Below are 109,724 nucleotides of genomic sequence, written 5' to 3'. Positions count from 1 at the left end.
TGAAGAGCGGCGTCCATGCGACGCTGGCCGGCGTGACCCTGGCCTTCTGCATTCCGCTGCGCACCCGCAACGCCGAGCCGTCACCGTTGCTGAGCCTTGAACACGCCCTGCATCCCTGGGTGGCCTACGGCATCCTGCCGCTGTTCGCCTTCGCCAACGCCGGCCTGTCCCTGAGCGGCGTCACCGTCGAAAGCTTCACCCACCACGTGCCGATGGGCATCGCCGTCGGCCTGCTGCTGGGCAAGACCGTCGGCGTGTTCGGCCTGACCTGGCTGGCGGTCAAGACCGGCCTCGCCGCCCTGCCCCAGGGCGCCAACTGGGGCCAGGTGCTGGGCGTGGCGATCCTCTGCGGCATCGGTTTCACCATGAGCCTGTTCGTCGGCTCCCTGGCCTTCGTGCCGGGCGCCAGCGACTACGTCGGCATGGACCGGATGGGCATCCTGACCGGCTCGATCCTCGCGGCGCTGATCGGCTACGCCGTGACGGCGGCGGCGAGCAGGAAGACCGCGCTCACCTGAGCCCACCTGTAACAAGGGAGCCTGCTCCCTCGTTACACGCTCACGGCGAACAATCCCCACTTCATCGCAGATACGTCCTACAGCCACGCTTTGTTCCCTTCGCTAACGTCGTGCAGCCCCTTCGTCGGGGCTGTCGATGCATGAACGAAAGGACGATCAGTGGCTGGCAGAAAGGACATCCCCAAGATTCCCAACCCGCCGTCGGGCGACGGACATCTCATCACCCACCGCTACATGACGGCCACCGAACTGGCCGAGCGCGAGGCCCGGCAGAGCGCCTACGACGCCATGCTTGCGCGGCAGGCGGCTTTCGAACGCAGCCGCGAGACAGCCGCCGACAAGCCTGAACCGGTTCGCGCCGGTTGCGTGTTCGCCAAGTCCTGCAAATTGCCGGACGCGGTCATCGACTACGCCAATCCCTCCGGCATGGTGCCGACCGACAGCCTGAAGGACTACGGCGACCTGATCCTGCTCGGCGCCCGCGAGGCCGATGCCAGCGGCGGCGTGCCCCTCAGGAAAATCAGCGGCGCGGCCATCCCCGCAGGCCTGGGCACGTTCGCCCTCGCCGGTTCCCTGTTCGAAGCCTTGCCGACCGTGGCCGCCGGCACCGCTGCGGCCACGCTGACGGGACTGGTGGCATTGCTGATGCCGTTGAGCCTGGGCGACAGCGCGCTCTACACCGACGACCAACTGCGCGCCCTCAAACAGGCCCGCACCCGCGTGCGCCTGCGAATCGAACAGCAGGAGGACGGCAACCTCAAGGGTTACGGCTTCTACACCGGCAAGCACCGCGACTGGGAAATGGTCGACGTCGTGCAGTTCGCTCCGCGCGGCAACCAGTACACCGCAGACCTTGGCGAAGGCATTGAACTGATCTGGACACCGGCCAACGACGGCGCCGACACCCTCGGCATCCCGGCCCTGGAAGCCGCCCCGCAGGCGCCGCACATCTGGGTGTACCCGCCGACGGAAGCGGCGGACAGCATTCTGGTGAACCCGGTCTATCCGCCGGAATATCGGGATTTCATTCTGGTGTTTCCGGCGGATTCTGGGGTCAGGCCGGTTTACATTGTGGTGAGCGCTCCGCACGGCAACTACCATCAAAAGCCAAGTTTTCTACCTGCCTTTCCCGATGCGCGCTGGGCGACCCCAAAAACCCCGATAAAGGGAGGTGGAGGGTTACGTCCACGTTGGAAAGATAGAGACGGCACCATTTACGAATGAGACTTCCAGCATGGAGCGTTTGAAACATATACAAAGCGGGGGAAGCATCTTGGTGAGTTCAACCATGAAACGGGTGCTCAGACCAAACCTGCAGATCCAACCAGAAAGGTAGAACCATGAGACATCGGATAATGGGCGTCAAAAAGGGGGAGGATTTCCCGGAGTATGAAAAGAGCATTTCAATTGGTGCTGCAGAACTGAAAATCATCATGGGCTGGATCAATCAGGAGGAGAGCATGCATGACTATCGACTGACAGAGCAGCAAATGTGTGACATTGAGAAAGCGACCGCCCTGACTCTGCCGAGAAATCTCGATTTGTATTTGACCTCAGAGTCGTAAGGCTGAGCCCGGCCGCTTCGTGAACAATCAGCACACAAAGAAAAACCCCGACCGGTCACCCGGTCGGGGTTTTCTTCAACTGCAATCCGCTTAGTGCGAAACGCGGCTGGTGCCACCCACGGTGGAGATGCGTACGCGCTCGCCCACGCGGAACACTTCGTTCGGCTGCACTTCCTGCACGTAGGCGCGCATGCTGCCGTCGTCTTCGCGAACGGTGATTTCGACGCCCTGGGTGCGGGTCAGGCCTTCTTCGGCGGCGGAGCCGACCAGGCCGCCGGCCACGGCACCGATGACCGCCGCCACGATGCTGCCTTTGCCGCCGCCGATGGCGCTGCCGCCGACGCCGCCCACCGCTGCACCGGCGAGGCCGCCGATCGGGGTCTTGGTGCCTTCGATCTTCACCGGACGCAAGGATTCGATGGTGCCCATGCGAATCGTCTGCACGCGACGCGCTTCGTCACGGGAGTAGGTGTCGCCGGTCAGGCTCGACTGGCAGCCGGTGAGCAGCATCGCCATCGTGGAAAAGGAAGCAACCAGCAGGACAGACTTACGCATAGGATCAACTCCAAAGGACAGGTATTCATTAAACTCCGCAGCTTGACGCCTGTCACGGCGCCGCCCGGATAAAATTGGTTTCATTCAGGCCCGGTACAGGCGCCTCAAACGATTCACCCAACAGTAGCGCCAAAATCGGAAAACCGCGCCACAGCCCCAAGGATTTTCATGGATTACTTCATCATCGTCGCCACAACCGTTGCCGGTCTGTACTTCCATGGGTGGCTGTACGTGCGAATCAAACGCTGGATGGATCGCGATCTGGCATTGTCGCTGGCCGGCAAGGACGAAAGCAAACGCGCCTTCATGCTTGAACGCTTGGCACAGGCTCAAAAACAGAAGATCAAGCGTCGGGATCTGCCGCAGTGGCTCAAGGCCGCTGCGGCAGACTATCCCGAGCGGTAGACTGCCTACGGCGCCAGACGTTCCAGAATCCAGCCGGCGCCCTGCATGCGGTAGTTGAGGCGATCGTGCAGACGGCTCGTACGGCCCTGCCAGAACTCGATGCGCTCGGGAAGCAGACGGTAACCGCCCCAGTGTTCAGGGCAGTCCGGCTGGGTGTCGCTGAAGCGCTTCTCGGTGGCCTTGAGCAGATCCTCCAGTTCCCCCCGCCCGTCGATCACCCGGCTCTGCGGTGACGCCCAGGCGCCCAGGCGGCTGCCCAGCGGGCGCACCTGATAATACGCGTCGGACTCGGCCGGCGTGACCTTGACCACCCGGCCTTCGATCCGCACCTGGCGCTCCAGGGTAGGCCAGAAGAACGTCATGGCGGCGAACGGGTTCGCCGCCAGATGCTGGCCCTTGGCGCTGTCGTAGTTGGTGAAGAAGGTGAACCCCTGCTCGTCCAGGCCCTTGAGCAGCAGAATGCGGCAATGCGGACGGCCGTCCGCATCGACCGTCGCCAGGGTCATGGCGTTGGCCTCCACCGGCGCCTGTTCGGTTTTCACCGCGTCGGCGAACCATTGGTGAAACAACGCGAACGGCTCGGCCGGGGCTTGCGCCTCGGTCAGGCCGTCACGGGTGTAATCACGACGCATATCTGCCAGAGCCTGGGTCATGGCGCATTCCTTTTCGTTAACGGATCACTTCTTTGAAGTATCGGCCGCGGCGACTTTCTTGTCGGCCGTGGCGGCTTTGGCCGGTGCGGTCTTCTTCACCGGGGTTTTCTTGGCCGGAGCCTTGGCGGCGGCTTTCTTGGCCGGGGCCTTTTTGGTGGCCGGCACGGCGGCTTTCTTGGCGGCCGGGGCCGGCGTCACCGGTTTGGCGGCTGGCTTGACGTCTTGCGCGGCGACCATGGTCACCGGCTTCGGCGCCGGCATGTTGTATTTGCTCAGCAGCGCGACCATGGTGTTCTGCGGGGTCACCAGCAGCTCGACGCGACGGTTCAGGGCACGGCCTTCGGCGCTGTCGTTGGCCGCACGCGGCGCTTCGGAACCCATGCCGCGCAGCATCAGGCGGTCACGCTGCAGGCCGCTGAGGCGGAAGATCGCCGCCACGGCCTGGGCACGTTCCTGGCTCAGCTTGATGTTGGCCGGGGCGGCACCGGTGGTGTCGCTGTGGCCGAGCACCAGCACGGCGGTCTTGGGATCCGCTTCGAGGATCTTCGCCACGCGGGTGAACGGGCCGAGGGTGATCGGCAGCAGCATCGCCGGACGGTCCGGGTTGAACGAGCCTTCCACCGGCGCCGTCACCACCAGCACGTTTTCGCGGCGCTCCAGTTGCAGGTTGCTTTCCTTGATCGCCTCGCGCAGGCGCGGCTCGTAGTCGTCGAGCCAGGCCTGGGTGACTTTCGGGTCAGGCATCGGCGCGGCCTTGGCGCTGGTGTCCTGATCCTTGCCGCCGAACGGCCACCACCACTTGCCGCCCTTGTCAGCGTCGGCCTTGGCCACGGCGACCGGTTTGGCTTCGGGTTTCGCTTCAGGCTTGGCCTCGGCCTTGACGTCAGCCTTGGCGTCGTCGGAACCGAACGGCCAGTACCAATGGCTGCCGCTTTCGGACTTGGCCACAGGCGCAGTGACGGCGGGCTTCAGCGGTGCCGGGGCCGGTGCCGGCTCTTTCGCCGCGACCTTGTCGGAGGAGCCGAACGGCCACCAGCTGCCGCCGTCGGCGTCGCTTTTCGGGGTCTGAGCGCAACCGGTGATCGCAAAACACAGGGCCAGGGCGAGAGTTGGTTTGGAAGACATTGGAAACCCACAAAATGAAGTGATGAACAACCGGCACGGGTCGGCCCGGATAAACAGACGCTTTGAATCGAAAAAACGGATGAGGTTCCGGCCCTGGAACCTCCGGCAATGCTTTACAGACAAGTGGCTAGCACCCGCGCCAGCTTCTGCGCGCGCGGATCCATCAAGACGTACGGCCCCAAGGTATTTGTCACAAAACCGAACGCGACATCGTGCTCCGGATCAGCAAAACCGACGGAACCGCCCGCTCCCGGATGGCCGAAGGCGCGCGGGCCGAGGCCGTAGGTGGCGTTCGGCACGTCGGGCTGGTCGAGCATGCAGCCGAGGCCGAAACGGGTGCGGGTCAGCAGGGTCTTGTCCTCGCCGAGGCTGTGTTCGCGGGTCAGCTCGTCGAGCATTTCGCCTTCCAGCAGGCTGCCGTCGAGCAGGCCGGCGTAGAACCCGGCCAGGCTGCGCGCATTGCCGTGGCCGTTGGCCGCCGGCTGCTGCATGCGCCGCCACTCCGGCTTGTTGGTGCTGGTGAGCACCGACGGCGGGTTGGTGAAGGCGCGGGTAGTCATGGCGGTCGGCTCGCGCATCGTCACCTGCAGCAGGCGCTGGGCGGCGGCGTCACCGACGTTGCCCTTGCCCCGGGCGATATGGGCCACGCGATGGAATTCTTCGTCAGCCAGGCCGACATGGAAGTCCAGCCCCAACGGCTTGGCGACCCGCGCCACGATGGATTCGCCCGGCCCGCGTCCGTCGGCGCGGCGCAGCAGTTCGCCCACCAGCCAGCCGTAGGTGATCGCGGCGTAGCCGTGGCCGGTGCCCGGCGTCCACCACGGCGCCTCTGCCGCGAGGGCGTCGACCATGGTCTGCCATTCGTACAGGGCTTGCGGGGCCATCAGCTCGCGCAGGGCCGGCAGGCCGGCCTGGTGGCAGAGCAATTGGCGCAGGGTGACGGATTCCTTGCCGGCGGCGGCGAATTCCGGCCAGTAGCGGGCGACGGGAACGTCCAGCTGCAACTTGCCTTCGGCCACCAGTTGCAGCGCCGTGACGGCGGCGAACGGCTTGGTGCAGGAGAACAGGTTGGCGATGGTGTCGCTGTGCCAGGCTTCGCTGCCGTCCTTGTCGGCGGTGCCGGACCAGAGGTCGAGGACGGTCTCGCCGCCGACCCGGATGCACAGCGCCGCGCCGCGCTCCTGGGGATCGTCGAACAATGCCGCGAAGGCGTCGCGCACCGCTTCGAACTGAAGCTCGTAATGTCCCTGAATCTGCACCCGCAACTCCCCCGCCCAAACGCTCTACAAAGTGGCCGGCATTGTTCCAGCCCTTGAGGGTTTTGGGAACTGCTGCGGGCCGGGCGGTTGTGCGGCCGAAGTGAGGATCGGAGGTTTTCGGCTGCGGCCGGCCTCACCGCCAGCAGGCCGGCTCCCACAGCCGTTGACTGCAACGCAATCCCTGTGGGAGCCCGCCTGCTGGCGATGGTGTCAGTGGCCGTTGCCCGAGTGCCCCCCGGCATGGCCGGCGCCCGGCCCCTTGCCGGCCTCGCCCTTGCGCCCGCCTTCGGCTTCATGCCCGGCGTCGCTCACAGGTCGCGCAGCCTCTTTGCCGATCTGCCCGACGGTCGCCAGGTTGCTCTTGCGCACCGCCTCGACAAAGCCCTGGAACGGCAGGTCGGTCACGCCCACCAGGCCGAAGTGGCCGTTCTCGCCGTCCAGCAGGCGTCCGGTCACCGGTTGGTCCAGGTACTGGAACCAGTGCACGCCGACGATCGCCGGCTCGCTCAGGGTCTGCTTGAGGAAGTTGGCGTAGGCCGGGCCGCGGTCCTCTTCCTTGGCCAGCGGCGTCACACCGCCCCAGAACGGGCCGCGGTCGGTGGAGCCGAAGTTGAATTCGGTGATCAGCACCGGTTTGTCCAGTTCACGCAACGCGGCGAAGTCGTAGCCGTCCTGGGGCTTGAGGGTGTACAGGTTGAAGCTCAGCACATCGCAGAACTGCGCGCAGGAGGCCACGGCTTCCGGGGTGCTGACGGCAAAGCGGCCGCCGAGCAGCATCTGGTTCGGCGCATGCCATTTGAGCGAATCGGAAATGGTCTTGAAGTAGGTGTCGGCGAACACTTTCTGGAAGTACTTGAAGTCGGCTTCGATCTCCGGGTGCTCGGCGCTCGGCAGCGGCGGCACGAAGCCCGGATCCTCCATCAGTTCCCAGGCCGGCAGGTCGATGCCCCAGGCCTTGGACAGGCCTTCCTGGTTGCGGTACTTGTCCCGCAACTGCTTGAGGAAGGCGCGTTTGGCCGGCACGTCGGTGGTCATTTTCAGGGTGCCGTAGGCCAGGGCGTAGCGCGACTTCGGGTCGTCGCCGGGGCCGGCCCAGGCCAGTTCGTTGTCGGCGTAGTAGCCGATCAGCCACGGATCGTCGCGGTGGTCGCGGGCGGCGATGGCCACGGCGCGCTCGGTGGCCATGGCAAAACGCGGGTCGAACGGGTCGGGCATGCCGCCCCACCAATCGTTGCCGGTGCTGATGCTGGTGTAGTCGCCGACGATGGACAGCGGCAACGTGTAAGGCATGCGCTGGGCGTTGCCCAATGGAGAAGCGCTCCAGTTGCCCACGGTGTTGAAGCCCCAGGCCAGCAGGCGGTCGAGGGTGTGGGCGGTCCAGCGCTTCTCGTCGATCGTGGCCTTGCACGGCACGGCGGCGGCAGCGGCCGCCTCGGCATCGGGTTGGCTCTGCACCTGCGTGGCGCAAGGATCGCCGTTCAAGCGTTGCAGGTTGGCGCCATAGAAATCGTACCAGCGCCCGACGTTGTAGCCGCGCCCCTGATCGGCGCCGTTGCCGCCGCGGTTGTCGCCTTCGCCGTAATGGTTGGCCAGCGGTTGGTCGGGCTTGGGCAGGGATTCGAACATCCATTCGCGCCCGGCGACGTAGGTCGGGTTCACGTCCGGGCTCACAGTGTTCACCCCCAGCGAGTAGAACGGATGGCCTTCCGGCGTCACCAGATACCAGCGACCGTCACGTTTTTCGGTGTGGAAGAAACCGCTGGCCTTGAACGCCGGGCCACCGGTCCAGCCGCCGAACCTGTCCAGCGGCGCCTTCTCGCGTTCCGCCAGCCAGCCTTTGAGTTGCTGCTGTTCCTTGGCGGCGGCGGCCTTGAGCTGTTCGTCATTGGCGACCTTCTCCGGCCACTTGCCCCGGGTGGATTGGCCATAGGCATCCACCAGGTTGCCGTAGGCGGCCTTGACCGCCTCGTCGCCGTCCTGCACGCCGAAGCGCTCCAGCAACAGGCTTTGCGCAGCCTTGGGCCGATCCAGCGACAGGCTGACCGACACCACCTGGCTGCGATCCAGCTCGCCGCTGCTGCCGGCCAGCAGGATCCGCTGGCCGTCGACGGTCATCGGCATCGGCGGCGCGGCCTTCATGCCCTGGCTCAGGGGCGAGCTCGCGGTCAACGGCACCAGTAGGGTCTGCGCGGGGCCCGCCGGCAGGTCGACGCGGCTGGTCAGGGTCTTGCCGTCGTTGCTCTGGATCTGCACGTAGACAGTGACGGCCCAGTCCATGGCGCTCTGCAGGCGCAGGCTCATCATGCCGGACTGCGACCAGTCCCAGGCGCCTGTCTGCGGGGCCAGACGCAGGGTCGGACGGGCGGCCGGGCTGAACGTCACCCGGCGCAGCACTTCGCCTTCGGGCGTCTGCTCGGCGTTGGCCTGGGGCAGGTCGGCGTTTTCGGTGGTCACCTTCACCACGTCGGCGGGACGGACGAAATTGAACAGGGTCTGCTGGCCGGTTGGCGCCGCCAGCAACGGGGCGGCGAACATCAGGGCAAAAGCGGCAGGCAACGAACGGCGAATCATAAGAACGGAATTCTCCCTAGCGACCCGTGAAGGCCAATGGACAGGCGATGGCTGAGAGATAGACAACGCGGCGGGCAAAACTGCCCACCGGTGCCTCAGGAAATTTCACGCCGGAACGGCGGCAACGCATTGAGGATGGCCTTGCCGTAGCGCTGGGTGACCAGTCGCCGATCCAGCAAGGTGATGATGCCGCGGTCCTCTTCGGTGCGCAGCAAGCGGCCGCAGGCCTGGACCAGCTTGAGCGAGGCGTCCGGCACGGCGATCTCCATGAACGGGTTGCCGCCCCGGGCCTCGATCCACTCCGACAGCGCGGCCTCGACCGGATCGTCCGGCACCGAGAACGGGATCTTGGCGATCACCACGTGCTCGCAGTAGGCCCCCGGCAAGTCCACGCCCTCGGCGAAGCTGGCGAGGCCGAACAGCACGCTGGAATCGCCGCCGTCGACCCGCGCCTTGTGCTTGTTCAGGGTTTCCTGCTTCGACAGGTTGCCCTGGATGAACACCTGCTTGCGCCAGTCGCGGTCAAGGCCGTCGAACACGTCCTGCATCTGCTTGCGCGAGGAGAACAGCACCAGGCTGCCCCGCGAGCCTTCGACCAGATCCGGCAGGTCGCGGATGATCGCGGCGGTATGGCCGGCGGCGTCCCGCGGATCGGCGTTGAGGTCCGGCACCCGCAGCACGCCGGCGTCGGAATGGTGGAACGGGCTCGGCACCACGGCGGTGACGGCTTTCTTCGGCAGGCCGGCGCGCATGCGGAAACGGTCGAACGTGCCGAGCGCCGTCAGGGTCGCCGAGGTCACCAGGCAGCCGTGCGCCACGTTCCATAGGCTGCGGCGCAGGGTCTCCGCCGCCAGGATCGGGCTGGCGTTGACCTCGATGTCGAACAGCGAACCGCTTTCGGCCAGGGTCAGCCAGCGCGCCATGGGCGGGTTGTCTTCCGGGTCCTCGGCGGTGAACGCGGTCCACAGCTCCCAGTTGCCGGAGGCCCGGGACAGCAGGCTGCCGAACAGCGGATACCACTCTTCGGCCTGGGTGCTGGCGATGCCGATGTTGACCTCGCCGTCCATGCCTTCCTTGAGCAGGTCGGTCAGGCGGGTGAACAGGTCGTTGAGCCGGGCGAAGCCCTTCTTCAGCTCGATGCCCATTTCGCGCATGTGCTCGGGGATCACCCCGCCGACGAAGCGGTGGCGCGGCCGCTCGCGGCCTTCGGTGTCTTCGCCTGGACGGAAGTCGGCGATCTGCTCGCAGGCGCTGAACATGAACTGCTGCTGGGCCTTGATCTCCCGCGCCAGCTCCGGCACCTGTTCGATCAGCTTGCCGAGGTCGCCGGGCAACGGATGCTGGGCCAGCAGTTTGGTGAGGTTCTTGGCGGTGGTCTCCAGCCAGTCGGCGGTGGAGCGCAGGCGCGTGTAATGGGCGAAATGGCCGATGGCCTTGTCGGGCAGGTGATGGCCTTCGTCGAACACGTAGATCGTGTCGCGCGGATCCGGCAGCACCGCGCCGCCGCCCAGCGCGAGGTCGGCCAGCACCATGTCGTGGTTGGTGACGATCACATCGACCTTGCCCATGCCTTCGCGGGCCTTGTAGAAGGCGCACTGGCCGAAGTTGGGGCAATGGCGGTTGGTGCACTGGCTGTGGTCGGTGGTCAGGCGCGCCCAGTCGGCGTCCTCCAGGGCGTTGGGCCAGCTGTCGCGGTCGCCGTCCCACTTATTGCCGGCGAGCTTCTCGATCATGCTGGTGAACAGCTTCTGGCTGGCCTCGTCGACCTCGATCTTGAAGCCTTCCTCTTCGAACAGCTGCGCGGTGGCGGTCTGCGCGTGGCCTTCCTGCAGCAGCATGTCGAGCTTGGACAGGCACAGGTAGCGGCCGCGGCCCTTGGCCAGGGCGAAGCTGAAGTTCAGCCCGCTGTTGCGCATCAGGTCGGGCAGGTCCTTGTAGACGATCTGCTCCTGCAGGGCCACGGTGGCGGTGGCGATCACCAGCCGCTTGCCGGCGGCCTTGGCGGTGGGGATCGCCGCCAGGCTGTAGGCCACCGTCTTGCCCGTACCGGTGCCGGCCTCCACCGCGACGATCGCGGGGTCGCCGCTGCGCTTGCCTTCGTCGTCGGTGTCGATGTCGCCGAGGACCTTGGCGACTTCAGCGATCATCAGGCGCTGGCCGTAGCGCGGCTTGAGGCTCTTGGCCTCGAGGAAACGCGAGTAGGCGCCCTGGATCGTGGTTTTGAGTTCGGTGCTGATCATGGGGTGTCGGGCGCAAAAAGCGCTGGATAAATTTTCAGTGGTTCGGATCGGCCGCTATCATACCCCGCTAATCAGTCCCGCGCAGAACGGAGTGCCCCAATGACACCTTTTAGCCTCGTTTACCCCGTGCATGTGCTCGCCGCCCTGGTCTGGGTCGGCGGCATGTTCTTCGCCTGGATGGTGCTGCGCCCCGCCGCGGTCAAGGCCCTGGACGGCCCCGGCCGGCTGACCCTGTGGGTGGAAGTGTTTCAAGGTTTTTTCCGCTGGGTGTGGGGTGCAGTGATCCTGCTGCCCGTCACTGGCGTGGGCATGCTGCACCTTCAGCAGATCGGCTTCGACAACGCGCCGCGGTACGTGCAGGTGATGATGGGGCTGTTCGTGGTCATGACGGCGCTGTTCATCCGGATTCAGGCCTTGATGCTGCCGGAGCTGCGCACGGCGGTGGAGGCGAAGGACTGGCCGGCGGGCGCGGCGGTGTTGGGACGGATCCGTCGGGTGGTGGGGATCAACCTGCTGGTCGGGATTGCCCTGGTGGCGGTGGCGGCGGCGCGGCCGACGTTCTGAGCCGCACGCGACACCGCTCAGGCCAGGAAGCCTGCTCCCTGGTCTGAGCGCAATGGCTTACAGGTGCTGCACGGTCACGGAGCCAGCCGCGCCCACAGGCCCGGGCTGGCCGTCGGCGCCCGGGCGGCCGCTCTTGCCGCCGTCGGCGCGGTACACCAGGCAGCCCTTGGACTTGCCGCCCGCCCCTGGCTTGCCGCCAGGCCCCGCCGGGCCGCCCGCGCCGCCGGCCACATCGACCTTGATCAACTGCGCCGGGAAGTCCCGCGGCACTTCAAGACGCACCAGGCCGCCCGGCGCGCCCGGCTGGCCGTCGCTGCCGTTGCTGCCGTCGAAACCGCGTCCGGCCTGACCCCAGGTGCAGCCCGGATCCTGGCCGTTGGCGCCGTCCAGCCCGACGAACCCGGGCGCACCGGTGCCGCCGCGGGCATCGACCGACAGCTGCGGCGCGTTCAGCGCCTTGAACTGCAGGTTCAGGTTGCGCCCGGCGCGGGCCGCTTTTTCGTAAGTGCCCGGCGCCCCGCGCGCGGTGATCCGGCTGCCTTCGGCCAGGTCCGCACGGCTGACCTTCATGTCCAGCGCCTGTTCGCCCGGCACGATGGCGATCCGCGCTTCGTGGCCCAGGCGCAATTCCTTGACGGTCAGTTCGGTGACGTTGGCCGGCACCAGCAAGGTGCCGTAGTCGGCGACCTCCAGCCGTTCCAGCTGCAGTGTGCTGGCGGTGTTGGGCAGGCGCATCAGGGAGTTGGTCTCGACGCTGACCACCTGGGCGCAGGCCAGTGGACTGATGAATGCAGCGAGCAGGCAGAGTTTACGCATGGGAAGCCTCCGGGGCGGCCGGGGCCGGGATGGTTTGCAGGTGGAAAACGCCGAACAGCAGGATGCGGCCACGGTCGCGCCAAGGGTGCGGGCGCCCCTTGAGGCTGCGGTTGCACAGCAGCGCCTCCAGGACGTGGATCAGCAGCCAGAGACCGCCGGCCAGGTTGACCAGCAGGTGCAGCGGACGGACAAACGGCACCAACTGATTGGCCAGCACCACGCAAACGAACAGCAGGGTCAACAACCGCCCCAGCCCCCATAACAGCTTCATACGCTCCCCCGTGTCGGAATTATTCTTTGGGCGCACAGTAACGGCTTCGGTGATGGATTAGCCAGAGGGGAAAATGAAAAAAACCTGTCACCCGCCGGACGGCCGCCGGCACGCCGTGATTCGGCGGCCGACAGCTCTAGCCTGCGGACTACAGACAATTCCTAACGATTGATGTGCAGTTCCACGCGACGGTTCTGCGCACGGCCCTCATCGGTGTTGTTGTCCGCCACCGGTTCGCGCTCGCCGCGTCCTTCGCTGGTGAGCTTGCCGGGCTCCAGCCCCTGGCTCAGCAGGTACGCCGCCACGCTGCTGGCGCGCCGCTCCGACAGGGCCTGGTTGTAGGCGTCGGTGCCTTTGCTGTCGGTGTGGCCGATGACCTTGATGCTTACCACGTCGGCGTTGCGCAGCTTGTCCATCAACGAATCCAGTTGGCTTTTCGCCGCCGGGGTCAGGTCGGACTTGTCGAAATCGAACAGCACGTTGCCGGCATCGCTCAGGGTGATGACTTCGGTCTGTGGGGCCGGGGCCGGTTTCTCGGTGGCCGGGTACTGCGGCAGCGGGCAGCCGCGGTGGTCGACCGGTGTGTTGGCCGGTGTGTCGGGGCAACGGTCGCGGCGGTCGAACACGCCGTCGCCGTCTTCATCGCCGTCCTGGGCGTAACAGATCAGTCCGCCGGTGAGGATCCCCAACGCCGCGCCGCCGCCCGCCCAACCGCCGTTTTCGAGCGCGCCGAGACCGCCGCCGACCAGCCCGCCGATGAGGCTGCAGATCGGCCACGTGCGTTGATTGAGGGGAGCGGTGCCATCGCTGTGGGTGGCGCAACCGGTCAGCAGGCTGCCCAGCAGCAGAACCGGCAAGACGGACCTTGTGAGAACACTCATCGTGAAAGCTCCTGTGTCACCGGCCCATACCGGTTACACAGGAGTAAAGACCCGCATCCGCGACTGCACAAGCCGCGGATGCGAGGGGGCTCAACGCACGATTTTGATTTCCGTGCGACGGTTCAGCGCGCGGCCGTCCGCAGTCTTGTTGTCCGCCACCGGCTGGCTTTCACCGGCACCGGTCACCGACACGAAGCTTGCGCGAGGCACGCCTTGCTGGATCAGGTACTCGACCACCGAGTGCGCACGGCGGTCCGACAGTTTCTTGTTGTAGGCATCGCTGCCCACGCTGTCGGTGTGACCGGTCACGGTCAGCTGCGCGGTGGAGGATTCCTGTTTCAGGCGCGAGGCGACCTTGTCCAGGACCTGTTTATCGGATGGCGTCAGCGTGGCCTTGTCGAACTGGAAGTGCACATCGCGGATCACGATGGTTTCTTCCTTGACCACGACCGCTTCTTCCACCACTGGCGCAGGTGCCGGTGGAGGGCAGCCGTCGGCGTCGACCTTCACGCCGCGAGGCGTATGGGGGCACTTGTCGCGGCTGTCCGGCACACCGTCGCCGTCCTCGTCGCCGTCACCGTGCACCCAGCAGTAGGCCGCTGCCGTACCACCGACCAACAGCGCGCCGTAACCGGCCCAGGACGAACTTTCCGTCGCCCCGAGACCTGCGCCGACGACACCGCCGACTGCCGCACAGGTCGGCCAGTCGGTTTTCTGCAAACCTGCACAACCAGTCAACACACTGGTTAGCAGAACCAAGGGCAATGCTGTCCGAACTATGCTCATCTAGTTTTCTCCTGAGGGATCGGCTTGCAACCGATTCAGGGAGTAAAGACCGGAGTTTTAATCTCCGCCAGCAATAGGTGATGGCTGTTTGCACGCCTGTTCACGGGACTTCGCCGCACTTGCCGCAAACCCGCGAAACAGGGCGCTAGGCTCCTGCGCCCCGGCACGCTAGTCTTGACGGCCTGACCGAGGATTTTCCATGACCGTCGCCCTTTCCCCCCGTACGCCGCAGCAGGCGCTGGCCGCCCTGCTCGACCGCTACGCGCCGGCCCGCCTGCTGCTGATCGGCGCCAGCGAGTTCCCGGCCCTGGCCGCCTTCAAAGAGGCCCACCCGGACACCCGCGTCGCCCACGCCGCTCCCGGCGCCTTGCCCGATGAGCTCGCCGCGCAGCGGTTCGACCTGGCGCTGGTGGTCGATTGCCTGGAGCACCTGCCCAAGCGCGACGGCCTGAACCTGCTGGGCGGCATCCGCAACCTCAACGCCAGCCGCATCGCCGTGCTGGCGGACCTTGCGGCCAGCGGCTGGCAGGAGACGGACTTCTACTCCCTGGCCCTGCAGGCCAGCGAGCGCTTTGCCCGCGACGAGCAGGTGCTGACCCTGTTCACCTACGATCTGCTTGACTACAAGCAAGTCCCCGACTGGCTCAACTCGAAGTTCTGGGCCAACCCGGAAAACTTCGGCAAATATTGGTGGTGACGCAATGAGTACAGCCATTTGCCCCTGCGGCAGCGGCAATCTGCTGGAAGCCTGCTGCGGCCATTATCACGCCGGTCATCCGGCCCCCTGCGCCGAAGCCCTGATGCGCTCGCGCTACAGCGCCTATGTGCTGGGCCTGGTCGACTACCTGGTGGCGACCACCCTGCCTGCCCAGCAAGCGGGGCTGGATCGCCACTCGATCAGCGACTGGAGCGCCCAGAGCACCTGGCTCGGCCTTGAGGTGGAAAGCTCGGAAGTGCTCGGCGGCCAGCCGGAGCACGCCTTCGTCACCTTCACCGCCCGCTGGCACGACAGCCAGGGCGAACACAGCCACCGCGAACGCTCGTCGTTCGTGCAGAACGCCGGCCGCTGGTACTTCATCGACCCGACCGTGGCGATGAAGACCGGCCGCAACGACGCGTGCCCCTGCGCCAGCGGGCAGAAGTTCAAGAAGTGCTGCGCGGGGTATTTCGGCGCGTGAGGTGAGCGGCGTCTAGACTGGGCCGAAAAGGAGTGACTCCATGCCCGGTCGATGGCGCAACCTGCAATTCCTCAGCCTGCTGCTGTTTCTGGCCCTGGGCGGCTGCGCCTCGTGGTTCGCCGACGACTTGCCGGATCCGGCGGTGCATCTGGTGAAGGTGGAAGTGGTGCGGGCCAAGCTGCTGGAACAGAAGTTCATCCTGCACTTTCGCATCGACAACCCCAACGACAGCGACCTGACCGTGCGCGGCCTCGAATACCGCGTGCACCTGGCCGGCCTGCTGCTGACCGAGGGCGAGCACGAACACTGGATCACGGTGGGGCCCAAACGCAGCGCTTTCTATAAGGTGCCGGTGCGCACCAACCTGTGGCCCCAGGTGAAAGAGGTGGTGAAACTGCTGAAGAACCCGAACCAGCAGATCCCCTACCGGCTGCAGGGCGAGATGGAAACCGGTTTATTCATCGCGCACTACGTGCACCTGGAGCGCAATGGCGTGATAATCCCCGCCGAATTGATTCCGGAGTGACCCCGATGACCCAGCAACCTCATGTCCATGGCCCTGACTGCAACCACGATCATGACCATCACCACCACGACCATGGCCATGTCCACGGCCCGAACTGCGGCCACGCCCACCAGGAGCCGGTGCGCAACGCCCTGAAGGACGTCGGCCGCAACGACCCTTGCCCGTGCGGCAACGGCAAGAAATTCAAGAAGTGCCACGGCGCGTGACGCCTGGGGCGAAGACCGCCTTCGCCTGACCGACCGCCATCGCCAGCAGGCTGGCTCCCACCTTGTTCGGCAGTGACCGCAAACACTGCATTCAACCGAGATTCTGTGGGAGCCAGCCTGCTGGCGATGGCGTCAGCCCAAGCGCCGCAGGACTGACAGAAGACTGCTGTTCCCAGATTGAATCCGCGTCGCGCACATTTCCTGTGGGAGCTGGCTTGCCAGCGATGACGTCAGCCCATTCACCGCCGCCCCCTCAGACCGCCGCCAGAATCTCGCGGCTGCCGACCACCGTCGCATACTCGCCGTGCAGGTTCCCCAGCGACATCGCATGCACATCCTCGGCCGAACGCAAGGCACCGAAGAAATCGGCCTTGTCGAAGGTGAAGCACGCATCCTCCGCCACCCAGGCCTCGAACCCCAGATTGCCCGCCGTGCGCGCCGTGGCCTCCACGGAGTTGTGGGTCGCCACGCCGACGATGACCAGTTGCCCGATCCCCGCCCTGCGCAACATCGCTTCAAGCCCGGTCGCGCAGAACGCATCCGGCACCTGCTTCTGGACCAGCCGCTCTCCGTCCTGCGGCGCGAAGCGTTCCTGAAACTCCACCCCCGATTGCCCGGGCCAGAACACCGAGTCCGGTGAACGGGACAAGTGCTGGACATGGATCACCGGCCGGCCGCTGCGGCGCCACGTCCCCAGCAGGTCGAGGATCCGCGCCTCGGCCTGCGGATTGTTCCGTCGCCCCAGGCGCGGATGCAGGATGCCTTTCTGCTGGTCGATGATGATCAGGGCAGCGTTGGCCTGAAGCTCCATGGCGGTGTTTCCCTCGAAAGGTCAGTTGATCGACCACTTCAACATCTCCGTTCGCTGCAGAGCAAGCACCCCGTTCCGTCGCACGCAGCGCCCCGCCCCGGAAATAACTGTGTCACCCGCTTGCGCGGCCCCTTCCCGCTCACTAACGTAGCGCCTTTACTGACGCTACCCCCCGCAGGAGCCTTGCCATGGCCTCGCCAGCCCTCACACAATTTCTTCCCCGGTTCGGCGTTGCCGCAGCAGTGGCCGGCGTCTTGAGCCTGGCCGGTTGCCAGACCTGGAACGCTCAGGATTCGCTCCCGCCCGTCTCCGGCGTGCAACCGCTCAAGGGCCTGGCGCAGAACGTCTCGGTGCGGCGCAACGCCATGGGCATGCCGCTGATCGAGAGCAACAGCTTCCACGATGCGCTCTTCGCGTTGGGCTATGTCCATGCCGGCGACCGGATCAACCAAATGGTGACCCTGCGCCTGCTGGCCCAGGGCCGTCTGGCGGAGATGTCCGGCCCGGCCCTGCTGGATGCAGACCGCTACATGCGCGCGGTCAACCTGAAGAAAAGCGCCGACGAGCTGTACAAGGCCTCGTCGCCGCGGCTCAAGCGCTTCTTCGAAGTCTATGCGCGGGGCGTCAACGCTTACCTGTTCCGCTACGCCGACAAACTGCCGGGGGATCTGGCCGCCAACGGCTACAAGCCGGAGTACTGGAAGCCTGAGGATTCGGCGCTGATCTTCTGCCTGCTGAACTTCAGCCAATCGGCCAACCTGCCGGAAGAGATCGCCTCGCTGGTGCTCGCGCAGACCGTCACCACCGACAAGCTGGCCTGGCTGACCCCGTCGGCGCCAGACGAAAACCTACCGCTGGCCGAAGCCGACAAGCTGCAAGGCATCAAGCTCAACGGCCAGGTGCCGGGCCTGAGCGAACTGAGCAACGCCACTCAGCAACTGGCGGCGCTGAACCTGCTCGGCGCCGGGTCGTCGAGCAACTGGGCCATCGCCCCGCAACGCAGCCGCAGCGGCAAGAGCCTGCTGGCCAGCGACAGCCACGGCCCGCTCGCCGCTCCGTCGCTGTGGAGCTTCGTGCAGATCCGCGCTCCCAAATACCAGGCCGCCGGGGTGACCGTGGCCGGCCTGCCGATGGTGCTCGGCGGCTTCAACGGCAAAGTGGCCTGGAGCATCAGCAGCGTGCAGGGCGACAACCAGGACCTGTTCCTGGAGAGGATCCGCCGTCAGGGCAGCAGCCTGACCTACGAGGTCAACGGCAAATGGCAGCCGTTGGCGGTGCGCCAGGAAACCTATTTCGTCAAAGGCCAGCGGCCGATCCGCGAAGCGGTGTACGAAACCCGCCACGGTGCGCTGCTCAACAGTGCCCAGGCGGCGGCCCAGGGCTCGGGTTTCGGGCTTGCGCTGCAAGTGCCGAGCTTCACCGACGACAAGTCCCTCGATGCGCTGTTCGACCTGAGCCGCGCGCAGAACGCCGAGCGCGCCTCGGACGCCAGCCGGGAAATCCGCGCCATCGGGCTGAACCTGGTGTTCGCCGACGCCAGCGACATCGGCTGGCAGGTCACCGGCCGCTTCCCGAACCGCCGCGAGGGCGAAGGCCTGTTGCCGTCGCCGGGCTGGGAGGGCCGCTACGATTGGGACGGCTACGCCGACCCGATGCTGCACCCCTACGATCAGGCCCCGGCCCAGGGCTGGCTCGGCACCGCCAACCAGCGGGTCATCCCCCATGGCTACGGCATGCAGCTGTCCAACTCCTGGGCTGCGCCGGAGCGCGGCGAGCGCCTGGCCGAGCTGGCCGGCAGCGGCAAGCACGACAGCCGCAGCGTGATTGCCATGCAGTACGACCAGACCACCCTGTTCGCCGCCAAACTGAAGAAGATGTTCGAAGCGCCGGGCATGGCCCAGCCGCTCAAGCGGGCGATCGAAGCCCTGCCGGACGCCGACCGCGCCAAGGCCCGCGAAGCCTACACGCGCCTGATGGCGTTCGACGGCAAGCTCAGCCCGACCTCCGCCGATGCGGCGATCTACGAGCTGTTCCTGCAGGAAAGCATGAAGCAGATCTTCCTCGACGAACTCGGGCCGCAGAGCAGCCCGGCGTGGAAAGCCTTCGTCGCCAACGGCGACCTGTCCTACGCCGCCCAGGCCGACCACTTGCTGGGCCGCGAGGACAGCCCGTTCTGGGACGATGTCCGCACCCCGCAGAAAGAAGACAAACCGGCGATCCTGGCCCGCAGCCTGGCCGCCGCCATCAGCGCCGGCGACAGCCAGCTGGGCGGCGACCGCAGAGCCTGGCAGTGGGGCAAGCTGCACCGCTACGAGTGGAAAAACGCCAACGGCCAGACGATCCGCGGCCCGCTCGCCGCCGGCGGCGACCACACCACGCTCAACCTGGCGGCCTTCGCCTGGGGCCAGGACGCCGCCGTCAGCCGCGCGCCGTCGATGCGCTTCATCGTCGACTTCGGCCAAAGCGAACCGCTGTCGGCCCAGAACGGCACCGGTCAGTCCGGCAACCCGGCCAGCCCGAACTACCTGAACGGGATCGAACCGTGGCTCAAGGGGCAGTACATCGGCCTGCCGATGCAGCCGCAGAACTTCGACCGGGTCTACGGCAAGACCCGCCTGACCCTCACCCCAGGCAAATGAACGCCGCCCGCCGCCGCATCCGCTCGGCGGCGGGCACGGCCCCTGTAGGCGCCAGCCTGCTGGCGATGGCGGACAGCCTGGTCCATCGAGGCCATCTGTGCCGCCGTCATCGCAAGCAAGCTTGCTCCCACAGGATTTGCAGTGATCACAAACTCTGCATCCACCCAAATTCCCTTGTAGGAGCCAGCCTGCTGGCGATGGCGGCCGGTCTGGTCCATCGAGGCCGGATGTGCCGCCGTCATCGCAAGCAAGCTTGCTCCCACAGGGTTCTGCCGTGACCACAGATTCTGCATTCACCCACGCTTCACTGTGGGAGCCAGCCTGCTGGCGATGGCGTCCGCCAAGACGCCGCAGGGCCGCGCTGTCACGCCCGCAGCCTGCGCGCACCACGCTCCCGAAACGGCTTTTTCGGCGCCCGCAAAATCGATAGAACTTTCGGACCCGCGCTCACCTCATAGCTGACAGGCCCCTCTATCGAGGTAACGACATGGAGCTTGTCATCGCGCGTCCGGAAGGCTTGTACTGCCCTGCCGGGGATTTCTATATCGACCCGTGGCGGCCGGTCGAACGCTCGGTGATCACCCATGCCCACGGCGACCATGCCCGCACCGGCAACCGGCATTACCTGGCCAGCAGCGCCAGCGCCGCAGTCCTGCGCGCACGCCTGGGCCCGGACATCAACCTGCAGACCCTGCCCTACGGCCAGCGCCTGACCCACCACGGCGTCACCTTGAGCTTCCATCCCGCCGGCCATGTGCTGGGATCGGCGCAGATCCGGCTGGAATACGGCGGCGAAGTCTGGGTCGCCTCCGGCGACTACAAGATCGAGGCCGACGGCACCTGCGCCCCGTTCGAACCGGTGCGCTGCCACACTTTCATCACCGAATCGACCTTCGGCCTGCCGATCTACCGCTGGCAGCCGCAGGCCGAGGTGTTCGCCGACATCAACCGGTGGTGGCAGGCGAACACCTGCGCCGGCAAGGCCAGCGTGCTGCTGTGCTATGCGTTCGGCAAGGCGCAGCGGATTCTGCACGGCATCGACCCGTCGCTCGGGCCGATCCTCTGCCACGGCGCGGTCGAGCCGCTGAATCGGGTCTACCGCGAGGCCGGCGTTCATCTGCCGCCGACGCGCTACGCCGGTGACGTGCAGAAGAACGACCCGTTGCTGCGCCAGGCCCTGATCATTGCCCCGCCCCAGGCGGGCGGCAGCAGTTGGATGCGCCGTTTCGGCGACTACAGCGACGGCTTCGCCAGCGGCTGGATGCGCCTGCGGGGCCCCCGGCGGCGGCGCGGCGTGGACCGGGGCTTCGTGCTGTCGGACCACGCCGACTGGCCCGGCCTGCTCTGGGCCATCGGCCAGACCGGCGCCGAACGCGTGAAGGTCACCCACGGCGCGGTCGGCACGCTGGTGCGGCACCTGCGCGAACAAGGGCTGGACGCCCAAGCCTTCAGCACGGAATACGGCGACGACGAAGACGACAGCCCGGCCATCGCCCAGGTGCAGCCATGAAAGACTTCGCCCGCCTGTATGCCGAGCTCGACACCAGCACCTCCAGCAATGCCAAGCTTGCCGCCATGCAAGCGTATTTCACCCGGGCGGCGCCGCAGGATGCGGCTTGGGCCGTGTATTTCCTCGCCGGCGGACGTCCCCGGCAACTGGTGCCGGTGCGGATCCTGCGGGATCTGGCGGTGGAGCGGTCGGGGTTGGCGCCGTGGCTGTTCGAGGAGTGCTATCAGGCGGTCGGGGACCTGGCGGAAACCCTCTCGCTGGTGCTGCCGCAGAACCCGGACATCTCCGAGGAGGGCCTGGCCGAGTGGATCGAACGCAAGCTCTTGCCGCTGCGCGGCGAAACCCCGGAGTACCTGGCCCGGCAACTGCCGGCGCTGTGGGCACAGCTGGACCGGCCGGGCCTGATGCTGTGCATCAAGCTGATCACCGGCAGCTTCCGGGTCGGCGTCTCGAAGCTGCTGGTGACCCGTGCCCTGGCCGCCATGGCCGGGCTCGACAGCAAACGCGTGGCGCAGCGGCTGGTGGGCTACACCGACCTCGCCAACCGGCCTGACGCGGCGCGCTACCTGCAACTGATCGCCCCCGAATCCAGCGAAGAGCACGCCCGGCGCGGCGGTCAGCCCTATCCGTTCTTCCTCGCCCATGCCCTGTCGCAGCCGCCGGAGCAGTTCGAGGCGCTGCTGGGCCCGCCCGCCGGTTGGCAGGTGGAATGGAAGTGGGACGGCATCCGCGCCCAGGCGGTGCGGCGCGACGGCCGGCTGTGGATCTGGTCGCGGGGTGAGGAACTGGTGACCGAACGCTTCCCGGAACTGGGCGGCCTGCTCCGCGGCTTGCCCGACGGCACTGTGATCGACGGCGAAATCGTGGTCTGGAAAGACACCCCGGGGTCGCCGTCGGTGCAGCCGTTCGCCCTGCTCCAGCAACGGATCGGCCGCAAGCGCCTGGACAAGAAAATCCTCGAGGACGCCCCGGTGGCGATGATCGCCTATGACCTGCTGGAGTGGCAGGGCGAGGATTGGCGCAATCGGCCGCAAAGCCAACGGCGCGAACAGCTGGAGCAGGTCATCGCAGGCTGCGCCGATCCGGTTCTGCGGCTCTCGCCGATCCTCACCGCCGACGACTGGGCAGGCCTGGCCCGCCAGCGCGAGGCTTCGCGGCGCCTGGGGGTGGAAGGCATGATGCTCAAGGCCCGCGATGCGCTGTACGGCGTGGGCCGCACCAAGGACATGGGTGTGTGGTGGAAATGGAAGGTCGATCCGTTCAGCGTCGATGCGGTGCTGATCTACGCCCAGCGCGGCCAGGGCCGGCGCGCGAGCCTCTACAGCGACTACACCTTCGCGGTGTGGGACGGCCCGTCCGGCGCCGGCCAGCGCTCGCTGGTGCCGTTCGCCAAGGCCTACTCGGGGCTGACCGACGAGGAAATGCGCCAGGTCGACATCATCGTGCGCAAGACCACCGTGGAGAAGTTCGGCCCGGTCAGCAGCGTCACGCCCAGCCTGGTGTTCGAACTGGGCTTCGAAGGCATCGCCCTCTCGCGCCGGCACAAAAGCGGCATCGCCGTGCGCTTCCCGCGCATGCTGCGCTGGCGCCAGGACAAGAGCGTGGACGAGGCCGACGACCTGGCCACCTTGCAGAACCTGCTGACCTGATCCCTCGCCACACCTGCATCACTCACCACGGCTGTCACAAAACGGTGCGGCGCATCGCACCTGCCCGATTCCGTGCACCGATCCCTCGCGCCGTCCCTTCCTACACCTTTTAAAACACTTGTTCGGGACTCTGGTTCGGAAATTGCTACTTTCTATAGGTCGTAAGCGTTCCAGTAACAATACTTCTGCGCCCACAAGCGCTCTTATTGGTTCTTAGGGATTGAATAATGAAAAAAGCATTGCTGACCCTTTCTGCACTGGCGTTGTGCATGGCTGCCGGTTCCACGCTGGCCAAGGAGTACAAGGAGCTGCGGTTTGGCGTTGACCCTTCCTACGCGCCGTTCGAGTCGAAAGCGGCCGACGGCAGCCTGGTGGGCTTCGACATCGACCTGGGCAACGCGATCTGCGCCGAGCTCAAGGTCAAGTGCAAGTGGGTCGAAAGCGACTTCGACGGCATGATCCCGGGCCTCAAGGCCAACAAGTTCGACGGCGTGATCTCGTCGATGACCGTGACCGAGGCCCGCGAGAAGGTCATCGACTTCTCCAACGAGCTGTTCTCCGGCCCGACCTCCTTCGTGTACAAGAAAGGCGCCGGCATCACCACCGACACCGCGTCGCTCAAGGGCAAGACCGTCGGCTACGAGCAAGGCACCATCCAGGAAGCCTACGCCAAGGCCGTGCTGGACAAGGCCGGCGTGAAGACCCAAGCCTACGCCAACCAGGACCAGGTGTACGCCGACCTGGTCTCCGGTCGCCTGGACGCCTCGATCCAGGACATGCTGCAGGCCGAGCTGGGTTTCCTGAAGTCGCCGCAGGGCGCCGACTATGAAGTGAGCAAGCCGGTGGACGACAAACTGCTGCCGTCCAAGACCGCTGTCGGTATTAAGAAAGGTAACACCGAGCTGAAAGCGCTTTTGGATAAAGGTATCAAAGCGTTACACGATGATGGCAAATACGCAGAGATTCAAAAGAAACACTTCGGTGATCTGAATCTGTACAGCGGCAAGTAATGCCACGGCGCCCATCCCGGATGGGCGCCTTTCTCATCCGTTCAGGTTGCTGATTCATGTTCGAAAACCTATTACAGAATCTGGGGCTTTCCGCCTTCAGCCTCAAGGGCTTCGGCCCGTTGCTGTGGGAAGGCACCTGGATGACCATCAAATTGTCGGCGCTGTCGCTGCTGGTGGCCGTGCTGCTCGGCCTGATCGGCGCCAGCGCCAAACTGTCGAAGGTCAAGCTGGTGCGCCTGCCCGCCCAGCTCTACACCACGCTGATCCGCGGGGTGCCGGACCTGGTGCTGATGCTGCTGATCTTCTACAGCCTGCAGACCTGGCTGACCTCCCTCACCGATTACATGGAATGGGAATACATCGAGATCGACCCGTTCAGCGCCGGCGTGCTGACCCTGGGCTTCATCTACGGCGCGTATTTCACCGAAACCTTCCGCGGCGCGATCCTCGCGGTGCCCCGGGGCCAGGTCGAAGCCGCCACCGCCTACGGCCTCAAGCGCGGCCAGCGTTTCCGCTTCGTGGTGTTCCCGCAAATGATGCGTTTCGCCCTGCCGGGCATCGGCAACAACTGGATGGTGATGCTCAAGGCCACCGCGCTGGTGTCCATCATCGGCCTGGCCGACCTGGTCAAGGCCGCCCAGGACGCCGGCAAGAGCACCTATCAGCTGTTCTACTTCCTGGTGCTGGCCGCCTTGATTTACCTGCTGATCACCAGCGCCTCCAACTTCATCCTGCGCAAGCTTGAACGCCGCTACGCCGCCGGGGCCCGGGAGGCCATCCGATGATCGAACTCCTGCAGGACTACTGGAAAGCCTTCCTTTATACCGACGGCAACAACATCACCGGGCTGGCCATGACCCTCTGGCTGCTCAGCGCCTCGATCTTCATCGGCTTCATCACCTCGATCCCGCTGTCCATCGCCCGGGTCTCGCCGCACTTCTACATCCGCTGGCCGGTGCAGTTCTACACCTACCTGTTCCGCGGCACGCCGCTCTACATCCAGCTGCTGATCTGCTACACCGGGATCTACAGCCTGGCCGCCGTGCGCGCCCAGCCGGTGCTCGACAGTTTCTTCCGCGATGCGATGAACTGCACGATCCTGGCCTTCGCCCTGAACACCTGCGCCTACACCACGGAGATCTTCGCCGGGGCGATCCGCAGCATGAACCACGGCGAAGTCGAAGCGGCCAAGGCCTACGGTCTGACCGGCTGGAAACTGTACGCCTACGTGATCATGCCGTCGGCCCTGCGCCGTTCGCTGCCGTACTACAGCAACGAAGTGATCCTGATGCTGCACTCGACCACCGTGGCCTTCACCGCGACCATCCCGGACATCCTGAAAGTCGCGCGGGACGCCAACTCGGCGACCTTCCTGACCTTCCAGTCGTTCGGCATCGCCGCCCTGATCTACCTGACCGTCACCTTTGCGCTGGTCGGCCTGTTCCGCCTCGCCGAACGCCGATGGCTGGCCTTCCTCGGGCCGACCCACTAGGACACCTTTGCAATGCGCCATCAGATACATGAGCTGCTGGCCCCGCTGCCGGGGACCGCGCGCCAGATCCACAGCTTCCACTTCGGCCCGCAGAAGGGCCAAGGCAAGATCTACATCCAGTCCTCGCTGCACGCCGACGAACTGCCCGGCATGCTGGTGGCCTGGCACCTCAAGCGACGGCTGACGGAGCTGGAGGCCGCCGACCGCCTGCGCAGCGAAATCGTGCTGGTGCCGGTGGCCAACCCGGTCGGCCTCGAACAGGTGCTGATGGACGTGCCGCTGGGCCGCTACGAGCTGGAGAGCGGGCAGAACTTCAACCGCTGGTTCGTCGACCTCAGCGAAGAGATCGGCAACGACATCGCCGAGCGGCTGGGCGACGATCCCCGGCGCAACCTCGAACTGATCCGCGCCAGCCTGCGTGCAGCCCTTGATCGCCAGACCCCCGCCACCCAGCTGCAATCCCAGCGCCTGACCCTGCAGCGGCTGGCCTGCGATGCGGACATGGTGCTGGACCTGCACTGCGACTTCGAGGCCGTCACCCACCTCTACACCACGCCCGAGGCCTGGCCGCAGGTCGAACCGCTGGCGCGCTCCATCGGCTCCCAGGCCAGCCTGCTGGCCACCGATTCCGGCGGCCAGTCGTTCGACGAATGCTTCACGCTGCTCTGGTGGCAGCTGCAAGAGCGCTTCGGCGAACGCTTCGACATTCCGCCCGGCAGCTTTTCGGTGACCGTCGAACTGCGCGGCCAGGGCGACGTCAGCCATCCGCTGGCCGAACAGGACAGCCAGGCGCTGATCGATTACCTGACCCACTTCGGCGCGATCGCCGGCGAACCGGCGCCGCTGCCGCCGCTGCCCTTCCCGGCCACGCCGCTGGCCGGGGTCGAGCCGGTCGCCACGCCGGTCGGCGGGCTGCTGGTGTTCACCGCCACGCCGGGCCAGTACCTGGAGGCCGGCCAACAGATCGCCGACATCATCGACCCGATCACCGACCGCGTGACCCCCGTCCACTGCACCGTCGCCGGCCTGCTGTACGCGCGCTCGCTGCGCCGCATGGCCACCGCCGGCATGGTCGTCGCCCATGTGGCCGGCGCCGAAGCCTACCGCAGCGGCTATCTGCTTTCGCCTTGAGGATGCCTGTTCCATGTACAAACTGACTGTTGAAGACCTGCACAAGAGCTACGGCGACCATCAGGTGCTCAAAGGCGTTTCGCTCAAGGCCAAGACCGGCGACGTGATCAGCCTGATCGGCGCCAGCGGCTCGGGCAAGAGCACCTTCCTGCGCTGCATCAACTTCCTCGAACAGCCCAACAGCGGCGCGATGAGCCTCGACGGCCAGCCGATCCGCATGGCCACCGACCGCCACGGCATGCACGTCGCCGACCCGGACGAACTGCAGCGCCTGCGCACCCGCCTTGCCATGGTGTTCCAGCACTTCAACCTGTGGAGCCACATGACCGTGCTGGAGAACATCACCATGGCCCCGCGCCGGGTGCTGGGCTGCGCCAAGGCCGAGGCCGAAGACCGCGCCCGCCGCTACCTGGACAAGGTCGGCCTGCCGGCGCGGGTGGCCGACCAGTACCCGGCGTTCCTTTCCGGCGGCCAGCAGCAACGGGTGGCCATCGCCCGGGCGCTGGCGATGGAGCCGGAGGTGATGCTGTTCGACGAGCCGACCTCGGCCCTCGACCCGGAACTGGTCGGCGAGGTGCTCAAGGTGATCCAGGGCCTGGCCGACGAGGGCCGCACCATGATCATGGTGACCCACGAAATGAGCTTCGCGCGCAAAGTGTCCAGCCAGGTGCTGTTCCTGCACCAAGGGTTGGTGGAGGAAGAAGGCGCGCCGGAGGACGTGCTGGGCAACCCCAGGAGCGAGCGGCTGAAGCAGTTCCTCAGCGGCAACCTCAAGTGAACCGTCCCTGAAAACGCAACGGCCGGTCAGCGGAAACCTTTTCGGCTTCCGTTGACCGGCCGTTCGTTCGGGCGACGGTTCAAGCGACAGGCGCCGGCGGCGGTTCGTCCGGCAAGGTGGGCTCACCGGGTTCGGTCGGCTGTTCGTTGGGCGTATCGGGGTCGGGTTGACCGGGAATGCCCCCGGCCATGCCGACGGGCGGTTGCGCCAGCAACGACCAGGCCAATACCCCGACCTGATTGGGCTCGAGCCTTGCCAGTTCGGCGGTGATTCGCGGATCGATCTTCATGGGGGCCCTCCTCGGCGAAGGCCCGCTCTGCGCAAGGCAAAACGGGCGGTACACCCCATAGAGTGTCCACCCGCCGAAGAATTCCCGGCAAATGCCGGACGGGCGGATCAGGTGCGCGGCAGGGTCACGCCGCGCTGGCCCTGATACTTGCCGCCGCGATCCTTGTAGGAGACTTCGCATTGCTCGTCGGATTCCAGGAACAGCATCTGCGCCACGCCTTCGTTGGCGTAGATCTTCGCCGGCAGGTTGGTGGTGTTCGAGAATTCCAGGGTCACGTGGCCTTCCCACTCAGGTTCCAGCGGCGTGACGTTGACGATGATGCCGCAGCGGGCATAGGTGCTCTTGCCCAGGCAGATGGTCAGCACGTTGCGCGGAATGCGGAAGTACTCGACGGTGCTGGCCAGGGCGAAGGAGTTCGGCGGAATGATGCACACGTCGCTGTGAATGTCGACGAAGCTGCCGGCGTCGAAGTTCTTAGGATCGACGATGGCCGAATTGATGTTGGTGAACACCTTGAAATGATTGGTGCAACGCACGTCGTAGCCGTAGCTCGACACACCGTAGGAAATCACTCGGCTGTCGTCGCTGCCGCGCATCTGGCGCTCGACGAACGGTTCGATCATGCCGTGTTCCTGCGCCATGCGGCGAATCCACTTGTCCGATTTGATGCTCATGGCGGGTGTCCTGAATAGCGAGGTGGAAAAAATCTGTCCGGCATCTTACCGGGCGCGTCGCCGGGTTCAAAGTCCGGGGCGCGATTATCCCCCCATCGCCAGGTTTCACGGGGCCTGGCGACGAACCGTCACACCGCCGATCCCGAAAACGGAGAAACCTTCGCAAGAAGCATTGGCACGTTCATGAAAAAGGGTTAAGGTGGCGCCACTGTGCTGCTTGTGTCACTGAGAATCTCTCCACGATATGTTGAATTTCGATCCAACCGTCTACAAGAATTTTTCCTGCTCTTTGCACTCAGTCTCGGCCAGGGTTCTTCCTGAGTCGCAGTAATCTTTGTCCAAGGAGTTTCACCATGTCCAATCGCCAAACCGGTACCGTTAAGTGGTTCAACGATGAGAAAGGCTTCGGCTTCATCACCCCACAATCCGGTGACGATCTGTTCGTACACTTCAAAGCCATCCAGGCTGACGGTTTCAAAACCCTGAAAGAAGGCCAGCAGGTTTCTTTCATCGCTACCCGCGGTCAGAAAGGCATGCAAGCTGAAGAAGTACAAGTTATCTAACTTGTCGCTTTAGCAAAAAAGAGCCCCGCCCTCAAAGCGGGGCTTTTTTGTGGGCGCCTGCTTATGGCGCAGGCAAAAAAACGCAGCCCGACGGCTGCGTTTTTTGTGGGCGGCGTTACCAGGCCACACCGAACCCGGCGGTGTAGCGGGTCTTGTTCAGATCCGCATCGTTGGTGCCGCTGATGATGTCGCGCTCGGCCTTGACGTTCAGCGAGGCCCAGTCGGTGACCTTGTAGCGCAGGCCCATCTCCGCATCCAGGGCGTAGTTCGCGACATCGGACAACGGCTTGCCCACTTCGCCGTTGGTGAAGAACTCCACCTTCTTGCCGATCAGGTAGCGGTTGTAGTCCCACTTCACCGCCACCGAGTAGAAATTGTCCTTGCTGCCGTCGCGGTACTCATAGTCGGTGCGGTTGAACAGCGAGCCCAGGGAGAACGCCCCCAGCTCGTCGTCCCAGAACTGGTAGCCTGGACCGGTGCCGACCACCCGCTGGCGCGCCAGCTCTTCGATGTGGTCGCGCTTGTAGCTCAGGCGGCCTCGCCAGAACCACTGATCGGTGAGGAAGCGGTCGAGGGAGTACTCGGCGCGCCAGTTGTCGGTGGTGGTGACGTCATCCTGCACCTCGCGGTTGTATTCGCCTTCACCGGTGTGCCGCCAGCGGCCGTGGCGCGCAGAGGTCTTGAAGCCGATGTCGTAGTCGTCGGTGTCCTTTTCGGCCCGCTGGTAATCCAGGGCCAGGTCGACGTTGCCCTTCCACACCAGATCCTCGACCACAGGCTTGGGCTTGAGGATCTGCTGGATGCTCGCCAGTTCGACGGTCTTCGGCGCCTCGCCGTTGGCCAGGGTGACCTTGCCGTCGCCGGCGGCGCTCAGCGACTTGGCCTTCTCGCCGCTGTAGGCATCCTGCTTGACCAGCAGTTCCTGATCGCTCTCCAGGGTCTTGACCTGTTTCCAGTCGATCGTGACGGCACCGGCGTACGGGGTCTGGATCAACAGCTTGCCGCCGTCGAACAGCGTGATCTTGCCGCTCAGCTTGTCGCCGTTGTTCAACCAGACGGTATCGGCAAGCAGGGGGGTGGATGCGCTGAAGACAGCGAGGCACAGCAGGGTTCTGGACAACATAAGCGAATCGGGGGCTCGAGTTTGCGGGAAAAAGGTCGGCATTATCCGTAGGAATAAGTCCCTGACAACGACTGACATGACTATTTCTGTTGAGTTCATTTCTCAATTGGCCCTGCACCGATTAGGCTTAAAGGCATCGAGGCGATTGTTTTGCACAACCGCGCAGGAACCGCAGACGTGACAGACCCGAACCCAACCGACGAAAGCCAGGCGCAAATCCGACGCACGGCGCTCTACTCGACCCTGGCCCAAGTGCCCGAAGGCAAGGTCGTCAGCTATGGTCAATTGGCCGAACTGGCCGGGTTGGGGCGCGCCGCCCGCTGGGTCGGCCGCACCCTGAGCCAACTGCCCGGCGACACCCGGCTGCCGTGGCACCGCGTGCTCGGCGCCGGCGGCCGCATCAGCCTCCCGGCCGGCAGCCCATCGGGGGACGAACAACGGGCGCGGTTGCGCATGGAAGGGGTCACCGTCCTGAACAATCGTGTGGATATTCGGCGCCATGGCTGGCGTCCGGTAGAGCACAGCGGTTAGAGTGCGCGCTTTGTTTTCGCAATCTTGAGGCAGACTTCAGCCCATGCCCCGTAAAACCTGGCGCGCCGCGCTCGCCGCCTATGCCAGTCCTTCGACGCTCGTGCTGTTGTTGCTGGGTTTCGCCGCCGGCCTGCCGTACATGCTGGTGTTTTCAACGCTGTCGGTCTGGCTGCGCGAAGCCGGCGTGGCCCGCGAAACCATCGGCTACGCGAGCCTGATCGGCCTGGCCTATGCGTTCAAGTGGGTCTGGTCGCCGCTGCTCGACCAATGGCGCCTGCCGCTGCTGGGCAAACTGGGGCGTCGCCGCTCCTGGCTGGTGCTGTCGCAGTCGCTGGTGATCCTCGGCCTGGTCGGCATGGGTTTCTGCGATCCGCAGAAGCACCTGTCCTGGCTGATCGCCATCGCCGTCCTCGTCGCGTTCGCCTCCGCCACCCAGGACATCGCCGTGGACGCCTATCGCCTGGAGATCGCGGACGACAACCGCCAGGCCGCGCTCGCCGCCAGCTACATGTCCGGCTACCGGGTCGCAGCCCTGCTGGCGACCGCCGGTGCACTGTTCTTCGCCGAAGGCTTCGGCTCCACCGGCTTCAACTACCAGCATTCAGCCTGGACCGGCACCTACGTCCTGTTCGGCGTCCTGATGGTGCCGGCGCTGCTGACCTCCCTGCTGATGCGCGAGCCGCCCGTGCCGCTGCGCACCCAACTGCAGGCCGGCCGCTACACGTTCATGCACCAGCTGATGTCGGTGTTCGTGCTGATCATCCTGCTGGTGTCCGTGCCGGCGATGTTCACCCAGCTCTATAACACCGACTTCGCCAGCGTGCTGTTCGAAGGCGTCAGCCTGCTCGACCTGCTGCTGGAGGACCGCGCGTTCCTGCGGGCGATCCTCTACACCACCCTCACCTGCCTGTGCCTGTCGGCCATGGGCCGCCGGGGCCTGGCGCCGGTGCTGACGCCGGTCAACGACTTCATCCTGCGCTACCGCTGGCAGGCCCTGCTGCTGCTTGGGCTGATCGCCACCTACCGGATGTCCGACACGGTGATGGGCGTGATGGCCAACGTGTTCTACATCGACCAGGGCTTCACCAAGGACCAGATCGCCAGCGTCAGCAAGATCTTCGGCCTGATCATGACCCTCGTCGGCGCCGGCATGGGCGGCCTGCTGATCGTGCGTTTCGGCATCCTGCCGATCCTGTTCATCGGCGGCGCGGCCTCGGCGGCCACCAACCTGCTGTTCCTGATGCTGGCCGACATGGGCCCGAACCTGAAGATGCTGGTGCTGACCATCTCCCTGGACAACTTCAGCTCCGGCCTGGCCACCTCGGCGTTCGTCGCGTACCTGTCGAGCCTGACCAACCTCAAGTTCTCCGCCACCCAGTACGCCCTGCTCAGCTCGATCATGCTCCTGCTGCCGCGCCTGATCGGCGGCTATTCCGGGGTGATGGTCGAGAAGTTCGGCTACCACAACTTCTTCCTGATCACCGCGATGCTCGGTGTGCCGACCCTGGTGCTGATCGCCCTGCACTGGTTCCAGGAAAGCCGCCGCGAAGGCCCGACGCCGACGCCCGAGCCCGTGCAGGCGCCGGTCGCGGAAGAGTCGTAGGGCATTTCGCCAACGGCGGGACGAATCCCGCCGTTCTGCCCCGCCGCCGGCCGCACGCCTGTACGTCAGCAAATCTCGCCCGTACAATGCTCCGTCTATTTCCAGTCTCAGCAACCGACAACGGCCAATCATGCGCACCAGTCAATTTTTGCTCGCCACACAGAAAGAAACGCCTTCCGACGCGGTCGTGATCAGCCATCAGCTGATGCTGCGCGCCGGCATGATCCGCAAACTCGCTTCGGGCCTGTACACCTGGCTGCCGATGGGCCTGCGGGTAATGCGCAAGGTGGAAGCCATCGTCCGCGAAGAAATGGACGCCGCCGGCTCTCTGGAAGTGTTGATGCCGGGCACCCAGCCGGCCGAACTGTGGCAGGAGTCGGGACGCTGGGAAGAATACGGCCCTGAACTGCTGCGCATCAAAGACCGCCACGGCCGCGACTTCTGCGCAGGCCCGACCCACGAAGAGGTCATCACCGACCTGATGCGCAACGAGTTGAGCAGCTACAAGCAGCTGCCGATCAACCTGTACCAGATCCAGACCAAGTTCCGTGACGAGATCCGCCCACGCTTCGGCCTGATGCGCGGCCGCGAATTCATCATGAAGGACGCCTACTCGTTCCACGCCGACCTGGCCTCGCTGCAGGTCACCTACGACCGCATGCACCAGGCGTACTGCAACGTGTTCACCCGCCTGGGCCTGAAGTTCCGCCCTGTGGAGGCCGACAACGGTTCCATCGGCGGCGCCGGCTCCCATGAGTTCCACGTGCTGGCCGAATCCGGCGAAGACGACATCGTCTTCAGCAACGGCTCCGACTACGCGGCCAACATCGAGAAGGCCGAAGCCGTGCCGCGCGAAACCTCGCGTCCTGCACCGACCGAAGAGCTGCGCCTGGTCGACACCCCGGACACCAAGACCATCGCGGCCCTGGTGGAAAAATTCGGCCTGCCGATCGAAAAGACCGTCAAGACCCTGATCGTGCACGCCGAAGAGAAAGGCAAGCTGATTGCCCTGATCATCCGCGGCGACCACGAACTCAACGAAATCAAGGCCGCCAACCAGCCTGGCGTGGCCAGCCCTCTGGTCATGGCCAGCGACGCGGAGCTGCGTGACGCCATCGGCGCCGGCGCCGGCTCCCTCGGCCCGCTGAACCTGCCGCTGCCGATCATCATCGACCGCTCGGTCGAACTGATGAGCGACTTCGGCGTCGGCGCCAACATCGACGACAAGCACTACTTCGGCCTGAACTGGGAACGCGACCTGCCGGTTCCGACCGTGGCCGACCTGCGCAACGTCGTGTCCGGCGATCCGAGCCCGGACGGCAAGGGCACCCTGGAGATCAAGCGCGGCATCGAAGTCGGGCACATCTTCCAGCTGGGCAACAAGTACAGCAAGGCGATGAAGTGCGAAGTGCTGGGCGAGAACGGCAAGCCGGTCACCCTGGAAATGGGTTGCTACGGCATCGGCGTGTCCCGCGTGGTGGCTGCGGCCATCGAGCAGAACAACGACGAGAACGGCATCATCTGGAGCGACGCCCTGGCACCGTTCCAGATCGCCCTGGTGCCGCTGCGCTACGAGACTGACCTGGTGCGCGAAGCCACCGACAAGCTGTACGCGGAACTGACCGCCGCCGGCTTCGAAGTGCTGCTGGACGACCGCGACAAGAAGACCAGCCCGGGCATCAAGTTCGCGGACATGGAACTGATCGGCATCCCTCACCGGATCGTGGTCAGCGACCGTGGCCTCGCCGACGGCAACCTGGAATACAAGAGCCGTTCCGAGGCCGAGGCGCAAGCGCTGCCGGTCGCTGACGCGCTGTCCTTCCTGCAGGCCCGCATCCGCCGCTGACACCAGATAGAGACGTCATGTTCAAGCGAAACACCTTAGGCCTCGGTGGCGCCGCCCTGTGCGGCGCCCTGCTGGTCAGCGGCTGTGCCAACCACATGTCGCAACGCAGCGAGCACGAGGAACGGGTCGAGCGCAAACTGCTCGATCACAGCCTGCAGATCGATGTCGGCGAGCCCAAGGTGCTTGAGCTGCCGCAGCGGCGCGTGAAGATCCACGAGCAGAAGACCTTCGAGGTCACCGAGTTCGAGGTCACCCGTCACTACGACCGCTACACGCCTTACCAACCCTGGCGGGAAATCTACGAGATCCCGCTGGGTGCGGTGGCGGTGGTGGCCGGCGTCGGCGCCAACGTGGTCAACGTGTTCGCCCTGGGCAACCTGCCGGACAGCGTGACCAAGGACTGGCTGAGCTACGGCTTCGCCGGGCTCAACCCGTTCATGAACGTACAGTCCCACGGCCGTGCGCAACAGAACCTGGCCGGCATCGACGAAGTCCAGCGCGACAAGCGCACGGAATACTCAAGCCTGCCGTGGAGCGAGCGCCCCGTTCAGGTCAAGGCCGGCAAGCAGACCTTCGACATGACCACCGACCGCAACGGCGTGCTGCGCCTGAACCTGCTGGACAGCCCGTTCGCCGAGCATGACCTCAATCACCTGGGCAAACTGCAGATCAGCGTGGAAGACGCCAAGGACGACGTGCACACCGACTCGTCGCTCGCGATCAGCACCCACCTGCGCGGCAAGCTGCTGGAGGCCCACGCGCTGATCTACGACGATCTGGAAGACGACGAAGTGAGCCAGTGGGTGCACCGGGTCAAGCGCCTGTCGGAGCTGGGCCTGGAAGAGGAAGCCAGCGAGCTGGAACAGAGCCTGATCGAGCTGACCCGCAACGATCCGGAACTGCAGACCGAATTCCTCAAGTCCCTGACCAGGGATGCCGGGCGCCTGGTGGCGGATCCGGGGCCGAACTGAGAACAAAGCAATGGGGGCCATGGCGGTCTGCCTGACGGGCCGCCTTAGCCAGGCTCCACCACCGGATCAGCGCTCAAACAGCTCCATCTGCTCGAAGCCGCCCCGCAGATCCTCCAACCTCACCCCCACTCCCAACAACCGCACGGGCTTGCCGCCCCGGTTGAACGCCTGGGTCAGCATCAACTGATAACTGCCCAGATCCCGCCCTGCCCCGGCCTGCTCCAATGTGGTCTGGGTGAAGTCATGGAACTTCACCTTGACGAACGGCTTGCCCGGCCGGTAGCTGCTGTCGATCCGCGCCATGCGGGTCTTGAGGGTCTCCAGCAGTTCCGGAAGCTTGTCCAGGCAACTGCGCAGGTCCGGGAGATCGACGTCATAGGTGTTTTCGACGCTGATCGACTGCCGGCGACTGTCGTTGTGCACCTGCCGCTCATCGATCCCGCGGGCCAAGCTCCACAGGCGCTCGCCGAAACTGCCGAACTCGCGCACCAGCGTCAGCTTGTCCCATTCGCGCAACTGCCGGCAGTCGTCGATGCCCAGCTTGTGCAGCTTGTCGGCGGTGACCTTGCCCACGCCGTGCAGCTTGCCGACCGGCAAGCCGGCGACGAAGTCCTCGACCTGGTCCGGCGTGACCACGAACAGACCATTGGGCTTTTTCCAGTCGCTGGCGATCTTGGCCAGAAACTTGTTCGGCGCCACCCCGGCGGACACCGTGATGTGCAGCTGATTGGACACCCGTCGGCGGATGTCCTGGGCGATCCGCGTGGCGCTGCCGCCAAAATGAGCGCTGTCCGACACATCGAGGTAAGCCTCGTCCAGCGACAGCGGTTCAATCAGATCGGTGTAGTCGCGAAAGATCGTGTGAATTTCCTTCGACGCCTCGCGATAGGCGTCCATCCGGGGCTTGACGATGGTCAGATCCGGGCACAGCTTCAGTGCATGGCCGGAAGACATGGCCGAACGCACGCCGTACGCACGCGCCTCGTAGTTGCACGTAGCGATCACCCCGCGACGCTCCGGCGAGCCGCCCACGGCCAGAGGCTTGCCGGCCAGGCTCGGGTCGTCACGCATCTCGATGGCGGCGTAGAAACAGTCACAGTCGATGTGGATGATTTTTCGCTGAGTCATGACAGAAAGGAAAACATGGCAAGCCGGATCGGCAGTATCTCACTGACACCTGTATATAGCACCAGTACTCAGAAGGTTCTTTTTCACCCGTAGGAAATCCGAACCGAATTTATTTCTTCAATCGAAATTAGCCGAGCAATAGAGCTGAAACCCTTGCCCTGCCTGTCCCGCAGCCTTCCAGGCCACCGTGAAATTCCGCTAAGCGGTTGAAGCTCAACAGATTTTTTCCACATTGCCGGTTGACACCCCGGCAATCCTCTGTAGAATGCCGCCACATCAGACGCGGGATGGAGCAGCCTGGTAGCTCGTCGGGCTCATAACCCGAAGGTCGTCGGTTCAAATCCGGCTCCCGCAACCAAACATCAGAAAAGGCCACTTGAAAAAGTGGCCTTTTTTGTGCGCGCGTGTATTGCAGGCGCGACACAAACCCTTGCGACTGAACCACTTAGCGCTCCCCCGCAGGCCGTCCGGCCGAAATGCACACTAATTTGACCCTTATCCGCATTAGCGGTTGACACTGCGCCGCCGGTCTGTAGAATGCCGCCTCACAGACGCGGGATGGAGCAGCCTGGTAGCTCGTCGGGCTCATAACCCGAAGGTCGTCGGTTCAAATCCGGCTCCCGCAACCAAACATCAAAGAAGGCTACTCGAAAGAGTGGCCTTTTTTGTATCTGTGGAAAAAGTCCTTTCGCAACAATGATCTGTCATCGTGCAGTGAACCCTTCAGGATCCTCAGACCCGCCGCACAGCGACTATGCTTGAGTCGCGGGCCGGTGCCTGCGATCCGGAAACCGCCCTCGCCGCCATCCGGCGGGAGGCGTAGTATTTTGTGATTATTTTTTTCTACAGGGATTGGTAACTTGGCTGGATACCCCCATCCTGTCGCGCACAATCCACGAGGTGATTGATGCGCGCCAACTCGTCTGATCCACAAGACACCGTCACAGCGACCCAACCGATCAAGACCGAGCGCCTGCGCTTGCTGGATCGCCTGAGCAAGTACCGCCAGCCGATCGGCCTGGCGGTTACGCTGCTGCTGTTCGCCATCGCGCTGATCGCGTGCCGCCACCTGTTGAGCGAGCTCGATCTCGACGCCCTGCACGACTCGATCCTGGACGTACCGAAACCGGCCCTGCTCGGCGCCTTCGGCGCGACGGTCGCCGGCTTCATCATCCTGCTGGGCTACGAGTGGTCCGCCAGCCGCTACGCCGGCGTGACGCTCGCGCCGCGCACCCTCGCCCTCGGCGGCTTCACCGCGTTCGCCATCGGCAACGCCATCGGCCTGTCGCTGCTGTCCGGCGGCTCGGTGCGCTACCGTCTGTATGCGCGCCACGGGCTGGGCGCGACGGAAGTCGCGCATATGACCCTGTTCGCCAGCCTGTCGCTGGGTTGCGCCCTGCCGCCGCTGGCCGCCCTCGCCACCCTGAGCGACCTGCCCGCCGCCTCGCAGGCCCTGGGCCTGTCCGAAGGCCTGCTGGGGACGATCGCCGGCGCCGTGCTGCTGCTGGGCTCGATCCTGGTCATCGGCATCTACCGCCGGCGCCTGCCGGAGCAGCCCTACCCGGACAACCTGCTGGTCAAGGCCGGCCGCCGCACCCTGCGCCTGCCGGGCCGGCGCCTGACCGTCCTGCAACTGGTCATCACCGCCCTCGACGTCGCCGCCGCCGCCACCGTGCTGTACCTGCTGCTACCGGAAGCCCCGCCGTTCGGCGCCTTCCTGCTGGTGTACCTGCTGGCCCTGGCCGCCGGCGTGCTCAGCCATGTGCCCGGCGGCGTCGGCGTGTTCGAAGCCATCCTGCTGGCCGCCTTCGCCGACAAGCTCGGCGCCGCGCCGCTGGCCGCCGCGCTGCTGCTGTACCGCCTGATCTACGTGGTGCTGCCGATGCTGGTGGCGTGCGTGCTGCTGCTGATCAACGAAGGCCAGCGCCTGTTCCAGTCCCAGACCCTGCGTGCGGCCTCCGGCCTGGCGGCGCCGATCCTGGCGGTGCTGGTGTTCCTGTCCGGCGTGGTGCTGCTGTTTTCCGGCGCGACCCCGGAGATCGACACGCGCCTGGAACACATCGGTTTCCTGATTCCCCACCGCCTGGTCGATGCCTCGCACTTCGGCGCCAGCCTGATCGGCGTGCTGTGCCTGATGCTCGCCCAGGGCCTGCGCCGCCGGCTGTCGGCGGCGTGGATGCTGACCACCATCCTGTTGCTGGTGGGCGCCCTGCTCTCCTTGCTCAAGGGGTTCGACTGGGAAGAAGCCACCCTGATGACCCTCACCGCCGCGCTGCTGGGGGTGTTCCGCCGTTCCTTCTATCGTCCGAGCCGCCTGACCGAGCTGCCGTTCTCGCCGCTGTATCTGGTGGCCAGCCTGTGCGTGCTGGGCGCATCGACCTGGCTGCTGCTGTTCGCCTACCAGGACGTACCGTACAGCCATCAGCTGTGGTGGCAGTTCACCCTCGACGCCGATGCCCCGCGCGGCCTGCGCTCGCTGCTCGGCGCCGCCGTCCTGCTGCTGGTGATCGCCCTGACCTGGCTGCTGCGCACCGCGCGCCCGGTGATCCACCTGCCGACCGCCGACGAACTCGACCGCGCCGCGAAAATCCTCATGGCCTCGTCGCAGCCCGACGGCGGCCTGGCCCTGACCGGCGACAAGGCGCTGCTGTTCCACCCCAACGATGAAGCGTTCCTGATGTACGCCCGCCGCGGCCGCAGTCTGGTGGCCCTGTACGACCCGATCGGCCCCGGCCAGCAGCGGGCGGAAATGATCTGGCAGTTCCGCGACCTGTGCGACATCCATCACGCCCGCCCGGTGTTCTACCAGGTGCGCGCCGAGAACCTGCCGTACTACATGGACATCGGCCTGACCGCGATCAAGCTCGGCGAAGAGGCCCGGGTCGATCTGCATCGCTTTGACCTGGATGCCAAGGGCAAGGAGATGAAGGATCTGCGCTACACCTGGAACCGCGGCACCCGCGACGGCCTGTCGCTGGAGATCCATGAGCCGGGCCAGGCGCCGATGGACGAGCTCAAGGTCATCTCCGATGCCTGGCTGACCGGCAAGAACGTGCGCGAGAAAGGCTTCTCCCTGGGCCGTTTCAGCGACGACTACCTGAAGCATTTCCGCATTGCGGTGATCCGCTTCGAAGGCCGTCCGGTGGCGTTCGCCAACCTGCTCGAGACCTACAGCCATGACCTGGCCAGCCTCGACCTGATGCGCTCGCACCCGGATGCGCCGAAGCTGACCATGGAGTTTCTGATGGTCGGCCTGATTCAACACTATAAGAGTCACGGATACGCGCGCTTCAGCCTGGGCATGGTGCCGCTGTCGGGGTTGCAGCCCCGGCGCGGGGCACCGCTGACCCAGCGCCTGGGCTCGATGGTATTCCGCCGTGGTGAGCAGCTGTACAACTTCCAAGGCTTGCGCCGTTTCAAAGACAAGTTCCAGCCTGATTGGGAACCCCGTTACATGGCCGTGCCCGCCGGACTCGATCCCCTGGTGGCGCTGGCCGACACTGCCGCCCTGATCGCGGGCGGCTTGACTGGATTGGTGAAACGCTGATGATTCAACGCTCCCTGAAGTACATCCTGGCCACGCTGATCGTGCTGGCCGTGATTGCCGGCGGCGGATTCTGGTACCTCAAACGCCCGGCACCGGAACCGACCCTCGAACAACTGACGCCCGCCGACGGCCCGGCCATGACCCGGGTCATTCCCGGCACCAAGCCCAAGGCCCAGGTGCTGGTGGCGGTCAACGACGACCAGAAGCTCAGCGACAAGCAACTGAGCACCCTGAGCCGCAGCGCTTCGGCGCAGATCGTTCAGGTGATCCTGCCCAAGGACTGCCTGCAGCAAAGCCGTGCCCTGCAGACCGGCCTGCGCCAGCTGAACGGGCCGGCCACCCTGGTCAGCGGCATCGGCCCGGGCGCGGTGCTGGCCTGGCGCTGGCTGTCCGAGCAGAAGGACGACAAGGCCCAGGCCGTGTCCGTCGACCTGGCCCTGGAAAAGGGCGGCTGCACTCACCTGCTGCCCAAGTCCGCCGCCCACGGCCACTGGCTGGTGGCGTGGAACGACAACCCGGACGACACCAGCGCCGGCTTCGTGCGCGACCAGCCGAACGCCGAAACCAGCATCAGCGACTACGACATCAACCTGCCGCAGGTGCTGAACAACGAACTGCGCAAGCTCCTCGTCGGCGGCGACAAGGCCAACGGCGGCCTGCAGATTCCGGTGGTGGAAGTCCCGGCCGGCCAGGCCCGGGACACCGTCACCCTGTTCCTCTCCGGCGACGGCGGCTGGCGCGACCTGGACCGCGACGTGGCCGGGGAAATGGCCAAGATCGGCTACCCGGTGGTGGGCATCGACACCCTGCGCTACTACTGGCAGCACAAGAGCCCCGAGCAGAGTGCGCTGGACCTGACCGAACTGATGCAGCACTACCGGCAGAAATGGGGCACCAAGCGCTTCATCCTCACCGGCTACTCGTTCGGCGCCGACGTGCTGCCGGCGATCTACAACCGTCTGCCGGAAACCGAGCAGCAACGGGTCGACGCCATCATCCTGCTGGCCTTCGCCCGCACCGGCAGCTTCGAGATCGAAGTCGAGGGCTGGCTCGGCAACGCCGGCAAGGAAGCCGCCACCGGTCCGGAAATGGCCAAGCTGCCGGCCGCCAAGGTGGTGTGCATCTACGGCGAGGAAGAGACCGACGAAAGCGGCTGCACCGACAAGACCGCCGTGGGCGAAGCGGTGAAGCTGCCCGGCGGCCACCACTTCGACGAGAACTACCCGGCGCTGGCCAAGCGCTTGGTGGATCTGATCGAGAAGCGTCAGGCGAGCGAGCAGACCGCCGCCGAGTAACCTGAGCGGCCTCAATGAAAAGCCCCCGCAGCCGCAAGGCTCCGGGGGCTTTCGTTTAAAGGCGACGCTCTGCGGCGTCGTAGACCTCTTCGTCGCGTCGCGCGCCGACGGCGACGATCAGAACCTGGATGGCCTTACCGTCGACCCGATAGACAATCCGCGTGTCGCCGGTTCGGATCCGCCTGCAGCCGGCAAGGCTGGCCCTCAACGGTTTGCCGATCTTGTCCGGCTCGCCATGGATGATCCGCTCTTCAATGACATCGAGAATCCGGTTGGCCGCTGCCGCTCCCAGCTGATCCAGATCGCCCTGGACTTCCGGATGATAAACCACTCCCCAAACCATCCAGCGCTCCCTTAATCCTTCCGGGCGTACCTTGCCCGCATATCCTCATGACTGACTGCGCGGGTCTGATCAAAGCTGCCCAGACGCTCACGGGCTGCCGCTTCGATGCGCAGGTTCTCAAGCTCGTCCAGCATTTCCTGATAGGCCTGCACATTGATGATGACCGCTGCCGGCTGGTTGTCCTTGAAGATGACCAGACGTTCGGTGGCACGACTGGAAATCTCCTTGAGCCTCGCGCTGAAGCCCCGGACCATGGCAGTCACGGAGATAGCCTGTTCAGCACGCTCTAGTAATGCCGTCATATTCACCTCTTGCTCAGTTGCTGTTGCGCACGATAATGCACAGAGTATTGCGTTGTATTAAACACAGTGCAACTTGATGCTTCCGTCGTGCACCCCGCAACCGAACGCTCCCGCCGCCCACAAAAAAGCCCCCGCCAGCCGCAAGGCCGACGGGGGCTTTCGCTTTACGGCGGGATTACATCTCCACCTGCGTCCCCAGCTCGATCACCCGGTTCAGCGGCAGGTTGAAGAAGCGCAGGTTGCCGTTGGCGTTCTTCAGCATGAAGGCGAACAGCGCCTCGCGCCAACGGGCCATGCCTTCGAGCTTGGAGGCGATGACCGTTTCGCGGCTGAGGAAGTAGGTGGTGCGCATCGGGCTGAAGTCCAGGTCGTCCAGATGGCACAGCTTCAGCGCCTGGGGCACGTCCGGCTCGTCGGTGAAGCCGAAATGCAGGATCACCCGGAAGAAGCCTTCGCCGTGGGCCTCGACCTCGAAGCGCCGGGACGGCGGCACGCGCGGGATGTCTTCGTAGACCACCGTCAGCAGCACCACTTGCTCATGCAGCACCTGGTTGTGCAGCAGGTTGTGCAACAGCGCGTGGGGCACGGCGTCGGAGCGGGCGGTCAGGAACACGGCGGTGCCCTGCACTCGGTGCGGCGGCTGCACGCGGATGCTGCTGATGAAGATCGGCAGCGGCAACGCGCCTTCGTCCAGACGCTCGACCAGCAGTTGCTTGCCGCGCTTCCAGGTGGTCATCAGGATGAACAGCGCCAGGCCGGCGATCACCGGGAATGCGCCGCCCTGGACGATCTTCGGCACGTTGGCGGCGAAGTACAGGCCGTCCACCAGCAGGAAGCCGAGCAGGACCGGCACGGCGAGCACCGGCGGCCACTTCCACAGCAGCAGCATCACCGCCGACACCAGGATGGTGGTCATCAGCATGGTGCCGGTCACGGCCACGCCGTAGGCCGAGGCCAGGGCGCCGGAGGACTCGAAGCCGATCACCAGCAGCACCACGCCGACCATCAGCGACCAGTTCACCGCACCGATGTAGATCTGCCCTTGCTCGTCGCTGGAGGTGTGCTGGATGTACATGCGCGGGATGTAGCCGAGCTGGATCGCCTGACGGGTCAGGGAGAACGCGCCGGAAATCACCGCCTGGGACGCGATCACCGTGGCCAGGGTCGACAGGCCCACCAGCGGGATCAGGGCCCAACTAGGCGCCAGCAGGTAGAACGGGTTGCGCGCGGCGTCCGGGTTCTCCAGCAGCAGTGCGCCCTGGCCGAAGTAGTTGAGCACCAGGGCCGGCAGCACCAGCAGGAACCAGGCGCGGGCGATCGGCTTGCGGCCGAAGTGGCCCATGTCGGCGTACAGCGCTTCGGCGCCGGTCAGCGCCAGCACCACCGCGCCGAGGATCGCCACGCCCATGCCGGCATGCACCATGAAGAAACGCACGGCCCAGACCGGGTTGAGCGCGTGCAGCACTTCCGGGTAGTGGCTGATGCCGTAGATCCCGAGGGCGCCGAGCACCAGGAACCAGGTGACCATGATCGGCCCGAAGAGAATGCCGATCCGCGCCGTGCCGTGCTTCTGGATCAGGAACAGGCCCACCAGCACCACCAGCGACAGCGGCACCACCCAGTGGTCGATGCCCTCGAACGCCAGCCCCAGGCCTTCGATGGCCGAGAGCACGGAAATCGCCGGGGTGATCATGCTGTCGCCGTAGAACAGCGCCGCCCCGATCAGCCCGCAGACCACCAGCAGCGTGCGCAGCCTGGCCCGCTGCCCCGCCGCCCGCCGCGCCAGCGCGGTGAGGGCCATGATCCCGCCTTCGCCCTGGTTGTCGGCGCGCAGCACGAACATCATGTACTTGATCGACACGACCCAGATCAGCGACCAGAAAATCAGCGACAGGATGCCCAGCACCCCGTCGTGATTGACGGGCACGCCATAGGCGCCGGAAAACACTTCTTTCAGGGTGTACAACGGACTTGTGCCAATGTCGCCGTAAACCACCCCGACCGCCGCGACCAGCATGCTCAGCGGCTTGGTTGCCGAACCTTCGGCGCCCGCCGCATGACTACTTGCGTGACCCATCCAACACTCCTGATTCCCAGACCGGCCTCTGAACGAAGCACTTTGCTTTTTGATGCAGCCTGCGCCCTTATTACCTGTTGTTACAGTCGATTGGTTGACTATAAAAAAGCGGTAAAGCGCATTGGCGCGAAGCATAGCGCAGCACTCGTCGCATTTCCCCGTATAAAGCTGGTCAAGTGCGCTGCTCGTCGCTAGAATTGCGCACTTTTTGATCAGAGGCGCAGTTCAAGCGCCCGTCCGTCGGCTCATGCATCAGGCAAGCGACGTCACAGACACCGAGGTTAGACATGTCCACCACTCCTGCGCCGGCCAATCCCAAGGTTGGCTTCGTATCCCTGGGTTGCCCCAAAGCACTGGTCGACTCCGAGCGCATCCTGACCCAGCTGCGCATGGAAGGCTATGACGTGGTGTCCACCTATCAGGACGCCGATGTCGTGGTGGTCAACACCTGCGGCTTCATCGACTCCGCCAAGGCCGAGTCGCTGGAAGTCATCGGCGAAGCGATCAAGGAAAACGGCAAGGTGATCGTCACCGGCTGCATGGGCGTGGAAGAAGGCAACATCCGCGACGTGCACCCGAGCGTGCTGGCCGTGACCGGCCCGCAGCAGTACGAGCAAGTGGTCAGCGCCGTGCACGAAGTCGTGCCGCCCAAGCAGGACCACAACCCGCTGATCGACCTGGTGCCGCCGCAAGGCGTCAAGCTGACCCCGCGCCACTACGCCTACCTGAAGATTTCCGAAGGCTGCAACCACAGCTGCAGCTTCTGCATCATCCCGTCGATGCGCGGCAAGCTGGTCAGCCGTCCGGTGGGCGATGTGCTCGACGAGGCCCAGCGCCTGGTCAAGTCCGGCGTCAAGGAACTGCTGGTGATCTCCCAGGACACCAGCGCCTACGGCGTCGACGTGAAGTACCGCACCGGCTTCTGGAACGGCGCGCCGGTGAAGACCCGCATGACCGAGCTGTGCGAAGCCCTCAGCACCCTCGGCGTCTGGGTGCGCCTGCACTACGTCTACCCGTACCCGCACGTCGACGAGCTGATCCCGCTGATGGCCGCCGGCAAGATCCTGCCGTACCTGGACATCCCGTTCCAGCACGCCAGCCCCAAGGTCCTCAAGTCGATGAAACGCCCGGCGTTCGAAGACAAGACCCTGGCGCGGATCAAGAACTGGCGCGAGATCTGCCCGAACCTGATCATCCGCTCGACCTTCATCGTCGGCTTCCCCGGCGAAACCGAAGAAGACTTCCAGTACCTGCTGGACTGGCTGACCGAAGCCCAGCTCGACCGCGTCGGCTGCTTCCAGTACTCGCCGGTCGAAGGCGCCCCGGCCAACGACCTGGGCCTGGACATCGTGCCGGACGACGTCAAGCAAGACCGCTGGGAGCGCTTCATGGCGCACCAGCAGGCCATCAGCTCGGCGCGCCTGCAACTGCGCATCGGCCGCGAGATCGAAGTGCTGGTGGACGAAGTCGACGAGCAAGGCGCGGTCGGCCGCTGCTTCTTCGATGCCCCGGAAATCGACGGCAACGTGTTCATCGACAACGGCAGCAACCTCAAGCCGGGCGACAAGGTCTGGTGCAAGGTGACCGACGCCGACGAGTACGACCTCTGGGCCGAACAGATCTGATTCGGCAAACCCTGCTCCCGCAGGGAATTGCCCGCTGAAAGCCAAGCCCTGCTCTCTTTGCCGAGATGCGGGGCTTTTTTACGGCTATTGTTGGTGAATCCACTGATGAGGAGGCAAACGGACATGCGTCATCTTTCGGTCATCCACACGCCGAAACTGAGCGACTACCCGGAACTGACCCGGGTCTGGGAAGCCTCGGTGCGCGCCACCCATGACTTTCTGCCGGACAGCTACATCCTGTTGCTCAAGGATCTGGTGCTGACCCGCTACCTGGATGCCGTGATGCTGATCTGCACCAAGGACCACCGCCAGCGCATCACCGGCTTCGCGGGCGTGGCGGCGGGCAAGGTGGAAATGCTCTTCATTGATCCGGACCATCGCGGGCAAGGCCTGGGCAAGCAATTGCTGCGCTACGCCCTGGAACACCTGAACGCCGACGAACTGGACGTCAACGAGCAGAACCCTCAGGCCCTGGGCTTCTATTTCAAGCAAGGTTTCGAGGTGATCGGCCGTTCGGACGTCGACGGCATGGGCCAGCCCTACCCGTTGCTGCACATGCGGCTGCGCCAGAACCGCCAGCGTTCGAGCACTGGCTAGAGGAGCGGCTGCCTTGCTCAGGCTTTGCGGCGCCGTCAATGACGCCATCGCCAGCAGGCTGGCTCCCACAGGTTTGGCTGCACCGCAAGACCCAGGCGGGAGCAGGCTCGCTCCCGCGTCAAATCCGCACAGGAAACGCAGCGAACCGAAATGGATCCGGGCCTTGGCGCCCCCATGGAGGTACAATGCCGCCCCCTTTTTTATTGCGACCCTGCCATGACTGACCCGATCCGCCTTTCCAAACGCCTCATCGAACTGGTCGGCTGCTCCCGCCGTGAGGCCGAACTGTTCATCGAGGGCGGCTGGGTCACCGTGGACGGCGAAGTCGTCGACGAACCGCAGTTCAAGGTCGGCGACCAGAAAGTCGAGCTCGACAAGGACGCCAAGGCCACCGCGCCGGAGCCGGTGACCCTGCTGCTCAACGTACCGGCCGGCATGGACACCGAGACCGCCATGCGCTCGCTCGGCGCCGACACCCTCAGCGAAGAGCACCGGTTCGGCAAACGGCCGCTGCGCGGGCACTTCCTGCGCCTGACCGCCGGCGCCGACCTGCAGCCGGGCGCCAGCGGCCTGATGGTGTTCACCCAGGATTGGAAAGTGCTGCGCAAACTCACCGCCGACGCCGCGAAGATCGAGCAGGAGTACGTGGTCGAGGTCGAGGGCGAAATGACCGAGCACGGCCTGAACCGCATGCAGCACGGCCTGCGCGTCAAGGGCACCGAACTGCCGCCGGTCAAGGCCAGCTGGCAGAGCGAAAACCGCCTGCGCTTCGCCATGAAGAACCCGCAGCCCGGGCTCCTCGCTCGGCTGTGCGAAGCGGTCGGGCTGAAGGTGCTGGGCATCCGTCGCATCCGCATCGGCGGCGTGTCCATCGGCAAGGTGCCGGCGGGCCAGTGGCGCTACCTGTCCGGCAAAGAGAAGTTCTGACGCCCGGCCGCCTCCCGACATCCGGCATCGCCTGCGCGGTGCCCACAACGAACCCTCAGGATTGCACACATGATTCACAACGACGTACTGCGCAGCGTGCGCTACATGCTCGACATCAGCGACAAGAAGGTCGTCGAGATCACCAAGATGGGCGGCATGGACGTGGCGCTGAAAGACGTGGTGGCCTACCTCGACAAGAAGGAAGAGGACGAAGAAGGCTTCGTGCGCTGCCCGGACGACGTCATGGCCCACTTCCTCGACGGCCTGGTGATCCTCAAACGCGGCAAGGACGACAGCCGCCCGCCGCTGCCGGTCGAACTGCCGGTGACCAACAACATCATCCTGAAGAAACTGCGCGTGGCCTTCGAGCTGAAGGAAGACGACCTGCATGTGATCCTCAAGTCCGTCGACTTCCCGGTGTCCAAGCCTGAGCTGAGCGCCCTGTTCCGCAAGGTCGGCCACAACAACTACCGCCCGTGCGGCGACCAGTTGCTGCGCAATTTCCTCAAGGGCCTGACCCTGCGCGTGCGCGGCTGAGCCATGGCCTACAGCGTCTCCCCCATCGGCTTCGTGCGCTCCTGCTTCAAGGAGAAGTTCGCCATTCCCCGTCAGCCGCAACTGGCCCCGGCCGCCCGCGGCGTGCTGGAACTGGTGGCGCCGTTCGACCAGGGCGATGCGGTGCAGGGCCTTGAGCAGGTCAGCCACGTGTGGCTGCTGTTCCTGTTCCATCAGGCGCTGGAGGACACGCCACGGCTGAAGGTGCGCCCGCCTCGCCTGGGCGGCAACAAGTCCATGGGGGTGTTCGCCACCCGCGCCACCCATCGGCCCAACGGCATCGGCCAGTCCGTGGTGAAACTGGACAAGGTCGAGGCCGGCAGGTTGTTCATCTCCGGCATCGACTTGCTGGACGGCACGCCGGTACTCGACATCAAGCCTTACGTGCCCTACGCCGACATCGTCCCCGAAGCCTGCAACGGCATCGCCAGCGCCGCGCCGGTGCTGATTGACGTGGAATGGGCAGAGGCGGCGTTGCAACAGGCCCACGGGCATGCCCAGCGCCTCGGCGAACCGCTGGTCGAGCTGATCGGGCAATGCCTGGCCCAGGATCCGCGCCCGGCCTACCAGACGCCCCAGCCTGAGCGCGAGTACGGTGCGCAGTTCTGGGACCTGGACGTGCGTTGGCATTACCCGACGCCGGAGCGGATCCGCGTCCTGGAAGTGGTTCCCGCCGGCGCCTGAGCCCGGAAACGAAAAAGCCCGCGCTGCCGGTGAAGGCAACGCGGGCTTTTTCATGTCTGCGAGAGCGTGCTCGCTCCTGCAGGGGGTAGGCTTACTTCTCGACGAACGCGCGCTCGATCAGGTAGTCGCCAGGCTCGCGCATGCGGGCCGAGATCTTCAGGCCGAAGCTGTCGAGCACTTCGCTGGTCTCGTCGAGCATGCTCGGGCTGCCGCAGATCATCGCGCGGTCGTCCTGCGGGTTGATCGGCGGCAGGCCGATGTCGCTGAACAGTTTGCCGCTGCGCATCAGGTCCGTCAGGCGGCCCTGGTTCTCGAACGGCTCGCGGGTCACGGTCGGGTAGTAGATCAGCTTGTCGCGCAGCGCTTCGCCGAAGAATTCGTTCTGCGGCAGGTGCTCGGTGATGAACTCGCGGTAGGCGACTTCGTTCACGTAGCGCACGCCGTGGACCAGGATCACTTTCTCGAAGCGCTCGTAGGTTTCCGGATCCTGGATCACGCTCATGAACGGGGCGAGGCCGGTGCCGGTGCTCAGCAGGTACAGGTGCTTGCCCGGGTTCAGGTCGTCCAGCACCAGGGTGCCGGTCGGCTTCTTGCTGATGATGATCTCGTCGCCTTCCTTCAGGTGCTGCAGCTGGGAGGTCAACGGGCCATCCGGCACCTTGATGCTGAAGAACTCCAGATGCTCTTCCCAGTTCGGGCTGGCGATCGAGTAGGCGCGCATAAGCGGGCGGCCGTTGGGCTGTTGCAGGCCGATCATCACGAACTGACCGTTCTCGAAGCGCAGGCCCGGATCGCGGGTGCACTTGAAGCTGAACAGAGTGTCGTTCCAGTGGTGAACACTGAGGACACGCTCGTGGTTCATGTTGCTCATGTACGGGGGACTCCTGGAGATTGATCTGCGCCTTGCTCTGCACTGCTCTCGAAGAGCGCCGACGGTGCGCAATTGCATCGCATTCTAATAGCGCCGACAATATCTGTTAACTGGATTATCAAGATAACGGTTATCGGTTATATCGATATGCGATTTACACTCCGTCAACTGCAAGTCTTCGTCGCCGTGGCCCAGCAGGAAAGCGTTTCCCGGGCTGCCGGGCTGCTCAACCTGTCGCAATCGGCGGCGAGCACCTCGATCACTGAACTGGAGCGTCAGTCCAGCTGCCAGCTGTTCGACCGCGCCGGCAAGCGCCTGAGCCTCAACGCCCTGGGCAAGCAACTGCTGCCGCAGGCGGTGGCGATGCTCGACCAGGCCAAGGAAATCGAGGACCTGCTCAACGGCAAGTCCGGTTTCGGCTCGCTGTCGGTGGGCGCGACGCTCACCATCGGCAATTACCTGGCGACCCTGCTGATCGGCGGCTTCATGCAGCGCCACCCGGAAAGCCAAGTGAAGCTGCATGTGCAGAACACCGCCAACATCGTGCAACAGGTCGCCCACTACGAAATTGATCTGGGTCTAATCGAAGGCGATTGCAGCCACCCGGACATCGAAGTGCAGAGCTGGGTCGAGGATGAGTTGGTGGTGTTCTGCGCCCCGCAGCATCCGCTGGCCCAGCGCGGCAGCGTGACCATGGACGAACTGACCCAGGAAGCGTGGATCCTGCGCGAACAAGGCTCCGGCACGCGCCTGACCTTCGATCAGGCCATGCGTCATCACCGCAGCGCGCTGAACATCCGGCTGGAGCTGGAGCACACCGAGGCGATCAAGCGCGCGGTGGAGTCGGGGTTGGGGATCGGCTGCATCTCGCGCCTGGCGCTGCGCGATGCCTTCCGGCGCGGCAGCCTGGTGCCGGTGGAGACACCGGACCTGGATCTGGCCCGGCAGTTCTACTTCATCTGGCACAAGCAGAAGTACCAGACCTCCGCCATGCGCGAATTCCTCGAACTGTGCCGCGCCTTCACCGCCGGGGTGCAGCGCAGCGACGAGATCGTGCTGCCCAGCATCGCTTAAAGCAGGATCACCGCCCAGACCAGGGCGATCATGCTCAGGGCCACGAACTGCGCGGCGCTGCCCATGTCCTTGGCGTTCTTGGACAGCGGGTGCAGTTCCAGGGAAATGCGGTCGATGGCCGCCTCCACCGCCGAGTTCAGCAGTTCGACGATCAGCGCCAGCAGGCACACGGCGATCAGCAGCGCCTGTTCGACCCGGCTGACGTCGAGGAAGAACGACAGCGGAATCAGCACTACGTTGAGCAGCACCAGTTGACGGAACGCCGCTTCGCCGTTGAAGGCTGCGCGCAAGCCGTCCAGCGAGTAGCCGGAGGCGTTGAGGATGCGTTTGAGGCCCGTCTGGCCCTTGAAAGGTGACATAAAGTAGATAACCGACCAAAAAGAAGTGGGAAAGCTAGATCAACGAAAGTCAAAAAAGCGTGAAGGCGCCAGCCCTCACTGGCTGGGAATTGACTCAAGTTGTTGCAGCAGCAACGCCGCCTGGGTGCGGGTGCGCACGTCCAGCTTGCGGAAGATCGCCGTGACGTGAGCCTTGATGGTCGCCTCCGACACGTTCAGCTCATAGGCGATCTGCTTGTTCAGCAGCCCTTCGCAGACCATCGTCAGCACCCGGAACTGCTGCGGCGTGAGACTGGCCAGGCCATCGCTGGCGGCCTTGGCTTCCTTGGAGACGCTGACGGCCTCGAACGCCTGGGGCGGCCAGAACACATCGCCGTCCAGCACCTTGCGCACCGCTTCCTGGATCACGTTCAGGTCGCTGGACTTGGGAATGAAGCCGCTGGCGCCGAACTCCCGGGACTTGACCATCACCGAGGCCTCCTCCTGGGCGGACACCATGACCACCGGAATCTGCGGGTACTGGCCGCGCAGCAGCACCAGCCCGGAGAATCCGTAGGCGCCCGGCATGTTCAGGTCCAGCAGCACCAGGTCCCAATCGGCCTTTTCGGTCAGGCGGGCCTCCAGTTCGGCGATGCTCGCCACCTCCACCAGCCGCACATCCGGGCCGAGGCCCAGGGTCAGCGCCTGATGCAGCGCGCTGCGAAACAACGGGTGGTCATCGGCAATCAGGATGTCGTATGTGGCCATTTTTCAAATGATCCTGTTCTTGATGGCTGGCCCGATGCATTCGGGCCATGCCAAGGCAACTCAAGATAACGCCAGGCAGCGGTATCCACAGGGGCACGTTCAACGCCAATCACGGAAAAAACGGCGTTTCAGACCTTGGCCGCCCCCGAACCGGCGCCAAGCATGCCCAGCGAAGACGGGGTGGTCAAGCGCAACGCCCCCTGCTTTAGCAGTATGGGCCAGTATCAGGCCGGCACCGCTGGCGCGGCGTCAATGAACGGCAGCAGTTCGGCGTGGGCCGGGGTGGACACATTCACCTCCCGCTGCTGCTTGGCGCCCAGGTAATGCTGGCTGAACACGTCGAAATAGGCGTCCAGCGCCGAAGCGGCGTCCGAATCGCCCGCCAGCTCCAGGCACAGCGCCGCGACTTCGGCGGTGCACAGGTGCTCGCTGCGGGTGGAGCGGCGCAGGCGGTAGCGCGACAGCCGGTCGGGCAGCAGGCTGAGGATCGGCAACCGGTCGAAGTACGGGCTCTTGCGGAAGATCTTGCGGGCCTCGGTCCAGGTCGCGTCCAGCAAGATGAACAGCGGGCGCTTGCCGCCGTCGGGCGTCACGGTGTGCGTCACCCGGGACGGCTCGACGTACTCGCCGGGGAACACCAGGTACGGTTGCCGCTGCGGATCGTTGAGCAGCGCAAGCAGCTGTTCGTCGGTGTCGGTGCGCGACCAGATGAAGGCATGGTTGTCGCGCACCACGTCGGCGATCAGCCAGCCGGTGTTGCTGGGTTTGAACACTTCCTTGCCGGTCATGATCAGGCAGACCCCGGAACGGGATTCGACCTTCGGGCGCCACGCGCACAGGCAATGGCTCTGGATCACCCGACAATCGCGGCAACGGGGCGCGCGCCAGCCACGGGCCTGGATCGGCTTGATGCCTTCGTCTTCGCGCTGGTCGCGCAGGCGGGCCACGGCGTTGGGGGCATGGGTCATTGCGGGCGACGCCGGCAGACAGGGGAACTCGACACGAACAGCACTCGGCAAGGCGATAAAGGCCGGCAGTCTACCAGAGCGGTGGGCGCAAGCCTGTACCCTCCCGACCGGCTCCCCTATAATTCGCCGCCACTGAACGCACAGCCCCGTGGCGGGTCGAACCACCAGCCACTGAACCAGGAGAGTTTCATGCTGCGCCTTACCGTTCCCGTCGCTGCCATTGCGCTGGCGTCTTCCCTCAGCGCCCAGGCCGCCTCCCTGAGTGAGCAGAACCTGAACAGAGAGCTGCGCAACGTCGCCACGCAGAGCAGCGTCGGCACGCCTCGGGCGATCAACGAAGACATTCTCGATCAGGGCTACACCGTCGAGGGCACCACGCTGATCAACCACCTGAGCGTGCAGAAGAGCCACGCCGACCAGATGCGCGCCGACCCCAAGGCCGTGTATTTCCAGCTGGGCGCCTCGGTGTGCAACAACCCGTCCTACCGCAAGCTGATGGCCAAGGGCGCGGTCATGCGCTACGACTTCACCGAAGTGAAGACCAACCGTCCGGTCGGTTCCGCCAGCTATCAAGAGTCGGATTGCCCGAAACCCGGCCCGGCCAAGAAGAAGTAATCACCTGGAATTGGCGCGCCGCTGCTCATCCTCGGCGCGCAGTTCGGCCAGCAAGGCCTGCAGGTAGCGCGAGCGGCGCTCCCCTCCCGCCAGGCGTCGGCAGCACTCCTCCTCGAGACTCACATGATTGGTCTCGGCCGACGCTTTGAGCAACCGATACAGCTGCGTATCGATCTCCAGAATGACTCTGGCCATGTTCCGCCTCCTTGCCACCCGCAAATCCTTGAATCGCATGCGCCCCGTGTACGGCCGCTGACGCAAACCTGTCGCACCGCGCCTGTAACTTAGTAAATCAGAGCATCGGCCGTCCGGCACGGCTTCGGACGAGCGGTGAAAGCACCTTGCAAAGCGACAATAAGCGGTTGCCGGCAAAGACTTTGCGGCGCAATGATGAAGTCGACGAACTGTCTTGCGACGGTCTAGATTGAATGTGTTTCCCGTTCACTTTTCCGCGGCAGGAAGGAGCTGCCCGCCACATTGTTTTGCAGCGCGGCACTGACGCCGCTCGTCAGGGCACAAGGGCTCTGTGCAGAAGGAGACGTTGAATGCCTTACCAACCGAATGACCTGCTCAGCCGGCATTTTCAGGAAAGCGGCCACGACCTCGTCGGCAAGGTCGAAGAACAACTCAACCTGGTTTCACCTGACAGCCCCAACCTCCCCATCTACCGCGACATGATCCTGACCGTGCTGCGCATGGCCCAGGACGACCACAACCGCTGGAACGCCAAGATCACCCTGCAGGCCCTGCGCGAACTGGAGCAGTCGTTCCGCACCCTCGAACAGTTCAAGGGACGGCGCAAGGTCACGGTGTTCGGCTCGGCGCGCACGCCGGTGGAGCACCCGCTGTATGCCCTGGCCCGTGAACTGGGCGCCGGGCTTGCCCGCTCGGGCATGATGGTCATCACCGGCGCCGGCGGCGGGATCATGGCCGCCGCCCATGAAGGCGCCGGCCGCGACCACAGCCTGGGGTTCAACATCACCCTGCCCTTCGAGCAGCATGCCAATCCGACCGTGGGCGGCACCGGCAACCTGCTGCCGTTTCACTTTTTCTTCACCCGCAAGCTGTTCTTCGTCAAGGAAGCCGATGCGCTGGTGCTGTGCCCGGGGGGCTTCGGCACCCTGGACGAAGCGCTCGAAGTGCTGACCCTGATCCAGACCGGCAAAAGCCCGCTGGTGCCGGTGGTGCTGCTGGACGCACCGGGCGGCACGTTCTGGCAGAGCGCACTGGACTTCATCCGCCAACAACTGGAGGACAACCGCTATATCCTGCCGACCGACCTGAAACTGATGCGCCTGGTCTTCAGCGCCGAGGAGGCGGTGGAGCAGATCCAGCAGTTCTACGGCAACTTCCACTCCAGCCGCTGGCTCAAGCGCCAGTTCCTGATCCGCATGAACCACAGGCTCAGCGACCAGGCCCTGGCCCACATGCAGGACGCCTTCGCCGACCTGTGCCTGAGCGACCGGTTCCACCAGCACACCTTCAACAGCGAAGAAGACGAGGCCCAGTTCAGCCATCTCGCGCGGCTGACGTTCGCGTTCAACGCCCGGAACCACGGACGGCTGCGTGAGTTGGTGGACTACATCAACCTGCCGGAAAACTGGGCCCGGTCCAGACCGCAAACCCCACAACGCAGCCGGGAGCCCTCGAAGGCAACGTGAGGGCAAAAAAAAACGGCCCGCTATCGAAATAGCGGGCCGTTTTCATTTAATCGTCCATCCCTCGACCGCTGAACAAGCGGTTGATCATCTCCATCGAGAATCCCCTGTAGGCCAGGAAACGGCCTTGTTTGGCCCGTTCCTTGGCGTCTGCAGGCAGTTGCCCGGAGAACTTGCGTCGCCACGTATCCTCCAGTTGCGCCTGCCAAGGGATAGCGCTCTCGCGCAAGGCGAGGTCGATGTCGGCACGCTGCAAACCACGTTGGCTCAACTCTTCACGAATCCGCATCGGGCCGTAGCCGGCGCGGGCGCGGTAGGAGACAAAGCTTTCGAGGTAGCGGGCTTCGCTGAGCAGGCCCTCTTCCGTCAAACGGTCGAGGGCGGATTCGATCATTTCATCCGGGGCGCCGCGCTGACGCAGCTTGCGCGTCAGTTCGACCCGACCGTGCTCGCGTCGTGCGAGCAGGTCCATGGCGGTTCGCCGCACCGCGACGAGGGTATCGAGTACGGCGGTCGTCATCGCTGCAATCAGATGTCGGCGTCAGCCATGTCGTCTTCGGTCTCAGTGACCGAAGCGCCAGCCTTGGCATCTGCAACGGCCGACGAAGACAGCAGCTTGTCGCGCAGTTGCTTCTCGAGCGCGGCGGCGACGTCCGGGTTGTCCGCCAGGTACTTGGCCGAGTTGGCCTTGCCCTGACCGATCTTGGTGCCGTTGTAGGCATACCAGGCGCCGGACTTCTCGACGAAGCCGTGCAACACGCCCAGGTCGATCATCTCGCCGTTGAGGTAGATGCCCTTGCCGTACAGGATCTGGAACTCAGCCTGACGGAACGGCGAAGCGACCTTGTTCTTCACGACCTTGACGCGGGTTTCGCTGCCGACCACTTCGTCGCCTTCCTTCACCGCGCCGGTGCGGCGGATGTCGAGACGAACCGAAGCGTAGAACTTGAGCGCGTTACCGCCGGTGGTGGTTTCCGGGCTGCCGAACATCACGCCGATCTTCATGCGGATCTGGTTGATGAAGATCACCAGGCAGTTGGCGTTCTTGATGTTGCCGGTGATCTTGCGCAGCGCCTGGGACATCAGACGGGCTTGCAGGCCCACGTGCATGTCACCCATTTCCCCTTCGATCTCAGCCTTCGGCACCAGCGCGGCCACGGAGTCGACGATGATCACGTCAACGGCGTTGGAGCGCACCAGCATGTCGGTGATTTCCAGGGCCTGCTCGCCGGTGTCCGGCTGGGAGACCAGCAGGTCGTCGACGTTGACGCCCAACTTGCCGGCGTACTCGGGATCCAGGGCGTGTTCGGCGTCGACGAAGGCGCAGGTCGCGCCGGCCTTCTGGGCCTGGGCGATCACGGACAGCGTCAAGGTGGTCTTACCGGACGATTCAGGGCCGTAGATCTCGATGATCCGGCCTTTTGGCAGGCCGCCGATGCCCAGTGCGATGTCCAGACCCAGAGAGCCGGTGGAAATGGCCGGGATCGCCTGACGGTCCTGATCGCCCATACGCATTACGGCACCCTTGCCGAATTGACGTTCGATCTGACCCAGGGCCGCAGCCAAGGCTTTCTTCTTGTTGTCGTCCATTAAAGTCCTCACGTAATCAATAAGGCCTGACGGCCAACACCTGTATAAGTAGCCAGTATTATTCCACAGCGTTCGAGGATCGCCTACCCCTGATTTTCGATTTCTCGTGCCGTCAGTCGCAGCAACCCCTCTAGCGCGGCCTTCACCGTTTGTCGGCGGACGTCGTCACGGGTGCCGGGGAAGTGCTGCACCTCGCTGCACACCGTATCGCCCGCGCCCCAGGCCAGCCACACCGTGCCCACCGGTTTGTTCGGCGAACCGCCGTCCGGCCCGGCCACGCCGCTGACCGCCACGGCGAAGCGCGCCCGGCTGTTGGCCTGGGCACCGCGCACCATGGCCTCGACCACTTCGCGGCTGACCGCGCCCACGGTCGGGAACAGCTCCGCCGGCACATTCAGCTGCAAGGTCTTCTGCCGGTTGGAATACGTCACGTAGCCGGCCTCGAACCATGCCGAGCTGCCGGGAATGCGGGTGATCGCCTCGGCGATCCCGCCGCCGGTGCAGGACTCGGCGGTGGTGACGTGGGCGTTGAGCAACTGCAGGCGCCGGCCAAGTTCGGCGGCCAGTTGGGTGATTTCTTTCACGGCGCACTCCGGATCGGATGGGATGTGCACCACCGTACACGAGCCCATGGCGCATGCAAGGCGCAGGCTCATTCAAGATGTGAAGGTGCGGGCGCCAGGGTCCTGACATAGGCCTGGCAGGCCTGCAGGGCGATCAGTCCGCGGTCGCCTTCGTCGGTGATGGCGACAATTCGTTGAGCATGCGCCGGGTCAAGTCGGGCGCGTAGGGCTGCATGATCCACGCCGCCGGCGCCGGGGGCGGCGGGCAGGTCGCAGCCATGGGCAACGTCGCCGGCATCGACGAGGACTGACAGGCGCAGATCAGCAGTGGCAAGGCGGTCGCGCAGGCGAGCCTGATCACGTTGGGCATCATTGAGCGCTCGGTAGTGGGTCTGTTCGCTGGCCTGGAGCCGTTGCTCCAGGGCCAGGCGCTTGTCCTGTTCGGCCTGTTGCGCGGCGGCGGCCGTCAGGGTGAGTCGATTGAGGACTTGGGCATGTTCAAGGGCCTGTTCGGCCAGTCGCCGGCCGTAGCGCCAGTCCTGGAACCGCCAGGCCAGCGCCGCCGCCGCGACGGCCAGCAGCGCGATGCCGGCCAGCCGCCAGAGGTTCAGGCCGAGACCGGGCATAGCACCGCCCTCGCCCGCCCCCAGAGCTCCAGACGGTCCTGCAGGCCGTTGAGCCCGCCGTTGATGCGCCGGGTGATGGTGTTGAACTGGTCGCGGTCGGCCAGTTCGTTCAAGCCGTTCTGCGCCCAGAACCACGCGGCGGACTCGGCCGCCCATTGCGGCTGCTCCAGCAGTTCCGGCAGGGCCAGCAGGCGTTCGTCGCCGAACAGCCCGAGGCTGCATTGCCGATAGTTGGCGCGGCCGGTGATCTGGATCAGCCCTCGGCCGCAGTATTTCTGCCCGTCGCCGTCGGCTTCGGGGGTGTTGCCCAACCGGGCCGCGAGGGCGCCGGTGTCGTATTTGCTCAGGTACTGCTGGCTGCCCAGTTCCCGCACGTAGCGCAACTGGCCCGACTCATGGCCGACCTGGGCCAGGAATGCGGCAATGCGCTTGGGCGTGTCGATGCGCTGGCGGGCCATGGCGGCGTTGAGCGCCGGAACGAAAACGCCCGCTTGGGAGCGGGCGTTCGGCATGATGCTGACAAGCTGGTTTTCGGTGATTGGCATGATGTTCGATCCTCCCTGGATACTGCGATTGAATCACGGTTGGCGGGAGAAAACCGCCAACCAGTTGTTTTCCAGAGTTTTCACGCTTGATCCTTTAATGAAGGGTTTAAATGATGCGCTTGAAAAAGCCCAGGACGCCGCGCTGCGGTTCCTCTGCGTCGGGATCGTCAAGCCGGGGCAGCACCTGCCCTCCCGCCGCCAGCCACGCCTGATACTCGAGCCAGTCGCGGTTGCCCGGATCCTGCGGAATGTAGGCCGTGTCGCTCAGGCGCATCACGCCTTGTGCGGTCAGTCGATAGTCCATCGTTCCTCCTAGATTTCGGCATCGGCCGTCCATTCGATCTGCAGGGTCTGTCCGGGGGCGCTGCCGACGGGCGTGACGGTGGCGAACGAGATCGCACGGTCCGTCAGGCCCTGCAGGAACGTTCCGGTGCAGGGTTTGCCGATCGACTGGTTCCAGACCTGGGCGCTGTTTTCACCCGGGCAGTAGGCCACGACCGTCGGCAGGACGCGCTTCTGCACCAGCATGCCGATCGTCATGCCGTACTGGCCGGTGTTGGCGGCCGGGACTTGAGTGAATGTCGAGATGCAGGTGCCGGAGCCGTTGTTCGCCCGGATCGGCAGTCCCCCCGTGAACGAGCGCTCGAAATAGCGTTGGCAGTCGCTCAGTTCCTGCGCTTCGGTGCGGCGTTCGAAAGGCGTCGGCACCGGCCCCTCCTCCAGCTGGATCCGGGCCAGATCCACGGTCTGCAGCACATTGAGCGGCAGGTCGAAGGCCAGCCTCAGGTGATGGTTCGCCCCCAGCATCTTTCCGGCGAGGCCCGGCACCTGAAATGAAACGCTGTACTGGGCCCAGGCAGTGCCGACCTGAACGTCGCCGACCGCTCGCTCGACCGTTTCCGAACCGGCCGCGCCGAAGTTCTGGAAGATCATGACCCGCAGTTGCCGGGCCGCGTCGGAACGGGCCCAGAACGAAACGGTCGCCGTCCTGCCCGCCAACGTCCTGACCGATTCGACGTTCTGGGAAATGCGATGCACGGTCGAGCCGGTGCCGGCCGCCGTTTGCTGCCAACGCAAAAATGCCTGAGGCTCGCCCGCGACTTCGCCTTGACCGGGAACGAAGCTTTGCCGGCTGATCGCGACACCGGCATTGCCGTTCCAGTCGCAACGGAAACGGTCGGCCACGAAGCCGCCGATGTTCGGTGCCGGGTTGGCGGTCCCGCGTTGCCAGATATCGAAACCGCCGTTGATCAGCACGTTCTTGCGGTACACCTGCACCGGAAACTGCTGCAGCGGATCCGGCTTGGCCAGCTGGCGGATGGCCCTGGCCAACTGATCGGTCTGCTCCTCGTCCGGCGTCAGTCCGGCAGCGGTGATCGCATTGAGGATCTCTTCAGTGACGCTGTTGCCCCAACTGGCCGGAATCAGGGAACCCGGCGTTCCGGCGATCGCGTCTTCGTCGACGAATCGGCCGTTCACCAGCCCTGAGCCAGGAATGCGCTTGGGATAGTCCATGTGAATCTCCTGGGTCAGATCGCCGAAGCCAACCAGCGCGGCGCCGCCGGACGATGCTCGCTGAACGGAAAGAACGAGCCTTGCGGCCAGTCCCGCAGCGCACGCCGGTAGGTTTGCAGTTCGGTGTATTGCTCGGTGGTCAGGGTGGTGCCGCCGCCGTCCTCCAGCTCGTCGCGGTCACGGGCCACCAGGCCGTCGGTGGCGGCCAGTTGCGCGTCGCGCCAGCGGCGTTCGGCGTCGGCGGCCTCGTCGGGCGTCAGCGGCGGCGGATCGGTCAGCACCGGAAAGCCGTTGTTGGGATTGACGCCGATGACCTTCGCCACGACCGCCTGCTGCTGCAGCAGGGAAATCCAGTAGTCCTGGGGAATCTCGATGACATCGCCGGGAATGTCCGACGAGTTGATGCCCGGTACATAGACGCCCCGGGTGCTGGCGCTGAACAACACTTTGAACGCGTTCATTCAATACCCCTTCGCAAAGTAATTCACGCTCCAGCCCTGCTGCACTTGCCCTGCGCTGTTGCGGATTCTCAGCGTGCAGCCCTGCTGGGTGACGCTGCCGCCGACCAGGGCGACCATCGCCGCATCGCCGCCCGAGTGAGTGGCCACGAGGGACGAAAACGCCGTCGGGAACGAAATGGGAAAGGTGACGAAAACGTTGCCGTCGGCATTTGAGGTGCCGACTCCCCATTGCTCGATGTTGCCGCTGGGATAGCGCTGATACCCGACATTGCCGTAGACGCCGAAATGGGCCGTGGCGTACCGGTCGCTGACCGAACCGCCGTACAGGCGCCACTGGCCGCTCAGCTTGATGAATTGGGCGCTGTCGCCGATGCCGAGCTTCAGCGCGCCGAAGGTGCCGTTGCAGGTTTCGATGGTTTCGCTGGCGGCGGGATTGATGGTCAGGACGCCGTTGCCGGCGTTGATGACATGCACGGTGCTGGCATGGGCAAGCCCGGCGATGGACGGCAAGGTCGCCGTGATCGGCGTCCCGCTGGCGAAACTGGCCACGCCGCCCACGCTCGATGCGCTGAGGGCGGTGCTCACCGCATAGGACGAAAAACCGGAAAACTGCAGGCCGCTGCGGGTCACGAACCCGGTGGTCGCGACCGACTGGCCGTTGTCGAACTGCGGCGGGGTGACAAACAGCTTGCTGCTGCGTAACGCCTTGAGCAGCTGGTCATTAGCCGCCTCGGTCGGCGTGATGCCGGCCGTGCGGATGACATTCAGCAGTTCCTGGGTGACGCCGTTGCCCCAACTGGCCGGAATCAGCGACCCCGGCTTGCCCGAGACCGGATCCTCATCGACGAATTGGCCGTCCACCAGGCCGGCGCTAGGTACATTGTTCGGATAATCCACTGTTCTTCTCCTGATATTGAAATGACAGCCGCCGCGATGGCGTCAACCGCCGTCGGCACCCAGCCATGGCGGAGCCGCCGGTCGCTGGGTTGCGCCGGCACCTGGCCAATCGCGCAGGGCCTGGCGGTACTGGAGCAGCGCCAGGTACTGCGGCGCGGCCAGGGTCGGCGCGCGGCCGAGCTCCTGCTCGTCGCGGTGGCGCGCCATCAGCCATTGGGTGTCCGCCAGCACGGACTCGCGCCAGGCCTTTTCCTGCGCCCGCGACGGTTCTTCCGTAATGGCCGGTGCTACTGGCACCGACGCGACCGACGCGGGCGCCGGTTCGGCGGCCCGCCGGATATCGCCCAGCGGCGCACCGATCTCGACCTCGGCGCCCTCAGGCACCTGCACCATCGACTCGACGAAGGACGGGGCGTACAGCTGGGTGATCGCGTAGTCCCCGGTGTCGATCAGTTCGACGGCAATGCCGTTTTCCACCCGTGCATACAGGGCCATTACGCGTACTCCCAGATTTCACAGAAAGCGTTACCGCCCGCACCGCTCACGAAAGAGGTGGAGGCACTGTTCGAGCAGGCACCGCTACCGCCCGATCCACGGACGCCGGGCCAACCGTTTCCGTTGACGCCGGTGAAAGTGCCGCCGCCGTCGAACGGGCTTGCGCCACCGCCGCCGGAGAGCATTCCCCAATTGTTGTTGAACATCGCAAAGCTTCCGGTGTTGCCGCGGGCATTGGCCAGGTTGCCGCCGGTGACGGTCAGGCCGCCCACGCCGCCCTGCACGAAACCGGAAGCTGTCGCCGTCACTGCAACGGTCAGCACCTGCCCGCCCCCGCCGCCTGCCGCACTCATGTAAGCGCCGAAGGAAGCGCCACCGCCCGCCTGCCCGGCCGCGTTGCGCGCGGCACCTCCCGCGCCCAGCGAAACCGGCACGCCGGCGAGCATTTGCGCAGTGACGTCATAGAAGCTCTCGCCGTAGGCGCCCGATCCGCCGCCTCCGCCGATCGCCAGGGAGTTGGCCGGCACCGGCCCGCATCCGCCCCCGGAGCCGCCAGCCCCGATCAATCTCACGCGGATCCGCTTGGCCCTGGGATCAGGCTGGTACACCGTGATCCCGACCGTGTCGAACTGCTTGACCGCCAATAGCCGTCCGGTCGCATCGGTGATGCCGTAGCCGCTCAGCGTGGTCGGGGTGTTTCTCAGTTTGGTGAAGTCGACCAGGGCACCGATGGCCGAGGCGAGCTGATCGTTGCGGGTTTCGTCGGGCGTCAGCCCGGCCGCCTTGATGGCGTTGAGGATTTCTTGCGTCACGCTGTTGCCCCAGGCAGCGGGGATCAGCGAGCCCGGCGTGCCGACCACGGGGTTCTCATCGATGAAGCCGCCGTTGACCAGGCCGACGCCGGGGATGCTTTTGGGGTAGTCCATTGCACAACCTTCGAATGGGTTTCTACGGGCAGCCGAATGCCGGCAGCACTGAACCGCCTGTAGAGGGGTGAGGGAGTGTCAGTCAGGCGGAGGGCGGCACCGCGGTGCGGCCCGGCGCGACCGGCCAGACGATGTTGCGCGGATAGTCCGCCTGCTGCTCGATCTGCGACAGGTGGATGGCGTAGCGTTTCCAGGCCTGCATCATCGCGACCTGATCGCTGCCCGCTTCGCCCAGTTCATAGGCGTACTGCAGCGGCGCCACACGGATGACCGCTTCACGCAGACGGTTATCCCGATCGATGTCGGCCTGCGCCGCCAGACCTGCTCGCTCGGCCTCTTCATCCAGCACCCAGTCACCTTCCTTCCAGAAGCAGTAGGCGTTAGGCCGGGGTTTGACGGTCAAGTGATCGGGCAACGGCCCCAATTGGGTCCAATACAGGGCATTGCCGTTTTCCTTGAAATAAACCGTTCGGTTGCGCAGATCGATCAGTTGCACCGCTTGCTGATCGCGCCATACCCAGACATGGCCCGGCTCGGCGGCAGGCAATGCTTCAGGCAAGCCGATGGCGTTGCCCGGCACCACAACGCCCAACCCCGGATATTCCGGGAGTTCGACGGGCCCGGTCATTTCCTGGGTCAGTTCGTTGACGTAGTAGAAAGCCATAAGCACCTCAAATGAGTTTAAGACGGCCCGGATAGGCGATGTTCCGAGGCCGGGCCAAGCCCCAGTACGGGGAGCCGAAGTTTTCGGCGGCCGTCGCGGCGACGTAGTAGGTCAGCCCGGTATAGGCAGTCGGATCCGCCCCGATCGTCGCCAGGTTGCCGATCCCGTGGACCGCCGGGGCGGAACCGTTGTCGCCGGCGATGTTGGTGCCGGTCTGCCAGGAACCGGCCACCCGTGAGGCGTCGATGTTGCGCTGCTCATCCAGCGTCCGGATGAATTCGCCGCGCACTTCCGGGCCCCGGAAGGTCTTGACGCCGTCGCCGCTGCTCCAGCCGCCCGCGCGGTCGGCCTCGGCGCGCAGCATCCCGGACTGAACGGCGTGATCCCACAGCCATGGCCATTCGGCGCGCTGGAACTCTCTGCCGTTCAGTGCGCCGTAACCGCCGGGACTGAGGGCGGTCGAACTCTCGTACACGATCCGCCCCAGCGCCGTCCCGTCAAACCGCCCGACCGGCCACCAGTTGCCCGAGCCGTCGCTGCGCAGATGCCACCAGTCGCCCGCCCCCATCAACACGAAAAACGGATAGCCGCTGGCGGACAGGTGAGTGTGAAACCTGATCCGGTCGTTGCCGCCGGCCTGCACGACCAACCGGTTGGCGCTGTTGTCGGTGCGGCGGACAATCACGTCCCGCACGCCTGACAGCGCGTTCACCGCCGGCAGGGTGACGGTCGTGTCCGCCGTGCCGGCGCTGATCAGGACCAGCCCCAGCTCATCGGCGCCCAATACCCTCGATCCGGACACCTCGACGACTTTTGATGACATGGGGCTGGCCAGGCTCAGCAGCTTCTTGACGGCCGTCAGCAACTGATCGTTCACCCCTTCGGCCGGCGCGATGCCGGCCGCCTTGATGACGGTCAGCAGCTCTTCGGTCACACCGTTGCCCCACACCGCCGGAATCAACGAACCCGGCGTGCCTGCCACCGGGTTTTCATCGACGAACCGGCCGTCGACCAGGCCGACGCTGGGGACGCTTTTTGGATAATCCATACTTCAATCCTTTATCTGAATCATGGTTGCGGGGCCGGCGAGGCGGCCGCGGCTCACTCGGCTTTCAGCCAGGCGGGTTTCTTCGGCCGGGAGCGTACGGAAGGAAATTTCTTCGTCTGCGGCCACTTGCGCAGCGCTTGCAGATAAGCCAACAGCGACTGGTATTCGGCGTCCGACAGCGTGGTGGACTTCATCAACTCGACTTCATCCCGATGGCGGTCACGCAGCCAGACCACCCGATCGAACTCCTTGTCGCGCCAGGCCTTGGCCTGCCGCGCCGTTTGCTCGTCCGAGACCGGCGCGGCCTCGATCAACACCGGCAGCCCCTGGTCGTCGTGAGACCGCTCGGTTCCCGCCGCCGGATTGGCGATCACCGTCTCGTAGCGCTCATCGTCGATTTCGACGGCATCGTCCGGCAGTGAAGTGTGATGACCGGCCAGATAGGTGTTGCCTGTCGTACGGCTATAGAATCGTTTCATTTCAGTTCCCCACGCTCACGACGCTGATGAAGCCCGTGCCGCCGGAGTTGCTCATCACCTGCACCTGATTCACGTCGAAATAGGTCACCAACGGCGGCGTGGTGATGTCCAGATAGGGGGCGTTCCCGGCGTGCGAATAACTCGCCCAGGCACCGCTGCACTGGTTCTTGAAGGCCAGCGGCCAAGACTTGGACACGTAGCCTTTGTCCACGCTGATCGTGACCAAGACCCATTGGATGGTGAAACCGCCCATCCAGGCGGGGAACACGACGTAGCCGTTTTCCCCGAAGCTGTAGGTGACCCCCAGCCGCAGTTTCTTCGGCGTCACGACGGTGGCGTCATCGGCGCCGGCATTGACCTGCGCCTGGGTGGCGATCCGCGCCCAGCCCAGCACCGACTCGGTCGCCTGCGCCAGTTTCTTTTCGATGGCCTGAAACACTCGCAGCGGCGTCATCAGGCGAACGCTGCTGGTGCCTGACTCCGCTTCGTCCTTGCTCGCCAACGCGTCGTTCTTGCTCTTCTCGACGATCGCTGAGATCGCCGCCTTGAGCTGCGTGCTGTCGCCTTCGTCCGGCACCAGCCCGGCGGCGGCGATCGCGTTGACGATTTCGTCCGTGACGCTGTTGCCCCAGCGAGCCGGGATCAGCGACCCCGGCGTGCCGGTCAGCGGGTTCTCATCGACAAACTTGCCGTTCACCAGCCCGGAGCTGGGGACACTCTTCGGATAATCCATTCCGTCAAACCTCCCTAGTCATAATTGATGTGCACCTTGGTGTGCGCCGGCGCCGCGCGGTGGATCAGGCATTCGAGCGCCGAGCCCGGGTTGACGCCGAAGCGTTCGCCCCAGTAGCTCGCGCCGTAGCGCCGGCCCAGCAGCAGGCGGCCGCCGGTGTTGAGCGTCCACATGAACTGCGCCTCCCAGGTGCCGAAGTGCGCCGCGCCGAACCGCGAGCGGCCCATGCGCGGGGCTTCGAGCTCGGTGATGGTGGCGTTGGGGTAGCCCTGGCTCTTGGCGATCTCAAGGTAGTAACCGACGGCCTGGCTGCCGACCGCCAGCAGGCGGCGGCGCACGGCCAGGCGGCGGTCGTCGAACAGCGGCGTGGCGCCCAGGCACGGGTCGGGCAGGTTCATCACCTTTTCCCAGTCCGGCACCAGTTCGCTGACGCCGGCCGGATCCATCTCGTTGAGCAGGTCGGCGGCGCGGGCGTCGAGGCGCGCCAGTTCGACGGCGACGCCGTGCAGCACCTCTTCCAGCTCCGGCACCCGTTCCGGATCCCAGGCGGGCCCCGCGGGCAGCAGCGCGCGCAATTGCGCCTGGTATTGCGCGGCGGTTCTGATCACCCCCATACGCAACCTCCGAAGGTGAGCAGTTCGCTTTGCCCGGCCGGTACGTTGGCGACCGGCGCGGTGAGCGTGTGGTCGTACTCGCCGCCGGCGCTGCTGATGGCTTCGCGGATGTGGCTGATCAGCAGCGACTGGCCGAGGTCGGCCTCGCGGTTGTGCAGGTCGCGCAGCTGCGCCTCGACCGCCGCCCGCACCGCCGTGGTGTCCGGATTGACGCTCAGGCGATAGGTGACCGGCACCTGCACCGGCCGCTGCACATGCACCTCGGCGGTGACCGGACGCAGCGGTTCGATGTGGGCCTGGACCTCGGCCAGTTGCTCGTCGTTGGGCACCGGTTGCGGGTCGTCGTCACGCATGATGAACACCGTCACGGTGCCCGGGCCGAGCAGGCCGCCGCGGCACCAGGCGCGGGTCACGCCGGGGCATTCCAGCGCCCAGGTCTCGTAGTCCTGGGCCGAGCCGCCGTGGGGGATCACGCGGTAGGAGCGGATCACCCGCGAACGCAGGGACTCCAGGCTCTCCCGCGCCACACCGCCGCTCAGGCCCGGCGCCGCGACCACGAAACTGTTGCCGACAACGCCGGCGACCGGCTGCACCGGGGTCAGCGCCAGGCCCGCATCGGCGTTGCCCAGGCTGCCGGCGTCGAGCGCGGCGACGGTGGTGGTGTTGGTGCCGCTGACCGTGGTGCGCGCGGCGGTGACCTTGTAGGTGCGACCGTCGCTGGCCTGCAGCAGCGTATCCACGTCCAGCACCGCGCCGGCCGCAGCGCTGAAGCTCACGCTGCCGGTGGCGGCCTGGGCGGCCTTGCGCGGCTGGTTCAGGCGCAGCGCGGCGATCCGCTCAAGGGTCGATTCGTCGGCGGTGTCGGGCAGGATCTGCTCGGCGATCCAGTCAAGGTAGCCGTACAGGCCGAACGCCGCGCCGCCGAGGGTGCGGGCCAGGACTTGCGCATCGGACTGGCGCAGCGAATCGCCGGCCAGGTCGCTTTGGGTGCGCTTGATCAGCACCGGCAGCGAAGGGGTTTCAAACGGCATAGATCACCTGCCAACTGTTATCGGGGTTGATGTCCAGGCGCTCGCCGTCGGCCAGGGTCAGGACCGTGCGCAGGTTCAGGCGCTGGGCGTCGAGGCGTTCGCTGATGAGGTCGATGGCGCTGCAGTGGCCGTCGTCGATCAGCCATTGCAAAGCTTCGCGGGCGTAGAACTCGGCGTCCATCTGGGTCTGGCGGGTCAGCTTGACCCGCCGCAGCAGCCACAGCCGCGAACCGATGCGGTCATCGGCCACGGTGGGAAAGCTGTCGCCCCACCAGCCGAAGCGTTCCTCGTCGTCGAGGGCGTCGTCATCGGCGGCGCGCCGCCAGGTGAACAGGCTGATGAGCACCGCGCGGGTCAGCGCGGCGTGGAGGTTATGGCCGATGAGCATCAGGCACCTCCCGCAGGGGCTGCGGTCTGGCCGTTGCCGCCCTGCACGCCGCCGTGCACGTGCTTGATCTGGCTGATGGCGCCGGCGACCTGGTCGCCCTTGGACACGATCTTGCCGGTCTGGTTGATCACCGGCGTGTCGAAGTTCACCGCGCTGCTGGCGCGGATGTTGAGCGTGGCGGTCTCGATGTCGATGATCCGCCCGCGCTTGAAATGAATCTTGTCGCCTTCGTCGGTGTAGATCGCCACCTCGCCCGCCGCCAGCGATTGCAGGCGGTAGCGACGGTCGGCGACCACCAGGGCGATGGCGTGGGAACGGTCGCCGCCCAGAAAGGTGACGACGCCCTCGGCGCCGGCCAGCGGATGGCTGGTGAAACCGTAGGGTTCGAAATGCTCCAGGTCATCGTTCACCTCGCCTGCGGTGAGGCGCATCTGCAGCGATTGCAGCTTGGAGGCCGAACTGGCGAGCACGACAGTGCCGCGCGCCAGCAGGCGTGTCAGTAGGCTCATGGGGTTTCCTTCAGAGTTGGGCCACGACGCGATCCACCGTGGGAGCGGCGGTGCGAAGGCGTTGCGTCAGTCGAAATCGATTGGCCTGGCCGTCCGCCTTCGCGAGCAGGCTCGCTCCCACAGGGGGTCTGCGGCGCCGCCAGACAGTGGGAGCCAGCCTGCTGGCGATGGCGTCGGTGCAGACACCGCAGGGGCGGCGCGAAGCTGGCTCAGGCTTTCTTGGGCGGTGTGGGGTTGGCGTCGAAGGTGTGCGGCGGCGCCACCTGCAAGGTGGTGACCGAGCCCTGTGCCGACAGCGAATACGTCACCTTGGAGATCAGCATGTCGCCGTCGAAGCCGAGCACCGGATCCTTGACCCGCACCAGCGTGTTGTGCCGCCACAGGTCGCCGTTGGACTGGCGCCAGCCCTGCACCTGGTAGGTGGTGGACTGCGCCCGGCCCATGCGGGTGGCGCTTTCCCACTGGGCGCGCTGCTGGGCGAGCTCGAAGGTTAGTTGCGTGCCTTCGTTGATCACCGTCGTGCGCCGGCGCTTGAAGGTCAGGTCGGCGGCCACCGATTCCACTTCGCTGGCCGCCGCCCCGCTCTTGGCGTCGGTGCCCTTCTGCTGGCCGATCACCCGGTATTCGGAGAACACCTGGCTGTAGTCCATCGGCGCACTGGCCGAGAGGATGTTCTTGCCCAGCTCCAGCGCATCGCTGGCGCGCCCGCTGCTGCCGGGCTTGGCCAGCACCAGCCGGCCCTGCTCGTCATCGGTGGAGTACACCCGGAACAGCGAGAGCAGACGGTCGATGGACTGGAACACGGTCTCGCCCGGCACGATGGTGTGCTTGGCCAGCCGCGAGGTCTCGGGAATCTCGTTGACCACCGTCTGCGAATACTCCATCGCCAGGGCCTGGACGATGCTCAGCAGCGGTTGTTCCTGCCATTGGCTCGGCCGGTTGGTCGCGGCGCAATCGACCAGGTCCTGGGTCTTGGAGCTGCCTTCGACCGACAGGCTGATCTGCCGCCCGTCGTAGCGGATGGGGGCCTTGAACACGTACCCGGTCAGCACCAGGTCCTTGCCGATCCTCACCTCGCACGGGTCGCCGGGCTTGATCCGGCTGTCGGTGGTCTGCCCCGGCCACTGCCAGGTGATGTCGAGCTTGAAGGTGCGGAACTGCCGCTCAAGGTCGGCGGTGATCTCCACGCTCTTCCAGCCGCCGTACTCCACATCGTTGACCGTCAGCGTGACGCGGTTGTCTATCTCGCTCATGGCTCACTCCCCGGTGACTTTCACATCGTTGGGCGAGAAGCCGGGATGCGTGATGCCGTTGCGCTGGATCACTTCGGTGACCCGGGTGGCGTCGGCGAACTGCTTGTACGCCACCACCACGGCCGGAAAGCTTTCCTGGAACGACTTGCTGACCTGGCGCACGCCGGAGGTGGCCACGGCCTGAAGGTGCGCCTTGAGCGCATCCTTTACGTCGCTGATGGCTTGGTAGTGCGCGGGGCTGGCCTTGTCGAGCATCGGGTTGATCGCCTCGACCAGCGCGTTGCGCAAGGCTTGCAGGTCGTCGGTCACCGGCACTTCCTGACGGGTGACCGGCAGTTTGGCCTGGTGCTCCAGCGACGGCGTAGACGGCAGCTTCACCGGGGCGGTCGCCACCGGCATCGACGCCACCCACTGCGCCACCTTGACCAGTACGGTGTCCTGCACCAGGTCGGTCATGGCCTGCGCCGCGGCGGTGGTGTCCTTGCCGGTGGTGAGCTTCGGCGCGTCGACCTTGCGGATGGCTTCGAGCTGCTGGGACACGTCGGCGATCACGCCACGGTAGCCCTCCTTCGCGAAAGCCTTGAGCTCCTTGATGTCGCCGAGAAGCCCCTTGAACTCCGCCGCCACTTCCTTGGGCAACTCCTTCACCGCCTTCACCAGCTCCGTGATCTGCCGGTACTGATCGATCAGCGGCTTGAGCTGTTCCTTGATCACGTCATACACCCCGGTGAGGCTGTTGCGCAGGTTGGCGATGCCGATCCGCGCGGCCTTGATCAGGGTCATGGCTTGCTCGAAGCGCGCCACCGCCGAGCCCAGCAGCGTGTCCGCCTTGGCCAGCAGCACCTTTTGGGTGCTGACGGTCACGGTCGGGAACGGCAGCGGCACATCGGGGTAGAACTTCAGGGTGAAGGTCACCAGCCCGCCGTCCTGGCGGGTGTGGGTCATGTCGCACTCGCCGACCTTGACCTGCAGGCGCCCCAGCCACGGGTGCACCAGCTCGCCGCTGCCCTGCTCCAGCGCCTTGAGCAGCTTGTCGCGCTGCTCCAGGCAATCGGGGCCGACGATGAGCGCCGTCACGTCATGGATCTTGGCCTGCTGGCCCAGGTCCTCGAAGAACGGCAGGTCGCGCTGCGGGTATTCGTGCAGCTGCCCCTTGCGGCCGACCGGGGTCTTCGCCTGGTCGATCCAGAAGCCGACGCCGCGAAAGGACGCCGGCAACAAACGGTCACGCCAGCTCATTGGAACCTCCCATGGACAGCGAGCGATAGCCGATGCGCGAACTGAGCGCCAGCCCCGGCTGATTGGTTTGCGGTTGATCGGTGCGCAGCCCCGCCGGCGCATTTTCGAAGCGGACCGTCAGGCCGCCTTCCAGTTGCGTACGGTTGTTGGCGGCGCTTTGCTGGATCAGGGCACCGGAACTCTGCGGCAGCGAACCGCCCTGCAACGCGGCGGCGCCTTCAGGATTCGAACCGCCGAAGAACGCCGGCGCCAATTCACCCTTGCCTTCGGCGTTGGTGCGGCGCTGCGCTTCGGTCAGCCCTTCGACCTTGCCGGTGACCTTGGCGATCAGGCCGGCGAAACCGCCGTCGAACAGTTCCTTGATCGGAGCGATCACGGTCTGCAGCTTCTGCCACAGCTCGCCGAACCACTCGGTGATCGGGCCCCAGTTCTTGATGATCTGCCCCAGGGGCGACCACTCGAACATCGTGCGCAGGAACTCCATCACCGGTGCGGCCAACGCTTTCACCACATCCCACAGCGCGGCGAACACTTGGCTGACCGGTTGCCAGTACTGGGCGATCTGCTCCAGCGGCGACCATTCGAACAGGGCCGCGAAGAAACTCTTGACCTGTTGCGCCGACGCCAGCAGCGCTGCCCAGACCGGCTCGAAGAAGGTGACGATGCTGCCCCAGTTGTTGATGATCAGCCCCAACGGGGAATAGTCGAACAACGTGACGAAGAAGCCCTTCACCGCCTGCGCCGCCGGCAGTAGCGAGGCCCAGAGCGACGCGAAGTACCCGGTGATCGCGCCCCAGTGGTTGATGACCATCCCCAGCGGCGTCCAGTCGAACAGCCCTTTGAGGAACGCCGTCACCGGCACGCTCAAGGCCTTGAGCAGTTCCCAGATCGCCGAGAACAGCCCGGTCAGCGGTCCCCAGTTTTCGATGATCATGCCCGCCGGCGACCAGGAGAACAGCGTCCTGAAGAACTCGAACACCGGCTCGGTGACCGCCTTGACCTTGTCCCAGACGCCCGCGAAGAACCCGCTGACCGGTTCCCACAACGCCGCCAGCGCCTGGAGCGGCCGCCAGTCGAGCACCGACCGCAGCAACGCCATAGCGTTGGCCGCGGCGTTTTTCACCCCGTCCCACAACCCGCTGAAGAAGGCGGAGATCGGTGTCCAGTTGGCCACGATCAGGCCGGCCGCCACGGCAATGCCCATGGCGATCAGCATGATCGGGTTGGTCTTGAGCACCATGCTCATCAGGTCGAAGACCTGGGTCGCGCCGGTCACGGCGGTCTGCATCGCCGAAAACGCGATGGCCCCCGCCGCCAGGCCTTCGACCAGCTTCGGGTTGTCGTTGAGCAGGCTGCCGACCTGGGTCAGCATCGGCTCCAGCGCCACCACCAGCGTGCCCACCGCCGGCAGCAGCGCGGCATCCACGGCGGCCGACACCTTCTCCATCGATGCGCTGAATACGTTGAGGTTCTGCGCGGCGGCCTTCGGCGCGGCGGGCATGTCGACGGTTTTCGCCGCATCGCCCACCTCGGTCAGCTTGCCCTGGAACGCCGCCGCCGACTTGATGCCATCCACGAACGGCGTGATCACGCTGTCGCCCTTGAACAGGCCGCTGATGTCCAGCTTGCCGAGGCCGGTCTGCTCGAGGTTTTTCTTGAAGCTGTCGACCTTCGCCCGCAAGGCACCGAGCTTGGGCGACAGCTCGTCGATGCCCGTGAGCAGCACCGACGCCTTTTCCTTGGTTTCTGTCTCTGCCATCACTGCACCTGCTGCATCGCATTGATCCGTTGCGCGTGCTCCAGCGATTCGCGAAGCACATCCAGTGGCCTGGCCATCATCTGTTCGGGGTCAACCTTCCAGAACCAGGCCAGGTCATAGGCGACCGAAATCAGGTCGGTGATGGCTCCGACGCCGCACTCATGAAAAAACTCGCGACGGCCCAGCTCAGCGCGTTGAGGTCAGCCAGGTCCAACTGGTTGACCGACGACGGCGGAATGCCGGCGCACACGGCGATGTACTTGGCCGCGACGTCCATGTCGAGACTGACTTCTTCGCTCTTGTCGATCTTGTACGGCAGCGCCTTGATCGCCCGCACTTCCTGCACCGTCGGACGGCGCAGGACGAGTTCGGTCAGGGGCTCGCCGTGAGCTTCGATCGCAACTTGAAGCTTCACGGCGCCGCTCATTGCCAGGTCCCCTTGATGCCTTCGAACTTCAGTTCGATGGTGGCGTCATCGCCCTTGGAGACCGGCTCTTCGACCAGGTAGGCGCCGGCCAGCACGTAGACCTTGCCGTTGCTGAATTCGCAGGTGACGGTGATGTCGGTGCCTTCGACCAGCTTCTTCAGCGGGAAGTCGGCGGTGTGCAGCGCGGTCACCTTGAACGATGGCGCGATGTCGGTTTCCTTGTAGAAGCCCGGCACGACGGTCTCGCGCTTGACGGCCATCAGCGGGGCTTCGCAGCCGCCGTTGATGGTCAGTTGCGCGCCGTCCACTTTCACGTAGCAGGTGCCTGCAATCAGTTGACCCATGGTGTTACTCCCTTCAAAAAAAAGCCCACGCGGGGTGGGCTGGATTCACAGAACCGAACGGGCCGCTCAGGCGACGTCGTCGTACTGCAGGCGGAATTGGTTGAGCAGCGCGAACACGCGCAGGCCGTTGATGTAGTCCGGCGGGAACAGCACGTTCACGCGGCTCGGGTCCTGCACGTCGCGCTCGACGATCAGGTGCTCGGCGAACAGCTCGGCGTTCTCCACATGGCCTTCCAGTTCCAGCTTGGCGTACTGGGCGATCAGCTCGCCGCGAATGGTCGCCGGGGTGACGATCGGCTGGCCGGCGCCGAAGCGGGTGCCGTCGGAGGCCAGCTTGTGGCGGCCGTACTTGCTGGTGATCACGCTTTGCAGGCGACGCACGATGTACGCCGACTGATGCATGGTCTCGCTGTCCAGATAGGAGTTGTCGGCCTGGCCGAACGCGTTCTTCTGGTAGGTGGTGATCGAGCGCTGGATGCGCACGTAGCCGCCTTCGTAGTAGGCGGTGGCGATGCCGTAGTTGAGCAGCGACTGACGCTCGGTCAGGGTGAAGCGTTCGCTGGCCGGCGCCGGATCCACGCCCGGCAGGCTGCCGCTCTGGGTCGGACGGCTGGCGTCGGCGGAGATGAACACCGAAGTGCGCGCGGCGAGCGCGGCGGCCTGCACCCAGACCGGCTGCGGAACGCCCGGCTCCAGGGCCTGGATGGTCATGTGCTGGTCGTTGCGGGCCTGACCGGCCGCCACCAGGGTGCCGACGGTGCCGCGCTTGGCGCTGTACACGTGGCCGAACAACTGCTTGGCCCAGGACCAGCGGCCGGTGCTGTCGTCCATCACCGCTTGCCAGGTGTTGAGGGTGGCCAGGTCCGACCACGGCAGGCAGATGAACTCGAACGGCTCGTCGCCCAGTGCGGCGACCGCCGCGACCTGGTCCGGCACGCCGGTGCCGCCGCCCATGACGGTGGTGACCGCGACGGTCAGACCGGCCGGGGTCTCTTCGCCGTTGCTCTTGCCCAGGCGGTTGAACTGCAGGCTGATGTCGTTGCCGCTGGCGCCGGTCCACTTGGCGCTCAGGGTGATCACGCCGTCGGCGGCGGCCGCGCTCACCGGCAGGTCGGCCGTGGCGTTGATCTTCTGCACCAGGGCCGTGGCGGCCTGGGCGGCGGTGGCGCCGTTGACCACGGTGGCCTGCACACGCACGCCGCCGACGTACAGGTTGAGCTGGCCGGCCTGGGTGGCGGTGCCGGTCAGGGTCAGCACGCCCTTGGCGATGCTGCCGTCGGTGCTGTGCAGCGGCAGGCACCAGATCTCGCCGACCGGGTCGGTCTTGCGGAAAGTCTCGTACATCGAGGCCAGCATCGAGCCTTGGCCGCCGATGCTCTTGGCCAGCGCCACGCTGGACACCAGCACCAGCTTGCCGACGTCGGCCGGGGCGATGTTGTCGTTGACCTGGGCCACGATCAGGCGGCGCATGGCCGACGTCGCGCTATTGGCCGCCGAGTTGTCCATTTCGGCATAGAACAGCGGTACACGAATGTCCGCGGGGATGTTGCTGAATCCGATCGCCATTATTTGGCTCCCTGTGGTTTAGCCGCTTTCGCGGTTTTGATGGTGATGTCGCCGTCGGCCAGGCGCCGGCGCCACCAGGCGCTGTCCGTCACTTCGCGGCCCTCCTGGGGCAGCAGGTCGCCCGCTTCCGGGTCAGGCACGGCACGGCCGGCGGCCGGCAGCACGGTGATGCGATTGCTCATGGGGTTACGTCTCCAGAGAAAGTCATTTCCAGGCGCCCGTCGGGCCCCGGGCGTTTGAGGTTGGGGTCGGCCGGGTCGATCGCATCGACCCGCACAGTGACCCCGGTGAAGGACGACAAGCCGTCCAGTTCGCGTTCGTGCCAACTCTCCGCAGGCTGACTCGCCAGATTGCGGCCGAGCTGGAACTCGGCAAAAAAGCGCAGCCGGTACAGGACGCGGCTGCCGTTGATCGAAACCAGTTCGCCGCCGTCGTAGGCGATGGCGCTGTAGTCGCCGCCGGGCTTGAAGCCCACCAGCGCGCGCCACAGTTCGGCGCGCAGTTCGTGCAGCCGGTCCAGCGCTTCTGCGGCGTCCGTGGCGTCCAGCACGAGGACGACGTCGAAGCGGTCGCGCACCGGTTGCCGTGCGGCGTTCTGCGCGGTGCTGGCGCCGGCCAGGTCGGCTTGCGGCGTGACCCAGGCCGACGGCAGCGGCAGGTTCGGATCGTTCAGGTCGCCCCCGGCCGCCACATGGTTGGCCAAGCCGGGGCATTGCTCACGCAGCTGCGTGAGGATCGGGGTGATCTTCATGGGTGCGTTCCAAAGTCGGGGGGATGAGGATCTGCAGGCTCGCGCCCACAGGGGGCATGCGAAGTCAGGCTTTGGCGTCGGCCTTGGGATCCAGGCCGCTTGCCTCGATGAGGCAGCGGTAGCTTTCCTCGCGCTTGCCGCTGGCGGTGACCTTGTCGATGGACCAGCGCCCGCGCATGAAATCCGGCCAGGTATCGTCAAGCACCAGCAGGCCCTCGGCGGACAGCCTCGGGTCGCCGGGGCAACTGACCTTCACCTTGTATTTCTCCCGCAGCATCTTGCGCACTTCGCCCTCGCCCACGGCTTTGGCCTCTTCCTCGCTGGGCAGGGTCTGGCGAAGGGTCTTGTACGGTGCAAGGCCGGTCTTGACCTCCCGCATCACGCAGGCGGCGGCATCCCAGAACGTGGTCTTGCAGCCTTGGTTCTGCGTGCGGGCGGTCTCTTCCAGAACGGCGCTGATGAACGCGTGGTCGCCGGGGCGGTTGTCGCTCGTCACCGACAGCCGGGCGTCCGGCAACACCTTGCCGGACAAGGACTTGACCTGCCCCGGCCGCGCCAGCACATACAGTTCGTTCACCGGTTTGGCGATCACCTTGTACTTGCCGGCCAGCCGTGTGATGAAGCCCATGTCGGTCTCGTTCGACTGGTCGACGTGGGCGATCCGAATCATCGCCAACGCGGGATCGACCCGCGGCGAAAAGCCGTGCCGCGACACCAGCTCGCGAAACAGCGCGCCGAGGGTGGTGGGGCCGTGGCTGGCCGTGCGGCGCTGCTTGAAGCCGGTCTCGTCCTTGGCGCTGAACGGCGCCGCCGTGGCCACCAGCGTGAGTCGCAGCGGAAACAGGGTCGGCGTGAGGCGGGTGACCTTGAACTGGCCCTTGTCGACCAGGCCGGATTCCAGGTAGCCCACCCGCAGGCCGATGTTCCCGCCCAGGGACGGCAATCCGGCGAGGCCTTCCAGGTCGAGCACCAGCGTCAGCTGGTCGGACTCAAGCCCGGCGGCATCGATGTGTTCCCAACTGATCAGGCGTTGGTTGAGCAGGGCCGCGTTGGCCCCGTAGATCTCGACCGACGGCGTGAATCCCAGTGCCATGCCGCCTCCTTAGTCCCAGGCCGTGACCGGTTTGATCGCGGTGGGTTTCGTGTCGAGTTCGGGCAGCGTCACCCAGACGTCCGCCGGCAGGACCGGGCCCTGCTCGGCCAGCGCCGGATTGAGCGCCCACAAGGCCTCTTCGGCCTGATCGTCGCTGCGGCCCGACTCGCGGTAGAGCAGCAGGTTGACCGAGTCGCCGGCCACGCTCCGTACCTTACGCATTGTTGAACTCCGCCAGTTCGAGGGTCCAGTCGACGACCATCGCCGTGCCGTCGTCGATGACCTGGCTCTGGTTCTCCTGGATGTTGTTGATCCGCCACAAGCCCCAGTTGCGACCGATGCCGTCGATCAACGGCAGCGGCATGCGCAGGGCCTGCAACGCCCGCAGCTCATCGAGCCGCTCCATGGCCACGGCGTGCATCGATTTGCCGGTGACGGTCAGGGTTTGCGGTTTCTGCCCGGTCTGATGGGCCTTGGGTTTGCTGGTGAGGATCGGCAGTTCGCTCCAGCCGCCGTCGGACTTGCGCGCCAGCGTGCTGTAGGCGAAGCCGCGGGACAGGCCGAAGATGAAACTGCCCAGTGCCATTTGCTGTTTCATCCGGCGACTCCATCGGTCAGGGCCGCATCACGGCGGGTGGCGAGCGGGTTGTGGGTGAGCATCGGCAGGAACTGGCCATGGAACTGCCCGCTCAGTTGCTGCCCGATGATCGTGCGGATCTGCTCGGCCGTGTCCGGTGCCGGGCACGTGACCTGGATCGACGGCGAAAAGGTGACCTGCTGGGTCTGGCTCGGGGCGTTGACGAGGTTCTTGGCGACGTCTGCCGGCGGCGCGAGTTTGTCGACCGCCGGGGCGGCCAGTTTCTCTCCCAGCCAGGCACCTGCCGTTCCGCCGATGACGCCACCGATGGCCGTGCCGATGCCCGGCAGCAAGAACGAGCCGATAGTGGCGCCGATGGCCGTGCCCGCCAATTGGCCGGCGGCTCCGCCCACCGCTTGGTCATCGCCTTCGCGCCAGCCTTTCAGGCCTTTGTAGGCGGCGCCGGCAAGCATCAGCGGCGTCGCGGCCTTGCTGACGAAGGGCACCGCCCTGGCCATCAGCGGCATGACCTTGGCCCCGGCACTGCGCAACGCGGGCATGACGCGGGCGGCGGCGCCCCTGATCGACGGCATGACCTTGAGCGCCGCGCTGCGCAGACGGGCCAGCGGGCTTTGGCGCACGGCGCCTGCCCGGGGCTGGGCGGGCTTGGCGGGAGCCTTGGCCCCCTTGCCTTGGCCCGGTTTGCGGCCGGACCGTTTCTTTTTGCGCCCGCCGTCACCCTCATCGTCACCGGTGATCATGTCGCCGATGTCGGACGGCAAACGCGCCGCCGCCAGGCGCAGCAGCCTCGCGGAGACCGCATCGAGCACCGAGGACACGCCGGTCTTCAGCGCGCCGGCCACGAACGGCGTGGCGGCCACCCCCAGCAACGTCAGCGCTGCCGTGACGAACGGGAACGTCTCGGCTGCTGCGCTCAGCCCGTTGACCAGCGCCGTGAGCCCTACGGCAATGCCATCGGTCACCGGCGCCAGCGCCGTGCCGACGGACGTGGACAGCCTGTTGAGGCTCGCGTCCAGTGCATTCCAGCGCCCCTGGGAGGTATTGCCGTAGGCCTCGGCGGTCGCGGCCGCCGATCCTGCGCCCTCGCCGCGTTTGGAGGTCGCGTACTGAGATTTGTCGGCCACCAGCCTGAAGGCAGTGCTGACATCCTCCGGCTTCTTCAGCAGTTCGAGCACCGCATCGTTGTTGCCGAACAGCGTCTTGGTCAGCGCAGCCTGTTTCTCTTCAGGCTGTTTCCTGAGTTCTTCAAGCACCAGCTTGATCGTCTGCGGCGCATCACTGCTCATGCCGCGGGCCAGCGACTCAGGGTTCAGGCCCATCTGCGCCCAGGCTTCGCGTTGCGCCGAGGACGCGGTTTCACCCTTGCCCAACGTCGCCGTGAAGCTCTTCAGCGCTGCCCCGGCGTCGGCCTTGCCGGCGCCGCTGTTGAGGAACGCGGCCGCCAATGCGGCCACTTGTTCGGGCGTCATGCCCGTCGCTTTCGCGCTCTCGCCGGCACTCTGAACGACAGCGCCGATGTCGGCGGCCTTGACGTTCAGGCCGCTGTTGCCCAGATGGCTGGTCGCGTCGGCCAGGTCCTGGCTCTGCAACCGGTCGAGCTTCAGCGTCGTGCGCCAGCCGGCCAGCATCTCGCCGGCCGCCTTGACGTCGATCTTGAACGCCGACGCATTGAGGGCGGCATCGCCGGAGAACGTCTGCAACGCGTCCCGCTTCTGCTCGCCCTTCAAGCCGTCGCTGATGCCGGTTCTGAGGGCGGCCAGTTGCACCTGCAGCAAGTCCGTACCCGTGGCGCCGCTGGGGGCGATCCGTTTGTCGCTGGCGGTTTCCAGGTTCTTTTCCGAGAGGGCCTGAAGCGATTCCTTGCTCAGGTGCAGCACCTGGTTCAGCTCGACCAGCGCCGTCTCGTTGGCCATGGCCGACTGAAGGCCTTTGGGCGGCGGACGCTGTTCGATCTCGGCCTTGAGCTTCGACTTCGGCTCAGGAGCCGCCGCCGGGGCTGCGGCCCCCGCCTTGAACAGTGATTGCTGGCTGACCAGCTGCTCGCGCAGCTTGATCTGCTCCTGGGTCAGCAAGCGGATGTCCACGCTCGCCAGGGCCAGCGTCAGGTTCAAGTCCTGCAGCGGCTTGCCCAAACCCTCGGGCATCACCAGTGCGCCTGCGCTGTTGCCGCCCTCACCGGCGTAGGTGAGCGCATATCTGTTTTCTGCCATGCCGCCCTACTCCTGTTTCACGCCAAGGCGAGTGATCGCTATGTCGTAGCGGCGCAACGCCTTTTCGGCGTCCCATTCCAGAATCTCCGCCTCACTTACCGGGTAAATGAGCGGCACGACATCGAGGATCACTTCGATGTCGCGCTCCGAAAGTAGGCCGCCGGCTGGTTTAAAAAATCGTCGATGCGCACCTGCAGCTGCGTCCAGTCCGGGACGCTCAGGTGGGCCAGATCAGGGATCATCAGGCCGGTGCAATGGGCGGTGATGAATTCGGCACGTTCCTTGGCCGTCTTCAGCTTCTTCATCACTTTGGTGGCGCGCAGCGCGGGCATTTCCAGACTCAGCGAGGTCACGGTGCGGCCGGTCACGGCGAGCGGCAGCAGCAGCTGCACCTCGTCCGGGTCGTCCGAACGCCTGGCGTCTTCGGCCTGGGCGAGAAAGTGCGACGCCGGTTGGGTCGACATCTCGTGCACGTACTGGGCGATGGTCACGTAGTCCGGGCGCTTGAGCTGGTCGAGTTCCTTGACCGACAGCCCGGTGGCCAGCAGCGCCAGCTCGAAGAACTGATCGTCCTCGTCGTCGCCCGCGCGCTCCAGCGCTTCTTTCTGCGCGGCGTAGAACAACGGCTTGAGCTGGATCTGCGCGATCTCGGCCCCGTCGTCGCCGGTGATCGGCGACAGCAGGTCATGCTGGGGTGGCATCCACGACATGAATGAATTCCTTGGTGATTCTTGAGAGGGGTGTTGCTTGATGCCCGCCAACCCGGCCCCGCTGCGGGAGCGGGCCTGCCTGCGATGGCGTCAGGCCTCATCGCCAGCAGGCTGGCTCCCACAGGGGATCGGTTGGCTGCGGGGATCGGCTTACGGCATCAGCACCGCGCGGCGGGCGTCGCCGAGGATGTCCACGCCGTTGAGCACGAACTTCTGGGTGCGCACGTCGATGTCGATCACCGGCACGCCGTTTTCCAGGCGGTTGTAGGTGCGGCAGGACAGCTCCAGGGTGGTCTTGGGCTTCTCGCCCATTTTCACGGTGCCTTCCTCAAGGGATTTCAGCTTGCCGCCGACGGTGTGGTAGGTGAACCAGGTGTTGCCGTCCTGGTCCTGGCCGGCCTCGCGCACGTTCAGCAGGATGTCGTCGCCCAGCTTCACGCCCAGGGCCAGCATGACTTCGGGGCCTGCGCCCTGGAGGATCAGCTTGGCGCCCAGGGCCTTGGCGCTCTTGGCCATTTCCTCGACGATGAAGCGGCCGCCCGTCATGTTTTCCATGTCGAACTCGATCTTCGGCGCCGTGAACTCTTCCACGGTCGCCGACAGCGGCAGGCCTTGCAGGGTGGCCGCGATGGCCTGGCGGTTGCGGTTGGTAAACATTAGAGAACGTCCTCCAGGAACTGCTCGATGATTTCATCGCGGGCGTTGAGTTGGTAAACCATGTGTTCGTTCGGCGCGTAGCGGCCGTAGTCGATGACCACGTACCAGGTGCCGTTCTTGTACTTCTCGACGCTGTTGAGTTCCGGGTGCAGGTACACGCTGCCGCCGGGGATGGTTTCGTCGGCGACCAGGGTCTGCAGCCAGTCGTTGATGCGCTTGACCTCCTGGTCCATGAAGGACTTGGTCAGGTTCTTGGCCATGGCCTTCTGGCCGGCCTTCACCAGCTTGCGGCTGATGGCGTCTTCCAGGCCCACGTAGCTGATGAACTTGCCGGTGATCGAGCGGTTGCCCAGCAGCGAGAAGCCGCCGAGGATGGTGCGGGCGTAGTAGCTCACGCCGTAGCGGTTGAGCAGGTCGCCTTCGGTGGAGGTGTCGAGGATGTTGTATTCCACGACGCGGGACACGTCCTCGGCGTAGGTCACCTGGTTGCCCGGGCTCTCCCACTGCTTGACCTTGGCCAGCGCGGCGATCGCCAGGCTCGATGGCGCGAGGAAGACGTTCTTCTTCGCCGCTTTCGAGTACACCGCCGGCATGTTGTGCACCACCAGGCAACGGTCGAAGCCCAGGTCCGCGCCGCCCAGTTCCTGGCTGTACAGCACTTGGTCCGCCACCGAGGCGTCCTTGCCGTCCAGCACCACACGGGCCTTGATGCGCTTGCCGAACGAGGCGAACTCGCCGGCCACCGCCTTGGTGCCGGTGAAGCCCGGCGCGCCGATGATGGTCAGGTCTTCCGGCACGCTGCCCAGCGCCGCCAGGCCCAGCTTGCGGCCGGTGGCCGGCTCGATGCCGCCGATGACGTTGTTGACGGTGTCGGCCGGGGTCGCGCCCGCCTCGACGATCACCACGTACACCGGCACCTTGACCACTTTGAGGATCTGGTAGACCGCGTGGTACAGGGTGCCCTCTTCGGCGCCGGTCGGGTCCAGCAACGCGTGGGTGGTGAAGCTGTTGATGCGAAACGGCGCATTGCGCGGAATCAGCGGATCGGCCTTCGGCGCGGTGCCGACCAGGCCGATGACGTTGTCGCCCAGGCCGCCCATGGCCTCGGGGGATTCGGTGGCATTGACGGTGATGCCGTTGTGCTCGAAGTTCAGGACTTCAGCCATGTTCAGTCAGCCTTCTTGGCAGCGGCCTTTTTGGCCTGGGTGGTTGGGGTTTTCAGCTCAAGCCGGCCGGCGGTGTGCAGCGCGCTGGCCTCGACGTCGAGCAGGTCGAGCTCTTGGCCGACGCTCGACCAGTGACCGCCCCCGGTGGGGAACGGGACGAGCACGGTGTAGGTTTGGCGGGTTGCCATTTTTCGTTTCTCCATAAACGGGAAAGCCCCTGCGGGGAGGGGCTTGGCGGGTGTTGATTGCTTATTGGGGGAAGAAAAACGCCCCGGGGTGCGGGGCGTTCAACGGATCTGCAGCGCAATCCAGTCAGGTTGTCCAGGGCGAGCCTGTTCGTCGGGAAAGTGCTCCGACTGCGGCCAGTCGCGCAGGCGCTTCAGATAAGCCAGCAGCGTCTGGTACTGATCGACGGTCAATGTCGTCTGGCTGGACATTTCGAGTTCATCGCGATGACGCTCACGCAGCCATTTCACGCTGTCGATTTCGCCGTCGCGCCACATGCGCTCACGATTGGCTTGCGCTTCGGCATCCATCTCCGGCCGTTTGAGCACAGGGTTTCCGTCGGCATCCGCAACGATCGCCAGTGACTGTGACTGGCCGGCGAGCAGTTGCGAACGCAACTGCGCAGTGATCTTCACTGCGTCATCCGGCATGACACCGTGAACGGTGTCGTCGTAGAAACCGCCAGTGGAGGCGGCATAAAAAAGTGACATAACCTGTTCTCCTGATTACCAGCCAATCGAAATCCATGGACCATTCGGTTGGCCCGTGCTGCCGAGCGCGGAAACCGTGAAATTTGTCTTGTCACCGTACATGACACAAAGCGTGGAAGTGGCACCGGTAGACCCTATCGAGGAACTGTTGCCGATCAATGTCATGACAGAAACGTTCGGGAACGCAATCGGATAGGTCACTGTCATTTGGGCACCGGCGGCAATGGCACCGGTGGTTCCCCATTGGATGACCAGACCGCCCAGCCAGCTCGGCAGCATCAGATATCCATTGGAAGCCTTGAGCGCCGAGAATCCCCACCGCAGTTTCTTCGGCGTGACGATCGTTTGATCGTCGCTGCCGGCGTCTGTCTGGGCCTGAGTGGCGGTCTTCGCCGTGCCCTGATTGAGCTCGGTGGCTTGCTGCGCCAGAACGGCCAACGCGGAGACATCGATGTTTCCCTGGTTGAGCGGCGCGTTCCAGGCCTTGATGCACCACATGACGGCGAGGTTTCGCGGACGTGTGACGCCCAATGCGCCAGCGCTAACGGGGGTCGCGCCTGCGGTGAAGATTGCGTTGCTGACGATATAGCTAGGTGCCGTGTAGGCATCCAGGCCGTGAAACTCGGCAAGACCTGTATCCGATGCGACGTTATGCCAAAGACCGGAAACGGCCGGATTGGCATTGCTGTAGTCGTAAGTCTGTAAGCTTCCTTTTTGCCAGCTTCCTACCGCTCGCCCCGAATCCACGCCCCGCCCATGATCCCAACCGCGCAGGAATTCGCCGCGCGAATCCGGCAGGCGGAAGTTGCCGGCGCCTTCGTCACCCTTGTTGTAGGCGGTGCTCAGGTAGCTCGCCAGATCCGGGTAGGTCGCGATGCTCTGCACGCTGCCGTTGAGCTCCAGGAACCCTGGAGGAACGATGCCGGTCGGGAACGCCATGACGGCGCCGACCGGCACGGCGGAACCGAGCCGTTGGACTTCCTTGACCAGTGCGGCAACATCGATGTTTCCCTGGTTGACCGGCGCATTCCAGGCCTTGATGCACCACATGACGGCGATGTTGCGTGGACGGTTTTCATCAGCTGTCCGGGCTTGTCGAGCATTGTCGAAATTGACGTTGGTGTAGGCGTCTACGGCAGCCGTTACACCCTTTGATACGCCCGACTTGCTCCCGGCATACACGCCGTTGAGTGCTTGAGCAAGACCTGTCGCATCTGCGGCGGCTATTGCGCCAGTGAGACGCTGCATGGCGTCCAGCTGAACACTTCCCAACTGTCGACCAGCATCCACTCCCCTCCCATGATCCCAGCCGCGCAAAAATTCCCCACGCGCTTCAGGCAAGCGGAAATTGCCCGCGCCCTCGTCGCCCTTGTTGAACTTGCCGCCCAGATAGGCGCTCAGGTCCGGGTAGGTCGCGCTGCTCTTGACGCTGTTGTCCAGCTCCAGAAAGCCTGGCGGTGGGGTATCAACAGGGAAGGCAACAATCGAGCCCACCGGCAACGCCGAGGCCTTGGCGATCAGTGCTTCGACTTCGGCCTTGGTGTAGGAATCCTTGATGCCGAACCCGGCCAGAGTGTCCGGGTTCGAACCCGCCGTGGCCCGACCGTATTCGTCAACGGTCAGGCTCTTGTAGCTGCCGGCGGCAACGCCCGTGCGCCCGGCCAGCATCTTGAAGGTCAGCGCGGTCGTCCCCAGGGTGATCGGCGCATTGGTGGTCAGGTGCCACAGCGAATCGCCGTTGGCGGTGCCCTCCTCGACCATCACGGTCAGGCCCGGCGTGACCTTGGCGCTGACATTGGCATCGTTGGCCCGCGCCCAGTCGCCGTTGGCCACGACCCACAGGCCGTTGTCCTTGGCCAGGGTCTGGTTCGCCAGCAGCACGCGGTCGCCGGCGACCGCCGCCACACCGTCGATCTGCTGCGCGCCGTTCGGCACGACGTTGCCGGTCGCGGCCACGCGCACCGATTGCTTGCCGTCGAGTTTGCCGAGCTCTTCGGCCAGGTAGCTCATGACCCAGGCGCGGGTGGCCTTGACCACCGTGTCGTCGATCAGCAGCGTCACCAGCGACGCGTTGCTGGTCTCGAAGATCGAGCGGATGTAGAACTCTTTGCCCGAACCGGACGAGGCCAGCACCGGCTTGAACGACTCCGGATACTTGACGATGGCGTAGAGGATGCCGGTGTCGGTCCACAGCCCCGCCTCACGCACGTACCAGCCGCCGACGTCCGGCGGGATGGTGACTTCGGCGAGCAGCCAGCTCGGGTTCTTCTCGTCCTGGAACAGCGCGTTGAGCGGCCCGCGCCAGACTTCGCGCTTGAGCGCGGTGGCGGTGGCCGCCGGGTTGTAGACCGTGCCGCCGCCGTCGCCGACGGAAACCTGCGTCAGCTTGATCGGCACGCCCGCCGCCTTGCAGGCGGTCTCGTAGGCAATCCCTGCGTTGGTGAGCAGGGTGTAATAGTCAGCCATTCAGGCCCCCTGAGGATAAATAGTGAATGTTTCGACGGCGTACAGGCCGGCCACCTTGAAGGCTTGGCCCGTCGCTTCGAGCCCTTCGATGAACACCGGATAGACCGTGGTCAGTTCGCCGCAGAACGTCGCGGCGCCGACCGAATGGCTGCCGAAGGCGCTCAAGCCCACCGACACCGACAGCACATCCCGTTCGCTCTTGGCGTCAGCCAGGCGCCGGTCGAGCCGGGCGTCGATCTCTTCGCTGTAGGGCTGCTCGGAAAACGCCCGCACCGAAAAGCTGTAGGGCGTGCCGGGCGGGGTCTGCTCGTACCAGGCGCGCACCTCGGGACGCAGTTGCAGGCCCTTGGCGGCGTTTTCCAACGCCGTGCGGGTGCCGGCCCGGCGCGCGGTGGGCCAGGCCAGTTCGACGGTCAAGCGCTTCTCCGTCTCCGGCGCGTCGGTGCTCCATTCGGCGACCCCACGATCCGCCGCCAGATACGGCAGAAACGCCACCGGCGTCTGCTTGGGATCCATCAGCTCGGGAAACGGCGGCGCGATGCGGTCGAGCAAAGCGCCGAAGCCAATGTCCAGCGCGCGCTCAAGCGGTGAGCTGTTGGCCGGCAGCAGCGTCGGGCGCTGCGTTTGATCGCTCATAGCGTCTGCACCTCGACCTCGACCGCGGTGCAGTACGGTGCCTGGAACGCGGTGGTGACGATGGGCGCCAGCGGTTCGAGGATCTGCAGCTGCACGGCGCCGGCGCTGTGCAGCGTGTAGTCGATCCAGCTCGGGTCGACCCGCCCTTCCAGGCGGTGGCAACTGTCGGCGTAGGCTTGCAGGTGCTGCTCGGCGGCGACCTGGGTCAGGCCCGAATCGGGGCCTGAGTTGATCTTGGCCACCACGCGGATCTTGTAGCGCTGGATGTCGGCGCCGCGCACGGTGACCTTGTCGGTCTCCGGGCAGACGTCAGGCCGGGCGAAATGTTTGCGCACGCCGTCGAGCAACGCGGCGGACGGCGTGCCGTCGCCCTCCCGCGCCAGCACGGTGACCTGCACTTCGCCGGGCGCGGTGCGCCGGCCGTTGCCGTCCTTGACCTGGGCGGCGAGGCCGTCCGGGTCGAAGGTGTAGGTGACGTTCACCACGCCGGCGTCGGTGGATGCCACCTTCACCGTCGGCCGTTCGCCGAGGGTGAAGACCTCGCGGCGGTACTGCATCCGCGACCCCGCCGCCGGCGCATGGGGCGCCAGGTAGTAGCGCAGGCGGGCGTCGTCGTCGCTTTCGTACACCGGCGGCACCGGCGGGAAAGCGGCCGGATCGCCCGGATCGAGCAACTGCCGCTCCAGGCCCATGTCGGCCAGCCGCGCGTCCAGGTTGCTGCCGGTGGCCCACCACGCCAGCATCTGCTTGATGCGGGCGTTGTACTTGCGCTCATGGGTCTGCAGGCGCACGCAGAACGCTTCGAGGGCCAGGGTCAAAAGTTCGCTTTCGTTCTCCAGGCTGGCCTTGAGCTTCTCGGCGCTCTGCGGGGCGCGGGTGCCGACGTAGTCGACGACGAAGGCCTTGAACTCGGCGAGCAAGTCCTCGAACGCGTCGATGGCGATCAGCGCAGGTTCAGCCAACTGGTTCTGGCCGGGGATCAGCATGCTCATGTCACGACCTCGAAAGTCTGTTGGCGGTTTTTCCAGGTGCCGGCGAAACGCAGCAGCAGACCGGCGCCCTGCCGTGTGGCGACGATCACCTGCGGCTGGAAGTCGCCGATGCCGTTCTGCGGGTTGTAGAAGGCCTGGGCCGCATGGCTCTGGGCCAGGAGCAGGACGTCGTCGCCCAGGTTGCGGCCCAGCAAGGTGGGGATCAGGGAGCCGTACAAGGGCCGTTTCTGCCGGGTGCCCAGCGGCGTGGTCAGGGCCCGGGTCGCGCGCTGCACGAACTGCAGCCAGTCGTCGACCGTGGCCCCGGTGTCTCTATCGATTCCGATCATGGAAGGCTCTCGGGTCAGGGGCTGATGACGCGGCCCTGGTGATCCACCAGCGGGCCGCTGAAGTGCACGCCCGCCGCATCGATCGTCAGGCCGGCGCCGCCCAGTTGCAGGTTGATCGCCTGCGCGGTCATCGCCAGGCGCGCCGGGCCGATGCTCAGCTCCAGCGATTCGCGGGAGCCTTTGAACGCGGCCGGGCCGTTCTGCCAATGCAGGGTGTGGGTGGCGTCGTCATAGCCGCTTTCGCTGCCGTCCCCGTGTACCCGACGGGTCAGCGTCGGCACCGTGGAGGCCGGCGGAAACCGGTCGCTGTTCAAGCCGAACAGCGCCACGCTCTGCGCGCCGCTTTCGCCGCTGCCGTAGTTCAGCAGCAGGCACTGCTCGCCCGGCGTGGGGATCCGCGATTCGCTCTGCGCCCCGGCGCTGGGGTTGAAGAACTTGATGGACGGCGTCAGCAATCCGCCGTGACTGACCCGGCAGGTATTGCCGGCGGCATCCACGTCCTGGCACACGCCGATGCGGCAGAAACTCTCGGCGCGGCGGTGCAGGTCTTCGACTTCCGCTTCCATCTCGGCCAGCCGCTCGATGATCGGCCCCAGTTGCATGCGTATCAGCGCATCGAACACGGCTCAGGCCTCCAGCGAGGTGTATTGGTCGGGGTCGTCGATGTCGCTGACTTCCCAGGTGCGGGCGAATTTCGGGGTGCCGAGCGGGTCGTCGAGCAAGGTCGGGCCGAGGTAGAGGGTCTGGATGAACGATAGCGTCCAGGCCTTGTGGGACTGCCCGTCCCGCACCAGCAGCGACGGCACGCCGTCGAGGTTCAACGGCCGGTCGCATTGGTCGCCGGGCAAGCCCCAGCGGTTGTCGGTGGCCAGGTTCTTCAGTGCGGCGATCAAGTCGCAAGCGGCAAACGCACTGGCGGCAAGCGCCGGGACGACCTGCAGCGACAGCGTCAGCACATGGGCGATGCGCCCGTCGGCCGCCCGCTCGCCCGGGCCGTTGCGTTCGATGTCGATCAGCACCCAGGCCTTGTCGCCCGGGGCGGTGAATTCAGGGTGGGCGCCGACCTGCACATCGAGGCCGGCGGCGTTGCGCAAGGTTGTCGCCATCGCCGTGAACAGCTGCGAAGGCTGCTGGATCGGTGCAGGCATGCATGACCTCCTTTTCGAATGTCCACACGAAACCCCGCCGCCGGACGGCAGCGAGGACTGGATGTGAAGGGGTTACTGCGGATCGTGCGGCGGCGGTTCGCTCAAGCCCATGCGCTTGGCGGCCCAGCGCTCGTAGAGGCCGATGGCGACGTCCGCGCCGGCCATGGCCGTCAGGCAGCCGAAGGCGCCGGCGGCCCAGATCGACAGGCCGGCGGCGTACAGCAGCATGATCGCGGAGACCCCGCAGATCATGCAGGCGCCGGAGCGCAAGGCCAGCCGGCGCAGCAGCGCCCAGCCCCGGGCGCCTTCCTTGTCGGCGCGCCACATCTCGCCGGACACCCCGCCGACGACGGCCAGGAGGATGACCAGCCAGATCGGCATGTCCGCCAACGCTTGTTGCTCGTTCGTCATGTCACGCCTCCAGGGTGCGTTGATGGATGGGGGGGAAACCGCCGGTGCCGGGCACCGCCTCGGGTGGATGCGCCGATCCGGGATTACAGGCGTTCAACGATGACGTTGTCGATGAAGGCATAGTTGGCGTACGGATTCTGCTCGTTGAAAAAGGCCAGCGTCGTTTGCGCGGTGGTGGCGGTGAAGTCGTAGGTGACGGTGCTCCATTCGACCGCGACGCCTTTGGCGACCGGCGTGTCGAAGCTGACGGTCTGCCCGGCCACCTTGACCTGCACGACGCCGCTGCCGGAACGGCTGGCGAAGCGAGAGTTGCCGGCGCTGAAGGTCAGGCGATACTTGGCGCCGGGGGTGGTGGCGAAGTTCTGCTGAATGCCGCCGCCGTTGCCGTAGACATAGTTGGCCAGGTCAACGATCACCACGCCGTCCGCCGCAGCGGAACCGCCGATAGAGGCCGGCATGTTGAAGTACTCGGCACCGGACAGGAACGTGGTCCAGCCGGTGATGAAGTTGGCCTTGGCCGGGGTGTCCAGGATGCAGCTGCCGCTGCAGCCCGGCTGTTCGAAGCTGCCGTTGACCAGCAGGTTGGCCGCCTTCACATTGCCTGCGGCGCCCAACAGCGCGGCGGTGGCGAGAAGCGGTGCGATGTATTTTTTCAGAACGTTCATGTGTTCACCTGTCGAGTGGAATGAGGGGGTTGAGCTGCCTGGGCAGCCTTCATGTCGCTCACGGGCGATGGCTCGGGGCTCGCGGCCCTCACATGATTCAGCGTCCCGCATCGGGAACATTTGATCTGGAGCTCGGCACACTGGCCCACGCGGGCAAGCAGCCTGTTGCAGTGTCCGCATCTGCAGTCTTTCAACATCTGCAACGGGCCTTCTTCATGGGCGGGATCCTTCCTTTTCGCCGGTGCGGCGCAACGCCTTACGGCAGTTGCGGCCAAGCGATGGTCACCGGGAAACCCGGCTGCTTGTTGACCTGGCCGAACGCGACGCAGTATTCCTTGAAGGCCGTCAGGTAGGCCTGTTCGGCCGAGGTGGCTACGCCCAGGTCGACCTTGAACTGCAAGCCCGACGAGGCGACGCTGGCCATGACGTTGTCGAGCCGGCGGACTTTCTCGTTGCGCATTTGCTCGCCCAGCACCGATTGCGGCCACGGGAACCCCGAATTGAAGGTCCAGACCCCGTCGGTGTTGACGGCGTTGTAGCCGTAATCGACCTGCGAGTTCACGGTGCCGGTGATGTCGACCCAGAGCTGGCTGGCCGGAAACTCTTCGGTGATCGGGTTGACGGTTTCAAAAATGTTGTCGACCTTGCCGTCTACCACACGGGCATACTTTTTCAGGCTCATTGTTCACTTCCTTGATGGATTGCCGACATGTCGGCGTTCGTGTTTCTGTTTGCACAAGGCAGGCATTCCAAAAAGCCCGGCGCCAGGCCGGGCTTTTCAGCAATGCACTCCTTTGCCTTCCTTTCATTCCCTAAAACCGAAAGGAAGCTGACTTTTCGGCGCTGCTGGCGCGGTACGAGTCCGTTCAAATTGTTCCTCCGGCCGCGGTCCCTGCCCGCCGGATAACTGCTCTTGGTGCTTTACGCTGCACACCCGGGTCAGTTGCCAACCCTCTGAACCGTTGAGGCCGGTTCATCGCTGCCTGTTCTTGTGGAACTAAAGAGCGGTCTTGCCAGCCGCTTTGTCGAGCGGCTTGGTGGCAAGAATATGCACTCATGCATATGCAGTCAATGCAAAAATGCATTTATTTATGCGCAGCAAATGCACGGACGCATGAAAGCCCCGCCGCTCTTGGCTTCGGCCGTTTTCGACAGGCGAAAAAAAACCCGCCGAGGGGCGGGTTCTGTCAGGCAGGGGTGGTGCTATCGGGCGTACATGCCCCACCAGAAGACGTGACCGATGATGACGATCTGCTCTTCCTGGATCTCCTGGAAGCTGTAGTCCTCGTCCGGATGTTCGTCACGGTTGAAGCTGCGCAGGCGGATGCCGGTGGGCAGGCGATAGAGCTGCTTCACCCGCAGTTGGCCATTGTGGTTGATGGCGTAGAGATCGCCGTCGACGATGTCGCCGATGCCGCTCTTGCCGGCGTTGACGCCGACCGTGGCGCCGTCGCGCAGCACCGGCAACATGCTGTTGCCGCGTACCGTCACGCATTTGGCCTGGTCGAACTGCACACCGTTGTGACGCAGGCTGCGCTTGCCGAAGCGCAGGCTTGAGCGTTCGCTCTCTTCCACGACGAATCTTCCTGATCCTGCAGCCAATTCAACCTCACGAAGAAAGGGCACCGACACCTCGTCGTCATCGACAGGGGTGTCGTCGTCCCACAGGCTTATGTCCTTGAGTTCCGCATGCACGTCATGGCGCGCGCCGGCAGCCGCCGGCGCAATGTCGGCGCGCCCGCGCAACTGATCGGTGCTCACGGCGAAGTACTCGGCGATCTTCGAGATGTGCTTGTCCGAAGGATCGACGATCTTCCCGCTGAGGATCCGCGAGAGAGTGGATTGAGGCACGCCGGTGCGACGGTGAAGCTCCGTGGGGGAGATCCCGTGCCGGTCGAGCAGTGCTCTTAATACGGTAGATACGTTGCGTTTTTGCATAACGCGCATAGTGCTTGAAGAATTCGGCGAAGACAAATGCTGATTTGCATATTTTCTGCATAATCACGTTTTTTACGGCATGAACCCGTCACTCGACCGCCATCCCTGCGCCCGACAGACCGCCCATGGTAATCTTGCGCCCATCGCGGAAAAGCCTGGCCGACGCCCCGCTTTTGCCCCACTCCTTTGAACGAGTTGCCTGACAATCCGATGAATAAAGCCGTCTCCGACCTGTCCTCCCATACCCCGATGATGCAGCAGTACTGGCGCCTGAAGAACCAGCACCCGGATCAGCTGATGTTCTACCGCATGGGCGACTTCTACGAGATCTTCTACGAGGACGCGAAGAAGGCGGCCAAGCTGCTGGACATCACCCTGACCGCCCGCGGGCAGTCGGCGGGACAGGCGATTCCGATGTGCGGGATCCCGTTCCACGCGGCGGAAGGCTACCTGGCGAAGCTGGTGAAACTGGGCGAATCGGTGGTGATCTGCGAGCAGATCGGCGACCCGGCCACCAGCAAGGGCCCGGTGGAGCGTCAGGTGGTGCGGATCATCACCCCGGGCACGGTCAGCGACGAAGCGCTGCTGGACGAGCGCCGCGACAACCTGATCGCGGCCGTGCTGGGCGACGAGCGTCTGTTCGGCCTGGCGGTGCTGGACATCACCAGCGGCAACTTCAGCGTGCTGGAGATCAAGGGCTGGGAAAACCTGCTGGCGGAGCTGGAGCGGGTCAACCCCGTGGAGCTGTTGATCCCGGACGACTGGCCGAAAGACCTGCCGGCGGAAAAGCGCCGTGGCGTGCGCCGTCGCGCCCCGTGGGATTTCGAGCGTGATTCGGCGCTCAAGAGCCTGTGCCAGCAATTCTCCACCCAGGATCTGAAAGGCTTCGGCTGCGAGAACCTGACCCTGGCCATCGGCGCCGCCGGCTGCCTGCTGGCCTACGCCAAGGAAACCCAGCGCACTGCCCTGCCCCACCTGCGCAGCCTGCGTCATGAACGCCTGGACGACACCGTGGTACTGGACGGCGCGAGCCGGCGCAACCTGGAGCTGGACACCAACCTGGCCGGCGGTCGCGACAACACCTTGCAATCGGTGGTCGACCGCTGCCAGACCGCCATGGGCAGCCGCCTGCTGACCCGCTGGCTGAACCGCCCGCTGCGCGACCTCACCGTCCTGCTGGCGCGCCAGACCTCCATCAGTTGCCTGCTCGACCGCTACCGCTTCGAACGCCTGCAACCGCAACTCAAGGAAATCGGCGACATCGAACGGATCCTGGCGCGGATCGGCCTGCGCAACGCGCGGCCCCGTGACCTCGCCCGCCTGCGCGACGCCTTGGGTGCCCTGCCGGAACTGCAGACGGCGATGGCGGATCTGGAAGCCCCGCACCTGGCGCGCCTGGCCGCCACCGCCGGCACCTACCCGGAACTGGCGGCGCTGCTGGAGAAAGCCATCATCGACAACCCGCCGGCGGTGATCCGCGACGGCGGCGTGCTCAAGACTGGCTACGACAGCGAACTGGACGAACTGCAATCGCTGAGCGAAAACGCCGGCCAGTTCCTCATCGACCTGGAAGCCCGGGAAAAGGCCCGCACCGGCCTTGCCAACCTGAAGGTCGGCTACAACCGCATCCACGGCTACTTCATCGAGCTGCCGAGCAAGCAGGCCGAATCCGCGCCGGCCGACTACATCCGGCGCCAGACCCTCAAGGGCGCCGAGCGTTTCATCACGCCCGAGCTCAAAGCGTTCGAAGACAAGGCGCTGTCGGCCAAAAGCCGGGCGCTGGCCCGGGAAAAAATGCTCTACGAGGCACTGCTGGAAGACCTGATCGGCCGGCTGCCGCCGCTGCAGGACACCGCCTCGGCGCTGGCCGAACTCGACGTGCTGAGCAACCTCGCCGAACGCGCGCTGAACCTCGACCTCAACTGCCCGACGTTCGTCAGCGAACCCTGCATGCGCATCGTCCAGGGCCGTCACCCGGTGGTCGAGCAGGTGCTGACCACGCCGTTCGTGGCCAACGACCTGAGCCTGGACGACAACACAAGAATGCTGGTGATCACCGGCCCGAACATGGGCGGTAAATCCACCTACATGCGGCAAACGGCGCTGATCGTACTGCTGGCGCACATCGGCAGCTTCGTACCGGCGGCCAGTTGCGAACTGTCGCTGGTGGACCGGATCTTCACCCGGATCGGCTCCAGCGACGACCTGGCCGGCGGGCGCTCGACCTTCATGGTGGAAATGAGCGAGACCGCCAACATCCTGCACAACGCCACCGACCGCAGCCTGGTGCTGATGGACGAAGTCGGCCGCGGCACCAGCACCTTCGACGGCCTGTCCCTGGCCTGGGCGGCAGCCGAGCGCCTGGCGCACCTGCGCGCCTACACGCTGTTCGCCACCCACTACTTCGAACTGACCGTGCTGCCGGAGGCCCAGCCGCTGGTGGCCAACGTGCACCTCAACGCCACCGAGCACAACGAGCGCATCGTGTTCCTGCACCATGTGCTGCCGGGGCCGGCGAGCCAGAGCTACGGCCTGGCCGTTGCGCAACTGGCCGGGGTGCCGAGCGAAGTGATCGCCCGCGCCCGCGAACACCTGGGCCGCCTGGAGACCACCAGCCTGCCCCACGAGCAACCGGCACCGGTCAAGGGCAAGCCGGCCGCTCCGATGCAGAGCGACCTGTTCGCCAGCCTGCCGCACCCGGTGCTGGACGAATTGGCCAAACTGGACCTGGACGACCTGACCCCGCGCCGTGCGCTCGAAATGCTCTATACCTTAAAGAACCGGATATAAGCACTGAAGAAGCGGATATAACGCAAACGGCTTCAAGCTGGTAGAATCTCGCGCGGTTCGGGATGCTGCTGGCTAATAGCCTGGCCGGCAGACATCGCTCCCGAACCTGGCGACCCCAACCGTGAAGGGGCAACGCTGCCGCCGCCTGAGGAGAAAATTAGAAATGACCTTCGTCGTCACCGACAACTGCATCAAGTGCAAGTACACCGACTGCGTAGAAGTCTGTCCGGTGGACTGCTTCTACGAAGGCCCGAACTTCCTGGTGATCCACCCGGACGAGTGCATCGACTGCGCCCTGTGCGAACCGGAATGCCCGGCCGTGGCCATTTTCTCCGAGGACGAAGTGCCGGAAGAGATGCAAGAGTTCATTCAGCTGAACGTCGAGCTGGCCGAGATCTGGCCGAACATCACCGAGAAGAAGGATTCGCTGCCGGACGCCGAAGAGTGGGATGGCGTCAAAGGCAAGATCAAAGACCTCGAACGCTGATCCGTCCTGCGCTCGACAGAAAAGGCCCCTTGCGGGCCTTTTTGCTTTTCTGCAGGCGAAAAAAAGGGGCGGTTTGACCCGCCCACATTTTTTCCCTATTCCCTGTGATCCTTTTCATCGTCCTGATGAATCGCGTCCTGCGATGTCCATTCCCCTCTTCCTTGAAGGGCGTGTCTATCCGTCGACACAACCCAGATACTAAAGAGTTCCCCGCCGAGAGCAATCGGCACTCGGCTGCGGAACGGCTTGTCATAAGGCCTTCATTTTTATAAATAACCAACAAAATCAAATAGTTATAAACCTGCATTACGCCTAATGGACGTCTACGGAAGTGTAAACATAGTGAACACTTACGAAACTGTCAGCCAAGGCTTACAACGCGAGACTACAAACTTCGGAGCGAAGCGCCTGGTGGCGCCCCCTGGCCACACGCGGGCTCCCTTGCCCGGCGGCAGACAACAAAAAGCCCCGCTCCAGTCGGGGCTTCTTGCGGGCGGTCAGGTGAGGCGCTTATTGAAACAGCGACTCGCTCGACAAGCCGTTCTTCTCGAGGATCTCCCGAAGGCGCTTGAGGCCTTCCACTTGGATCTGCCTCACCCGTTCCCGGGTCAGGCCGATCTCCAGGCCCACATCCTCCAGCGTGCTGCTCTCGTGGCCGCGCAGACCGAAGCGGCGCACCACCACCTCGCGCTGCTTGTCGGTCAGTTCCGAGAGCCATTGATCAATGCTCTGCGACAGGTCATCGTCCTGCAGCAGTTCGCACGGATCGGTCGGACGGTCGTCCGTCAGGGTGTCCAGCAGGGTTTTGTCCGAATCCGGCCCCAGCGAGACGTCGACCGAAGAAACCCGCTCGTTCAGGCCCAGCATGCGCTTGACCTCGCCCACCGGTTTTTCCAGCAGGTTGGCGATTTCTTCGGGTGAGGGTTCGTGGTCGAGCTTTTGCGTCAGCTCCCGTGCGGCCCGCAGGTACACGTTGAGCTCCTTGACCACATGAATCGGCAGCCGGATGGTCCGGGTCTGGTTCATGATCGCGCGTTCGATGGTCTGGCGGATCCACCAGGTCGCGTAGGTCGAGAAGCGGAAGCCGCGCTCGGGATCGAACTTTTCCACCGCCCGGATCAGCCCGAGGTTGCCCTCTTCGATCAGATCCAGCAGCGACAGCCCCCGATTGACGTAACGCCGGGCGATCTTCACCACCAGCCGCAGGTTGCTTTCAATCATGCGCTTGCGCCCGGCGGGATCGCCACTTTGCGACAGGCGCGCAAAATGAACTTCTTCTTCCGGGGAGAGCAAGGGGGAAAAGCCGATTTCGTTGAGATACAGCTGCGTGGCATCGAGCGCCCGCGTGTAGTCGATGTACTTGTGTTGCTTAAGTGAAGCGGAGTGTTTGGATTTGGCACGAACGGAAGGTGGAGCTGCCCCTTCATCATTCGACATCGAATCCGTATCGATGGCGGCCTCCATCAGGAGAACCTCATCGTCGATGTCAAACTCCGGCACTTCTTTACTGAGAGCCATTGTTATAGTCCTTTGGTGAGTTCGACCCCAAGCTCAAGCGACGCCTCTATCCTTGGCAGCGCTGGAGCCTGTCCCCTCTACGCGACGGAACAGGCTGGCTTCAAATCAACGTCGTGGCAGGAACTGCAGCGGATCCACAGGTTTACCTTGTCGGCGAATCTCAAAATGCAGTTTCACCCGGTCTGTACCCGTTGACCCCATTTCGGCAATTGTCTGTCCGACCTTGACCTGCTGCCCCTCCCGTACCAAAAGCCTGCGGTTGTGGCCGTAGGCGCTGACGTAGGTTTCGCTGTGTTTGATGATGACCAATTCGCCGTAGCCCCTTAAGCCACTCCCGGCGTAAACCACCGTCCCATCAGACGCAGCTAAAACAGGCTGTCCCAAATCTCCGGCGATATCAATTCCTTTATTCAAACTACCGTTTGAAGAGAATTTGCCAATGAGAATGCCATTAGATGGCCATCCCCAGCCGGTCGGGGCCGGGCCCGGAGGAGGCAGTGGAGCGGGTGCGGATTTGCTGGCGACGGACGGTACGACCGCCGTGGAAGCGGCCCCGGAGCCCGTGGTTGTGGTGGTCGTCGTGCCATTCGCCTGGCGCCGGATTACCGTGGTTTTGCTCGACGAGGAAGGCGTTGAACCGCTGCCGGCGACGACGGCGGCCGGCGTTGAACCGGTGCGGCCGTCGAAGCGAATCGTCTGACCCGGATGGATCGTGTAAGGCGTAGGAATGTTGTTCCGGGCGGCGAGGGCTTTGTAGTCCCAGCCGTAGCGGAAAGCGATCGAAAACAGGGTATCACCCGGACGGACCACATACTGCCCGGTCGTGACGACAGGACGTTGGGGCGCGGCGCCATTGCGGTCGACGACCCGCACATTGTTCGATTTGGTGCTGGAGCAACCGACCAGCAAGGTGCTCAAGACAAGGCCAGTCACCAGGCGCTGAAAGCTCGTGTTACCCATACGCTGCGCAATGACTGTGAGACTCACCCGCCGCTCCCTTCTTGGTGGCTGAAAAAATGAAATGCCGGACTCCGGCGTGAAGTGTCGCAAGTATAACGGGCCGCAGCCGCTTTACCTTTAATGAAGCGAACTGCCGTCGCGCACACGTTTGCCTGATGACGATCGGCAGTGTTTACGCAATCGCCGCCGGTGTAAGACCGGGCCGGACGACAGGAATTCAGCGCCTCGAAAAAGAGACTCAGGCCAGCGGTCCGTTGAGCAAAGGCACGAAGCGGACCGCCCCCAGGACGTGCCGGGAAAAGCCGTGCTCTTCACGCACGATCAGCATCAGTTGCTGCACTTCCCCCGAACCGACCGGTATCACCATCCGACCGCCCGGCGCCAATTGGTCGAGCAAGGCCTGGGGCACATCCGTGGCCACCGCCGTGACGATGATGCCGTTGTACGGCGCCAGCGCCGGCCAGCCTTCCCAGCCGTCGCCCCAACGGAACACCACGTTGCGCAGGTTCAGCTCGACCAGGCGCTCCTTGGCCCGATCCTGCAGGACCTTGATCCGCTCGACCGAGAACACCCGCTCCACCAGCTGCGACAGCACCGCCGTCTGGTAGCCGGAACCGGTGCCGATCTCCAGCACCTTGTCCAGCGGCCCCGCCTCCAGCAGCAGCTCGCTCATGCGCGCCACCATATAAGGCTGGGAAATGGTCTGGTTGTTGCCGATCGGCAGCGCGGTGTCTTCGTAGGCGCGGTGGGCCAGCGCCTCATCGACGAACAGGTGGCGCGGCGTGCGGCGGATCACCTCCAGCACGCTGGCGTTGGACACCCCTTCTTCGTACAGGCGCTGGATCAGGCGCTCACGGGTGCGCTGGGAGGTCATGCCGATGCCGCTGCGCAGCCTGTCGTCTTGTTCGCGAGCCATCAGTTCAGCCCCTCCAGCCAGCCGTCCAGGCTTCTGAATGCATCGTTGAACGTGCGATCGAGCTGCAACGGCGTGATGGACACATAACCTTGCATCACCGCGTGGAAGTCGGTGCCCGGGCCGCCGTCCTCGGCGTCGCCGGCGGCGGCGATCCAGTAGCCGGCCCTGCCGCGCGGATCCACCACCTTCATCGGCGCCGCCGCACGGGCGCGATGGCCCAGGCGGGTCAACTGAACGCCGCGGATGCGCTCGATCGGCAGGTTAGGGATGTTCACGTTCAGCACCGTGCGCGGCGGCAGGTCGAGCCCGGCATGGGCCTCCACCAGTTTGCGCGCGAAATGGGCGGCCGTGGGCAGGTTTTCCGCCTGCCGCGACACCAGCGAGAAGGCAAACGAAGGGCGGTCGAGGAAACGCCCCTCGAGGGCCGCCGCCACCGTTCCGGAATACAGCACGTCATCGCCCAGGTTGGCGCCCAGGTTGATGCCCGAGACCACCATGTCCGGCTCGCGCTCCAGCAAGCCGTTGAGCCCCAGGTGCACGCAATCGGTCGGCGTGCCGTTGAGGCCGATGAAACCGTTGGCCAGGTATTGCGGATGCAGCGGACGGTCGAGCGTCAGCGAACTGCTGGCGCCGCTCTTGTCCTGCTCCGGGGCGATAACCACGCATTCGGTGTAATCCGCCAGCGCACCATACAGCGCGGCGAGTCCGGGTGCGGTTACCCCATCGTCGTTAGAAATCAGAATACGCATGGGCTGTCCGTCTGCCCCACCGGCACCAGATCAACGAGTTCGCGCACCAATGCGGTGGCGAAGCATCCGGCCGGGAGGACGAATTCCAGTTGCAGAATGTCAGGCTCGGGATAATGCCACGTCAACCCGCCAATGGGCAGTCGCAGGATGCGACGTTCGTGGCTCATGCCGGCGTGAATCAACCAATCGCGCAGGTCCGCTTCGCGCGCGGCGATCCCCTGCTCCAGATCATGGACTGCGCCGGCCGCCGGCGAGTCACCTTCGCCCCACTGGGGACCGGTCGGATGCAGGTCGAGAATCGCCAGGCGCGGATCGCTGCATTCGGCTTCGCCAGCCGGGAAAAAGCTGCGGCTGTCGGTGAACGCCAGCAAGTCGCCGACCTGGGCGCGCTGCCAGGAGCCGTCGGCGACCCGCGCCGCCAGCACCTGGTTGAACAGGAAGCTGCGCGCCGCCGACAGCAGCCGCGAGCGCACGTTGCGCTGCTCCGGCAATGCCTTGCGCGCAGCCCAGGAGCGGGCATCGACCACATTGCCGCCGTCATGGCCGAAGCGCTGGGCGCCGAAGTAGTTCGGGATGCCCTGCCGGGCGATGCGTTGCAGGCGCTCCTCAAGGGCCGCCTTGTCGCCGGCGAGCTGCGTCAGGCGCAGGGTGAAGCCGTTGGCCGAGTGCGCGCCGCGCTGCAGCTTGCGCTTGTGGCGGGTGGTCTTGAGGATCTTGAGCGTATCGTTTTCCGCCGCCGACAGATCCGGATCGGCCTTGCCCGGCAGCTGCACGCTGAACCACTGACGGGTCAGGGCCTGACGATCCTTGAGCCCGGCATAGCTCACTGTGCGCAACGGCACGCCGGCGGCCTTGGCGATCCGGCGCGCCGCCTCTTCGGTGTTCAAACCGCGCTTTTCCACCCAGATCCACAGGTGCTCGCCGTCGCCGGTGAACGGGATGTCGAGCACTTCATCGACCTGGAAGTCTTCGGCGACGGCCTTGAGCACCGCCGTGCCGAGCACGTCGCCGTGGGCCCGAGGGCCGAGCAATTGCAGTTCGTTCATGCGCGCAGCAACAACGCGACGGAATGGACGGCGATGCCTTCCTCACGACCGACGAAGCCCAGCTTCTCGGTGGTGGTGGCCTTCACGTTGACCTGGTCGAGCTCCACCTGGAGGTCGGCGGCGATCAGGGCGCGCATCGTTTCGATGTGGGGCGCCATTTTCGGGGCCTGGGCCACGATGGTGTTGTCGACGTTGCCGACCTTCCAGCCCTTGGCATGGATCAGGCCGACCACGTGGCGCAGCAGCGCACGGCTGTCGGCGCCCTTGAACTGCGGATCGGTGTCCGGGAAATGCTTGCCGATGTCGCCCAGCGCCGCGGCGCCGAGCAGGGCGTCGCTCAAGGCGTGCAGCAGGACGTCACCGTCGGAGTGGGCGAGCAGCCCGAAGCCGTGTGCGATCCGCACGCCGCCCAGAGTAATGAAATCGCCTTCAGCGAAACGGTGAACATCGTAGCCGTGGCCAATACGCATAAAAAAACGCCCCGATTTTGGTCAGGGCGTGATTCTACCTGCTTTGACGGGCATTAGGCGCCTAGCGCGCGTGCGTGATGTCGCAAGTGGTCGTCGATGAAGCTTGAGATGAAGAAATAACTGTGGTCGTAACCCGGCTGCAGGCGCAACGTCAGCGGATGTCCCGCTTGTCTTGCCGCTTGCTGCAGGGCCTCCGGCTTGAGCTGGTTGGCCAGGAAATCATCGCGGTCGCCTTGATCGACCAGCAACGGCAGCTTTTCTTCGGCCTCGGCGATCAGCGCACAGGCATCCCACTCGCGCCACTTCGAGCGGTCTTCGCCGAGGTAGCGGGAGAACGCCTTCTGGCCCCATGGGCAGTCCATCGGATTGCTGATCGGCGAAAACGCCGACACCGAGCGGTAACGCCCCGGATTGCGCAAGGCACACACCAGCGCACCGTGGCCGCCCATGGAGTGGCCGCTGAGGCTGCGCTTGTCAGACGCCGGGAAATGCGCCTCGACCAGCGAAGGCAATTCCTGCACGACGTAGTCATGCATCCGATAGTGCCGGGACCAAGGCTCCTGGGTGGCATTGAGATAGAACCCGGCGCCGAGGCCGAAATCCCATGCCCCGTCCGGGTCGCCCGGCACCTCGGCGCCGCGCGGGCTGGTGTCCGGCGCCACGATGATCAGGCCGAGCTCGGCGGCCATGCGCAGGGCGCCGGCCTTGTGCATGAAGTTCTCGTCGGTGCAGGTCAGCCCCGACAGCCAATACAGCACCGGCAGCTTGCCGCCCTGCTCCGCCTGCGGCGGCAGGTACACGGCGAACACCATGTCGCAGCCCAGCACGTCGGAGCGGTGCCGGTAGCGCTTGTGCCAGCCGCCGAAACTTTTCTGACAGGAGATGTTTTCCAGACTCATGTAAGGCTCCTACGCGGACGCGGCTGCCGGCGAACACCTCCGCAGCCGCGCCTTGCCGCGATTGATCAGAAATGGATGACGGTACGGATGCTCTTGCCTTCGTGCATCAGGTCGAAAGCCTTGTTGATGTCTTCCAGGCCCATGGTGTGGGTGATGAAGGTGTCGAGCGGGATCTCGCCGCTCTGGGCCATGTCGACGTAGCTCGGCAGCTCGCTGCGACCGCGCACGCCGCCGAACGCCGAACCGCGCCAGACGCGGCCGGTCACCAGCTGGAACGGACGGGTGGCGATTTCCTGGCCGGCACCGGCCACGCCGATGATCACCGACTCGCCCCAGCCCTTGTGGCAGCATTCCAGCGCGGCGCGCATCAGTTGCACGTTGCCGATGCACTCGAAGGAGAAGTCGACGCCGCCGTCGGTCATGTCGACGATCACTTCCTGGATCGGACGATCGAAGTCTTTCGGGTTCACGCAATCGGTGGCGCCCAGTTGCTTGGCGATCTCGAACTTGGCCGGGTTGATGTCGATGGCGATGATGCGCGAAGCCTTGGCCTTCACTGCGCCGATCACCGCCGACAGGCCGATGCCGCCCAGGCCGAAGATGGCCACGGTATCGCCCGGCTGGACCTTGGCGGTGTTGATCACCGCACCGATACCGGTGGTGACGCCGCAACCGAGCAGGCAGACCTTCTCCAGCGGCGCGTCCTTGGAAATCTTGGCCACGGAGATTTCCGGCAGCACGGTGTACTCGGAGAACGTCGAGGTTCCCATGTAGTGGAAAATCGTTTCGCCCTTGTAGGAAAAGCGCGAAGTGCCGTCCGGCATCAGGCCTTTGCCCTGGGTGGCGCGAATGGCCTGGCACAGGTTGGTCTTGCCCGACTTGCAGAATTTGCACTGGCCGCATTCCGGGGTGTACAGCGGAATCACGTGGTCGCCCACCGCCACCGACGTCACGCCTTCACCGATGGCCTCGACGATCGCACCGCCTTCATGGCCGAGGATCGACGGGAAGATCCCTTCCGGATCAGCGCCGGACAGGGTGTAGGCGTCGGTGTGGCACACCCCGGTGGCCACCACGCGAAGCAGCACCTCGCCGGCCTTCGGCATGGCGACATCGACTTCAACGATTTCCAGCGGCTTCTTGGCCCCGAAGGCTACGGCGGCGCGCGACTTGATCATCCTGACTCTCCCAGTGAATTAAAACGAGACAAGGAGTGTAATCCACGACCTGAGAGTGAATAATCCGGACAAAAGCAAAACATTATTGCCGCACAGGGATAATCCGATGTCCGAAAACCGCTGGGAAGGCATCGACGAGTTCGTCGCCGTGGCCGAATGCAGCCAATTCACCGCCGCCGCCGAACGCTTGGGCGTTTCCTCTTCGCACATCAGCCGCCAGATCGCGCGGCTGGAAGAACGCCTGCAGACCCGCTTGCTCTACCGCAGTACACGGCGGGTGACGCTGACCGAAGCCGGGCAGACATTCCTGCAGCATTGCCAGCGTCTGCAGGACGGCCGCGAAGAAGCGCTGCGGGCCGTCGGCGACCTGGCCAGCGAGCCCAAAGGCATGCTGCGCATGACCTGCGCCGTGGCCTACGGCGAACGCTTCATCGTGCCGCTGGTGACCCGGTTCATGGGTCACTACCCGCAACTGCGGGTCGACATCGAGCTGACCAACCGCCAGCTCGACCTGGTTCACGAAGGCCTGGACCTGGCGATCCGCCTGGGCCGCCTGCAGGATTCGCGGCTGGTCGCCACCCGGCTGGCGCCGCGGCGCATGTACCTGTGCGCATCGCCCTCCTACCTTGAACGGTACGGCCGCCCCCACAGCCTGTCGGAGCTGAGCCGGCACAATTGCCTGATCGGCAGTTCGGACATCTGGCAACTGGAGCAGAACGGGCGGGAATTCGCCCAGCGGGTGCAGGGCAACTGGCGCTGCAACAGCGGGCAAGCGGTGCTGGATGCGGCTTTGCAAGGGGTGGGGCTGTGTCAGTTGCCGGACTACTACGTGCTGGAGCATCTGCACAGCGGCGCGCTGATTTCGCTGCTGGAGGCCCATCAGCCGCCGAACACCGCGGTGTGGGCGCTGTACCCGCAGCAGCGGCACCTGTCGCCGAAGGTGCGCAAGCTGGTGGATTTTCTCAAGGAAGGGTTGGCGCAACGGCCGGAGTACCGCAACTGAACACGGGTGGATCATCCGAGATTCTGCGGTGCCCCCACCGACGCCATCGCGGGCAAGCCCGCTCCCACAGTGACCGTGAAGTGCCCAAGACCTGTGGGAGCGGGCTTGCCCGCGATGGCTATCTAACGGACACCACCTGCACTCAGCGCCGGTTCGCCCAACGCTGACGCAACCACTCCAGGTCTTCCGGCCGGGTCACCTTGAGGTTGTCCGCCCGCCCTTCGATCAGGCGCGGAGCAAGGCCGGCCCACTCCATCGCCGAGGCTTCGTCGGTGATCACCGCATCCGCCACCAGACTGTCGGCCAACGCCCGGTGCAACGCACCCAGGCGAAACATCTGCGGCGTGTAGGCTTGCCAGATCACGCTGCGGTCGACGGTTTCGACCACGCGCCCCTGTTTGTCGACGCGCTTGAGCGTGTCCCGCGCCGGGACCGCCAGCAACCCGCCGACCGGGTCATGCGCCAGCTCGGCGAGCAGCTTGTCCAGGTCATTGCGGCTCAGGTTGGGGCGCGCCGCATCGTGCACCAGCACCCAATCCTCATCGTTGGCGCCCTGGGCATGCAGGTGCAGCAAGGCATTGAGCACCGAACCTGAACGCTCGGCGCCGCCGTCGACCCGCTGAATGCGCGCGTCGCCGGCACAGGCCAGGCCCGGCCAGTAAGGATCATCGACAGCAAGACTGACCACCAGGCCCTTGAGGCTCGGGTGATCGAGGAAACAGCCGAGGCTGTGTTCGAGAATGGTGCGTCCGCCCAGTTGCAGGTATTGCTTGGGACGGTCCGCGGCCATACGGGCACCGATGCCCGCAGCAGGAATCACGGCCCAGAAGGCCGGCAGAAAATCGCTCATTGGGCCAACTGGTAAAGGGTTTCGCCGTCCTTGACCATGCCCAGCTCATGGCGAGCCCGCTCTTCAACGGTCTCCATGCCTTTCTTCAACTCGCTGACCTCGGCGTCCATCACCCGGTTGCGCTCCAGCAAGGCTTCGTTCTCGGCGCGCTGGTCGTCGATTTGCTGAGTCAGCTCGGCCACTTGCGCCAGGCTGCCGTTACCCACCCACAGGCGGTATTGCAGACCGGCCAGCAGCAGAAGCAGGACGAGAAACAACCAATAGGGACTGCGCATCGAATATCAGGTATCCAGTGAAAAAAGACAGCCACGCAAAACGTTGAAGCATCTGATAGCACGAAGCCTGGAAGATCCAGGCTTGTGCTGATAAGGCATCAGATTAGTGGCAAATCCATCGCTGTCACGACTTTTCCGACACAATCCGGTGTCCTTTTACGTTCAAGGCTCAGCCGCGGAACTCGCCGCGACCGTTGTACTTGGCCTTGCCGTTCAACTGCTCTTCGATACGCAGCAGTTGGTTGTACTTGGAGACGCGGTCGGAACGGCACAGGGAACCGGTCTTGATCTGGCCGGCCGAGGTACCCACGGCCAGGTCGGCGATGGTCGAATCTTCGGTTTCGCCGGAACGGTGCGAGATCACGGCGGTGTAGCCGGCGGCCTTGGCCATCTGGATGGCTTCCAGGGTTTCGGTCAGGGTGCCGATCTGGTTGAACTTGATCAGGATCGAGTTGGCGATGTTCTTCTCGATGCCTTCCTTCAGGATCTTGGTGTTGGTCACGAACAGGTCGTCGCCGACCAGTTGCACCTTGTCGCCGATCTTGTCGGTCAGGATCTTCCAGCCAGCCCAGTCGGACTCGTCCAGGCCGTCTTCGATCGAGATGATCGGGAAGCGCTCGGTCAGGCCTTTGAGGTAGTCGGCGAAACCGGCGGCGTCGAAGGACTTGCCTTCGCCGGACAGGTTGTACTTGCCGTCTTCGAAGAACTCGCTGGCCGCGCAGTCCAGGGCCAGGGTCACATCGGTGCCCAGCTTGTAGCCGGCGTTGGCGACCGCTTCGGCGATGGCCGACAGCGCGTCTTCGTTGGAGGCCAGGTTAGGCGCGAAACCGCCTTCGTCACCCACGGCGGTGTTCAGGCCACGGGCCTTCAGCACGGCTTTGAGGTGGTGGAAGATCTCGGTGCCCATGCGCAGGCCTTCGGAGAAGGACTTGGCGCCGACCGGCTGCACCATGAATTCCTGGATGTCGACGTTGTTGTCGGCGTGTTCGCCGCCGTTGATGATGTTCATCATCGGAACCGGCATCGAGTAGACGCCCGGAGTGCCGTTCAGGTTGGCGATGTGCGCGTACAGCGGCAGGTCCTGGTCCTGGGCGGCAGCCTTGGCGGCGGCCAGGGACACGGCGAGGATGGCGTTGGCGCCCAGGGTCGCCTTGTTTTCGGTGCCGTCCAGCTTGATCATCGCCAGGTCCAGGGCTTTCTGGTCGCTTGGGTCTTTGCCCAGCAGCAGTTCGCGGATCGGACCGTTGATGTTGGCTACCGCCTTGAGCACACCCTTGCCCAGGTAACGGCTCTTGTCGCCATCACGCAGCTCGAGCGCTTCACGCGAGCCAGTGGAAGCACCGGACGGCGCGCAGGCGCTGCCGATGATGCCGTTATCGAGAAGCACGTCCGCTTCCACGGTGGGGTTGCCACGGGAGTCGAGAACTTCACGACCTTTGATGTCGACGATTTTTGCCATTGTTGTAAACACTCCAAAGTTGACGAAAACGACGCAGCTAGAGGAAATCTTTGACCGTCGGCAAGGGGTGTGCAGCAGGCAGTCTTGCAGACGACAAGGCTCAAACCCGAAGGTCTGAGCCAGGAATCGTGCGGTACTTTACCGGAGAAATGAGGCTTACGCGGTCTCTACCGTCGGAAAACTCTTCACCAGTTCGTCCAGGGCCTTGAGCTGGGCCAGGAACGGCTCCAGCTTGTCCAGGCGCAAGGCGCAAGGGCCGTCGCATTTGGCGTTGTCCGGATCCGGATGCGCTTCGAGGAACAGCCCGGCCAGCGACTGGCTCATGCCCGCCTTGGCCAGGTCGGTGACCTGGGCGCGGCGCCCGCCGGCGGAGTCGGAACGACCTCCCGGCATCTGCAGCGAGTGGGTCACGTCGAAGAACACCGGGTATTCGAACTGCTTCATGATCCCGAAGCCGAGCATGTCGACCACGAGGTTGTTGTAGCCGAAGCTCGAACCGCGCTCGCAGAGGATCAACTGATCGTTGCCCGCCTCCACGCACTTGTTCAGGATGTGTTTCATCTCCTGGGGCGCGAGGAACTGGGCTTTCTTGATGTTGATCACCGCGCCGGTCTTGGCCATGGCGACCACGAGGTCGGTCTGGCGCGACAGGAAGGCCGGCAGCTGGATGATGTCGCAGACCTCGGCGACGGGCAGGGCCTGGTCGGGCTCATGGACGTCGGTGATGATCGGCACGCCGAAGGCCTGTTTGATGTCCTGGAAGATGCGCAAGCCCTCTTCCAGGCCAGGACCGCGGTACGAGGTCACAGAAGACCGGTTGGCCTTGTCGAAGCTGGCCTTGAACACGTAAGGGATGCCGAGCTTTTCGGTGACCTTCACGTATTCCTCGCAAACCTGCATGGCCATGTCGCGACTTTCCAGCACGTTCATGCCGCCGAACAGCACCATGGGCTTGTCGTTGGCAATCTCGATGTCGCCGACGCGGATGATCTTCTGTGCCATCGGGTTACGCCTTCTTCTGGTGTTGAGCCAACGCGGCCTTGACGAAACCGCTGAACAGCGGATGGCCGTCACGCGGGGTCGAGGTGAACTCAGGGTGGAACTGGCAGGCGACGAACCACGGATGATCCGGTGCCTCGACCACTTCGACCAGCGCGCCGTCACCGGAGCGGCCGGAGATCTTCAGGCCGGCTTCCATGATCTGCGGCAGCAGGTTGTTGTTCACTTCGTAGCGGTGGCGGTGACGCTCGACGATCACGTCCTTGCCGTAGCAGTCGTGCACCTTGGAGCCGGACTCCAGCAGGCATTCCTGCGCGCCCAGACGCATGGTGCCGCCCAGGTCGGAGGCTTCGCTGCGGGTCTCGACCGCACCGGTGGCATCGGCCCACTCGGTGATCAGGCCCACGACCGGGTGGCCGCTGGCGCGGTCGAACTCGGTGGAGTTGGCGTCTTTCCAGCCCAGCACGTTGCGGGCGAACTCGATGACCGCCACTTGCATGCCCAGGCAGATGCCCAGGTACGGCACCTTGTTCTCACGGGCGTACTGGACGGCGGTGATCTTGCCTTCCACGCCACGCAAGCCGAAGCCGCCCGGCACCAGGATCGCGTCGACGCCTTCCAGCAGCGCGGTGCCCTGGTTCTCGATGTCTTCGGAATCGATGTAGCGCAGGTTGACCTTGGTGCGGTTGGTGATGCCGGCGTGACTCATCGCTTCGATCAGCGACTTGTAGGCGTCCAGCAGCTCCATGTACTTGCCGACCATGGCGATGGTGACTTCGTGCTCAGGGTTGAGCTTGGCGTCGACGACCTTTTCCCACTCGGACAGGTCGGCGCCGTTGCACTGCAGGCCGAAGCGCTCGACGACGAAGTCGTCCAGGCCCTGGGCGTGCAGCACGGCCGGGATTTTGTAGATGGTGTCGACGTCTTCCAGGGAGATCACCGCACGCTCTTCAACGTTGGTGAACAGGGCGATCTTGCGGCGCGAGGACACATCCACCGGATGGTCGGAGCGGCAGATCAGCACGTCAGGCTGCAGGCCGATGGAGCGCAGTTCCTTCACGGAGTGCTGGGTCGGCTTGGTCTTGGTCTCGCCGGCGGTGGCGATGTAAGGAACCAGCGTCAGGTGCATCAGCATCGCGCGCTTGGAACCAACTTCCACCCGCAGTTGACGGATGGCTTCGAGGAACGGTTGCGACTCGATGTCGCCGACGGTGCCGCCGATCTCCACCAGGGCCACGTCGGCATCGCCGGCGCCCTTGATGATGCGACGCTTGATCTCGTCGGTGATGTGCGGGATCACCTGGATGGTGGCGCCCAGGTAGTCGCCGCGGCGCTCTTTGCGCAGCACGTGCTCGTAGACGCGACCGGTGGTGAAGTTGTTGTTCTGGGTCATGGTCGTGCGGATGAACCGCTCGTAGTGGCCCAGGTCGAGGTCGGTCTCGGCGCCGTCGTGGGTGACGAACACTTCACCGTGCTGGAACGGGCTCATGGTGCCCGGATCGACGTTGATGTACGGATCCAGCTTGAGCATGGTGACCTTGAGCCCCCGCGCCTCCAGGATGGCCGCCAATGAAGCCGAGGCAATGCCTTTCCCCAATGAAGAAACAACACCGCCCGTGACGAATATGTAGCGCGTCATGAAAAACCCTAGAAGTCTGCGTTAAAGCGGTCCGAGCCGCCGGGGAAAGCGAAGGAAGGCCGAAGCCCCCGATCACCTGCATTAATCACAGTGCACCTTTCAAAAAAACCGCCGCGTTGGGACAGACCGGAAGTGAAAACACCGGTACGTAGCTCGCTACACATTTTTTGGAATCGCCCAGCAAAGACTGCTTGGTAATCGGCAACTCCTGCAATTCAGGCGAATCCACAGAAGTTGTATCAAGAAGGGAGCGTAGTCTACCGGAATGCCCCTTTCATCTCAAACCTTGATCTTCATCCGAAGGCTGCCAATGCAGTCGCCAGCCGTCCTGCGCACTGCCGTCGAGCCCCGGCAGGTCCGCCACGGCGAGCAGTTCCTCGCCGCGGAACAGCAGCGGCAATCTGCCACGCACGAAGGCCGGAACGCCGCGCTCGTTGAGCAGGCGCTTGAGGTCGCGCCCGCCGCGTCCGGGCAGGCGCATCGTCTCGCCGCCCTGCCGGTAAGCGATCCTGAGCGGCCCGGCAGGAGTCTGCCCCAGCAACATGACACGCCCGTTATCGGCCAGGCGCAGCGGCCTCGCAGGATCAGGCCAAGCGTCTGCGGCCACCGGCGTGAGCAGCCATTGCCCGCTGAGCCACCAGAGGCGGCCGGCGCTGCGATGCAGTTCACCGTCGGCCAGACGCCAGACCGGCGCCGCATCGACGGCGGCCTCGCACAGGTCCGACCAACCCGACCAATGGTCGGTATCCGGCAAGCGGGTCAGCGGCGCCAGCCAATGGCTGAGGGCATTGCGCTGGCGGGCGGCGGACAAACCGGCCAACGGGGCCAGCGCCAACGAGGGCACGCCCAGCCAGTCGAAGGCGTCCGGGGTGCGCGCATCGTTCAGGTCGAGCTGCGCCAGCTCATCCAGCAAGCCTTGCGCCTCCCGCGCATGTGCAGCGCTGCGCACCAGGCTGGCCGTCGCCTGCGGCCAGCGGGCGGCGAGCAAAGGCATCACTTGATGACGCAGATAGTTGCGGGAGAACTGCGTGTCCTGATTCGACGGATCCTCGATCCAGGTCAGCTGATGGGCCCGTGCGTAGGCTTCCAGTTCGCCCCTTCCCGCATCGAGCAACGGACGTACCAGGCTGCCCTGCCCCAGCGGCCTGTGCACCGGCATCGCGGATAACCCTCTCACCCCCGCCCCCCGCAGCAGACGAAACAGCAAGGTCTCCGCCTGATCGTCACGGTGCTGCCCGGTCAGCAGGGCTTCGTTGCGGCCGATCGCTGCGTCGAACGCTGCGTAACGCGCATCACGCGCCGCGCGCTCCAGGCTCGCACCGGGCCGAACCTGCACGCGCACCACCCGCAACGGCACGCCCAGCGCATCGCAGAAGGCTCGGCAATGCTCCGGCCACGCCTCTGCGGCGGCCTGAAGGCCGTGATGGACATGGAGGGCGCTCAAGGGCGGCAGGGTTTCGGTCTTCGCCAGACGGGCGAGCAGGTGCAGCAGGACGGTGGAGTCGAGTCCGCCGGAGAAGGCGATGCGCCAGGCGGCAGCCGTTCGCCAGGGCGTCAGGGTGCGCAGAAGTCGGTCAGACAGATCGATCCGGGTCATGGAGGACACATCGCACAAATGAAATGTGGGAGCGGGCCTGCTCGCGAAAGCGATTGAACAAACAACAGGTGCGTTGAATGTTAACCCTTATCGCGAGCAGGCTCGCTCCCACATGGATACGGCCTGTTCGATCAGAGACCGTAGCTCATCAGACGCTCGTAACGGCGGGCCAGCAGCGCGTCGTTGTCGAACTTCTTCAGCATCGCCAGTTGCGAGATCAGCTCGGCGCGGATCGAGGCGGAAGCGGCAGCGAAGTCGCGGTGGGCGCCGCCCAGCGGCTCGTTGATCACCTTGTCGACGATGCCCAGGCCCTTCAGGCGCTCGGCGGTGATGCCCATGGCTTCGGCGGCGTCCGGCGCCTTCTCGGCGGTTTTCCACAGGATCGAGGCGCAGCCTTCCGGCGAGATCACCGAGTAGGTCGAGTACTGCAGCATATTCAGTTGGTCGCACACGCCGATGGCCAGTGCGCCGCCGGAACCGCCCTCACCGATCACGGTGGCGATGATCGGGGTCTTCAGGCGCGCCATGACGCGCAGGTTCCAGGCGATCGCTTCGCTCTGGTTGCGCTCTTCGGCGTCGATGCCCGGGTAGGCGCCCGGGGTGTCGATGAAGGTCAGGATCGGCATCTTGAAGCGTTCGGC

Annotated in this window: 119 protein-coding genes, 2 tRNA genes and 2 pseudogenes (2 of these 123 running past the window's edge); 37 read left to right on the top strand and 86 right to left on the bottom strand. The window is 65.0% G+C overall.

All coding sequences use genetic code 11. The features are described 5' to 3' along the window. The 3 genes and pseudogenes from nhaA to CAG31_RS13025 all read left to right on the top strand — a co-directional run. Positions 1-518, top strand: the 3' end of a protein-coding gene (gene nhaA, locus CAG31_RS13035) for a Na+/H+ antiporter NhaA (protein ID WP_085581632.1). The gene continues 664 nt to the left of window position 1, outside the view; 518 of the gene's 1,182 nt are visible here — the last part of the coding sequence; its start codon lies beyond the left edge, outside the window; the stop codon is at positions 516-518. A gap of 159 nt (positions 519-677) precedes the next feature. Then, a pseudogene (locus tag CAG31_RS13030) lies at positions 678-1,862 on the top strand (S-type pyocin domain-containing protein). Between the two features lie 11 nt (positions 1,863-1,873). Beyond that, on the top strand, positions 1,874-2,083 hold the full coding sequence (locus CAG31_RS13025) for a hypothetical protein (protein ID WP_170929959.1): 210 nt from the start codon (positions 1,874-1,876) through the stop codon (positions 2,081-2,083). Between the two features lie 90 nt (positions 2,084-2,173). Here CAG31_RS13025 and CAG31_RS13020 read toward each other — a convergent pair whose 3' ends face one another. Continuing rightward, positions 2,174-2,638: a glycine zipper 2TM domain-containing protein gene (locus CAG31_RS13020; RefSeq protein WP_085581628.1), complete on the bottom strand. Its 465-nt coding sequence runs from the start codon at positions 2,636-2,638 to the stop codon at positions 2,174-2,176. A gap of 168 nt (positions 2,639-2,806) precedes the next feature. Here CAG31_RS13020 and CAG31_RS13015 point away from each other — a divergent pair, with 168 nt between their 5' ends. Continuing rightward, on the top strand, positions 2,807-3,043 hold the full coding sequence (locus CAG31_RS13015; RefSeq protein WP_085581626.1) for a hypothetical protein: 237 nt from the start codon (positions 2,807-2,809) through the stop codon (positions 3,041-3,043). 5 nt (positions 3,044-3,048) lie between these two features. Here CAG31_RS13015 and pdxH read toward each other — a convergent pair whose 3' ends face one another. The 5 genes from pdxH to dinG form a co-directional block, all read right to left on the bottom strand. Continuing rightward, positions 3,049-3,696 carry a pyridoxamine 5'-phosphate oxidase gene (gene pdxH / locus CAG31_RS13010; protein ID WP_085581624.1) on the bottom strand — a complete coding sequence of 216 codons (648 nt, stop codon included), beginning with the start codon at positions 3,694-3,696 and terminating at the stop codon, positions 3,049-3,051. Positions 3,697-3,720: 24 nt separating this feature from the next. Then, the gene (locus tag CAG31_RS13005; RefSeq protein ID WP_085581622.1) at positions 3,721-4,821 is read right to left on the bottom strand and encodes an OmpA family protein; all 1,101 of its coding nucleotides are present in this window, start codon (positions 4,819-4,821) and stop codon (positions 3,721-3,723) included. Between the two features lie 113 nt (positions 4,822-4,934). Continuing rightward, positions 4,935-6,080 carry a serine hydrolase domain-containing protein gene (locus tag CAG31_RS13000; RefSeq protein WP_085581620.1) on the bottom strand — a complete coding sequence of 382 codons (1,146 nt, stop codon included), beginning with the start codon at positions 6,078-6,080 and terminating at the stop codon, positions 4,935-4,937. A 210-nt stretch (positions 6,081-6,290) separates the two neighbouring features. After that, positions 6,291-8,651, bottom strand: coding sequence for a beta-galactosidase (locus CAG31_RS12995; protein WP_085581618.1), 2,361 nt, complete (start codon positions 8,649-8,651; stop codon positions 6,291-6,293). Between the two features lie 95 nt (positions 8,652-8,746). Then, positions 8,747-10,891, bottom strand: a complete 2,145-nt coding sequence (dinG, locus tag CAG31_RS12990; RefSeq protein ID WP_085581616.1) for an ATP-dependent DNA helicase DinG — start codon at positions 10,889-10,891, stop codon at positions 8,747-8,749. A 99-nt stretch (positions 10,892-10,990) separates the two neighbouring features. On the opposite strand from dinG, the gene CAG31_RS12985 reads away from it, so the two are divergent. Continuing rightward, positions 10,991-11,455, top strand: coding sequence for a CopD family protein (locus CAG31_RS12985; RefSeq protein ID WP_085581614.1), 465 nt, complete (start codon positions 10,991-10,993; stop codon positions 11,453-11,455). Between the two features lie 57 nt (positions 11,456-11,512). Here the strand turns inward: CAG31_RS12985 and CAG31_RS12980 are convergent, their stop codons facing one another. The 4 genes from CAG31_RS12980 to CAG31_RS12965 all read right to left on the bottom strand — a co-directional run bounded on the left by CAG31_RS12980 (position 11,513) and on the right by CAG31_RS12965 (position 14,209). Further along, the gene (locus tag CAG31_RS12980; protein ID WP_085581612.1) at positions 11,513-12,271 is read right to left on the bottom strand and encodes a collagen pro alpha-chain precursor; all 759 of its coding nucleotides are present in this window, start codon (positions 12,269-12,271) and stop codon (positions 11,513-11,515) included. Beyond that, positions 12,264-12,542, bottom strand: a complete 279-nt coding sequence (locus CAG31_RS12975; protein WP_085581610.1) for a DUF1145 domain-containing protein — start codon at positions 12,540-12,542, stop codon at positions 12,264-12,266. The genes CAG31_RS12980 and CAG31_RS12975 overlap by 8 nt, the downstream gene beginning before the upstream one ends. 161 nt (positions 12,543-12,703) lie before the next feature. Next, complete coding sequence (locus tag CAG31_RS12970; RefSeq protein WP_085581608.1) at positions 12,704-13,423, bottom strand: OmpA family protein; 720 nt, start codon at positions 13,421-13,423, stop codon at positions 12,704-12,706. Between the two features lie 90 nt (positions 13,424-13,513). Beyond that, positions 13,514-14,209 carry an OmpA family protein gene (locus CAG31_RS12965; RefSeq protein WP_085581606.1) on the bottom strand — a complete coding sequence of 232 codons (696 nt, stop codon included), beginning with the start codon at positions 14,207-14,209 and terminating at the stop codon, positions 13,514-13,516. A 199-nt stretch (positions 14,210-14,408) separates the two neighbouring features. Here CAG31_RS12965 and CAG31_RS12960 point away from each other — a divergent pair, with 199 nt between their 5' ends. The 4 genes from CAG31_RS12960 to CAG31_RS12945 are packed head-to-tail and all read left to right on the top strand — an operon-like array spanning position 14,409 to position 16,119. Further along, positions 14,409-14,906: a DUF6231 family protein gene (locus CAG31_RS12960; protein WP_085581604.1), complete on the top strand. Its 498-nt coding sequence runs from the start codon at positions 14,409-14,411 to the stop codon at positions 14,904-14,906. A 4-nt stretch (positions 14,907-14,910) separates the two neighbouring features. Continuing rightward, a complete protein-coding gene (locus CAG31_RS12955; RefSeq protein WP_085581602.1) occupies positions 14,911-15,387 on the top strand; it encodes a YchJ family protein in 477 nt (158 codons plus the stop codon). A 40-nt stretch (positions 15,388-15,427) separates the two neighbouring features. Then, positions 15,428-15,913, top strand: coding sequence for an LEA type 2 family protein (locus tag CAG31_RS12950; RefSeq protein ID WP_085581600.1), 486 nt, complete (start codon positions 15,428-15,430; stop codon positions 15,911-15,913). 5 nt (positions 15,914-15,918) lie between these two features. Continuing rightward, complete coding sequence (locus CAG31_RS12945; protein ID WP_085581598.1) at positions 15,919-16,119, top strand: SEC-C metal-binding domain-containing protein; 201 nt, start codon at positions 15,919-15,921, stop codon at positions 16,117-16,119. A gap of 253 nt (positions 16,120-16,372) precedes the next feature. Here the strand turns inward: CAG31_RS12945 and CAG31_RS12940 are convergent, their stop codons facing one another. Next, on the bottom strand, positions 16,373-16,930 hold the full coding sequence (locus CAG31_RS12940) for a cysteine hydrolase family protein (RefSeq protein WP_085581596.1): 558 nt from the start codon (positions 16,928-16,930) through the stop codon (positions 16,373-16,375). A 188-nt stretch (positions 16,931-17,118) separates the two neighbouring features. On the opposite strand from CAG31_RS12940, the gene CAG31_RS12935 reads away from it, so the two are divergent. The 8 genes from CAG31_RS12935 (at position 17,119) to CAG31_RS12895 (ending at position 27,139) form a co-directional block, all read left to right on the top strand. After that, the gene (locus tag CAG31_RS12935) at positions 17,119-19,569 is read left to right on the top strand and encodes a penicillin acylase family protein (protein ID WP_085581594.1); all 2,451 of its coding nucleotides are present in this window, start codon (positions 17,119-17,121) and stop codon (positions 19,567-19,569) included. Between the two features lie 487 nt (positions 19,570-20,056). Then, a complete protein-coding gene (locus CAG31_RS12925) occupies positions 20,057-21,079 on the top strand; it encodes a ligase-associated DNA damage response exonuclease (RefSeq protein ID WP_085581590.1) in 1,023 nt (340 codons plus the stop codon). Then, positions 21,076-22,728 (top strand): ATP-dependent DNA ligase, encoded by a 1,653-nt coding sequence (locus CAG31_RS12920; RefSeq protein ID WP_085581588.1) that lies wholly within the window; start codon positions 21,076-21,078, stop codon positions 22,726-22,728. The genes CAG31_RS12925 and CAG31_RS12920 overlap by 4 nt, the downstream gene beginning before the upstream one ends. 227 nt (positions 22,729-22,955) lie before the next feature. After that, the gene (locus CAG31_RS12915; protein ID WP_085581586.1) at positions 22,956-23,738 is read left to right on the top strand and encodes a transporter substrate-binding domain-containing protein; all 783 of its coding nucleotides are present in this window, start codon (positions 22,956-22,958) and stop codon (positions 23,736-23,738) included. Between the two features lie 56 nt (positions 23,739-23,794). After that, complete coding sequence (locus CAG31_RS12910; protein WP_085581584.1) at positions 23,795-24,523, top strand: ABC transporter permease; 729 nt, start codon at positions 23,795-23,797, stop codon at positions 24,521-24,523. Continuing rightward, positions 24,520-25,230 carry an ABC transporter permease gene (locus tag CAG31_RS12905; protein WP_085581582.1) on the top strand — a complete coding sequence of 237 codons (711 nt, stop codon included), beginning with the start codon at positions 24,520-24,522 and terminating at the stop codon, positions 25,228-25,230. The genes CAG31_RS12910 and CAG31_RS12905 overlap by 4 nt, the downstream gene beginning before the upstream one ends. A 12-nt stretch (positions 25,231-25,242) precedes the next feature. Further along, positions 25,243-26,361, top strand: a complete 1,119-nt coding sequence (locus CAG31_RS12900) for a succinylglutamate desuccinylase/aspartoacylase family protein (protein WP_085581580.1) — start codon at positions 25,243-25,245, stop codon at positions 26,359-26,361. Between the two features lie 13 nt (positions 26,362-26,374). Next, positions 26,375-27,139, top strand: coding sequence for an ABC transporter ATP-binding protein (locus CAG31_RS12895; RefSeq protein WP_085581578.1), 765 nt, complete (start codon positions 26,375-26,377; stop codon positions 27,137-27,139). Positions 27,140-27,218: 79 nt separating this feature from the next. Here CAG31_RS12895 and CAG31_RS12890 read toward each other — a convergent pair whose 3' ends face one another. After that, the gene (locus CAG31_RS12890) at positions 27,219-27,428 is read right to left on the bottom strand and encodes a hypothetical protein (RefSeq protein WP_085581576.1); all 210 of its coding nucleotides are present in this window, start codon (positions 27,426-27,428) and stop codon (positions 27,219-27,221) included. A gap of 107 nt (positions 27,429-27,535) precedes the next feature. Then, complete coding sequence (gene dcd / locus CAG31_RS12885; RefSeq protein ID WP_085581574.1) at positions 27,536-28,102, bottom strand: dCTP deaminase; 567 nt, start codon at positions 28,100-28,102, stop codon at positions 27,536-27,538. Between the two features lie 353 nt (positions 28,103-28,455). On the opposite strand from dcd, the gene CAG31_RS12880 reads away from it, so the two are divergent. Next, positions 28,456-28,665, top strand: a complete 210-nt coding sequence (locus CAG31_RS12880) for a cold-shock protein (protein ID WP_017902777.1) — start codon at positions 28,456-28,458, stop codon at positions 28,663-28,665. A gap of 115 nt (positions 28,666-28,780) precedes the next feature. Here CAG31_RS12880 and CAG31_RS12875 read toward each other — a convergent pair whose 3' ends face one another. Next, positions 28,781-29,788 (bottom strand): DUF481 domain-containing protein, encoded by a 1,008-nt coding sequence (locus CAG31_RS12875; RefSeq protein WP_085581572.1) that lies wholly within the window; start codon positions 29,786-29,788, stop codon positions 28,781-28,783. A 177-nt stretch (positions 29,789-29,965) separates the two neighbouring features. Here CAG31_RS12875 and CAG31_RS12870 point away from each other — a divergent pair, with 177 nt between their 5' ends. From CAG31_RS12870 to CAG31_RS12855, 4 genes are all read left to right on the top strand, one after another. Beyond that, complete coding sequence (locus tag CAG31_RS12870) at positions 29,966-30,319, top strand: MGMT family protein (RefSeq protein ID WP_085581570.1); 354 nt, start codon at positions 29,966-29,968, stop codon at positions 30,317-30,319. Between the two features lie 43 nt (positions 30,320-30,362). Continuing rightward, positions 30,363-31,922, top strand: coding sequence for an AmpG family muropeptide MFS transporter (locus CAG31_RS12865; RefSeq protein ID WP_085581568.1), 1,560 nt, complete (start codon positions 30,363-30,365; stop codon positions 31,920-31,922). Positions 31,923-32,052: 130 nt separating this feature from the next. Beyond that, complete coding sequence (locus tag CAG31_RS12860) at positions 32,053-33,768, top strand: proline--tRNA ligase (protein WP_085581566.1); 1,716 nt, start codon at positions 32,053-32,055, stop codon at positions 33,766-33,768. Between the two features lie 17 nt (positions 33,769-33,785). Continuing rightward, positions 33,786-34,739: a hypothetical protein gene (locus tag CAG31_RS12855; RefSeq protein ID WP_085581564.1), complete on the top strand. Its 954-nt coding sequence runs from the start codon at positions 33,786-33,788 to the stop codon at positions 34,737-34,739. Positions 34,740-34,805: 66 nt separating this feature from the next. Here the strand turns inward: CAG31_RS12855 and dinB are convergent, their stop codons facing one another. Next, positions 34,806-35,867, bottom strand: a complete 1,062-nt coding sequence (dinB, locus tag CAG31_RS12850; RefSeq protein WP_085581562.1) for a DNA polymerase IV — start codon at positions 35,865-35,867, stop codon at positions 34,806-34,808. Positions 35,868-36,148: 281 nt separating this feature from the next. On the opposite strand from dinB, the gene CAG31_RS12845 reads away from it, so the two are divergent. The 4 genes from CAG31_RS12845 to CAG31_RS12830 all read left to right on the top strand — a co-directional run bounded on the left by CAG31_RS12845 (position 36,149) and on the right by CAG31_RS12830 (position 40,709). Continuing rightward, positions 36,149-36,225 (top strand) — tRNA-Met (locus CAG31_RS12845). A gap of 194 nt (positions 36,226-36,419) precedes the next feature. Beyond that, positions 36,420-36,496: transfer RNA gene (locus CAG31_RS12840), tRNA-Met, on the top strand. Between the two features lie 278 nt (positions 36,497-36,774). Further along, on the top strand, positions 36,775-39,414 hold the full coding sequence (gene mprF / locus CAG31_RS12835) for a bifunctional lysylphosphatidylglycerol flippase/synthetase MprF (RefSeq protein WP_085581560.1): 2,640 nt from the start codon (positions 36,775-36,777) through the stop codon (positions 39,412-39,414). Continuing rightward, a complete protein-coding gene (locus tag CAG31_RS12830) occupies positions 39,414-40,709 on the top strand; it encodes a virulence factor family protein (protein WP_085581558.1) in 1,296 nt (431 codons plus the stop codon). The genes mprF and CAG31_RS12830 overlap by 1 nt, the downstream gene beginning before the upstream one ends. Positions 40,710-40,764: 55 nt before the next feature. Here CAG31_RS12830 and CAG31_RS12825 read toward each other — a convergent pair whose 3' ends face one another. From CAG31_RS12825 to CAG31_RS12815, 3 genes are all read right to left on the bottom strand, one after another. Continuing rightward, entirely contained in the window at positions 40,765-41,052 is a 288-nt protein-coding gene (locus tag CAG31_RS12825; protein WP_085581556.1) for a type II toxin-antitoxin system RelE/ParE family toxin, read from the bottom strand. Between the two features lie 11 nt (positions 41,053-41,063). Further along, on the bottom strand, positions 41,064-41,354 hold the full coding sequence (locus CAG31_RS12820) for a Phd-YefM (RefSeq protein WP_085581554.1): 291 nt from the start codon (positions 41,352-41,354) through the stop codon (positions 41,064-41,066). Between the two features lie 175 nt (positions 41,355-41,529). Beyond that, a complete protein-coding gene (locus CAG31_RS12815; protein WP_371856103.1) occupies positions 41,530-43,371 on the bottom strand; it encodes a potassium transporter Kup in 1,842 nt (613 codons plus the stop codon). 347 nt (positions 43,372-43,718) lie between these two features. On the opposite strand from CAG31_RS12815, the gene rimO reads away from it, so the two are divergent. The 5 genes from rimO (at position 43,719) to tsaA (ending at position 47,819) form a co-directional block, all read left to right on the top strand. Next, on the top strand, positions 43,719-45,056 hold the full coding sequence (gene rimO / locus CAG31_RS12810) for a 30S ribosomal protein S12 methylthiotransferase RimO (RefSeq protein WP_085581550.1): 1,338 nt from the start codon (positions 43,719-43,721) through the stop codon (positions 45,054-45,056). A 123-nt stretch (positions 45,057-45,179) separates the two neighbouring features. Beyond that, entirely contained in the window at positions 45,180-45,653 is a 474-nt protein-coding gene (locus CAG31_RS12805) for a GNAT family N-acetyltransferase (RefSeq protein WP_085581548.1), read from the top strand. A 216-nt stretch (positions 45,654-45,869) separates the two neighbouring features. Next, complete coding sequence (locus tag CAG31_RS12800; protein ID WP_085581546.1) at positions 45,870-46,580, top strand: rRNA pseudouridine synthase; 711 nt, start codon at positions 45,870-45,872, stop codon at positions 46,578-46,580. Between the two features lie 69 nt (positions 46,581-46,649). Further along, positions 46,650-47,117 (top strand): DUF1456 family protein, encoded by a 468-nt coding sequence (locus CAG31_RS12795; protein ID WP_085581544.1) that lies wholly within the window; start codon positions 46,650-46,652, stop codon positions 47,115-47,117. A gap of 3 nt (positions 47,118-47,120) precedes the next feature. Further along, positions 47,121-47,819 carry a tRNA (N6-threonylcarbamoyladenosine(37)-N6)-methyltransferase TrmO gene (tsaA, locus tag CAG31_RS12790; protein WP_085581542.1) on the top strand — a complete coding sequence of 233 codons (699 nt, stop codon included), beginning with the start codon at positions 47,121-47,123 and terminating at the stop codon, positions 47,817-47,819. Positions 47,820-47,910: 91 nt separating this feature from the next. Here tsaA and fpr read toward each other — a convergent pair whose 3' ends face one another. Next, the gene (gene fpr / locus CAG31_RS12785) at positions 47,911-48,690 is read right to left on the bottom strand and encodes a ferredoxin-NADP reductase (RefSeq protein ID WP_003222277.1); all 780 of its coding nucleotides are present in this window, start codon (positions 48,688-48,690) and stop codon (positions 47,911-47,913) included. A 147-nt stretch (positions 48,691-48,837) separates the two neighbouring features. Here fpr and CAG31_RS12780 point away from each other — a divergent pair, with 147 nt between their 5' ends. Continuing rightward, positions 48,838-49,764, top strand: a complete 927-nt coding sequence (locus CAG31_RS12780; protein WP_085581540.1) for a LysR family transcriptional regulator — start codon at positions 48,838-48,840, stop codon at positions 49,762-49,764. On the opposite strand, the gene CAG31_RS12775 is transcribed toward CAG31_RS12780, so the two are convergent. The 3 genes from CAG31_RS12775 to CAG31_RS12765 all read right to left on the bottom strand — a co-directional run bounded on the left by CAG31_RS12775 (position 49,761) and on the right by CAG31_RS12765 (position 51,817). Continuing rightward, on the bottom strand, positions 49,761-50,123 hold the full coding sequence (locus CAG31_RS12775) for a diacylglycerol kinase (RefSeq protein ID WP_085581538.1): 363 nt from the start codon (positions 50,121-50,123) through the stop codon (positions 49,761-49,763). The genes CAG31_RS12780 and CAG31_RS12775 overlap by 4 nt on opposite strands. 75 nt (positions 50,124-50,198) lie before the next feature. Next, the gene (gene erdR, locus CAG31_RS12770; protein WP_085581536.1) at positions 50,199-50,849 is read right to left on the bottom strand and encodes a response regulator transcription factor ErdR; all 651 of its coding nucleotides are present in this window, start codon (positions 50,847-50,849) and stop codon (positions 50,199-50,201) included. A 224-nt stretch (positions 50,850-51,073) separates the two neighbouring features. After that, entirely contained in the window at positions 51,074-51,817 is a 744-nt protein-coding gene (locus CAG31_RS12765) for a tRNA-uridine aminocarboxypropyltransferase (protein WP_085581533.1), read from the bottom strand. Between the two features lie 189 nt (positions 51,818-52,006). Here CAG31_RS12765 and CAG31_RS12760 point away from each other — a divergent pair, with 189 nt between their 5' ends. Further along, complete coding sequence (locus CAG31_RS12760; RefSeq protein ID WP_085581531.1) at positions 52,007-52,432, top strand: PA3611 family quorum-sensing-regulated virulence factor; 426 nt, start codon at positions 52,007-52,009, stop codon at positions 52,430-52,432. On the opposite strand, the gene CAG31_RS12755 is transcribed toward CAG31_RS12760, so the two are convergent. Continuing rightward, a complete protein-coding gene (locus CAG31_RS12755) occupies positions 52,433-52,627 on the bottom strand; it encodes a hypothetical protein (protein ID WP_085581529.1) in 195 nt (64 codons plus the stop codon). It abuts the gene before it with no gap. 350 nt (positions 52,628-52,977) lie between these two features. Between CAG31_RS12755 and CAG31_RS12750 the strand changes: the two genes are divergently transcribed. Continuing rightward, a complete protein-coding gene (locus tag CAG31_RS12750) occupies positions 52,978-54,093 on the top strand; it encodes a TIGR00730 family Rossman fold protein (RefSeq protein WP_085581527.1) in 1,116 nt (371 codons plus the stop codon). Between the two features lie 46 nt (positions 54,094-54,139). Here CAG31_RS12750 and recX read toward each other — a convergent pair whose 3' ends face one another. The 48 genes and pseudogenes from recX to CAG31_RS12515 all read right to left on the bottom strand — a co-directional run bounded on the left by recX (position 54,140) and on the right by CAG31_RS12515 (position 90,248). Further along, positions 54,140-54,610, bottom strand: a complete 471-nt coding sequence (gene recX, locus CAG31_RS12745; RefSeq protein WP_085581525.1) for a recombination regulator RecX — start codon at positions 54,608-54,610, stop codon at positions 54,140-54,142. Between the two features lie 8 nt (positions 54,611-54,618). Then, complete coding sequence (gene recA / locus CAG31_RS12740; RefSeq protein WP_085581524.1) at positions 54,619-55,680, bottom strand: recombinase RecA; 1,062 nt, start codon at positions 55,678-55,680, stop codon at positions 54,619-54,621. Positions 55,681-55,763: 83 nt separating this feature from the next. Next, a complete protein-coding gene (locus CAG31_RS12735; RefSeq protein ID WP_085581522.1) occupies positions 55,764-56,264 on the bottom strand; it encodes a CinA family protein in 501 nt (166 codons plus the stop codon). A gap of 68 nt (positions 56,265-56,332) precedes the next feature. Next, complete coding sequence (locus CAG31_RS12730) at positions 56,333-56,869, bottom strand: lysis system i-spanin subunit Rz (RefSeq protein WP_085581520.1); 537 nt, start codon at positions 56,867-56,869, stop codon at positions 56,333-56,335. Further along, positions 56,851-57,414: a glycoside hydrolase family 19 protein gene (locus CAG31_RS12725; RefSeq protein WP_085581518.1), complete on the bottom strand. Its 564-nt coding sequence runs from the start codon at positions 57,412-57,414 to the stop codon at positions 56,851-56,853. The genes CAG31_RS12730 and CAG31_RS12725 overlap by 19 nt, the downstream gene beginning before the upstream one ends. 106 nt (positions 57,415-57,520) lie before the next feature. Next, positions 57,521-57,718 (bottom strand): hypothetical protein, encoded by a 198-nt coding sequence (locus CAG31_RS12720; protein ID WP_085581516.1) that lies wholly within the window; start codon positions 57,716-57,718, stop codon positions 57,521-57,523. Between the two features lie 8 nt (positions 57,719-57,726). Beyond that, positions 57,727-58,929 carry a carbohydrate-binding protein CenC gene (locus CAG31_RS12715; protein ID WP_085581514.1) on the bottom strand — a complete coding sequence of 401 codons (1,203 nt, stop codon included), beginning with the start codon at positions 58,927-58,929 and terminating at the stop codon, positions 57,727-57,729. Positions 58,930-58,943: 14 nt separating this feature from the next. Next, positions 58,944-59,390, bottom strand: a complete 447-nt coding sequence (locus tag CAG31_RS12710) for a phage tail assembly chaperone (RefSeq protein WP_085581512.1) — start codon at positions 59,388-59,390, stop codon at positions 58,944-58,946. Beyond that, positions 59,391-60,287 (bottom strand): phage tail protein, encoded by an 897-nt coding sequence (locus CAG31_RS12705; protein ID WP_085581510.1) that lies wholly within the window; start codon positions 60,285-60,287, stop codon positions 59,391-59,393. It abuts the gene before it with no gap. Between the two features lie 42 nt (positions 60,288-60,329). Continuing rightward, positions 60,330-60,782, bottom strand: a complete 453-nt coding sequence (locus CAG31_RS12700; protein ID WP_085581508.1) for a hypothetical protein — start codon at positions 60,780-60,782, stop codon at positions 60,330-60,332. Beyond that, entirely contained in the window at positions 60,782-61,708 is a 927-nt protein-coding gene (locus CAG31_RS12695; protein ID WP_085581506.1) for a hypothetical protein, read from the bottom strand. The genes CAG31_RS12700 and CAG31_RS12695 overlap by 1 nt, the downstream gene beginning before the upstream one ends. Before the next feature lie 82 nt (positions 61,709-61,790). After that, positions 61,791-62,372, bottom strand: coding sequence for a tail fiber assembly protein (locus CAG31_RS12690; protein WP_085581504.1), 582 nt, complete (start codon positions 62,370-62,372; stop codon positions 61,791-61,793). 7 nt (positions 62,373-62,379) lie between these two features. Beyond that, entirely contained in the window at positions 62,380-63,420 is a 1,041-nt protein-coding gene (locus CAG31_RS12685) for a phage tail protein (protein ID WP_085581502.1), read from the bottom strand. Positions 63,421-63,473: 53 nt separating this feature from the next. Then, on the bottom strand, positions 63,474-63,899 hold the full coding sequence (locus tag CAG31_RS12680; protein WP_085581500.1) for a phage tail assembly chaperone: 426 nt from the start codon (positions 63,897-63,899) through the stop codon (positions 63,474-63,476). Between the two features lie 534 nt (positions 63,900-64,433). Next, a pseudogene (locus tag CAG31_RS28680) lies at positions 64,434-64,632 on the bottom strand (hypothetical protein); the annotation flags it as partial. A gap of 14 nt (positions 64,633-64,646) precedes the next feature. After that, entirely contained in the window at positions 64,647-65,246 is a 600-nt protein-coding gene (locus CAG31_RS12670) for a YmfQ family protein (RefSeq protein WP_085581496.1), read from the bottom strand. Continuing rightward, complete coding sequence (locus CAG31_RS12665; RefSeq protein ID WP_085581494.1) at positions 65,237-66,277, bottom strand: baseplate J/gp47 family protein; 1,041 nt, start codon at positions 66,275-66,277, stop codon at positions 65,237-65,239. Before CAG31_RS12665 ends, CAG31_RS12670 begins: the two co-directional genes overlap by 10 nt. After that, positions 66,267-66,665: a phage GP46 family protein gene (locus CAG31_RS12660; RefSeq protein WP_085581492.1), complete on the bottom strand. Its 399-nt coding sequence runs from the start codon at positions 66,663-66,665 to the stop codon at positions 66,267-66,269. The genes CAG31_RS12665 and CAG31_RS12660 overlap by 11 nt, the downstream gene beginning before the upstream one ends. Continuing rightward, positions 66,665-67,174: a phage baseplate assembly protein V gene (locus CAG31_RS12655; protein ID WP_085581490.1), complete on the bottom strand. Its 510-nt coding sequence runs from the start codon at positions 67,172-67,174 to the stop codon at positions 66,665-66,667. Before CAG31_RS12655 ends, CAG31_RS12660 begins: the two co-directional genes overlap by 1 nt. Positions 67,175-67,383: 209 nt before the next feature. Further along, entirely contained in the window at positions 67,384-68,427 is a 1,044-nt protein-coding gene (locus tag CAG31_RS12650; RefSeq protein ID WP_085581488.1) for a phage baseplate assembly protein, read from the bottom strand. A 3-nt stretch (positions 68,428-68,430) separates the two neighbouring features. Next, positions 68,431-69,666 (bottom strand): DNA circularization protein, encoded by a 1,236-nt coding sequence (locus CAG31_RS12645; RefSeq protein ID WP_085581486.1) that lies wholly within the window; start codon positions 69,664-69,666, stop codon positions 68,431-68,433. Further along, entirely contained in the window at positions 69,653-71,425 is a 1,773-nt protein-coding gene (locus tag CAG31_RS12640) for a phage tail protein (protein ID WP_085581484.1), read from the bottom strand. The genes CAG31_RS12645 and CAG31_RS12640 overlap by 14 nt, the downstream gene beginning before the upstream one ends. A 130-nt stretch (positions 71,426-71,555) precedes the next feature. Then, the gene (locus CAG31_RS12635) at positions 71,556-71,852 is read right to left on the bottom strand and encodes a phage tail assembly protein (protein ID WP_003222226.1); all 297 of its coding nucleotides are present in this window, start codon (positions 71,850-71,852) and stop codon (positions 71,556-71,558) included. After that, positions 71,849-72,196 (bottom strand): phage tail tube protein, encoded by a 348-nt coding sequence (locus CAG31_RS12630; protein ID WP_085581482.1) that lies wholly within the window; start codon positions 72,194-72,196, stop codon positions 71,849-71,851. Before CAG31_RS12630 ends, CAG31_RS12635 begins: the two co-directional genes overlap by 4 nt. A 66-nt stretch (positions 72,197-72,262) precedes the next feature. Further along, positions 72,263-73,762: a phage tail sheath subtilisin-like domain-containing protein gene (locus CAG31_RS12625; protein ID WP_085581480.1), complete on the bottom strand. Its 1,500-nt coding sequence runs from the start codon at positions 73,760-73,762 to the stop codon at positions 72,263-72,265. Continuing rightward, entirely contained in the window at positions 73,762-73,944 is a 183-nt protein-coding gene (locus CAG31_RS12620; RefSeq protein ID WP_085581478.1) for a DUF2635 domain-containing protein, read from the bottom strand. The genes CAG31_RS12625 and CAG31_RS12620 overlap by 1 nt, the downstream gene beginning before the upstream one ends. Beyond that, positions 73,941-74,513: a hypothetical protein gene (locus CAG31_RS12615; protein ID WP_085581476.1), complete on the bottom strand. Its 573-nt coding sequence runs from the start codon at positions 74,511-74,513 to the stop codon at positions 73,941-73,943. The genes CAG31_RS12620 and CAG31_RS12615 overlap by 4 nt, the downstream gene beginning before the upstream one ends. A gap of 64 nt (positions 74,514-74,577) precedes the next feature. Beyond that, the gene (locus CAG31_RS12610; protein ID WP_085581473.1) at positions 74,578-75,606 is read right to left on the bottom strand and encodes a phage tail protein; all 1,029 of its coding nucleotides are present in this window, start codon (positions 75,604-75,606) and stop codon (positions 74,578-74,580) included. A gap of 9 nt (positions 75,607-75,615) precedes the next feature. Beyond that, the gene (locus tag CAG31_RS12605) at positions 75,616-75,828 is read right to left on the bottom strand and encodes a tail protein X (RefSeq protein WP_085581471.1); all 213 of its coding nucleotides are present in this window, start codon (positions 75,826-75,828) and stop codon (positions 75,616-75,618) included. Further along, complete coding sequence (locus CAG31_RS12600; protein WP_085581469.1) at positions 75,821-76,204, bottom strand: phage tail protein; 384 nt, start codon at positions 76,202-76,204, stop codon at positions 75,821-75,823. Before CAG31_RS12600 ends, CAG31_RS12605 begins: the two co-directional genes overlap by 8 nt. Then, positions 76,201-78,414 carry a phage tail tape measure protein gene (locus tag CAG31_RS12595; protein ID WP_085581467.1) on the bottom strand — a complete coding sequence of 738 codons (2,214 nt, stop codon included), beginning with the start codon at positions 78,412-78,414 and terminating at the stop codon, positions 76,201-76,203. Before CAG31_RS12595 ends, CAG31_RS12600 begins: the two co-directional genes overlap by 4 nt. 128 nt (positions 78,415-78,542) lie before the next feature. Further along, the gene (locus CAG31_RS12590; RefSeq protein ID WP_085581465.1) at positions 78,543-79,124 is read right to left on the bottom strand and encodes a phage tail assembly protein; all 582 of its coding nucleotides are present in this window, start codon (positions 79,122-79,124) and stop codon (positions 78,543-78,545) included. A gap of 150 nt (positions 79,125-79,274) precedes the next feature. Then, complete coding sequence (locus tag CAG31_RS12585; RefSeq protein ID WP_085581463.1) at positions 79,275-79,781, bottom strand: phage major tail tube protein; 507 nt, start codon at positions 79,779-79,781, stop codon at positions 79,275-79,277. Continuing rightward, complete coding sequence (locus CAG31_RS12580; protein WP_085581461.1) at positions 79,781-80,947, bottom strand: phage tail protein; 1,167 nt, start codon at positions 80,945-80,947, stop codon at positions 79,781-79,783. The genes CAG31_RS12585 and CAG31_RS12580 overlap by 1 nt, the downstream gene beginning before the upstream one ends. Positions 80,948-80,949: 2 nt before the next feature. After that, positions 80,950-81,135, bottom strand: coding sequence for a hypothetical protein (locus CAG31_RS12575; protein ID WP_085581459.1), 186 nt, complete (start codon positions 81,133-81,135; stop codon positions 80,950-80,952). 99 nt (positions 81,136-81,234) lie between these two features. Continuing rightward, complete coding sequence (locus CAG31_RS12570; protein ID WP_085581456.1) at positions 81,235-81,663, bottom strand: phage tail assembly chaperone; 429 nt, start codon at positions 81,661-81,663, stop codon at positions 81,235-81,237. Positions 81,664-81,678: 15 nt separating this feature from the next. After that, on the bottom strand, positions 81,679-84,129 hold the full coding sequence (locus tag CAG31_RS12565) for a phage tail protein (protein WP_085581454.1): 2,451 nt from the start codon (positions 84,127-84,129) through the stop codon (positions 81,679-81,681). Further along, a complete protein-coding gene (locus CAG31_RS12560; protein ID WP_085581452.1) occupies positions 84,130-84,765 on the bottom strand; it encodes a phage tail protein I in 636 nt (211 codons plus the stop codon). Next, positions 84,762-85,757, bottom strand: coding sequence for a baseplate J/gp47 family protein (locus CAG31_RS12555; RefSeq protein WP_085581450.1), 996 nt, complete (start codon positions 85,755-85,757; stop codon positions 84,762-84,764). The genes CAG31_RS12560 and CAG31_RS12555 overlap by 4 nt, the downstream gene beginning before the upstream one ends. Next, entirely contained in the window at positions 85,754-86,086 is a 333-nt protein-coding gene (locus CAG31_RS12550) for a phage baseplate protein (protein ID WP_085581448.1), read from the bottom strand. Before CAG31_RS12550 ends, CAG31_RS12555 begins: the two co-directional genes overlap by 4 nt. A 14-nt stretch (positions 86,087-86,100) precedes the next feature. Further along, positions 86,101-86,709 (bottom strand): phage baseplate assembly protein V, encoded by a 609-nt coding sequence (locus CAG31_RS12545; RefSeq protein WP_085581446.1) that lies wholly within the window; start codon positions 86,707-86,709, stop codon positions 86,101-86,103. A gap of 3 nt (positions 86,710-86,712) precedes the next feature. Next, the gene (locus CAG31_RS12540; protein WP_085581444.1) at positions 86,713-87,234 is read right to left on the bottom strand and encodes a hypothetical protein; all 522 of its coding nucleotides are present in this window, start codon (positions 87,232-87,234) and stop codon (positions 86,713-86,715) included. Between the two features lie 72 nt (positions 87,235-87,306). Further along, positions 87,307-87,645, bottom strand: a complete 339-nt coding sequence (locus CAG31_RS12535) for a phage holin family protein (protein ID WP_085581442.1) — start codon at positions 87,643-87,645, stop codon at positions 87,307-87,309. 83 nt (positions 87,646-87,728) lie between these two features. Further along, positions 87,729-88,310 carry a DUF642 domain-containing protein gene (locus CAG31_RS12530; protein ID WP_085581440.1) on the bottom strand — a complete coding sequence of 194 codons (582 nt, stop codon included), beginning with the start codon at positions 88,308-88,310 and terminating at the stop codon, positions 87,729-87,731. Further along, entirely contained in the window at positions 88,307-88,507 is a 201-nt protein-coding gene (locus CAG31_RS12525; RefSeq protein ID WP_085581438.1) for a Com family DNA-binding transcriptional regulator, read from the bottom strand. The genes CAG31_RS12530 and CAG31_RS12525 overlap by 4 nt, the downstream gene beginning before the upstream one ends. Positions 88,508-88,566: 59 nt before the next feature. Beyond that, positions 88,567-88,992, bottom strand: coding sequence for a tail fiber assembly protein (locus CAG31_RS12520; RefSeq protein WP_256575481.1), 426 nt, complete (start codon positions 88,990-88,992; stop codon positions 88,567-88,569). Continuing rightward, positions 88,989-89,180: a hypothetical protein gene (locus CAG31_RS28155; RefSeq protein WP_139831343.1), complete on the bottom strand. Its 192-nt coding sequence runs from the start codon at positions 89,178-89,180 to the stop codon at positions 88,989-88,991. Before CAG31_RS28155 ends, CAG31_RS12520 begins: the two co-directional genes overlap by 4 nt. A 333-nt stretch (positions 89,181-89,513) precedes the next feature. Beyond that, positions 89,514-90,248, bottom strand: a complete 735-nt coding sequence (locus tag CAG31_RS12515; RefSeq protein ID WP_085581436.1) for an XRE family transcriptional regulator — start codon at positions 90,246-90,248, stop codon at positions 89,514-89,516. A 210-nt stretch (positions 90,249-90,458) separates the two neighbouring features. Here CAG31_RS12515 and mutS point away from each other — a divergent pair, with 210 nt between their 5' ends. Both mutS and fdxA read left to right on the top strand, forming a co-directional pair. Then, the gene (mutS, locus tag CAG31_RS12510) at positions 90,459-93,038 is read left to right on the top strand and encodes a DNA mismatch repair protein MutS (protein ID WP_085581434.1); all 2,580 of its coding nucleotides are present in this window, start codon (positions 90,459-90,461) and stop codon (positions 93,036-93,038) included. 163 nt (positions 93,039-93,201) lie between these two features. Next, positions 93,202-93,525, top strand: coding sequence for a ferredoxin FdxA (fdxA, locus tag CAG31_RS12505; protein ID WP_007924025.1), 324 nt, complete (start codon positions 93,202-93,204; stop codon positions 93,523-93,525). 510 nt (positions 93,526-94,035) lie between these two features. Here the strand turns inward: fdxA and rpoS are convergent. The 8 genes from rpoS to CAG31_RS12465 all read right to left on the bottom strand — a co-directional run bounded on the left by rpoS (position 94,036) and on the right by CAG31_RS12465 (position 101,261). Continuing rightward, positions 94,036-95,043 carry an RNA polymerase sigma factor RpoS gene (gene rpoS / locus CAG31_RS12500; RefSeq protein ID WP_085581432.1) on the bottom strand — a complete coding sequence of 336 codons (1,008 nt, stop codon included), beginning with the start codon at positions 95,041-95,043 and terminating at the stop codon, positions 94,036-94,038. A gap of 105 nt (positions 95,044-95,148) precedes the next feature. Next, on the bottom strand, positions 95,149-96,030 hold the full coding sequence (locus CAG31_RS12495; protein WP_085581430.1) for a peptidoglycan DD-metalloendopeptidase family protein: 882 nt from the start codon (positions 96,028-96,030) through the stop codon (positions 95,149-95,151). Positions 96,031-96,241: 211 nt separating this feature from the next. Then, positions 96,242-96,877, bottom strand: coding sequence for a protein-L-isoaspartate(D-aspartate) O-methyltransferase (locus CAG31_RS12490; RefSeq protein ID WP_170929962.1), 636 nt, complete (start codon positions 96,875-96,877; stop codon positions 96,242-96,244). Between the two features lie 41 nt (positions 96,878-96,918). Next, entirely contained in the window at positions 96,919-97,668 is a 750-nt protein-coding gene (surE, locus tag CAG31_RS12485) for a 5'/3'-nucleotidase SurE (RefSeq protein ID WP_085581427.1), read from the bottom strand. Continuing rightward, on the bottom strand, positions 97,656-98,714 hold the full coding sequence (gene truD, locus CAG31_RS12480; RefSeq protein WP_085581425.1) for a tRNA pseudouridine(13) synthase TruD: 1,059 nt from the start codon (positions 98,712-98,714) through the stop codon (positions 97,656-97,658). Before truD ends, surE begins: the two co-directional genes overlap by 13 nt. Continuing rightward, positions 98,711-99,184 carry a 2-C-methyl-D-erythritol 2,4-cyclodiphosphate synthase gene (gene ispF, locus CAG31_RS12475; RefSeq protein WP_085581423.1) on the bottom strand — a complete coding sequence of 158 codons (474 nt, stop codon included), beginning with the start codon at positions 99,182-99,184 and terminating at the stop codon, positions 98,711-98,713. The genes truD and ispF overlap by 4 nt, the downstream gene beginning before the upstream one ends. A 53-nt stretch (positions 99,185-99,237) precedes the next feature. Continuing rightward, positions 99,238-100,083: an S-formylglutathione hydrolase gene (gene fghA, locus CAG31_RS12470; protein WP_085581421.1), complete on the bottom strand. Its 846-nt coding sequence runs from the start codon at positions 100,081-100,083 to the stop codon at positions 99,238-99,240. Positions 100,084-100,148: 65 nt separating this feature from the next. Next, on the bottom strand, positions 100,149-101,261 hold the full coding sequence (locus tag CAG31_RS12465) for an S-(hydroxymethyl)glutathione dehydrogenase/class III alcohol dehydrogenase (RefSeq protein WP_085581419.1): 1,113 nt from the start codon (positions 101,259-101,261) through the stop codon (positions 100,149-100,151). 106 nt (positions 101,262-101,367) lie between these two features. Here CAG31_RS12465 and CAG31_RS12460 point away from each other — a divergent pair, with 106 nt between their 5' ends. Next, entirely contained in the window at positions 101,368-102,264 is an 897-nt protein-coding gene (locus CAG31_RS12460; RefSeq protein WP_085581417.1) for a LysR substrate-binding domain-containing protein, read from the top strand. 142 nt (positions 102,265-102,406) lie between these two features. Here CAG31_RS12460 and ispD read toward each other — a convergent pair whose 3' ends face one another. The 7 genes from ispD to CAG31_RS12425 all read right to left on the bottom strand — a co-directional run. Beyond that, a complete protein-coding gene (gene ispD / locus CAG31_RS12455; RefSeq protein ID WP_085581415.1) occupies positions 102,407-103,114 on the bottom strand; it encodes a 2-C-methyl-D-erythritol 4-phosphate cytidylyltransferase in 708 nt (235 codons plus the stop codon). Next, on the bottom strand, positions 103,111-103,389 hold the full coding sequence (gene ftsB, locus CAG31_RS12450; RefSeq protein ID WP_085581413.1) for a cell division protein FtsB: 279 nt from the start codon (positions 103,387-103,389) through the stop codon (positions 103,111-103,113). The genes ispD and ftsB overlap by 4 nt, the downstream gene beginning before the upstream one ends. A 169-nt stretch (positions 103,390-103,558) precedes the next feature. Next, positions 103,559-104,848: a phosphopyruvate hydratase gene (gene eno / locus CAG31_RS12445; RefSeq protein ID WP_085581411.1), complete on the bottom strand. Its 1,290-nt coding sequence runs from the start codon at positions 104,846-104,848 to the stop codon at positions 103,559-103,561. A 156-nt stretch (positions 104,849-105,004) separates the two neighbouring features. After that, on the bottom strand, positions 105,005-105,850 hold the full coding sequence (gene kdsA, locus CAG31_RS12440) for a 3-deoxy-8-phosphooctulonate synthase (RefSeq protein WP_085581409.1): 846 nt from the start codon (positions 105,848-105,850) through the stop codon (positions 105,005-105,007). A 4-nt stretch (positions 105,851-105,854) separates the two neighbouring features. After that, a complete protein-coding gene (locus CAG31_RS12435) occupies positions 105,855-107,486 on the bottom strand; it encodes a CTP synthase (RefSeq protein ID WP_085581407.1) in 1,632 nt (543 codons plus the stop codon). 274 nt (positions 107,487-107,760) lie between these two features. After that, complete coding sequence (gene tilS / locus CAG31_RS12430; protein ID WP_085581405.1) at positions 107,761-109,083, bottom strand: tRNA lysidine(34) synthetase TilS; 1,323 nt, start codon at positions 109,081-109,083, stop codon at positions 107,761-107,763. 131 nt (positions 109,084-109,214) lie between these two features. Next, on the bottom strand, positions 109,215-109,724 hold the 3' portion of the coding sequence (locus tag CAG31_RS12425; RefSeq protein WP_085581403.1) for an acetyl-CoA carboxylase carboxyltransferase subunit alpha. The gene runs 438 nt beyond the window's last position; the window shows 510 of its 948 coding nt (coding positions 439-948); the start codon falls outside the window, past its right edge; the stop codon is at positions 109,215-109,217.

Source organism: Pseudomonas sp. R25(2017), from assembly GCF_002112565.1.
In the GTDB taxonomy this organism is placed as follows: domain Bacteria; phylum Pseudomonadota; class Gammaproteobacteria; order Pseudomonadales; family Pseudomonadaceae; genus Aquipseudomonas; species Aquipseudomonas ekonensis.
Note: the sequence above shows the minus strand (reverse complement) of the source record. Positions and strands in the feature narration are given on the sequence as shown.

Coding starts and splice junctions, on each gene's coding strand:
- CAG31_RS13025 (WP_170929959.1), top strand. CDS start 1,874: ATGGGCGTCAAAAAGGGGGAGGATTTCCCGGAGTATGAAAAGAGCATT.
- CAG31_RS13020 (WP_085581628.1), bottom strand. CDS start 2,638: ATGCGTAAGTCTGTCCTGCTGGTTGCTTCCTTTTCCACGATGGCGATG.
- CAG31_RS13015 (WP_085581626.1), top strand. CDS start 2,807: ATGGATTACTTCATCATCGTCGCCACAACCGTTGCCGGTCTGTACTTC.
- pdxH (WP_085581624.1), bottom strand. CDS start 3,696: ATGACCCAGGCTCTGGCAGATATGCGTCGTGATTACACCCGTGACGGC.
- CAG31_RS13005 (WP_085581622.1), bottom strand. CDS start 4,821: ATGTCTTCCAAACCAACTCTCGCCCTGGCCCTGTGTTTTGCGATCACC.
- CAG31_RS12995 (WP_085581618.1), bottom strand. CDS start 8,651: ATGATTCGCCGTTCGTTGCCTGCCGCTTTTGCCCTGATGTTCGCCGCC.
- dinG (WP_085581616.1), bottom strand. CDS start 10,891: ATGATCAGCACCGAACTCAAAACCACGATCCAGGGCGCCTACTCGCGT.
- CAG31_RS12985 (WP_085581614.1), top strand. CDS start 10,991: ATGACACCTTTTAGCCTCGTTTACCCCGTGCATGTGCTCGCCGCCCTG.
- CAG31_RS12980 (WP_085581612.1), bottom strand. CDS start 12,271: ATGCGTAAACTCTGCCTGCTCGCTGCATTCATCAGTCCACTGGCCTGC.
- CAG31_RS12975 (WP_085581610.1), bottom strand. CDS start 12,542: ATGAAGCTGTTATGGGGGCTGGGGCGGTTGTTGACCCTGCTGTTCGTT.
- CAG31_RS12970 (WP_085581608.1), bottom strand. CDS start 13,423: ATGAGTGTTCTCACAAGGTCCGTCTTGCCGGTTCTGCTGCTGGGCAGC.
- CAG31_RS12965 (WP_085581606.1), bottom strand. CDS start 14,209: ATGAGCATAGTTCGGACAGCATTGCCCTTGGTTCTGCTAACCAGTGTG.
- CAG31_RS12960 (WP_085581604.1), top strand. CDS start 14,409: ATGACCGTCGCCCTTTCCCCCCGTACGCCGCAGCAGGCGCTGGCCGCC.
- CAG31_RS12955 (WP_085581602.1), top strand. CDS start 14,911: ATGAGTACAGCCATTTGCCCCTGCGGCAGCGGCAATCTGCTGGAAGCC.
- CAG31_RS12950 (WP_085581600.1), top strand. CDS start 15,428: ATGCCCGGTCGATGGCGCAACCTGCAATTCCTCAGCCTGCTGCTGTTT.
- CAG31_RS12945 (WP_085581598.1), top strand. CDS start 15,919: ATGACCCAGCAACCTCATGTCCATGGCCCTGACTGCAACCACGATCAT.
- CAG31_RS12940 (WP_085581596.1), bottom strand. CDS start 16,930: ATGGAGCTTCAGGCCAACGCTGCCCTGATCATCATCGACCAGCAGAAA.
- CAG31_RS12935 (WP_085581594.1), top strand. CDS start 17,119: ATGGCCTCGCCAGCCCTCACACAATTTCTTCCCCGGTTCGGCGTTGCC.
- CAG31_RS12925 (WP_085581590.1), top strand. CDS start 20,057: ATGGAGCTTGTCATCGCGCGTCCGGAAGGCTTGTACTGCCCTGCCGGG.
- CAG31_RS12920 (WP_085581588.1), top strand. CDS start 21,076: ATGAAAGACTTCGCCCGCCTGTATGCCGAGCTCGACACCAGCACCTCC.
- CAG31_RS12915 (WP_085581586.1), top strand. CDS start 22,956: ATGAAAAAAGCATTGCTGACCCTTTCTGCACTGGCGTTGTGCATGGCT.
- CAG31_RS12910 (WP_085581584.1), top strand. CDS start 23,795: ATGTTCGAAAACCTATTACAGAATCTGGGGCTTTCCGCCTTCAGCCTC.
- CAG31_RS12905 (WP_085581582.1), top strand. CDS start 24,520: ATGATCGAACTCCTGCAGGACTACTGGAAAGCCTTCCTTTATACCGAC.
- CAG31_RS12900 (WP_085581580.1), top strand. CDS start 25,243: ATGCGCCATCAGATACATGAGCTGCTGGCCCCGCTGCCGGGGACCGCG.
- CAG31_RS12895 (WP_085581578.1), top strand. CDS start 26,375: ATGTACAAACTGACTGTTGAAGACCTGCACAAGAGCTACGGCGACCAT.
- CAG31_RS12890 (WP_085581576.1), bottom strand. CDS start 27,428: ATGAAGATCGATCCGCGAATCACCGCCGAACTGGCAAGGCTCGAGCCC.
- dcd (WP_085581574.1), bottom strand. CDS start 28,102: ATGAGCATCAAATCGGACAAGTGGATTCGCCGCATGGCGCAGGAACAC.
- CAG31_RS12880 (WP_017902777.1), top strand. CDS start 28,456: ATGTCCAATCGCCAAACCGGTACCGTTAAGTGGTTCAACGATGAGAAA.
- CAG31_RS12875 (WP_085581572.1), bottom strand. CDS start 29,788: ATGTTGTCCAGAACCCTGCTGTGCCTCGCTGTCTTCAGCGCATCCACC.
- CAG31_RS12865 (WP_085581568.1), top strand. CDS start 30,363: ATGCCCCGTAAAACCTGGCGCGCCGCGCTCGCCGCCTATGCCAGTCCT.
- CAG31_RS12860 (WP_085581566.1), top strand. CDS start 32,053: ATGCGCACCAGTCAATTTTTGCTCGCCACACAGAAAGAAACGCCTTCC.
- CAG31_RS12855 (WP_085581564.1), top strand. CDS start 33,786: ATGTTCAAGCGAAACACCTTAGGCCTCGGTGGCGCCGCCCTGTGCGGC.
- dinB (WP_085581562.1), bottom strand. CDS start 35,867: ATGACTCAGCGAAAAATCATCCACATCGACTGTGACTGTTTCTACGCC.
- mprF (WP_085581560.1), top strand. CDS start 36,775: ATGCGCGCCAACTCGTCTGATCCACAAGACACCGTCACAGCGACCCAA.
- CAG31_RS12830 (WP_085581558.1), top strand. CDS start 39,414: ATGATTCAACGCTCCCTGAAGTACATCCTGGCCACGCTGATCGTGCTG.
- CAG31_RS12825 (WP_085581556.1), bottom strand. CDS start 41,052: ATGGTTTGGGGAGTGGTTTATCATCCGGAAGTCCAGGGCGATCTGGAT.
- CAG31_RS12820 (WP_085581554.1), bottom strand. CDS start 41,354: ATGACGGCATTACTAGAGCGTGCTGAACAGGCTATCTCCGTGACTGCC.
- CAG31_RS12815 (WP_371856103.1), bottom strand. CDS start 43,371: ATGCTGGTCGCGGCGGTCGGGGTGGTTTACGGCGACATTGGCACAAGT.
- rimO (WP_085581550.1), top strand. CDS start 43,719: ATGTCCACCACTCCTGCGCCGGCCAATCCCAAGGTTGGCTTCGTATCC.
- CAG31_RS12805 (WP_085581548.1), top strand. CDS start 45,180: ATGCGTCATCTTTCGGTCATCCACACGCCGAAACTGAGCGACTACCCG.
- CAG31_RS12800 (WP_085581546.1), top strand. CDS start 45,870: ATGACTGACCCGATCCGCCTTTCCAAACGCCTCATCGAACTGGTCGGC.
- CAG31_RS12795 (WP_085581544.1), top strand. CDS start 46,650: ATGATTCACAACGACGTACTGCGCAGCGTGCGCTACATGCTCGACATC.
- tsaA (WP_085581542.1), top strand. CDS start 47,121: ATGGCCTACAGCGTCTCCCCCATCGGCTTCGTGCGCTCCTGCTTCAAG.
- fpr (WP_003222277.1), bottom strand. CDS start 48,690: ATGAGCAACATGAACCACGAGCGTGTCCTCAGTGTTCACCACTGGAAC.
- CAG31_RS12780 (WP_085581540.1), top strand. CDS start 48,838: ATGCGATTTACACTCCGTCAACTGCAAGTCTTCGTCGCCGTGGCCCAG.
- CAG31_RS12775 (WP_085581538.1), bottom strand. CDS start 50,123: ATGTCACCTTTCAAGGGCCAGACGGGCCTCAAACGCATCCTCAACGCC.
- erdR (WP_085581536.1), bottom strand. CDS start 50,849: ATGGCCACATACGACATCCTGATTGCCGATGACCACCCGTTGTTTCGC.
- CAG31_RS12765 (WP_085581533.1), bottom strand. CDS start 51,817: ATGACCCATGCCCCCAACGCCGTGGCCCGCCTGCGCGACCAGCGCGAA.
- CAG31_RS12760 (WP_085581531.1), top strand. CDS start 52,007: ATGCTGCGCCTTACCGTTCCCGTCGCTGCCATTGCGCTGGCGTCTTCC.
- CAG31_RS12755 (WP_085581529.1), bottom strand. CDS start 52,627: ATGGCCAGAGTCATTCTGGAGATCGATACGCAGCTGTATCGGTTGCTC.
- CAG31_RS12750 (WP_085581527.1), top strand. CDS start 52,978: ATGCCTTACCAACCGAATGACCTGCTCAGCCGGCATTTTCAGGAAAGC.
- recX (WP_085581525.1), bottom strand. CDS start 54,610: ATGACGACCGCCGTACTCGATACCCTCGTCGCGGTGCGGCGAACCGCC.
- recA (WP_085581524.1), bottom strand. CDS start 55,680: ATGGACGACAACAAGAAGAAAGCCTTGGCTGCGGCCCTGGGTCAGATC.
- CAG31_RS12730 (WP_085581520.1), bottom strand. CDS start 56,869: ATGCCCGGTCTCGGCCTGAACCTCTGGCGGCTGGCCGGCATCGCGCTG.
- CAG31_RS12725 (WP_085581518.1), bottom strand. CDS start 57,414: ATGCCAATCACCGAAAACCAGCTTGTCAGCATCATGCCGAACGCCCGC.
- CAG31_RS12720 (WP_085581516.1), bottom strand. CDS start 57,718: ATGGACTATCGACTGACCGCACAAGGCGTGATGCGCCTGAGCGACACG.
- CAG31_RS12715 (WP_085581514.1), bottom strand. CDS start 58,929: ATGGACTATCCCAAGCGCATTCCTGGCTCAGGGCTGGTGAACGGCCGA.
- CAG31_RS12710 (WP_085581512.1), bottom strand. CDS start 59,390: ATGAACGCGTTCAAAGTGTTGTTCAGCGCCAGCACCCGGGGCGTCTAT.
- CAG31_RS12700 (WP_085581508.1), bottom strand. CDS start 60,782: ATGGCCCTGTATGCACGGGTGGAAAACGGCATTGCCGTCGAACTGATC.
- CAG31_RS12695 (WP_085581506.1), bottom strand. CDS start 61,708: ATGGACTACCCCAAAAGCATCCCCGGCGTCGGCCTGGTCAACGGCGGC.
- CAG31_RS12690 (WP_085581504.1), bottom strand. CDS start 62,372: ATGGCTTTCTACTACGTCAACGAACTGACCCAGGAAATGACCGGGCCC.
- CAG31_RS12685 (WP_085581502.1), bottom strand. CDS start 63,420: ATGGATTATCCAAAAAGCGTCCCCAGCGTCGGCCTGGTCGACGGCCGG.
- CAG31_RS12680 (WP_085581500.1), bottom strand. CDS start 63,899: ATGAAACGATTCTATAGCCGTACGACAGGCAACACCTATCTGGCCGGT.
- CAG31_RS12670 (WP_085581496.1), bottom strand. CDS start 65,246: ATGGGGGTGATCAGAACCGCCGCGCAATACCAGGCGCAATTGCGCGCG.
- CAG31_RS12665 (WP_085581494.1), bottom strand. CDS start 66,277: ATGCCGTTTGAAACCCCTTCGCTGCCGGTGCTGATCAAGCGCACCCAA.
- CAG31_RS12660 (WP_085581492.1), bottom strand. CDS start 66,665: ATGCTCATCGGCCATAACCTCCACGCCGCGCTGACCCGCGCGGTGCTC.
- CAG31_RS12655 (WP_085581490.1), bottom strand. CDS start 67,174: ATGAGCCTACTGACACGCCTGCTGGCGCGCGGCACTGTCGTGCTCGCC.
- CAG31_RS12650 (WP_085581488.1), bottom strand. CDS start 68,427: ATGAGCGAGATAGACAACCGCGTCACGCTGACGGTCAACGATGTGGAG.
- CAG31_RS12645 (WP_085581486.1), bottom strand. CDS start 69,666: ATGAGCTGGCGTGACCGTTTGTTGCCGGCGTCCTTTCGCGGCGTCGGC.
- CAG31_RS12640 (WP_085581484.1), bottom strand. CDS start 71,425: ATGGCAGAGACAGAAACCAAGGAAAAGGCGTCGGTGCTGCTCACGGGC.
- CAG31_RS12635 (WP_003222226.1), bottom strand. CDS start 71,852: ATGAGCGGCGCCGTGAAGCTTCAAGTTGCGATCGAAGCTCACGGCGAG.
- CAG31_RS12630 (WP_085581482.1), bottom strand. CDS start 72,196: ATGGGTCAACTGATTGCAGGCACCTGCTACGTGAAAGTGGACGGCGCG.
- CAG31_RS12625 (WP_085581480.1), bottom strand. CDS start 73,762: ATGGCGATCGGATTCAGCAACATCCCCGCGGACATTCGTGTACCGCTG.
- CAG31_RS12620 (WP_085581478.1), bottom strand. CDS start 73,944: ATGAGCAATCGCATCACCGTGCTGCCGGCCGCCGGCCGTGCCGTGCCT.
- CAG31_RS12615 (WP_085581476.1), bottom strand. CDS start 74,513: ATGAAGATCACCCCGATCCTCACGCAGCTGCGTGAGCAATGCCCCGGC.
- CAG31_RS12610 (WP_085581473.1), bottom strand. CDS start 75,606: ATGGCACTGGGATTCACGCCGTCGGTCGAGATCTACGGGGCCAACGCG.
- CAG31_RS12605 (WP_085581471.1), bottom strand. CDS start 75,828: ATGCGTAAGGTACGGAGCGTGGCCGGCGACTCGGTCAACCTGCTGCTC.
- CAG31_RS12600 (WP_085581469.1), bottom strand. CDS start 76,204: ATGAAACAGCAAATGGCACTGGGCAGTTTCATCTTCGGCCTGTCCCGC.
- CAG31_RS12595 (WP_085581467.1), bottom strand. CDS start 78,414: ATGGCAGAAAACAGATATGCGCTCACCTACGCCGGTGAGGGCGGCAAC.
- CAG31_RS12590 (WP_085581465.1), bottom strand. CDS start 79,124: ATGTCGTGGATGCCACCCCAGCATGACCTGCTGTCGCCGATCACCGGC.
- CAG31_RS12585 (WP_085581463.1), bottom strand. CDS start 79,781: ATGTTTACCAACCGCAACCGCCAGGCCATCGCGGCCACCCTGCAAGGC.
- CAG31_RS12580 (WP_085581461.1), bottom strand. CDS start 80,947: ATGGCTGAAGTCCTGAACTTCGAGCACAACGGCATCACCGTCAATGCC.
- CAG31_RS12575 (WP_085581459.1), bottom strand. CDS start 81,135: ATGGCAACCCGCCAAACCTACACCGTGCTCGTCCCGTTCCCCACCGGG.
- CAG31_RS12570 (WP_085581456.1), bottom strand. CDS start 81,663: ATGTCACTTTTTTATGCCGCCTCCACTGGCGGTTTCTACGACGACACC.
- CAG31_RS12565 (WP_085581454.1), bottom strand. CDS start 84,129: ATGGCTGACTATTACACCCTGCTCACCAACGCAGGGATTGCCTACGAG.
- CAG31_RS12560 (WP_085581452.1), bottom strand. CDS start 84,765: ATGAGCGATCAAACGCAGCGCCCGACGCTGCTGCCGGCCAACAGCTCA.
- CAG31_RS12555 (WP_085581450.1), bottom strand. CDS start 85,757: ATGAGCATGCTGATCCCCGGCCAGAACCAGTTGGCTGAACCTGCGCTG.
- CAG31_RS12550 (WP_085581448.1), bottom strand. CDS start 86,086: ATGATCGGAATCGATAGAGACACCGGGGCCACGGTCGACGACTGGCTG.
- CAG31_RS12540 (WP_085581444.1), bottom strand. CDS start 87,234: ATGCCTGCACCGATCCAGCAGCCTTCGCAGCTGTTCACGGCGATGGCG.
- CAG31_RS12535 (WP_085581442.1), bottom strand. CDS start 87,645: ATGACGAACGAGCAACAAGCGTTGGCGGACATGCCGATCTGGCTGGTC.
- CAG31_RS12530 (WP_085581440.1), bottom strand. CDS start 88,310: ATGAACGTTCTGAAAAAATACATCGCACCGCTTCTCGCCACCGCCGCG.
- CAG31_RS12525 (WP_085581438.1), bottom strand. CDS start 88,507: ATGTTGAAAGACTGCAGATGCGGACACTGCAACAGGCTGCTTGCCCGC.
- CAG31_RS12520 (WP_256575481.1), bottom strand. CDS start 88,992: ATGAGCCTGAAAAAGTATGCCCGTGTGGTAGACGGCAAGGTCGACAAC.
- CAG31_RS12515 (WP_085581436.1), bottom strand. CDS start 90,248: ATGCAAAAACGCAACGTATCTACCGTATTAAGAGCACTGCTCGACCGG.
- mutS (WP_085581434.1), top strand. CDS start 90,459: ATGAATAAAGCCGTCTCCGACCTGTCCTCCCATACCCCGATGATGCAG.
- fdxA (WP_007924025.1), top strand. CDS start 93,202: ATGACCTTCGTCGTCACCGACAACTGCATCAAGTGCAAGTACACCGAC.
- rpoS (WP_085581432.1), bottom strand. CDS start 95,043: ATGGCTCTCAGTAAAGAAGTGCCGGAGTTTGACATCGACGATGAGGTT.
- CAG31_RS12490 (WP_170929962.1), bottom strand. CDS start 96,877: ATGACCTCCCAGCGCACCCGTGAGCGCCTGATCCAGCGCCTGTACGAA.
- surE (WP_085581427.1), bottom strand. CDS start 97,668: ATGCGTATTCTGATTTCTAACGACGATGGGGTAACCGCACCCGGACTC.
- truD (WP_085581425.1), bottom strand. CDS start 98,714: ATGAACGAACTGCAATTGCTCGGCCCTCGGGCCCACGGCGACGTGCTC.
- ispF (WP_085581423.1), bottom strand. CDS start 99,184: ATGCGTATTGGCCACGGCTACGATGTTCACCGTTTCGCTGAAGGCGAT.
- fghA (WP_085581421.1), bottom strand. CDS start 100,083: ATGAGTCTGGAAAACATCTCCTGTCAGAAAAGTTTCGGCGGCTGGCAC.
- CAG31_RS12465 (WP_085581419.1), bottom strand. CDS start 101,261: ATGATCAAGTCGCGCGCCGCCGTAGCCTTCGGGGCCAAGAAGCCGCTG.
- CAG31_RS12460 (WP_085581417.1), top strand. CDS start 101,368: ATGTCCGAAAACCGCTGGGAAGGCATCGACGAGTTCGTCGCCGTGGCC.
- ispD (WP_085581415.1), bottom strand. CDS start 103,114: ATGAGCGATTTTCTGCCGGCCTTCTGGGCCGTGATTCCTGCTGCGGGC.
- ftsB (WP_085581413.1), bottom strand. CDS start 103,389: ATGCGCAGTCCCTATTGGTTGTTTCTCGTCCTGCTTCTGCTGCTGGCC.
- eno (WP_085581411.1), bottom strand. CDS start 104,848: ATGGCAAAAATCGTCGACATCAAAGGTCGTGAAGTTCTCGACTCCCGT.
- kdsA (WP_085581409.1), bottom strand. CDS start 105,850: ATGGCACAGAAGATCATCCGCGTCGGCGACATCGAGATTGCCAACGAC.
- CAG31_RS12435 (WP_085581407.1), bottom strand. CDS start 107,486: ATGACGCGCTACATATTCGTCACGGGCGGTGTTGTTTCTTCATTGGGG.
- tilS (WP_085581405.1), bottom strand. CDS start 109,083: ATGACCCGGATCGATCTGTCTGACCGACTTCTGCGCACCCTGACGCCC.